102 protein-coding genes, 2 tRNA genes, 3 pseudogenes and 1 riboswitch (2 of these 108 cut by a window edge) are annotated in these 113,857 nt (G+C 70.3%); of the genes and pseudogenes, 41 read left to right on the top strand and 66 right to left on the bottom strand.

Features of this window, described 5'->3' with window-relative positions; all coding sequences use genetic code 11:
• The 13 genes and pseudogenes from ABZ880_RS11900 to ABZ880_RS11840 form a co-directional block, all read right to left on the bottom strand.
• A protein-coding gene (locus tag ABZ880_RS11900) for a Ppx/GppA phosphatase family protein (protein WP_361260545.1) crosses the window boundary here: on the bottom strand, positions 1-769 show its 5' portion. The gene continues 188 nt to the left of window position 1, outside the view; 769 of the gene's 957 nt are visible here — the first part of the coding sequence; it begins with the start codon at positions 767-769; its stop codon lies beyond the left edge, outside the window.
• 156 nt (positions 770-925) lie between these two features.
• Positions 926-1,375: pseudogene (locus ABZ880_RS11895) on the bottom strand (DUF501 domain-containing protein); the annotation flags it as partial.
• Between the two features lie 23 nt (positions 1,376-1,398).
• Positions 1,399-1,875 (bottom strand): septum formation initiator family protein, encoded by a 477-nt coding sequence (locus tag ABZ880_RS11890; protein WP_361260366.1) that lies wholly within the window; start codon positions 1,873-1,875, stop codon positions 1,399-1,401.
• 147 nt (positions 1,876-2,022) lie between these two features.
• On the bottom strand, positions 2,023-3,309 hold the full coding sequence (gene eno / locus ABZ880_RS11885; protein ID WP_361260543.1) for a phosphopyruvate hydratase: 1,287 nt from the start codon (positions 3,307-3,309) through the stop codon (positions 2,023-2,025).
• A 288-nt stretch (positions 3,310-3,597) separates the two neighbouring features.
• Positions 3,598-4,284: a transglycosylase family protein gene (locus ABZ880_RS11880; RefSeq protein WP_361260364.1), complete on the bottom strand. Its 687-nt coding sequence runs from the start codon at positions 4,282-4,284 to the stop codon at positions 3,598-3,600.
• Positions 4,285-4,288: 4 nt separating this feature from the next.
• A riboswitch (cyclic di-AMP (ydaO/yuaA leader) is annotated at positions 4,289-4,475 on the bottom strand.
• A 194-nt stretch (positions 4,476-4,669) separates the two neighbouring features.
• Positions 4,670-5,626, bottom strand: a complete 957-nt coding sequence (locus tag ABZ880_RS11875; RefSeq protein WP_361260362.1) for a transglycosylase family protein — start codon at positions 5,624-5,626, stop codon at positions 4,670-4,672.
• A gap of 143 nt (positions 5,627-5,769) precedes the next feature.
• On the bottom strand, positions 5,770-7,065 hold the full coding sequence (locus tag ABZ880_RS11870) for a cytochrome P450 (protein ID WP_361260360.1): 1,296 nt from the start codon (positions 7,063-7,065) through the stop codon (positions 5,770-5,772).
• A 22-nt stretch (positions 7,066-7,087) separates the two neighbouring features.
• Positions 7,088-8,056 carry a nucleoside triphosphate pyrophosphohydrolase gene (locus ABZ880_RS11865; protein ID WP_361260359.1) on the bottom strand — a complete coding sequence of 323 codons (969 nt, stop codon included), beginning with the start codon at positions 8,054-8,056 and terminating at the stop codon, positions 7,088-7,090.
• Between the two features lie 86 nt (positions 8,057-8,142).
• A complete protein-coding gene (locus tag ABZ880_RS11860) occupies positions 8,143-8,784 on the bottom strand; it encodes a SurA N-terminal domain-containing protein (RefSeq protein WP_361260357.1) in 642 nt (213 codons plus the stop codon).
• Positions 8,785-8,926: 142 nt separating this feature from the next.
• Positions 8,927-9,751 carry a glycoside hydrolase domain-containing protein gene (locus tag ABZ880_RS11855; protein ID WP_361260355.1) on the bottom strand — a complete coding sequence of 275 codons (825 nt, stop codon included), beginning with the start codon at positions 9,749-9,751 and terminating at the stop codon, positions 8,927-8,929.
• Positions 9,752-9,877: 126 nt separating this feature from the next.
• Positions 9,878-11,371 carry a protein kinase gene (locus ABZ880_RS11850; RefSeq protein ID WP_361260541.1) on the bottom strand — a complete coding sequence of 498 codons (1,494 nt, stop codon included), beginning with the start codon at positions 11,369-11,371 and terminating at the stop codon, positions 9,878-9,880.
• Between the two features lie 38 nt (positions 11,372-11,409).
• On the bottom strand, positions 11,410-12,033 hold the full coding sequence (locus ABZ880_RS11845; protein ID WP_361260353.1) for a hypothetical protein: 624 nt from the start codon (positions 12,031-12,033) through the stop codon (positions 11,410-11,412).
• A 179-nt stretch (positions 12,034-12,212) separates the two neighbouring features.
• Positions 12,213-14,426, bottom strand: a complete 2,214-nt coding sequence (locus tag ABZ880_RS11840) for an N-6 DNA methylase (protein WP_361260351.1) — start codon at positions 14,424-14,426, stop codon at positions 12,213-12,215.
• 221 nt (positions 14,427-14,647) lie between these two features.
• On the opposite strand from ABZ880_RS11840, the gene ABZ880_RS11835 reads away from it, so the two are divergent.
• Together ABZ880_RS11835 and ABZ880_RS11830 are read left to right on the top strand one after the other, a co-directional pair.
• The gene (locus ABZ880_RS11835; protein ID WP_361260349.1) at positions 14,648-15,358 is read left to right on the top strand and encodes a hypothetical protein; all 711 of its coding nucleotides are present in this window, start codon (positions 14,648-14,650) and stop codon (positions 15,356-15,358) included.
• Positions 15,359-15,474: 116 nt separating this feature from the next.
• On the top strand, positions 15,475-16,287 hold the full coding sequence (locus tag ABZ880_RS11830; protein ID WP_361260347.1) for a hypothetical protein: 813 nt from the start codon (positions 15,475-15,477) through the stop codon (positions 16,285-16,287).
• A 1-nt stretch (position 16,288) separates the two neighbouring features.
• Here ABZ880_RS11830 and ABZ880_RS11825 read toward each other — a convergent pair whose 3' ends face one another.
• Both ABZ880_RS11825 and ABZ880_RS11820 read right to left on the bottom strand, forming a co-directional pair.
• Positions 16,289-17,032 (bottom strand): GNAT family N-acetyltransferase, encoded by a 744-nt coding sequence (locus tag ABZ880_RS11825; RefSeq protein WP_361260345.1) that lies wholly within the window; start codon positions 17,030-17,032, stop codon positions 16,289-16,291.
• Between the two features lie 43 nt (positions 17,033-17,075).
• A complete protein-coding gene (locus tag ABZ880_RS11820) occupies positions 17,076-17,795 on the bottom strand; it encodes an HNH endonuclease family protein (protein ID WP_361260343.1) in 720 nt (239 codons plus the stop codon).
• A gap of 201 nt (positions 17,796-17,996) precedes the next feature.
• Here ABZ880_RS11820 and ABZ880_RS11815 point away from each other — a divergent pair, with 201 nt between their 5' ends.
• Positions 17,997-18,182 carry an antitoxin gene (locus ABZ880_RS11815; protein WP_361260341.1) on the top strand — a complete coding sequence of 62 codons (186 nt, stop codon included), beginning with the start codon at positions 17,997-17,999 and terminating at the stop codon, positions 18,180-18,182.
• Between the two features lie 57 nt (positions 18,183-18,239).
• On the opposite strand, the gene mfd is transcribed toward ABZ880_RS11815, so the two are convergent.
• From mfd to ABZ880_RS11800, 3 genes are all read right to left on the bottom strand, one after another.
• The gene (gene mfd, locus ABZ880_RS11810; protein ID WP_361260339.1) at positions 18,240-21,770 is read right to left on the bottom strand and encodes a transcription-repair coupling factor; all 3,531 of its coding nucleotides are present in this window, start codon (positions 21,768-21,770) and stop codon (positions 18,240-18,242) included.
• 192 nt (positions 21,771-21,962) lie between these two features.
• Positions 21,963-24,542 (bottom strand): FtsX-like permease family protein, encoded by a 2,580-nt coding sequence (locus ABZ880_RS11805; protein ID WP_361260337.1) that lies wholly within the window; start codon positions 24,540-24,542, stop codon positions 21,963-21,965.
• The gene (locus tag ABZ880_RS11800; protein WP_361260335.1) at positions 24,539-25,327 is read right to left on the bottom strand and encodes an ABC transporter ATP-binding protein; all 789 of its coding nucleotides are present in this window, start codon (positions 25,325-25,327) and stop codon (positions 24,539-24,541) included. The genes ABZ880_RS11805 and ABZ880_RS11800 overlap by 4 nt, the downstream gene beginning before the upstream one ends.
• A 441-nt stretch (positions 25,328-25,768) precedes the next feature.
• Between ABZ880_RS11800 and ABZ880_RS11795 the strand changes: the two genes are divergently transcribed.
• Entirely contained in the window at positions 25,769-27,238 is a 1,470-nt protein-coding gene (locus ABZ880_RS11795; protein WP_361260539.1) for an MFS transporter, read from the top strand.
• On the opposite strand, the gene ABZ880_RS11790 is transcribed toward ABZ880_RS11795, so the two are convergent.
• Positions 27,228-27,431: a hypothetical protein gene (locus tag ABZ880_RS11790; RefSeq protein ID WP_361260333.1), complete on the bottom strand. Its 204-nt coding sequence runs from the start codon at positions 27,429-27,431 to the stop codon at positions 27,228-27,230. The two genes, ABZ880_RS11795 and ABZ880_RS11790, sit on opposite strands and share 11 nt — an antisense overlap.
• Before the next feature lie 116 nt (positions 27,432-27,547).
• Between ABZ880_RS11790 and ABZ880_RS11785 the strand changes: the two are divergent.
• The 4 genes and pseudogenes from ABZ880_RS11785 (at position 27,548) to ABZ880_RS11770 (ending at position 30,962) form a co-directional block, all read left to right on the top strand.
• Positions 27,548-28,389: pseudogene (locus ABZ880_RS11785) on the top strand (helix-turn-helix transcriptional regulator).
• Complete coding sequence (locus tag ABZ880_RS11780; protein WP_361260331.1) at positions 28,361-28,588, top strand: DUF397 domain-containing protein; 228 nt, start codon at positions 28,361-28,363, stop codon at positions 28,586-28,588. Before ABZ880_RS11785 ends, ABZ880_RS11780 begins: the two are co-directional and overlap by 29 nt.
• 323 nt (positions 28,589-28,911) lie before the next feature.
• Complete coding sequence (locus ABZ880_RS11775; protein WP_361260329.1) at positions 28,912-29,355, top strand: DUF485 domain-containing protein; 444 nt, start codon at positions 28,912-28,914, stop codon at positions 29,353-29,355.
• Entirely contained in the window at positions 29,352-30,962 is a 1,611-nt protein-coding gene (locus ABZ880_RS11770; protein ID WP_361260327.1) for a cation acetate symporter, read from the top strand. Before ABZ880_RS11775 ends, ABZ880_RS11770 begins: the two co-directional genes overlap by 4 nt.
• Positions 30,963-31,017: 55 nt before the next feature.
• Here ABZ880_RS11770 and ABZ880_RS11765 read toward each other — a convergent pair whose 3' ends face one another.
• The 3 genes from ABZ880_RS11765 to ABZ880_RS11755 all read right to left on the bottom strand — a co-directional run bounded on the left by ABZ880_RS11765 (position 31,018) and on the right by ABZ880_RS11755 (position 36,152).
• A complete protein-coding gene (locus ABZ880_RS11765) occupies positions 31,018-31,908 on the bottom strand; it encodes a DivIVA domain-containing protein (RefSeq protein WP_361260325.1) in 891 nt (296 codons plus the stop codon).
• A 202-nt stretch (positions 31,909-32,110) separates the two neighbouring features.
• Positions 32,111-35,155: an SUKH-4 family immunity protein gene (locus ABZ880_RS11760; protein WP_361260323.1), complete on the bottom strand. Its 3,045-nt coding sequence runs from the start codon at positions 35,153-35,155 to the stop codon at positions 32,111-32,113.
• 7 nt (positions 35,156-35,162) lie between these two features.
• Positions 35,163-36,152 carry an SMI1/KNR4 family protein gene (locus ABZ880_RS11755; RefSeq protein ID WP_361260321.1) on the bottom strand — a complete coding sequence of 330 codons (990 nt, stop codon included), beginning with the start codon at positions 36,150-36,152 and terminating at the stop codon, positions 35,163-35,165.
• Positions 36,153-36,442: 290 nt separating this feature from the next.
• Between ABZ880_RS11755 and ABZ880_RS11750 the strand changes: the two genes are divergently transcribed.
• Complete coding sequence (locus ABZ880_RS11750; RefSeq protein ID WP_361260319.1) at positions 36,443-36,979, top strand: YwqJ-related putative deaminase; 537 nt, start codon at positions 36,443-36,445, stop codon at positions 36,977-36,979.
• Between the two features lie 70 nt (positions 36,980-37,049).
• The gene (locus ABZ880_RS11745; RefSeq protein WP_361260537.1) at positions 37,050-37,544 is read left to right on the top strand and encodes an SUKH-3 domain-containing protein; all 495 of its coding nucleotides are present in this window, start codon (positions 37,050-37,052) and stop codon (positions 37,542-37,544) included.
• Between the two features lie 18 nt (positions 37,545-37,562).
• Here the strand turns inward: ABZ880_RS11745 and ABZ880_RS11740 are convergent, their stop codons facing one another.
• Positions 37,563-38,870, bottom strand: a complete 1,308-nt coding sequence (locus tag ABZ880_RS11740) for a histidine kinase (protein ID WP_361260317.1) — start codon at positions 38,868-38,870, stop codon at positions 37,563-37,565.
• 350 nt (positions 38,871-39,220) lie between these two features.
• Between ABZ880_RS11740 and ABZ880_RS11735 the strand changes: the two genes are divergently transcribed.
• From ABZ880_RS11735 to ABZ880_RS11705, 7 genes are all read left to right on the top strand, one after another.
• A tRNA-Gln gene (locus tag ABZ880_RS11735) sits at positions 39,221-39,292 on the top strand.
• Between the two features lie 121 nt (positions 39,293-39,413).
• Positions 39,414-40,862: a bifunctional UDP-N-acetylglucosamine diphosphorylase/glucosamine-1-phosphate N-acetyltransferase GlmU gene (gene glmU / locus ABZ880_RS11730; RefSeq protein WP_361260315.1), complete on the top strand. Its 1,449-nt coding sequence runs from the start codon at positions 39,414-39,416 to the stop codon at positions 40,860-40,862.
• Positions 40,863-40,937: 75 nt separating this feature from the next.
• The gene (locus tag ABZ880_RS11725) at positions 40,938-41,918 is read left to right on the top strand and encodes a ribose-phosphate diphosphokinase (protein ID WP_361260313.1); all 981 of its coding nucleotides are present in this window, start codon (positions 40,938-40,940) and stop codon (positions 41,916-41,918) included.
• Between the two features lie 195 nt (positions 41,919-42,113).
• On the top strand, positions 42,114-42,710 hold the full coding sequence (locus ABZ880_RS11720) for a 50S ribosomal protein L25/general stress protein Ctc (protein ID WP_361260311.1): 597 nt from the start codon (positions 42,114-42,116) through the stop codon (positions 42,708-42,710).
• 77 nt (positions 42,711-42,787) lie between these two features.
• Positions 42,788-43,390, top strand: a complete 603-nt coding sequence (gene pth / locus ABZ880_RS11715) for an aminoacyl-tRNA hydrolase (protein WP_361260309.1) — start codon at positions 42,788-42,790, stop codon at positions 43,388-43,390.
• A 76-nt stretch (positions 43,391-43,466) separates the two neighbouring features.
• The gene (locus ABZ880_RS11710; protein WP_361260307.1) at positions 43,467-43,958 is read left to right on the top strand and encodes a hypothetical protein; all 492 of its coding nucleotides are present in this window, start codon (positions 43,467-43,469) and stop codon (positions 43,956-43,958) included.
• 135 nt (positions 43,959-44,093) lie between these two features.
• Positions 44,094-44,765 carry an LPXTG cell wall anchor domain-containing protein gene (locus ABZ880_RS11705; RefSeq protein ID WP_361260305.1) on the top strand — a complete coding sequence of 224 codons (672 nt, stop codon included), beginning with the start codon at positions 44,094-44,096 and terminating at the stop codon, positions 44,763-44,765.
• Positions 44,766-44,834: 69 nt separating this feature from the next.
• On the opposite strand, the gene ppc is transcribed toward ABZ880_RS11705, so the two are convergent.
• Entirely contained in the window at positions 44,835-47,576 is a 2,742-nt protein-coding gene (gene ppc / locus ABZ880_RS11700; protein ID WP_361260303.1) for a phosphoenolpyruvate carboxylase, read from the bottom strand.
• Positions 47,577-47,886: 310 nt separating this feature from the next.
• On the opposite strand from ppc, the gene ABZ880_RS11695 reads away from it, so the two are divergent.
• Together ABZ880_RS11695 and ABZ880_RS11690 are read left to right on the top strand one after the other, a co-directional pair.
• Positions 47,887-48,897 (top strand): fatty acid desaturase, encoded by a 1,011-nt coding sequence (locus tag ABZ880_RS11695; RefSeq protein WP_361260301.1) that lies wholly within the window; start codon positions 47,887-47,889, stop codon positions 48,895-48,897.
• The gene (locus ABZ880_RS11690) at positions 48,894-49,571 is read left to right on the top strand and encodes a TetR/AcrR family transcriptional regulator (protein ID WP_361260299.1); all 678 of its coding nucleotides are present in this window, start codon (positions 48,894-48,896) and stop codon (positions 49,569-49,571) included. The genes ABZ880_RS11695 and ABZ880_RS11690 overlap by 4 nt, the downstream gene beginning before the upstream one ends.
• A gap of 26 nt (positions 49,572-49,597) precedes the next feature.
• Here the strand turns inward: ABZ880_RS11690 and ABZ880_RS11685 are convergent, their stop codons facing one another.
• The 3 genes from ABZ880_RS11685 to ABZ880_RS11675 form a co-directional block, all read right to left on the bottom strand.
• Positions 49,598-49,771 carry a CsbD family protein gene (locus ABZ880_RS11685; protein WP_361260297.1) on the bottom strand — a complete coding sequence of 58 codons (174 nt, stop codon included), beginning with the start codon at positions 49,769-49,771 and terminating at the stop codon, positions 49,598-49,600.
• Positions 49,772-49,835: 64 nt separating this feature from the next.
• Complete coding sequence (locus tag ABZ880_RS11680) at positions 49,836-50,204, bottom strand: VOC family protein (protein WP_361260535.1); 369 nt, start codon at positions 50,202-50,204, stop codon at positions 49,836-49,838.
• A gap of 2 nt (positions 50,205-50,206) precedes the next feature.
• Positions 50,207-51,019: a trans-aconitate 2-methyltransferase gene (locus ABZ880_RS11675; protein ID WP_361260295.1), complete on the bottom strand. Its 813-nt coding sequence runs from the start codon at positions 51,017-51,019 to the stop codon at positions 50,207-50,209.
• An 89-nt stretch (positions 51,020-51,108) separates the two neighbouring features.
• On the opposite strand from ABZ880_RS11675, the gene tamR reads away from it, so the two are divergent.
• Positions 51,109-51,606 carry a MarR family transcriptional regulator TamR gene (gene tamR, locus ABZ880_RS11670; protein WP_030941878.1) on the top strand — a complete coding sequence of 166 codons (498 nt, stop codon included), beginning with the start codon at positions 51,109-51,111 and terminating at the stop codon, positions 51,604-51,606.
• Here the strand turns inward: tamR and ABZ880_RS11665 are convergent.
• On the bottom strand, positions 51,565-52,332 hold the full coding sequence (locus ABZ880_RS11665) for a response regulator transcription factor (protein WP_361260293.1): 768 nt from the start codon (positions 52,330-52,332) through the stop codon (positions 51,565-51,567). The genes tamR and ABZ880_RS11665 overlap by 42 nt on opposite strands.
• A gap of 302 nt (positions 52,333-52,634) precedes the next feature.
• Here ABZ880_RS11665 and ABZ880_RS11660 point away from each other — a divergent pair, with 302 nt between their 5' ends.
• The gene (locus tag ABZ880_RS11660) at positions 52,635-53,078 is read left to right on the top strand and encodes an N-acetyltransferase (RefSeq protein ID WP_361260291.1); all 444 of its coding nucleotides are present in this window, start codon (positions 52,635-52,637) and stop codon (positions 53,076-53,078) included.
• Here ABZ880_RS11660 and galK read toward each other — a convergent pair.
• From galK to galT, 3 genes are read right to left on the bottom strand one after another with little or no spacing between them, the layout of a single operon-like run.
• Positions 53,071-54,225, bottom strand: a complete 1,155-nt coding sequence (galK, locus tag ABZ880_RS11655; protein ID WP_361260289.1) for a galactokinase — start codon at positions 54,223-54,225, stop codon at positions 53,071-53,073. The genes ABZ880_RS11660 and galK overlap by 8 nt on opposite strands.
• Positions 54,225-55,193 (bottom strand): UDP-glucose 4-epimerase GalE, encoded by a 969-nt coding sequence (galE, locus tag ABZ880_RS11650; RefSeq protein WP_361260287.1) that lies wholly within the window; start codon positions 55,191-55,193, stop codon positions 54,225-54,227. Before galE ends, galK begins: the two co-directional genes overlap by 1 nt.
• Entirely contained in the window at positions 55,193-56,251 is a 1,059-nt protein-coding gene (galT, locus tag ABZ880_RS11645) for a galactose-1-phosphate uridylyltransferase (protein WP_361260285.1), read from the bottom strand. Before galT ends, galE begins: the two co-directional genes overlap by 1 nt.
• A 148-nt stretch (positions 56,252-56,399) precedes the next feature.
• On the opposite strand from galT, the gene ABZ880_RS11640 reads away from it, so the two are divergent.
• Entirely contained in the window at positions 56,400-58,079 is a 1,680-nt protein-coding gene (locus tag ABZ880_RS11640; RefSeq protein WP_361260283.1) for a sodium:solute symporter family protein, read from the top strand.
• A gap of 21 nt (positions 58,080-58,100) precedes the next feature.
• Positions 58,101-58,427 carry a hypothetical protein gene (locus ABZ880_RS11635; protein WP_361260281.1) on the top strand — a complete coding sequence of 109 codons (327 nt, stop codon included), beginning with the start codon at positions 58,101-58,103 and terminating at the stop codon, positions 58,425-58,427.
• Positions 58,428-58,473: 46 nt separating this feature from the next.
• On the opposite strand, the gene ABZ880_RS11630 is transcribed toward ABZ880_RS11635, so the two are convergent.
• The 13 genes from ABZ880_RS11630 to rsmI form a co-directional block, all read right to left on the bottom strand.
• The gene (locus ABZ880_RS11630; protein WP_361260279.1) at positions 58,474-58,866 is read right to left on the bottom strand and encodes a hypothetical protein; all 393 of its coding nucleotides are present in this window, start codon (positions 58,864-58,866) and stop codon (positions 58,474-58,476) included.
• Positions 58,867-59,022: 156 nt separating this feature from the next.
• The gene (locus ABZ880_RS11625; RefSeq protein WP_361260277.1) at positions 59,023-59,703 is read right to left on the bottom strand and encodes a response regulator transcription factor; all 681 of its coding nucleotides are present in this window, start codon (positions 59,701-59,703) and stop codon (positions 59,023-59,025) included.
• A 290-nt stretch (positions 59,704-59,993) separates the two neighbouring features.
• Complete coding sequence (locus ABZ880_RS11620) at positions 59,994-61,775, bottom strand: PQQ-binding-like beta-propeller repeat protein (protein ID WP_361260275.1); 1,782 nt, start codon at positions 61,773-61,775, stop codon at positions 59,994-59,996.
• Between the two features lie 52 nt (positions 61,776-61,827).
• Positions 61,828-63,600 carry a PQQ-binding-like beta-propeller repeat protein gene (locus ABZ880_RS11615; RefSeq protein ID WP_361260273.1) on the bottom strand — a complete coding sequence of 591 codons (1,773 nt, stop codon included), beginning with the start codon at positions 63,598-63,600 and terminating at the stop codon, positions 61,828-61,830.
• A gap of 193 nt (positions 63,601-63,793) precedes the next feature.
• The gene (locus tag ABZ880_RS11610) at positions 63,794-65,599 is read right to left on the bottom strand and encodes an ABC-F family ATP-binding cassette domain-containing protein (RefSeq protein ID WP_361260271.1); all 1,806 of its coding nucleotides are present in this window, start codon (positions 65,597-65,599) and stop codon (positions 63,794-63,796) included.
• 201 nt (positions 65,600-65,800) lie between these two features.
• Positions 65,801-66,907 (bottom strand): N-acetylmuramoyl-L-alanine amidase, encoded by a 1,107-nt coding sequence (locus tag ABZ880_RS11605; protein WP_361260269.1) that lies wholly within the window; start codon positions 66,905-66,907, stop codon positions 65,801-65,803.
• A gap of 162 nt (positions 66,908-67,069) precedes the next feature.
• A complete protein-coding gene (locus ABZ880_RS11600; protein ID WP_361260267.1) occupies positions 67,070-67,807 on the bottom strand; it encodes an ATP-binding protein in 738 nt (245 codons plus the stop codon).
• Between the two features lie 41 nt (positions 67,808-67,848).
• A complete protein-coding gene (locus ABZ880_RS11595) occupies positions 67,849-68,748 on the bottom strand; it encodes a 4-(cytidine 5'-diphospho)-2-C-methyl-D-erythritol kinase (RefSeq protein WP_361260265.1) in 900 nt (299 codons plus the stop codon).
• Complete coding sequence (gene rsmA / locus ABZ880_RS11590) at positions 68,745-69,620, bottom strand: 16S rRNA (adenine(1518)-N(6)/adenine(1519)-N(6))-dimethyltransferase RsmA (protein WP_361260263.1); 876 nt, start codon at positions 69,618-69,620, stop codon at positions 68,745-68,747. Before rsmA ends, ABZ880_RS11595 begins: the two co-directional genes overlap by 4 nt.
• 208 nt (positions 69,621-69,828) lie before the next feature.
• Positions 69,829-71,283, bottom strand: a complete 1,455-nt coding sequence (locus ABZ880_RS11585) for a ubiquitin-like domain-containing protein (RefSeq protein ID WP_361260261.1) — start codon at positions 71,281-71,283, stop codon at positions 69,829-69,831.
• A 165-nt stretch (positions 71,284-71,448) separates the two neighbouring features.
• Positions 71,449-72,330: a TatD family hydrolase gene (locus tag ABZ880_RS11580; protein WP_361260259.1), complete on the bottom strand. Its 882-nt coding sequence runs from the start codon at positions 72,328-72,330 to the stop codon at positions 71,449-71,451.
• A gap of 46 nt (positions 72,331-72,376) precedes the next feature.
• Positions 72,377-72,796, bottom strand: coding sequence for a hypothetical protein (locus ABZ880_RS11575; protein WP_361260257.1), 420 nt, complete (start codon positions 72,794-72,796; stop codon positions 72,377-72,379).
• Between the two features lie 246 nt (positions 72,797-73,042).
• On the bottom strand, positions 73,043-73,903 hold the full coding sequence (rsmI, locus tag ABZ880_RS11570) for a 16S rRNA (cytidine(1402)-2'-O)-methyltransferase (RefSeq protein ID WP_361260255.1): 861 nt from the start codon (positions 73,901-73,903) through the stop codon (positions 73,043-73,045).
• Positions 73,904-74,000: 97 nt separating this feature from the next.
• On the opposite strand from rsmI, the gene ABZ880_RS11565 reads away from it, so the two are divergent.
• The 3 genes from ABZ880_RS11565 (at position 74,001) to ABZ880_RS11555 (ending at position 79,317) form a co-directional block, all read left to right on the top strand.
• The gene (locus ABZ880_RS11565) at positions 74,001-75,743 is read left to right on the top strand and encodes a phospholipid carrier-dependent glycosyltransferase (RefSeq protein ID WP_361260253.1); all 1,743 of its coding nucleotides are present in this window, start codon (positions 74,001-74,003) and stop codon (positions 75,741-75,743) included.
• A 169-nt stretch (positions 75,744-75,912) separates the two neighbouring features.
• Positions 75,913-77,544, top strand: coding sequence for a penicillin-binding transpeptidase domain-containing protein (locus ABZ880_RS11560; RefSeq protein WP_361260251.1), 1,632 nt, complete (start codon positions 75,913-75,915; stop codon positions 77,542-77,544).
• A gap of 99 nt (positions 77,545-77,643) precedes the next feature.
• Positions 77,644-79,317, top strand: coding sequence for a penicillin-binding transpeptidase domain-containing protein (locus ABZ880_RS11555; RefSeq protein ID WP_361260249.1), 1,674 nt, complete (start codon positions 77,644-77,646; stop codon positions 79,315-79,317).
• Here ABZ880_RS11555 and ABZ880_RS11550 read toward each other — a convergent pair whose 3' ends face one another.
• Positions 79,318-79,677 (bottom strand): SsgA family sporulation/cell division regulator, encoded by a 360-nt coding sequence (locus ABZ880_RS11550; RefSeq protein WP_361260247.1) that lies wholly within the window; start codon positions 79,675-79,677, stop codon positions 79,318-79,320. It abuts the gene before it with no gap.
• Positions 79,678-79,878: 201 nt separating this feature from the next.
• Between ABZ880_RS11550 and ABZ880_RS11545 the strand changes: the two genes are divergently transcribed.
• The 6 genes from ABZ880_RS11545 to ABZ880_RS11520 all read left to right on the top strand — a co-directional run bounded on the left by ABZ880_RS11545 (position 79,879) and on the right by ABZ880_RS11520 (position 84,659).
• Positions 79,879-80,925: an energy-coupling factor ABC transporter permease gene (locus ABZ880_RS11545; RefSeq protein ID WP_361260245.1), complete on the top strand. Its 1,047-nt coding sequence runs from the start codon at positions 79,879-79,881 to the stop codon at positions 80,923-80,925.
• Between the two features lies 1 nt (position 80,926).
• Positions 80,927-81,688 carry a cobalt ECF transporter T component CbiQ gene (gene cbiQ / locus ABZ880_RS11540; protein ID WP_361260243.1) on the top strand — a complete coding sequence of 254 codons (762 nt, stop codon included), beginning with the start codon at positions 80,927-80,929 and terminating at the stop codon, positions 81,686-81,688.
• Positions 81,676-82,434 (top strand): ABC transporter ATP-binding protein, encoded by a 759-nt coding sequence (locus ABZ880_RS11535; protein WP_361260241.1) that lies wholly within the window; start codon positions 81,676-81,678, stop codon positions 82,432-82,434. The genes cbiQ and ABZ880_RS11535 overlap by 13 nt, the downstream gene beginning before the upstream one ends.
• Positions 82,431-82,901, top strand: a complete 471-nt coding sequence (locus tag ABZ880_RS11530; protein WP_361260239.1) for a MarR family transcriptional regulator — start codon at positions 82,431-82,433, stop codon at positions 82,899-82,901. The genes ABZ880_RS11535 and ABZ880_RS11530 overlap by 4 nt, the downstream gene beginning before the upstream one ends.
• A gap of 113 nt (positions 82,902-83,014) precedes the next feature.
• Positions 83,015-83,461: an organic hydroperoxide resistance protein gene (locus tag ABZ880_RS11525; RefSeq protein ID WP_361260534.1), complete on the top strand. Its 447-nt coding sequence runs from the start codon at positions 83,015-83,017 to the stop codon at positions 83,459-83,461.
• A 34-nt stretch (positions 83,462-83,495) separates the two neighbouring features.
• The gene (locus tag ABZ880_RS11520) at positions 83,496-84,659 is read left to right on the top strand and encodes a serine hydrolase domain-containing protein (RefSeq protein ID WP_361260237.1); all 1,164 of its coding nucleotides are present in this window, start codon (positions 83,496-83,498) and stop codon (positions 84,657-84,659) included.
• A gap of 3 nt (positions 84,660-84,662) precedes the next feature.
• On the opposite strand, the gene ABZ880_RS11515 is transcribed toward ABZ880_RS11520, so the two are convergent.
• Positions 84,663-84,938: a DUF1876 domain-containing protein gene (locus tag ABZ880_RS11515; RefSeq protein WP_361260235.1), complete on the bottom strand. Its 276-nt coding sequence runs from the start codon at positions 84,936-84,938 to the stop codon at positions 84,663-84,665.
• Between the two features lie 128 nt (positions 84,939-85,066).
• On the opposite strand from ABZ880_RS11515, the gene ABZ880_RS11510 reads away from it, so the two are divergent.
• The gene (locus ABZ880_RS11510; protein ID WP_361260233.1) at positions 85,067-85,471 is read left to right on the top strand and encodes a Rid family hydrolase; all 405 of its coding nucleotides are present in this window, start codon (positions 85,067-85,069) and stop codon (positions 85,469-85,471) included.
• A gap of 3 nt (positions 85,472-85,474) precedes the next feature.
• On the opposite strand, the gene ABZ880_RS11505 is transcribed toward ABZ880_RS11510, so the two are convergent.
• From ABZ880_RS11505 to ABZ880_RS11475, 7 genes and pseudogenes are all read right to left on the bottom strand, one after another.
• A complete protein-coding gene (locus ABZ880_RS11505) occupies positions 85,475-86,320 on the bottom strand; it encodes a DMT family transporter (protein WP_361260231.1) in 846 nt (281 codons plus the stop codon).
• Entirely contained in the window at positions 86,317-86,814 is a 498-nt protein-coding gene (locus ABZ880_RS11500; RefSeq protein WP_361260229.1) for a YbaK/EbsC family protein, read from the bottom strand. Before ABZ880_RS11500 ends, ABZ880_RS11505 begins: the two co-directional genes overlap by 4 nt.
• 30 nt (positions 86,815-86,844) lie before the next feature.
• A pseudogene (locus tag ABZ880_RS11495) lies at positions 86,845-86,943 on the bottom strand (hypothetical protein); the annotation flags it as partial.
• A 19-nt stretch (positions 86,944-86,962) separates the two neighbouring features.
• On the bottom strand, positions 86,963-87,430 hold the full coding sequence (locus tag ABZ880_RS11490) for a DUF5753 domain-containing protein (protein WP_361260227.1): 468 nt from the start codon (positions 87,428-87,430) through the stop codon (positions 86,963-86,965).
• A 31-nt stretch (positions 87,431-87,461) separates the two neighbouring features.
• The gene (locus ABZ880_RS11485; protein ID WP_361260225.1) at positions 87,462-87,860 is read right to left on the bottom strand and encodes a hypothetical protein; all 399 of its coding nucleotides are present in this window, start codon (positions 87,858-87,860) and stop codon (positions 87,462-87,464) included.
• Positions 87,861-88,030: 170 nt separating this feature from the next.
• A complete protein-coding gene (locus ABZ880_RS11480; protein ID WP_361260223.1) occupies positions 88,031-90,244 on the bottom strand; it encodes an MMPL family transporter in 2,214 nt (737 codons plus the stop codon).
• 129 nt (positions 90,245-90,373) lie between these two features.
• Positions 90,374-90,967, bottom strand: coding sequence for a TetR/AcrR family transcriptional regulator (locus ABZ880_RS11475; protein WP_361260221.1), 594 nt, complete (start codon positions 90,965-90,967; stop codon positions 90,374-90,376).
• 167 nt (positions 90,968-91,134) lie between these two features.
• Between ABZ880_RS11475 and ABZ880_RS11470 the strand changes: the two genes are divergently transcribed.
• A complete protein-coding gene (locus ABZ880_RS11470) occupies positions 91,135-94,389 on the top strand; it encodes a S41 family peptidase (RefSeq protein WP_361260219.1) in 3,255 nt (1,084 codons plus the stop codon).
• Positions 94,390-94,443: 54 nt separating this feature from the next.
• Here ABZ880_RS11470 and ABZ880_RS11465 read toward each other — a convergent pair whose 3' ends face one another.
• The 4 genes from ABZ880_RS11465 to ABZ880_RS11450 all read right to left on the bottom strand — a co-directional run bounded on the left by ABZ880_RS11465 (position 94,444) and on the right by ABZ880_RS11450 (position 98,077).
• Positions 94,444-94,695, bottom strand: a complete 252-nt coding sequence (locus ABZ880_RS11465; RefSeq protein WP_361260217.1) for a hypothetical protein — start codon at positions 94,693-94,695, stop codon at positions 94,444-94,446.
• A gap of 87 nt (positions 94,696-94,782) precedes the next feature.
• Entirely contained in the window at positions 94,783-95,667 is an 885-nt protein-coding gene (locus ABZ880_RS11460) for an SDR family oxidoreductase (RefSeq protein WP_361260215.1), read from the bottom strand.
• Complete coding sequence (locus tag ABZ880_RS11455; protein WP_361260213.1) at positions 95,664-96,581, bottom strand: alpha/beta hydrolase; 918 nt, start codon at positions 96,579-96,581, stop codon at positions 95,664-95,666. The genes ABZ880_RS11460 and ABZ880_RS11455 overlap by 4 nt, the downstream gene beginning before the upstream one ends.
• Positions 96,578-98,077, bottom strand: coding sequence for an NAD(P)/FAD-dependent oxidoreductase (locus ABZ880_RS11450; protein WP_361260211.1), 1,500 nt, complete (start codon positions 98,075-98,077; stop codon positions 96,578-96,580). Before ABZ880_RS11450 ends, ABZ880_RS11455 begins: the two co-directional genes overlap by 4 nt.
• 125 nt (positions 98,078-98,202) lie before the next feature.
• On the opposite strand from ABZ880_RS11450, the gene ABZ880_RS11445 reads away from it, so the two are divergent.
• Together ABZ880_RS11445 and ABZ880_RS11440 are read left to right on the top strand one after the other, a co-directional pair.
• Positions 98,203-98,844, top strand: a complete 642-nt coding sequence (locus ABZ880_RS11445; RefSeq protein ID WP_361260209.1) for a MerR family transcriptional regulator — start codon at positions 98,203-98,205, stop codon at positions 98,842-98,844.
• A gap of 89 nt (positions 98,845-98,933) precedes the next feature.
• Positions 98,934-99,569: a DUF6518 family protein gene (locus ABZ880_RS11440; protein ID WP_361260207.1), complete on the top strand. Its 636-nt coding sequence runs from the start codon at positions 98,934-98,936 to the stop codon at positions 99,567-99,569.
• 13 nt (positions 99,570-99,582) lie between these two features.
• Here the strand turns inward: ABZ880_RS11440 and ABZ880_RS11435 are convergent, their stop codons facing one another.
• Positions 99,583-100,407, bottom strand: coding sequence for an exodeoxyribonuclease III (locus tag ABZ880_RS11435; protein WP_361260205.1), 825 nt, complete (start codon positions 100,405-100,407; stop codon positions 99,583-99,585).
• 56 nt (positions 100,408-100,463) lie between these two features.
• Between ABZ880_RS11435 and ABZ880_RS11430 the strand changes: the two genes are divergently transcribed.
• A complete protein-coding gene (locus ABZ880_RS11430; RefSeq protein WP_361260203.1) occupies positions 100,464-100,940 on the top strand; it encodes a GNAT family N-acetyltransferase in 477 nt (158 codons plus the stop codon).
• Positions 100,941-101,045: 105 nt separating this feature from the next.
• On the opposite strand, the gene ABZ880_RS11425 is transcribed toward ABZ880_RS11430, so the two are convergent.
• The 7 genes from ABZ880_RS11425 to galU all read right to left on the bottom strand — a co-directional run bounded on the left by ABZ880_RS11425 (position 101,046) and on the right by galU (position 106,624).
• A tRNA-Ala gene (locus tag ABZ880_RS11425) sits at positions 101,046-101,119 on the bottom strand.
• A 111-nt stretch (positions 101,120-101,230) separates the two neighbouring features.
• The gene (gene glpR, locus ABZ880_RS11420) at positions 101,231-102,457 is read right to left on the bottom strand and encodes a gephyrin-like molybdotransferase receptor GlpR (RefSeq protein WP_361260201.1); all 1,227 of its coding nucleotides are present in this window, start codon (positions 102,455-102,457) and stop codon (positions 101,231-101,233) included.
• A gap of 172 nt (positions 102,458-102,629) precedes the next feature.
• Complete coding sequence (locus ABZ880_RS11415) at positions 102,630-103,262, bottom strand: GNAT family protein (RefSeq protein WP_361260199.1); 633 nt, start codon at positions 103,260-103,262, stop codon at positions 102,630-102,632.
• Between the two features lie 20 nt (positions 103,263-103,282).
• On the bottom strand, positions 103,283-103,789 hold the full coding sequence (locus tag ABZ880_RS11410; RefSeq protein WP_361260197.1) for a MogA/MoaB family molybdenum cofactor biosynthesis protein: 507 nt from the start codon (positions 103,787-103,789) through the stop codon (positions 103,283-103,285).
• On the bottom strand, positions 103,786-104,265 hold the full coding sequence (gene moaC, locus ABZ880_RS11405) for a cyclic pyranopterin monophosphate synthase MoaC (RefSeq protein WP_361260195.1): 480 nt from the start codon (positions 104,263-104,265) through the stop codon (positions 103,786-103,788). Before moaC ends, ABZ880_RS11410 begins: the two co-directional genes overlap by 4 nt.
• Positions 104,266-104,393: 128 nt before the next feature.
• On the bottom strand, positions 104,394-105,716 hold the full coding sequence (glp, locus tag ABZ880_RS11400) for a gephyrin-like molybdotransferase Glp (RefSeq protein WP_361260193.1): 1,323 nt from the start codon (positions 105,714-105,716) through the stop codon (positions 104,394-104,396).
• A gap of 5 nt (positions 105,717-105,721) precedes the next feature.
• A complete protein-coding gene (galU, locus tag ABZ880_RS11395; protein WP_361260191.1) occupies positions 105,722-106,624 on the bottom strand; it encodes a UTP--glucose-1-phosphate uridylyltransferase GalU in 903 nt (300 codons plus the stop codon).
• 133 nt (positions 106,625-106,757) lie between these two features.
• Here galU and ABZ880_RS11390 point away from each other — a divergent pair, with 133 nt between their 5' ends.
• Positions 106,758-107,339 (top strand): 5-formyltetrahydrofolate cyclo-ligase, encoded by a 582-nt coding sequence (locus ABZ880_RS11390; protein ID WP_361260189.1) that lies wholly within the window; start codon positions 106,758-106,760, stop codon positions 107,337-107,339.
• 83 nt (positions 107,340-107,422) lie between these two features.
• Here ABZ880_RS11390 and ABZ880_RS11385 read toward each other — a convergent pair whose 3' ends face one another.
• A complete protein-coding gene (locus tag ABZ880_RS11385) occupies positions 107,423-110,197 on the bottom strand; it encodes a penicillin acylase family protein (RefSeq protein ID WP_361260187.1) in 2,775 nt (924 codons plus the stop codon).
• Between the two features lie 229 nt (positions 110,198-110,426).
• Between ABZ880_RS11385 and ABZ880_RS11380 the strand changes: the two genes are divergently transcribed.
• The 3 genes from ABZ880_RS11380 to ABZ880_RS11370 all read left to right on the top strand — a co-directional run.
• On the top strand, positions 110,427-111,962 hold the full coding sequence (locus tag ABZ880_RS11380) for a potassium/proton antiporter (protein ID WP_361260532.1): 1,536 nt from the start codon (positions 110,427-110,429) through the stop codon (positions 111,960-111,962).
• Between the two features lie 299 nt (positions 111,963-112,261).
• On the top strand, positions 112,262-113,524 hold the full coding sequence (locus tag ABZ880_RS11375) for an MFS transporter (RefSeq protein ID WP_361260185.1): 1,263 nt from the start codon (positions 112,262-112,264) through the stop codon (positions 113,522-113,524).
• Positions 113,525-113,591: 67 nt separating this feature from the next.
• On the top strand, positions 113,592-113,857 hold the 5' portion of the coding sequence (locus ABZ880_RS11370) for an FmdB family zinc ribbon protein (protein WP_361260183.1). Its footprint extends 52 nt past the window's final position; the window shows 266 of its 318 coding nt (coding positions 1-266); the start codon lies at positions 113,592-113,594; the stop codon falls past the right edge of the window.

Raw genomic sequence — 113,857 nt, 5'->3', positions numbered from 1 at the left:
TCTCGCGGACCTTGGCACGGGAGATACGGGAGTGGTGGATGCGCTCCGAGTCGTACTCGGGCAGGTCCTGGGCGATCGCCGACACGGTCGTGACCGACCCCGCGAGCCCGACGAGCGTGCGGGCCTCGCGCAGCGGGACCGTCTCCTCGGCGAGGTCGAGGGCGCGCTCGATGTCGGCGCGCATGGCCGCGATCTGCTCCTCGGTGGGCGGATCGGTGACCGCGCCGTCCTGCACGAGGTGCCGCTCGGTCATCCGAACACAGCCGACGTCGACCGAGCGCGCGGCGCGGACGTGCTCCTCGCCCACGACGAACTCGGTGGAGCCGCCGCCGATGTCCACGACCAGGTAGGGCCGGGCGAGGTCGTCGCGGCCCGTGAGCTCCTTGGTCGCGCCGGTGAAGGAGAACTCCGCCTCCTGCTCGCCGGAGATGACCTCGGGTTCGACGCCGAGGATGTCCACGACGCCCCGTACGAACTCGTCCCGGTTCGAGGCGTCCCGGGAGGCCGACGTGGCCACGAACCGCACCTTCCCGGGACCCAGTTCGCGGATCACCTCCGCGTACTCCCGGCAGGCCGCGAACGTCCGCTCCAGCGCCTCGGGCGCCAGCCGGCCGGTGCGGTCCACGTCCTGGCCGAGCCGCACGATGGTCATGCGCCGGTCGAGCTCCAGCAGTTCGCCCGTCGCCGGGTTGACGTCCGCGACGAGGAGACGGATGGAGTTAGTACCGCAGTCGACGGCGGCGACCCGGCTGAAGCCCTCGGGAACCAGCGGCCGGTCCGCGAAGAACCCGCTGCGGACCTCGGCGGGGTCGGAGACGACGCCCTCCTCGCCGGGGAGCTCGTCCGCCGGGTCGGGGGCCTCCAGCGGCTGCACGCAGGGGCCCTTGCGCCACCACTCCGGCAGCATCGCGATCGCCTCGTCGCCGAGCGGGTTGACGCCCGGGCCGGCGGCCAGGGAGTGCCCCACCAGGACGTGCAGGCACTTCACCCGGTCCGGCATGCCGCCCGCGCTGGGGAAGCCCTCCAGGACCTCGATGGCGTCACGGCGCGCGATGTAGTCCTCGTGCGCGGCCCGGTAGGCGGCGGCCAGCTCCGGGTCGGTCTGCAGCCGCTCGGTCATCTCCTTCATGACGCCGTTGGCCTCCAGCGTGCCGATCGCCGAGGCGGCACGGGGGCACGTCAGGTAGTACGTCGTCGGGAAGGGCGTGCCGTCGGGCAGCCGCGGCGCGGTCTCCACGACGTCCGGCCGGCCGCACGGGCAGCGGTGCGCGATGGCGCGCAGCCCGCGTGGGGGCCGCCCGAGCTGCTGCTTGAAGGCCTCGACGTCGGCGTCGGTGGGCTCGGTGCGCGGGGTGGGCGGCGGGGGCGTTTCCATGCCTGTCTTTCTCGTTGGTCAGTTCACTGGTCGGAGGCGTCGGACTTGTCGACCCCGTCCCAGACGTTCGCGTACCAGGGGCGGTCGGCCGCCGTGTGGTCGAGGCGTGCCTTCCTGGCCGCGTCCGGGTCGATGACGACGTAGCCCGTCTCCCCCGGCATCACATAATGCAGCCGCAGCCGGATCTGCTGCTCGGCGTACGAGTCGTCCTGCCAGCGCGCCTTGAGGTCGCGCAGCTGCTCGACCCGCTGCCTGGCCTGTTCCTTCTGCCGCTGGAGATCCGCGATGTCGGCGCGCTGGGAGACGTACTGCCTTATCGGGTAGGCGAGCGCCACCACCAGCGAGCACAGGACCAGCACGAGCAGCGCGGCCCGGCCGGTCAGCCGGGAGCGGCGGGCCTGCCGCTTGGTCTGGGAGCGGTAGACGCGGGCCGCGGTCTGCTCGCCGAGCAGCCTGATCCTGGTCGCTGTGGAGAAACGGTCCCGGTCCTTCACGGCCATCTCCGCTTCCCCTTTCACACGCGCGTACGTCCCCGCACACGGTACGGGACCGAGTACGGGGACGTACGTACGACTGGCTAAGGCTTAGACCTGGTTGGGTCAGCCCTTACTGTGCCCGTGGTCCGCAGAGCGGACGTTCGGGAAGGCTCAGCCCTTGAAGCGCGGGAAGGCCGAACGACCCGCGTACACCGCGGCGTCGTCGAGGATCTCCTCGATGCGCAGCAGCTGGTTGTACTTGGCGACGCGCTCGGAGCGGGCCGGGGCGCCGGTCTTGATCTGGCCGCAGTTGGTGGCGACGGCGAGGTCGGCGATGGTGACGTCCTCGGTCTCGCCGGAGCGGTGGGACATCATGCACTTGAAGCCGCTGCGCTGGGCGAGCTCGACGGCGTCCAGGGTCTCGGTGAGCGAACCGATCTGGTTCACCTTCACGAGCAGCGCGTTGGCGGCGCCGTCCTCGATACCGCGGGCCAGGCGCTCCGGGTTGGTGACGAACAGGTCGTCGCCGACGAGCTGGACCTTGTCGCCGAGCTTGTCGGTGATGACCTTCCAGCCGGCCCAGTCGTCCTCGAACAGCGGGTCCTCGATGGAGACGAGCGGGTAGGCCGCGACGAGCTCCTCGTAGTACTCCGTCATCTCGGCGGCGGAGCGCTCCTTGCCCTCGAAGAGGTACTTGCCGTCCTTGTAGAACTCGGAGGCGGCGACGTCGAGCGCGAGGGCGATCTGCTCGCCCGGGGCGTAGCCGGCTTCCTTGATGGCCTCGAGGATGAGGTCGAGGGCGGCACGGTTGGAGTCCAGGTTCGGGGCGAAGCCGCCCTCGTCGCCGAGGCCGGTGGACAGGCCCTTGGTCTTCAGCACCTTCTTGAGGGTGTGGTAGACCTCGGTGCCCCAGCGCAGCGCCTCGGAGAAGGACTCCGCGCCGATCGGGGCGATCATGAACTCCTGGATGTCCACGTTGGAGTCGGCGTGCGAGCCGCCGTTCAGGATGTTCATCATCGGCACCGGCAGCAGGTGCGCGTTCGGGCCGCCCAGGTAGCGGAAGAGCGGGAGGTCGCTGGCCTCGGAGGCGGCGTGGGCGACGGCGAGGGAGACGCCGAGGATGGCGTTGGCGCCGAGGGAGCCCTTGTTGTCGGTGGCGTCCAGGTCGAACATCGCCTGGTCGATCAGACGCTGCTCGGTGGCGTCGTAGCCGACCAGCTCCGGGCCGATCTGCTCGATGACGGCGAGGACGGCCTTCTCGACACCCTTGCCCTGGTAGCGGTTGGGGTCACCGTCGCGGAGCTCGATGGCTTCGAAGGCACCCGTCGAGGCGCCGGACGGGACGGCGGCACGACCCGTGCTGCCGTCGTCGAGGCCGACCTCGACCTCGACCGTGGGGTTGCCTCGGGAGTCCAGGATTTCCCGGGCTACGACGACGTCGATGGACGGCACGAGCATCTCCTTCATGGATGTGACGCGGCTACGGCAGTAGCGCAGTGGCTCTGCGAGACGAGCCTAACCGTCTCCGGCCGATCGGCCACGCTGCCGACCACCCCTTGAGCGGAACCGAGAGTAAATTGTTTCCGAACGGAACAAAGCGTGGGCGCAAAAAGAGCCCCGCCCCGGTGCGTACGGGGGAACACGCACCGGAGCGGGGAGCCCGTGGGGACGGGGGAGGCCCTCACGTGTCCTCCATAGTGAAGGACACGGCTGTCAGGGCGCTGTGGTTCAGCTACCGGCCCGCTGTCACTTGAGGTGCAGCTGCTGGCCCGGGTAGATGAGGTTGGCGTCCTCGACGATGTCCTTGTTCAGCTTGAACAGCTTCTGCCAGCCGCCCTTGACGCCGTGCTTCTCGGCGATGGAGCTGAGGGTGTCACCCTTGACGACCTTGTACTCGCCGTCGCCCTTCTTGACCTTCTTGCCGGTCGGGGTGGTGACGGTCTTCGTCGACTTCTTGACAGTCGGACGCTCGGAGGAGCGGGAGGCGCTCTGCTCGGAGGAGCGGGTGCTGGTGCTGCCCGAGTTCGAGGAGCTGGAGGAGCTGCTGGAACCGCTGTACGTGGCGCCGGACAGACCCTTGCCGCAGACCGGCCAGGCACCCTTGCCCTGGGAGGCGAGGACCTTCTCGGCTATCTCGATCTGCTGCGCCTTGCTGGCCTGGTTGGCGGTGGAGGCGTACTTCGTGCCGCCGTACGCGGCCCACGTCGAGGCGGAGAACTGCAGGCCGCCGTAGTAGCCGTTGCCGGTGTTGATGGACCAGTTGCCGCCCGACTCGCACTGGGCGACGGCGTCCCACTCGGAGGCGGTGGCGGCGGAGGCGTTGCCGGCCGCCATCAGCGGGGCGGCGATGGCGACACCGGTGACGCCGGCGAGCGCGGCGACGCGGGTGGCCTTGGACGGACGACGGTGCTTGCCCTTGCCGGAAAACAGCATGGAAGGATCCCCTCACCGACGCCTGCGAGGTGAGCTGTCGGGTTAGGGCCGGTTGAGTTGCCCTGCCGCGCACCTCCCGGTGCACGACTTCACCCCAAGCCGGTTCCGGCTGCCTTCGGCCATACGGCCTCAACTGCCGGACCCGGCACTTACCTTGGGTCCCCCGCTCCTGCCTACGGCGCTTTACGCGACGACTGTTCCCGTACGGCCGCTGGCAGGATTCGGCGTTGCGGCAGCCGGGGCTCGTGGTGACGAGCGGTGACGACCGTAGACAGGGAATCCGGGGAATTTCAAAGACGATCAGGGCTTCTGAGACTCATCCCACACTTTCGCCAAAGCGGACATTCGGCGCGAAGTGTGACGCGAACTCCCTCTGCTTTTCGCCCTATTCGGCAGGGAGTTGCAGGGTCTGACCGGCGAAGATGTGGTTCGGGTCGGTACCGATGGCCTTCTTGTTCTCGGCGTAGAGCGCGCGCCATCCGCCGTCCAGGTCAAGGGAGTCGGCGATGGAGGCGAGAGTGTCGCCGGCATGGACGGTGTACGTGTCGTCCGTACGACTGTCGGCGGCGGACTCGTCGGCGCTGGCGCCACGATGGCGGCCGGTGCCGGTCGCGCCGGTGTCGACGAGGGCCCAAGAGCCCGCAGCCTGCTCGGCTTTGTCCGAGTCGTCACTGTTCGTCCGGCCTGTGGATGAGCTGTCGGCCGACTGCGCATCGGACGGAGAGACGGAAGGCGAGGCCGACTTGTCCGATTTGCTGGAGTTGCCCTTGGAGTCCGCGGAGGAGTCGGGAGAGGTGGAGGGCGAGGCCGACTTGTCCGCCGAGGACGTGCCGTCGGACGAGTTGCTCGACGACTCGCCCGAAGAGTTGGACAGACCGGTCGAGCCCGAACCGTCCAAAGAATCAGACGAACTGGACGAATCGGAGCTGTCGCCCAGAATGCCCGTGTCGACGTCGGCCGAGCCCGAGCTCTTGCTCAGCCCGGAGGTCAGACCGCAGGTGTGGAACGCGCCGACGCCCTGGTCGTCGAGGAGCTTCTCGGCGACGGCTATCTGCTGGTTGCGGCTGGCGAGGTCGGCGCTCGGGGCGTAGTCGAGGCCGCCGTACTTCTCCCAGTTCTTCTGGGAGAGCTGGAGCCCGCCGTAGAAGCCGTTGCCGCTGTTCTCGCTCCAGGAGCCGCCGGTCTCGCAGTTCGCCACCTTGTCCCAGGTGGTGCCGTCGGCGGCGTTCGCGCTCGCTGCCCCGAGGAGCGGGATGGCGATGGCGGAGCCGGTCACTCCGGCCGCGACGAGAAGTGCCGGAGCCTGGCGGGGGCGACGGTGACGACCGTTCCCGGAGAGCATGCGGAGGCCTTTCGCGAGACAGCAATGACCGCGGCGCATGGAACTCGGGCGCCGTCGTTGATCCGTGAACGTATCGGCACTCGATCACTTGTCACAAGTTAATGCCGCGTAGATCACGTGAAGATCACAGAGTAGAGGGCGTTTCACCTTTGACCGGGGGGATGCAGTGGCTCAATCGGGGTGAACTCGACCGGAAGCGTACGCAGTCCGCGCATGATGAGCCCGCCCCGCCACCTCAACTCGGCGGGGTCCTGGGCAAGTTGGAGGTTTGGGAGCCGGGTGAGGAGTGTGGCGAGCGCGGTCTGGCCTTCGAGCCGGGCGAGCGGTGCGCCGAGGCAGTAGTGGATCCCGTGGCCGTACCCGAGGTGCTGGTTGTCACGGCGGGCCAGGTCGAGGGTGTCCGGATCGGCGAACCGCTCCGGGTCCCGGTCGGCGGCGGCGAGTACGACGAGGACGGGGTCGCCGGGTGCGATGTGCTGTCCGCCGATGGTGAGCGGCTCGGTGGCGAAGCGCCAGGTGGCGAGTTCCACGGGGCCGTCGTAGCGGAGGAGTTCCTCGACGCCGGTTTCGAGGAGGCCGCTTTCGCCGGCGACGAGGGAGTCCTGGAGGCGGTGGCGCTGCTCGGGGTGGGTGAGAAGGGCGTACGTCCCGTTTCCGATGAGATTGACAGTGGTCTCGAAGCCGGCGAACAGCAGGATGAAAGCCATCGCCGCGGCCTCGTTCTCGGTGAGGTGCTCGCCGTGGTCGGAGGCGCGGATGAGGCCGGAGATGAGGTCCTCGCCGGGGGTGGGGGCTTCGGGGAGGGCCTGGCGCTTGCGGTGGATCAGCTCGGCGAGATAGCCGCGCATCTTCTTCACGGACCGCGCGACACCGCCCCGCGGCCCGCCGCCGTGCCGGATCATCATCCCCGCCCAGTCCCGGAAGTCGTCCTGGTCCTCGCGTGGGACGCCGAGCAGGTCGCAGATCGCGTAGATGGGCAGCGGGAAGGCGAACTCGTGAATGAGATCGGCTTCCCCCTTGGCCGCGAACTGGTCGATGAGGTGGTCGGTGAGCTCCTGGACCCGGGGGGCGAACTCGGCGACGCGGCGGGGCGTGAACGCCTTGCTCACCAGTCGACGGAGGCGGGTGTGGTCCGGCGGGTCGATGTTGAGCAGATGCGTCATCAACTCGGCCTTGCGCTCCCCCGGGATGCCGGTCTTGCCCTTGGCGTGGGCGGGTTCGTCGTGGTGCGCGGGATTCTTGGAGAGGCGGGGGTCGGCGAGGGTCTGTTTGGCGTCCTGGTAGCGGGTGACCAGCCAGGCTTCGACGCCGCTGGGGAGTCGGGTGCGGTGGACGGGGGCGTGGTCGCGGAGCCAGGCGTAGGCCGGGTAGGGGTTTGTGGCGAACTCCCAGGTGAAGAGTTCGGGGGCATGAGGGTCGGGGGCGGGCTGGTTGGTCACACCTCGACGTTAGCTGGCGATCTCAGCCCTCCGTCTCCCTGATCGCATCCCGGTAGGCCCGCCCGGCCGCCCGCAGTGCCGCTTCCGGGTCCACGCCCTCCGCCTCGGCGCGCACCGCCAGAGCCAGGAGTTCGTAGCCGATGCCCTCGCCCTTCGGCAGCGGCACCTCCAGCCCCGCCGTCCGTACCCGCGACGCCAGCTTCGATGCCAGTGCCAGGCCCGGCTGGCCCAGGGGGATGCCGTCCGTCAGCGACTTTCTCTGCTTCTCTATCGCCTTCGTTCGGAGCCAGTGCTCCTTGACCTCTTCCGGCGTCGACGCCGTCTCGTCGCCGAAGACGTGCGGGTGGCGGTGGATGAGCTTTGTGACGATGCCGGCCGCCACGTCGTCGATGGAGAAGGGCGTGTCCGGGTCCTCCTCCGCGATGCGGGCGTGGAAGACGACCTGGAGCAGGACGTCGCCCAGTTCCTCGCGCAGTTCGTCGCGGTCGCCTTCCTCGATCGCCTCGACGAGTTCGTACGCCTCCTCGATGCCGTACTTCGCCAGTCCCTTGTGGGTCTGCTGGGAGGACCAGGGGCACTCGGCGCGGATGCGGTCCATGACCTGGACCAGGTCGAGGAGACGGGCGCCGGGCAGGTCGTAGGAGGCGGGGAGGAGTTCCAGCTCGGGCATCTGCACGCGGCCGGAGCCGGCCAGGCGGGCCAGGCCGTCGGTCAGGGTCGGTTCGCCCTCGCCCGTCGCGACCACGACCATCGTGCGGCCGCCCGCGCAGGCAGCCACGAGTTCCTCCGCTGTCGGGCTCGCCTCGTCCACCCGTATGCCCGCTTCCCGCAGATACGGCAGCTGCGGGTGCGCACCGTCCGCGCACAGCACGCGGTCGGCGGCGTGCAGCGCCTGCCAGGCGGGCCAGGACAGCAGGCCGGGCGCGACGCGGTGGCTGGTGGTGAGCAGGACGATGCGGCCGGGGGCGGCTTCGGGGCTGGTTGCGTTCACGGTTCGAAGCTAACGCACGTCACCGACAGCCCCACGAGTTATCCACAGGCCGGGCGGACGACCCGGTTTCAGGAACCGCCGTGCCGTTACGCCTTCTGCTGCGTGGCAGTGACCTCGCGTACCCACGGCGTCTTCGCGTCGACCCGGCTGCTGTTCTGGACGTCCCAGGTGCCGTAGCGCGGGTTGAGGTCGACGTTCAGTTCCTTGGAGGCCTTGGAGAGGGCGTTCCAGAAGGCGGGCTTGCTGGTGTCGGTGCCGAGGCTCTGGGCGAGTTTCTGGGCCTCGAGCTGAAGGCGGAGGTTGTCGTCGAGGCGCTGCGGGGCGACGCCGTACTGCTGCAGCCAGGCCGTCTCGAGGGCCTTGGAGCCGCCGACCTGCTGCTCCAGGCCGGTGCGCATCTGCTGGATCTCCTTGGGGGAGACGGTCACGCTCGCGTCCTGGGCGGCGCGGTGCAGCACCCGGTCCAGGACCATGCCGTGCAGAGTGTCGCGGGTGAGGCTGCCGGTCTGGGCGACGGCCTGCTTGTACTGCGCGTCGTCCGACACGGCCGCGCGCTGTGCCGTGCGCACCTCGTTCACCCGGGTCTCCAGCTGCGCCACGGTGATCCGCTGGCCGCCGACGACGGCTGCCGCGCCGGGATGCGCGTCGCTTCCGCAGGCGGTGAGGAGGGGGGCCGCAGCGACGATCGCGGCGGTGAGCAGGAGCGCGGTGCGACGGCGGCGGTGCAAGGAAGCCTCCCGAGGAGATTGTGCGACGGTGCACAAAGTCTTGCGGTGATCGATGGTAGGCAGTGGCCAAGCTCTGGCCAACCCATTCGACCAACGATTCACCGCGATTTCGGGCACCGCCGCGTCCTTCGGGTGCCGGAGGTCAGCCCGTGATGGCCACCGGCGCGTCCCACGCGTCACGGTCCACGGTGATCGTGTAGCCGTTCCGCGTCTCCTTGCTGTTGACCATGTACTGGTGGGCGCGGCTGTGGTTGGTGAACTGGGTGGAGCCCCAAGGCCAGTCCGCCGTCGTGGTGTTCTGCTTGTCCCACAGGGCGTACCAGAGGTTGCCCGGCAGGTCGGTCTTGTCGGTCGCGGTGGCGATCGCCTTGGCACTGGAGCTGGTGAAGCCGTAGTAGCCGGTGCGGTACGTCTTGGCGTGCAGTTCCTTGTCGAAGGCGCGCACGTACGTCAGCACGGCGTTGTTGCAGGATGCGTTCGTGGTGTCGTACGACTCCATGTCCAGGTAGATCGGGCTGCCGGCCTTCATGCCGAGCGCCGAGGCCTTGGCCACCGCGTCGTCCGCCTCGCTCTTGCCGACCGACGCGGCGGTGGAGGCGCTGATCTTCTCGGAGCCGCCGGATCCGCAGGGCGGCTGGGCGCCGACGTAGAGCGGGATGAGCTTCCAGCCGACCGTGCTGACCGACTTGACCCAGGAGGCGGTGAGGTTGGGCTGGGAGCAGCCGCGGTTCTTGCCGCCGATGTAGACGGCGGCGGCGGCGTAGAAGCCGGTGTGCCAGGCCTTCATTGCGGAGAGGGAGGGCGCGGCGCAGGTGTCGAAGGCGCGTCCGGTGTACGTCTTCTGGGCGGGCCAGGTGGTGGCGGCCATGGAGGTCTGCGCGGCGATGCCGGCACCGGCGACGACGGCGGCACCGGCGACGCCCCAGGTGACGTATCTGCGCTTCTTGGACTGCCGATGGCCGGCCATGGTTACCCCACCCCTGGTTGTGCGTTGCCTGGCGTAAAACGAACGGCAACATATCCGGCGCCGCCCATATGTTCGGGAAACTCAAACCCCGGAAGATCACAAGAGACTCCCAGGGCTCGGCAAAATCTAGCCGCGCACCTGCCCCAGCCACTGCAGGGTGCGGCGGATTTCGGTCGCGAGCGGGTGGCCCGGGCCGCGCAGCCGTTCCACGTCCATCAGCAGGCGCGCCAGGGTTTCGTGGGCGGCCCCGCGGTCGCCGAGGGCGAGCAGGAGGTGGCCGATGCGGCGGCGGACGTCGTGGGAGAGCTCGGGGTCGCCGGCCACGTACTGGTTCTCGTAGTACGGCAGCAGCGCGCGGTACTCGGCGAGTGCCGCCGCCGGTTCACCGAGCGACTCCAGGCACTGGGCGGCCTCGTAGCGGAAGCGGAGCGACTGGGGGTCGGCCTGGCCTGCCTCGGCGGCGCGTTCGTCGGCGAGGCGGCGCAGTTCGGGCAGCGCGCGCCGGTACTGGCCGTCGTCCATGAGCGTGGCCGCGTACTGCTTGCGCAGGGTACGTACCACCGGGGAGTGCTCGCCGTGCTGTTCGGCGGCGGCGGGCAGGATCGCGCCGAGGATGTCGACGGCCTGGGTGATGCGACCCTCGCCGAGGAGGCGCTTGACCTCGTCGACGGCGCGGGCGACGTCCGGTTTCTCGGCCCTCTCGAGGGCGGGCGAGACCGGGGCGGGCTGTGGCGCGGGGGTACGCGCGCGGTCCGGCCACGGGGCGTGCGGGCGGAGGAAGGGGCGCGTGGGGTCGAGCGGTGCCCCGGTGGGGGTCCCGCGCGCGGGCAGGAGCAGTGCCAGGTGCTCGTAGACCTCCTGGGCGGAGGCAGGGCGGTGCTGCGGGTCCTTGGCGAGCAGGCGCAGGACCAGGGCTTCGAGCGCCTCGGGGACTTCGGGTCGGATACGGCGCACGGGCACCGGCGGCTCGTACAGGTGCCGGTGCAGCACGCCGAGTGCCGTGGAGCCCGCGAACGGGACGTCTCCGCTGAGGAGTTCGTGCAACAGCACGCCGAGCGCGTACAGATCGGTGTACGGGCCGACCGCGCCGCCCATGGCCTGCTCGGGCGCCATGTAGGCGGGCGAACCGATGGGTGAACCGGTGTGCGTCAGGCGCGTGGTGTCGGTGTCCATCACGGAGGCCACACCGAGGTCGAGGACCGTGACCGTGCCGTCCTGCTTCACCATCACGTTGCGCGGCTTGAGGTCGCGGTGGACGATCGGCACGGCGTGCACGGCGCTCAGCACGGCGCACAGCTGCGCGGCGACCGCGACCGCCCACTGCCAGGGGTACGGGTCGTGTTCGGCGAGGTGGTCGGAGAGGTCGGCGCCGTCGACGTACTGCATGACGAGGAACAGTTCCTCGCCCTCGCTGCCCGCGTCGTGCACGGTGACCAGTCCGGGGTGGTCGACCTGCGCGGTCACCCGGCACTCGCGCACGAAGCGGCGGCGCAGTTCGTCGGCCTCCTGCCCGGCCACCTTGTCGGGACGCAGCAGCTTCACCGCCACGCGCCGGTCGAGCCGTTGGTCGTACGCCGTCCAGACCTGGCCCATGCCGCCCTGCCCGATGAGCGTGGACAGGGCATAGCGGTCGGCAACGACACGTCCTGCCGTCACGGTCACCTTCCGCCCTCGTGGTTGCCGTCATGCCCGGGGTGCTTGCGCAGGTAGTCGCTGAGCTCGTCGAGCTCGGCGCGCACCTGGTCTATGCGGGCGGGCGCGGGGCGCTGCGGCGGGGGCGGTACGGGGCCGTGGGAGACGGGCGGCTGCGGGGTCGGGGCCTGGGGCTGGGGTATCGGCGTGTGCGGCATGGGGGGCTGCAGCCCGGTCTGCGTGTTCGCGTACGGCGACGGCGGCGGGTAGCCGTAGCCGGAGGGCATGGTCGGTGCCTGGGGCGGGGCGTAACCGGCGAACTGCCGCTGCCGGCCGTCCAGTCGGATGTCCATGACCACGAAGTAGGCGCTGGCCAGGGCGCCCAGGAGCAGGACCGCGGCGAGCGCGATGTCGCCCCTGACGTCGCTCTCCTTCACCGAGCCGACCACCGCGAAGCACACGATGGACAGCGGCAGACTCAGCCAGGCCGCCGCCCAGTTGAACCACCGGCCGCGCAGGAAGGCGACCCGGAACAGCGGCACGCACGCGAGGACGCCGCACGAGAGGAAGCCGGCGGCCGCGAACAGCACGCGCAGAGTGATGACGGAACCCGCGGTGCGGGTGGGCGGCGGCGCGCCGGGGCCGTACATGACTGCTCCTGGACCGGTGAAGCCGATGGGGACGGACGTGCGAGTGACGGGCTGGCTGTGTTTCGGAGTTCGAGCGTATAGGCCGACTCGGACAACCGGTCCCGGGTTGCACCGAACCGTTGTCGTACTGATCACAACCCTGATCGCGACCCTGATCGCTTCCCACGATCCGGAGCGAATCAGTCCGGCGCGACCGTCCCGTCCGTCAGGCCGTCGTACATCCCGCGCACGAGCTGTTCACCGAGTCGGGCCGCGTGCCTGAGCGCCCGTTCGAAGTCGTCGAGGGCGCGGAAGCGGGCGCCGTAGCGGCGTTGTTCGTCGAGCGGGAGCCGGGGCAGTTGGAGGCGGCGGACGTCCAGGCGGGTGGCCGTGGAGGCGTAGCTGCTGGCCTGGCGGTTGTTGGCGGTGCCGCGCAGGAAGCCGGCCAGGAACCAGGGGTCGACGGCGGTGGGGTCGGGTCGCAAGAGCACGAGGTTGCGGCCCAGGGCGGCGCCCCCGGTCGCGTCGTCGATCACGCGCGCGACCGAGCCGCCGCCGAGCACCGGTACGACGACGTCGCCCGGCTGTGTCAGCACGGCCTCCTCGTCGCTCTCGGGGAGCGCGCCGGAGGGGGCGGTCCCGGCGAGGACGTCGTTGTCGGTGAGGACGGGCACGCGCGCGTGGCCGCCGTTTCCGCCGGTGCGCAGCACGAGGGCGCCCCCGCGCGCGAGTTCGCCGACGGTGGTGAACGGCCAGCGGGGCGCGGGCTGCGTCAAGTCCGCGGGCGGTGGCGTGAGGTCGGCGGTCAGCCGCAGGGTCTCGCCGAGCCGTTCGCGTACGGCGGTGAGCGCGTCGGCGCCGTCGGCCGCGGTCGGCGGCGGGAGGTGGCGGGCCGGGGCGAGGTCGACGTCGTCGTCGAGGAGGTCGATGACGGGGAGGGAGCGAGCCAGGCCGGGGCGTTCGTCGAGCGTTCCGGCCCGGTCGAAGTCCTGCCAGGCGTCGAGCACGGCCTCCCGCACGGCCCGCCAGTCGGGCCCGCCGCGCCCCTCGGTGGCGTACTGGCCGGTGTCGGCGAGCAGCACCTCGGGCTGCGCGGGCGCCTTGTCGGGCCGGCGCAGCACCCACAGGTGGAGGGGGATGTTGTACGGCGGTGCCGCGCCGACCGGCAGGGCGATGACGGCGCGCAGGGCGCCGCGGCGCAGCAGGTCGGCGCGGATGCGGCGGCCGGAGCGGCGGGAGGCGGCGGCAGGGGGCATGAGCAGGACGGCGGTGCCGCCGTCCTTGAGGCGGGCGAGGGCGTGCTGGACCCAGGCGAGCTCGGACTCGTTGCGGGCCGGGAAGCCGTACTCCCAGCGGGGGTCGTAGGCGAGTTCGTCGTGGCCCCAGTTGCGTTCGTTGAACGGCGGGTGGCACAGCACGGCGTCGGCGTGCAGCCCGGGGTAGGCGTCGGCGCGCAGGGTGTCGCCGGCGGCTCCGCGCACGGTGGCCCGGGTGTTCAGCGCGAGCCGGAGGGCGGTGAGTGCGGCGAGTTCGGGGGCGCTGTCCTGGGCGTACAGCTCCTGGTCGGGGCGTGCGGGGACGGCGCGCAGGAGGGCGCCGGTGCCGCAGGCCGGGTCGAGGAGGGTGCGGGCGGGGCCGGCCAGGTCGGCCATGAGAGCGGCGAGTTCGGCGGGGGTGAGCGTGTACTGGCGCGGGTTGGCGTCGAGGTGCCGCCCCAGCAGGAACTCGAAGGTCTGCCGGGCGCCGATCTCGGCGGCGAGTTCTGCGGCGCCGCGCAAGAGGGGGGCGGAGGGGAGCAGTTGGGGGCTGGTGGGGGCGTGGACGGCGGGTGCGGTGGGTGCGGTGGGGGTGTTCACGGGGTGCGGGCCGTTCACAGCAGACGGCGAGTTCACACCCGACGCCTCCCCTCCGGCCGCCGACGTGTGAACACCCGCGGCTGCATCCCCGGCCGCCCGCGTGTGAACACCCGCCGCCGCACCGCCGGCCGCCCGCGTGTGAACACTCCGTCTCCGCGGCACCGCCCCGAACCGCGGCACCAGCACTTCCTCCAGCGCCCCCGACAGCTTCGCCGCCAGCACCGTGTCCGACGCCGCGCTCACGTCCAGCCACACCGTCGGCCGGTCATGGATGAGCAGCAGGACGCACCCGGCATGCGTGAGCGCAGTGACCGGCCCCTCGGGGTGCCCCGCGAGTTGCTGCCAGACCCGCTCCCGTAGCGGGACCTCGGCGAGTTTTCCCTGCTTGCGGAGCCATGCCTCGACCTCGGCGAGTGCGAAGGACGGGCTTGTCTCGGTGCCGCCGACCGGCTTGGGGAAGTCGGCGTGGCGGCGGCGCCAGTTGCTGACGGCGGCGCGGCCGACGCCGGCCAGCCGGGCGATTCCGGCGGCGGTCACCTCTGTCGCGTTGTCCTGCACCCGCCCGGCTCCCCTCGTCGTCCCGCTGCCGTGCCGCGCCCCGCGTCACACGTGTGACAGCGAGCATACCGACGTACGCAAGACCTACCCATTCACGGCCGTGTACACATCCCACTCCGTGAATCGTGTTGACTCGGTTCACACGCTCTGCTCTTATTGACCCAGCGAACAAGCGATCGCCGAACGGAGGTGGTCGCCGTGGTCCGAGGGGGGACACAGTCATGGGCATGAAGGGCAAGGTCGCGCTGGGCGCCGTCGTGGGGGTCGTGGTCATCGGGGTCGTCTCGGCGAACGCCGGGGACAACGGGAACGGCGGCGGTACGGGCGGCAAGAGCTCCTCGGCGTCCGCGCAGTCGCAGCACGGCTCCGGCGGCAAGAGGTCCGACAGCGCGAAGAAGGCCGACGGGAAGCAGGCCGCCGAGAAGAAGGCCGCGTTCGCGGGGGACGGCGACTTCCAGGTCGGTTCGGACGTCAAGCCCGGCACCTATCGCACCATCGGCAACGACGACGGCATGTGCTACTGGGAGCGCGCCAAGGACGCCAAGGGCGAGATGGACTCGATCCTGGCCAACGACAACGTCAGCGGCACCAGTTACGTGACCGTCAAGGCCACCGACAAGCTCTTCAAGTCCAGCGGCTGCAAGGACTGGGAGGCCGTCGACCTCAAGGCGAAGGCCAAGGGGACGCCCGCTTCCGGGATGGCCGGCGACGGTGGCATGTTCAGGGTCGGCACCGACATCGCCCCCGGCACCTACAAGTCCACCGGCAACACCGAAGACTCCTGCTACTGGGAGCGGGCCAAGGACGCCGACCACTCGCTCCACTCGATCATCGCGAACAACAACGTGACCGGTACGGCCGTCGTCACCATCAGCACCTCGGACGGCTACTTCAAGACGACCGGCTGCAAGGACTGGAAGAAGGCCGCCTGACGGCCCGTACGACGCGATCCACCGCTCGCCACCCGACTCGTCACCCAACGGGGCGCGCCGCACGGGCCGCCCCGCTGTACCTCACCGCAGCTCACCAAGGAAGCCGAGGAATCCTCATGCGTCGCACCGCACTTGCCGCCATCTGCCTCGTCGCCGCGGCCACCACGGGACTCACCGCCTGCCAGTCCGGCACGGACAAGGCCGACGGCAAGACCGGCGACAGCAAGGCCACCGCAGCCGGTAAGCCCAAAGAACCCTTCGCCGGCCTGACCGCCGAGGAGATCGCCGCCCGGGCGATGACGGCCACCACCGGCGCCTCCACGCTCCGTATGAAGGGCGGCGTCAAGGACGACGAGAGCGACGGCACGATCCACATCGACATGGCGCTCGACAAGAAGAACGAGTGCGCCGGGACGATGGGCATGGGCGGCAAGGGCAAGGCCGACCTGATCAAGACCGGCGACACCCTCTACATCAAGTACGACGAGGCGTTCCTGCGCGAGCAGAGCAAGGGCGAGGCCAAGGCGGACGTGGACGCGGCGGTCGACATGCTGGCCGGGAAGTGGGCCAAGATGTCCGCCAAGGGCTCGGACGCCAAGGACATCGCGGGCTTCTGCGACCTGGACACGGTGCTCGGCGGAGCCGAGGACGTGGACTCCGGCGGCGACTCCTCCGGCGGCGCCGACCCGACGGTGAAGCGGGCCGGGACGGCCGAGGTCGGCGGCGCCAGAGCTGTCGTGCTGAAGGCGACGGACGGCAAGGAGAGCTACACGCTGTACGTGGCCACCGAGGGCAAGCCGTATCTGCTGCGACTGGACAGCACGTCCGCCAAGGACCCGGGCTCGATCACGTTCAGCGACTACGAGAAGCCGGTCCCGGCGAAGAAGCCCGCCGGCCGCATCGTCGACCTGGACGCGCTGGGCGGCTGACTCAAAGAGCGTGCCGCATCCACACGTTGGGCTCGACGTACACGGCGTACCCGCGCTCGGGTTCGCAGCGGACCGGCACCAGTGCGCCGGGGACCTCGATGTCGCCCTGGGTGTCGAAGGGCAGCCCGGTCCAGCCGCGCCACTCCTCCAGGGAGGCGGCGACGGTCATGGAGGCCGGGGCCACGCGCTCGACGGTCGCCCCGGCGCGGGCGTGCACGCGCAGCCAAGGGTCGTGCGGGAGCCCGTCCTCCCGGACCCGGTGGGCGTACTCCTCGATGGGGGTGTGCGGTTCGAGGTGCTTGGCGCTCGGGCGGACCGGGGCGACGACCTCGGTGAAGCCGTGGGCGCGGGCGTTGTCCCGCATCGCCTCGAGCATGCGGCCGGAGAGGCCGAGGCCCTGGGCGTCCGGGTGGACCACGATGGAGATGGCGCTGACCGTGTCGGGACGCACCCCGCGGCGCAGGTCGGCGAAGGCCCACACGAGGACCTGGTCCCAGCCGCGGTCGGGCAGTCGGCCCCGTCCCTCGGTGTCGAGCCGGAAGGGCACGCTGTAGGCGTGGGCGAGGACCTCGCCGCGCTCGGTCTCGGCGAAGAGCACGTACTCGGGGAGTTCGGTGGGGATGCGTCCGTAGTGGGAGTTGCCCACGGGGTCCTCGGTGGTGAACACCGCCCAGGTGTCGGGCATGTCGAGGACCGGACCCAGCATCTCCGGACGTTCGGCGAGACTCGACACCTTCAGCTCCATGCCGTCACCGTAAGGGGGCGCCGCACGGCCGCACACCGCTTTTTCAGTCCGCGTGGAACCGCGCCGGCGCCTCCGTCGGGTTGCCGCCGGAGGGAAGCTTCTGCCCCGGGCAGCCCTTCAGGACCTTCTCCATCGCGGCCTTCTCGGCGGCGGTCACCCACAGCCCGTACTTCTTCTTCACGGCGACCTGGGCGGCGACGTACGTGCACCGGTAGGCCTTGGGCGGCACCCAGGTCGCGGTGTCGCCGTCGCCCTTGGAGCGGTTGGCGCTCGCGCCGACGGCGAGCAGGTTGAGGGGGTCGTTGGCGAGGGCTATTCGCTTGCTGGCGTTCCAGTACTTGGCGCCCTTCTGCCAGGCGTCGGAGAGGGCGACGAGGTGGTCGATGTCGACGAGACTGCGGCCGCGCCGGTACGTCACCTCCTTGCCGGAGTAGGGGTCCGACTCCAGCACGCCGTACGACACCTTGCAGGTCCCGCTGGTGAACTTCACGTCTTCCAGGTCCCGTTTGAGGATGTCGTCGCGGGTGTCGCAGCTGTTGGAGTCCGTGTCCGCCCAGGCGGCACCGAACCGCTCCCGGGAGTAACCCGTCTTCGGCGCCCGTCCCTTGACGGTCAGCGACTCGGCTGCGGTGAGCGCCGCGCCTCCGCCCCCGCCGCCGGTCTCCTGCGGCCCGCCGGACCCGGTCTTCGTCTCGGCCTTGCATCCGGCCACGGCGAACACCAGGACCACGGCGACCGCCGCCCCACCCCTCAGACGCCTCACGGTGCCCTCCCCTTGCCTGCGCGATCCGCCCCCGCACGGGCGGCCTGCTCTCGTACGACTTTCCCGTACGAGTTTCCGCACACCGTAGCGAGAGGGCGCACGGGGGCACGCATGAGGTCCAGACCAAAACCCGCCCCAAGTGGGCATTCGGCAAATATGGGCCGTATCGTCGTTGCTGAGTCACTGCGGAAGGAGCTCTGGATGGGCATCTTCGACAGGTTCAGGAGCAACCGCCAGGCGCAGGACAAGGCCAAGCAGATGTCCGACGCCGCGGAGCGGAAGGTCAACGAGAAATCGGGCAACAAGTACGAGAGCCAGGTCGACGAGGCCCAGCAGCGGATCGAGGTCCAGCTCGGCATGGACCGCGACAGGCCCGAACAGCCGTAGGACTTCAGCCTGAGGAAGCCGTACGCGGAGACCCACCTCCGCGTACGGCTTCGCTGCCTACGACCCCAGAATCGACGCCAGGAACTCCCCCACCCAGCCCAGCAACTCACGCCCGACCAACGGCTTTCCGCCGACCTTCGCCGTCTTCGGGCGCGGCACCAGCACCTGGTGCACCGCCGGCTTGATGACGGTCCCCGGGTAGAGGCGCTTGACGCGCAGTTCCTGGGACTCCCTCAACTCCACCGGGGCGAAGCGGATGTTGTTGCCCTGGAGGACGATCTCGCCCACGCCGCACGCGCGGGCGAGCATGCGCAGGCCCGCCACCAGGAGGAGGTTCTCCACCGGTTCGGGCAACTTGCCGTAGCGGTCGACGAGTTCCTCGCGTACGGACTTGATGTCCTCCTCCGTGTTGGCGGAGGCGATGGCGCGGTAGGCCTGGAGGCGCAGGCGCTCTCCCGGCGCGTAGTCGTGCGGGACGTGGGCGTCGACCGGGAGCTCGATCTTGACCTCGAGCGGCGGTTCCTCCTCCACACCGCCCTCCAGGGAGGCCCGGTAGTCCGCGACCGCCTCGCCGACCATACGGACGTACAGGTCGAAGCCGACGCCCGCGATGTGGCCGGACTGTTCGCCGCCGAGGAGGTTGCCGGCGCCGCGGATCTCCAGGTCCTTCATCGCGACGTACATGCCCGCGCCCATCTCGGTGTGCTGGGCGATGGTCGCCAGGCGCTCGTGGGCGGTCTCCGTCAGGGGCTTTTCCGGCGGGTAGAGGAAGTAGGCGTAGCCGCGTTCCCTGCCACGGCCCACACGGCCGCGCAGCTGGTGCAGCTGGGAGAGGCCGAAGTTGTCGCCGCGCTCCACGATCAGTGTGTTGGCGTTGGAGATGTCGATGCCGGACTCGACGATCGTGGTGGAGACCAGGACGTCGTACTTCTTCTCCCAGAAGTCGACGACGACCTGTTCGAGGGTCGACTCGGACATCTGGCCGTGGGCCGTGGCGATGCGCGCCTCGGGGACGATCTCGCGCAGGCGCGAGGCCGCGCGGTCGATCGACTCCACGCGGTTGTGGATGTAGAAGACCTGGCCCTCGCGCAGGAGTTCACGGCGGATGGCCGCGCCGATCTGCTTCTCCTCGTACGGCCCGACGAAGGTGAGCACCGGGTGGCGCTCCTCCGGCGGGGTCGTGATCGTCGACATCTCGCGGATGCCCGTGACCGCCATCTCCAGGGTCCTGGGGATCGGGGTCGCGGACATCGTCAGTACGTCGACGTTGGCGCGCAGCTTCTTCAGCTGCTCCTTGTGCTCGACGCCGAAGCGCTGCTCCTCGTCGACGATGACCAGGCCCAGGTCCTTGAACTTGGTCTCCGAGGAGAACAGGCGGTGCGTGCCGATGACGACGTCCACCGAGCCCTCGCGCAGGCCCTCCAGGACCGCCTTCGCCTCGGTGTCGGTCTGGAAGCGGCTCAACGCCCGTACATTGACGGGGAATTGGGAGTAGCGCTCGCTGAACGTGCCGAAGTGCTGCTGGACCAGGAGGGTGGTGGGGACGAGGACCGCCACCTGCTTGCCGTCCTGCACCGCCTTGAAGGCGGCCCGGACCGCGATCTCCGTCTTGCCGTAGCCCACGTCGCCGCAGATCAGGCGGTCCATCGGGACCGACTTCTCCATGTCCTCCTTGACCTCGGCGATGGTGGTGAGCTGGTCCGGCGTCTCGATGTACGGGAAGGCGTCCTCCAGCTCGCGCTGCCAGGGGGTGTCCGCGCCGAAGGTGTGCCCGGGGGCCGCCATGCGCGCGCTGTACAGCTTGATCAGGTCGGCCGCGATCTCCTTGACGGCCTTCTTGGCGCGCGCCTTGGTCTTCGTCCAGTCGGCTCCGCCCAGGCGGTGCAGCGTCGGGGCCTCGCCGCCGACGTACTTGGTGATCTGCTCCAGCTGGTCGGTCGGGATGTACAGCCGGTCGCCGGGCTGGCCGCGCTTGGCGGGGGCGTACTCGACGACCAGGTACTCGCGGGTCGCGCCCTGCACGGTCCGCTGCACCATCTCGATGTAGCGGCCGACGCCGTGCTGCTCGTGGACGATGTAGTCGCCCGCCTCCAGGGTGAGCGGGTCGATGGTCTTGCGGCGGCGGGCCGGCATCCGGGCGCCGTCCTTGCCGGCCGCCTTCTGCCCGGAGAGGTCGGTCTCGGTCAGGACGGCCAGCTTCAGTGCCGTGTCGACGAAGCCGTAGTCGATCGAGCCGCACGCCACGTGCACGACGGACGGGCTCAGCGCTGCGAGGTCGGCGTCGAGGCGGGCCGCGATGCCCTCGCCGCCCAGCACCTCGACCGTACGGGCCGCGGGGCCGTGCCCCTCGGTGACGAACACCGTGCGCCAGCCGTCGGCGAGCCAGCCCTTGGTGTCGGCGAGGGCCTTGGCGGTGTCGCCGCGGTAGGTCTCGGGCGCGTGCATGCCGAGCTTGAGGGTGTCGGCGTCCAGTTCGAGGTCCGCCGCGAAGGGCGACACCGACCACCACATCATGTCCAGCTCACGGGCCCGGTCCCGGACGTCCGCGATGGACCGGAGCGAGGCCGCACCGACGTCGATCGGGGCCTCGCCGCCGCCGGCGGTGGCCGCCCAGGAGGCCTGCAGGAACTCCTGCGAGGTCGCCACGAGATCCGCGGCACGCGTGCGTACCCGCTCCGGATCGCATACGACGGCCATGGCGCCCTTGGGCAGGACGTCGATCAGCAGCTCCATGTCGTCGACGAGGACGGGAGCCAGGGACTCCATGCCCTCCACGGCGATCCCCTCGGCGATCTTGCCGAGCAGTTCACCCAGCTCGGGGTGTTGCTCGGCGAGAGTACGCGCACGCGTGCGTACGTCTTCCGTCAACAGGAGTTCACGGCAGGGCGGCGCCCACAGGCCGTGCTCGGCGACTTCCAGCGACCGCTGGTCGGCGACCTTGAAGTAGCGGATCTCCTCGACGTCGTCGCCCCAGAACTCGACGCGGAGAGGGTGCTCCTCGGTGGGCGGGAAGACGTCGAGGATCCCGCCTCGTACGGCGAACTCGCCCCGCTTCTCGACGAGCTCCACGCGCGCGTACGCGGCGGCGGCGAGGGCGTCGACGACGGCGTTGAGATCGGCGGTCTGCCCGGTCTTCAGGGCGACCGGCTCGAGATCCCCCAGGCCCTTGACCTGCGGCTGCAGCACGGACCGCACCGGCGCCACGACGACGGAGACCGGTCCGGTCTCCGGGTCGTCGGAGCTCGGATGGGCGAGCCGCCGCAGGACGGCCAGCCGACGCCCCACGGTGTCGCTGCGCGGGCTCAGCCGCTCGTGCGGGAGGGTCTCCCAGGAGGGGTACTCCACGACGCCGGCCGACGGCAGCAGGGAGCGCAGGGCGGCCGCGAGATCCTCGGCCTCGCGGCCCGTCGCCGTCACGGCCAGTACGGGGCGGCCGGTCTCGCGGGCCAGGGTGGCCACGGCGAAGGGGCGGGCCGCGGGCGGGCCGACCAGGTCGACGTGCATGCGGTTGCCGCTCGCTGCCGCCTTGACGGCTTCCGCGAGGGCGGTGTCCTTGACGACGGCGTCGAGCAGACCGTGCAGGCTCATTCGGGGCGGCTTTCGTCCGGGGGTGGGCAACGCGAATCGCCCGACACGCGTGGCGGGCCGGGGGTCCCTCCAGCGTACGTCGGCGTCGACACCCCCGCGTCGATCTCGCCGTACAGCAAAGAGCCCGGTGCCGGTGAGTCCCCCAAGACTCCCCGGCACCGGGCGCTCCCCCGCAACCCCCGTCTGCGGTGGCTATTCGGTGGCGATCGCGTTCAGCACGTTCATCCGGCCCGCCCTGAACGCCGGGATCAGTGCCGCGAACAGGCCCACGAAGGCCGAGCCGAGGAAGACCGCGGTCAGCGTCGGCCAGGGGATCTCCAGGACCTTCAGGCCCTCCAGGGCGAGGAGCTTCTGGGCGGTTGCGCCCCAGCCCATGCCCAGGCCGAGGCCCAGCAGGGCACCGAAGAGGGCGATGACCACCGACTCCATGCGGATCATCCGGCGCAGCTGGCGGCGCGAGAGGCCGATCGCCCGCATCAGGCCGATCTCCCTCGTCCGCTCGACCACCGAGAGGGCCAGGGTGTTCACGACACCGAGGATCGCGACCACGATCGCCAGTGCCAGCAGGCCGTAGATCATGTTCAGCAGCTGGCCGATCTGGTCCTTCAGCGCCTGCTTGTAGTCGGTCTGGTCGCGCACCTTGTACTGCGGGTAGTCGTGCAGCGAGGACTTCAGCGCCTTGTACGCGGCGTCCTGCTGCCCGTCCTTGGCGGTGGCGAAGACCAGCTCGTCCAGCGGCATCTTGTCGGCCGGCACGTACTTCGCCAGCGTCGCGATCGACGTGTACTTCGCGCCCGCGTCGATGACGACGTCGCTGCTGGTGATCGCCCGGACCGTCAGCTCGGCCGTGCGCCCGTCCTTGAAGGCCACCTTGATCTTCGAGCCGAGGTGGATGTCGTGCGCCTTGGCGAACTTCTCGTGGACCGACATCGAGTCGGGCTTGTACGCGTCCTTGAGGTTCCCGGCGACCGTCTTGGTACGCAGGTCGGTCGCGTACGTCGGGTCGGCCGCCGTGATGTCCGTGTCCTTGAGCAGCTTGCCGTCGGGGGTGGTGTAGTCGGCCTCGGTGGTCCTGTACTCGGTGACCCGCTCAAGACCCGGCGTCGACTTCACCGCCTGCACGGCCTGCGGGGTGACCTGCTGCCCGTTGTCGTTCTGGATGATGAAGTCCGTACCGACGGTCTTGTCGAGCTGGTCCGTCGCCGAGGCCACCATGGACGAGCCGACCACCGACAGGCAGGCGACCAGCGCGAGCCCGATCATCAGGGCGGCACCCGTGGCACCGGTACGGCGCGGGTTGCGCAGCGCGTTCCGCTCGGCCATCCGCCCGACCGGGCCGAACATCCGCAGCAGTACGGCGCCCAGGACGCGCACCACGCCGGCCGCGAGCAGCGGTCCGATGACGACGAACCCGATGAGCGAGAGCACGACACCGAGGCCCAGCCACAGCGAGCCGTCCTTCGCCTTGTCGACGTTCGCGGCCAGGTAGAGGCAGTAGCCACCGGCACCGGTCATCACCAGGCCCACCAGGGCCCGGATCCGCCCGGCCTTCGCGTCCGCCGGAGCCCCCGCATCCCGCAGCGCGGCCATCGGCGAGACCTTGCCGGCCCGGCGGGCGGGCAGGTAGGCGGCGAGGACGGTGACCACGACGCCGAGGAGCAGGCCCACCACCGGGGTCGTCCACGCGACCGTCAGGTCGGCGGTCGACAGGTGCATGCCCATGGAGCCCATGAGCTTCATCAGCCCGACCGCGAGGCCGACGCCCGCGCCGACACCGAGCACCGAACCGAAGACACCCAGCAGCAGCGCCTCGGTCAGCACGGACCGGTTGACCTGCCCGCGGGAGGAACCGACGGCCCGCATCAGACCGATCTCACGCGTCCGCTGCGCGACCAGCATCGAGAAGGTGTTGATGATCAGGAAGATGCCGACGAGGAAGGCGATCCCGGCGAAGCCGAGCATCGCGTACTTCATGACGTTCATGAAGCCCTCGACGTCCTTCTGGTTGGCGTCGGCGGTCTCCTTGGCGGTCTGCACCTTGTAGCCGCCGCCGAGCTGCGAGGCGACGTTCGTCTTCAGCTGTGCGTCGCTCACGCCGGAAGCGGCGGTGACGTTGACGTTCGTGTAGACGCCGGTCCGGCCGACGAGGGTCTCCTGGGCCGTCCTGGTGTCCAGGTAGAAGATCGCCGCACCGGGGTTGGTGACCTGGAAGTCGGCGATGCCGGAGATCTTCGCGTCGTGCGTGCCGACCGCGCTGATCACGCCGAGCGAGTCACCGAGCTTCAGGTGGTGCTTGTCGGCGGTGTCGGCGTCGACCATCACCTGGTCCGGCCCCTTGGGCGCCGCACCGGAGGTGATCTTCATGGTGCGGGCCTCGTTGGCGTTCCAGTTGCCGACGATGGTCGGGGCACCGCTGGACGGCGACAGGTTGTTCTTCTTGCCGTCGACCACGGTCACGGAGGTCGAGAAGACGGTCCCCTGCGCCGACTTCACGCCCTGCGCCGCGCGCACCTTGCCGACCACGGACGCCGGCATCACCGGCGGCTTGCCGTTGTCGGCGGTCGTCTCGCCGCTGTCCGAGGCGCCCTTGGCGCTCACGGTCACGTCGGACGAGGTGGCCTGGAACAGCTTGTCGAACGTGGTGTTCATGGTGTCGGTGAAGACCAGCGTCCCGCAGACGAAGGCCACCGACAGCAGGACCGCGATGGCCGAGAGGGCCATCCGCCCCTTGTGCGCAAAGAAGTTGCGCATCGATGTCTTCATGACGGTCATGACGTACGTCCCCGGGCGTCGAAGTCCTTCATACGGTCGAGGACGGCGTCGGCGGTCGGCTTGTACATCTCGTCGACGATCCGGCCGTCGGCGAGGTACAGCACGCGGTCCGCGTACGAGGCCGCCACCGGGTCGTGCGTGACCATCACGATGGTCTGGCCGAGCTCGTCGACCGACCTGCGCAGGAAGCCCAACACCTCGGCACCGGCACGGGAGTCGAGGTTTCCGGTCGGCTCGTCACCGAAGATGATCTCGGGACGGGCAGCCAGCGCCCGCGCCACGGCGACACGCTGCTGCTGACCACCGGAGAGCTGGGTCGGCCGGTGCTTGAGCCGGTCGCTCAGCCCCACCGTGTCCACCACCCGCGCCAGCCACTGCTTGTCGGGCTTGCGCCCGGCGATGTCCATGGGCAGCGTGATGTTCTCGAGCGCGTTCAGCGTCGGCAGCAGGTTGAACGCCTGGAATATGAACCCGACCCGGTCCCGCCGCAGTCGCGTGAGCTTCTTGTCCTTCAGCCCGGTGATCTCGGTCTCGTCGAGATAGATCTGCCCGGAGGTGACGGTGTCGAGCCCGGCGAGGCAGTGCATGAGGGTGGACTTGCCGGACCCCGAGGGGCCCATGATCGCGGTGAACTGACCCCGCGCGATGTCCACGTCCACATGGTCGAGGGCGACGACACGGGTCTCTCCGGCCCCGTACGCCTTGACGACCTGCCGCGCCCGCGCGGCAACGGCCGTACGCCCTCCAGTGCCCCCGTGCCTGGGAATGGTCACGGCCGATGTCATGGTAAGTCTCCTATGTCGGGCACCAGACGGTTCTGGTTGCCGGCGGATGAGCTGTGCGAAGCGGTTCTCGGTGCTACGTCGATGAGTCTGGCGTCGGAGAGGGGTACAGCGCGCTGGTGCCCAGCACCCTCTTCTACGGGGGAAAACCCCACCCCCACCGGTTCGGTCAACCGCCCCCCAGCGGCATAAAGCCAGGTTAAGGACGCCCTGGCGCCATCTCCTCCTCCGGCGGTACGAACCCTCCCCGGGCCGTAGTACGGAGGAACCCCTAGGGGCAGTCCACCGACGGGTGGAGGCGATCTCGGGGTTCGGTCCACCCACCGGCCCGCTCAGGTTCCACCCTGCCGCGACGTGAGGGTCAAGTGGGAAGCTGTTCGGCGGCCGATAGATGCAAGGGGAAGGAATCCCGTGGACCAGGGGGACACAGAGACACGGGCGTCGGTGGCGGACGAGCGCCCGCGGGACACGCGCAGACGGGGAGCCGTCGTAGCCGCCCTCATGCTCGCGATGGCACTCGCGGCCCTCGACTCCACCATCGTCTCCACGGCCGTCCCGCAGATCGTCGGCGATCTCGGCGGCTTCTCGGTCTTCTCCTGGCTCTTCTCCGGCTATCTGCTCGCCGTCACCGTGACGCTGCCGGTGTACGGCAAGCTGTCGGACACCTTCGGCCGCAAGCCGGTACTGATAGCGGGCGCCGCGGTGTTCCTGCTCGGTTCGCTGCTGTGCGCGGTGGCCTGGAACATGGGCGCGTTGATCGCGTTCCGCATCATCCAGGGCCTGGGCGGCGGAGCACTGCAGGGCACGGTCCAGACCCTGGCCGCCGACCTCTACCCCCTCAAGGACCGCCCGAAGATCCAGTCCAAACTGTCCACGGTGTGGGCGGTGTCGGCGGTCGCCGGCCCGGGAGTCGGGGGTGTCCTCGCGGCCTACGCGGACTGGCGCTGGATCTTCCTCGTCAACCTGCCCATAGGGGCAGTGGCGTTGTGGCTGATCATCCGTCATCTCCACGAGCCGGAACGGGAGTCGAGCGGCCGCCCCCGTATCGACTGGGCGGGCGCGCTCGCGGTGTTCGCGTGCGGAGGCGTACTGCTGACGGCACTGGTGCAGGGCGGGGTGGCGTGGCCGTGGCTGTCGGGGCCGTCAATCGCCTTGTTCGGTACGGGACTTGCACTGGTCGGCGTCGTGGTCGCGGTCGAACGCCACGCGGCCGAGCCGATCATCCCCGGGTGGGTGTGGCGCCGCCGTACGATCGCGGCGGTCAATCTGGCCCTGGGTGCGCTGGGTCTGCTGATGGTGGCGCCGAGCGTGTTCCTGCCGACGTACGCGCAGTCCGTACTGGGCCTTGCGCCGGTCGCGGCGGGCTTCGTCCTGTCCGTCTGGACACTGAGCTGGCCTGTGTCGGCGGCATTCAGCCAGCACGTGTACCGGCGGATCGGCTTCCGCAACACGGCCATGCTGGGCATCGGCGTGGCGGCACTGATCCTGTTCACGTTCCCGTTGCTGCCGTATCCGGGAGCGGCGTGGCAGCCGGCGCTGCTGATGCTGTTGCTGGGCGGCGCGCTGGGGTTGTTCCAACTCCCGCTGATCGTCGGGGTGCAGTCGACCGTGGGCTGGGCGGAGCGAGGCACCACGACGGCATCGGTGCTCTTCTGCCGCCAGACCGGCCAGACGATCGGCGCATCGGTGTTCGGCGCGGTGGCCAACGGGGTGCTGGCGTCGCGGCTCGGTGGCGCGGGCGACCTGGACTCGGTCACGCGGGGGCTGGACGCGGGGGCGGTACCGGAGGCGACGCGACGGGCGATCGCGGACGCGGTGCATGCCGTGTATCTGGGCGCCGGGTGCGCTGCGGCGCTGGCGTTCGTGGTGCTGCTGGTGCTGGCGCCGCGACGCTTTCCGGTACTCAAGGACTGATCACGGTCCGACGGCCGTACGGCACCGGGGGCACCGCACAGGGCGGGAAGCGGCCGGGGAGGTCGAACGGGGCCTCCTTGCGGGACGGCTGATAGACGGTCGTCGGCCCCCAGGTGCGACCGCCGTCGCGTGAGACACGCAGGGTGATGGACGCGCCGATGAAGGCTTCTTCCTGTTCTTGTGCGGGCTCCATGCTGTACAGCGCCTTTCACGTTGTGTGGTGTTCCCTGCACAGAGTGACGTGACGCTGGGTACGCTCGGCAGGTAGCTGAGCGTGACAACGGAGTCCGCACGAGGGGGAGTTGCACGGTGGCGATCGAGGACAATCCGCGTTCGCGGGAGCAGTACGGGCAGGAGCTGAAGCGGCGGCGGGAGGCGGCCGGACTAACGCAGGAGGAACTGAGCCAGCGCGTAGTGATGTCACGCACGCACATCGCCCACATCGAGGGTGGTCGGCGCAGGCCGGACGTGGAGGATGCACGGCGGCTCGATCAAGTGCTGGAAGCGAGTGGGTTCTTCGAGCGGTTTCTGCCGACACTGGACGGCAGGAAAGTGGCGGAGCACTTCGCGGAGGCGCTGGAGTTCGAGGGCCAGGCGACCGAGATCCGGGAGTACGCCCCCAAGGTGGTGCCCGGCATCCTGCAGACGCCCGCGTACGCACGCGAGGTGCTCAACTCCGGCACCTCGCTCAAGAGCTCCGAGGAACGTGACAAGCTCCTTGTCACACGCCTCAACCGCGCCCGCATCCTCGACGATCCCGGCTCACCGAGGGTGTGGGTGGTCCTCGACGAAGCCGTGCTGCGGCGCCCGGTGGGCGGGCCCCCCCCGTGATGTGCGAACAGCTCCGTCACATCGCGGCGCTTGGCGAGCTCAACCGTATCCGCGTGCACGTCCTCCCCTTCTCGGTCGGGTACCACGCCCTCATGGAGGGGTTCGTGTCGCTCATGTGGTTCGACGACCAGCCGCCCATCGCTTATGTGGAGGGCCTGAAGTCGGGTCGGGTCTGGGAACTCCCGTCCGTGGTACGCGAATGCCAGATCGCCTACGATCATGCGCTGGGCGATGCCTTATCGCACCGTAAGTCGCTGGACCTGCTCGGGTCCGTCGCGGAGGATTACGAACATGAAGCGCAACGAGCACAGGATTCCTGACGCCTCGGTGCTGACCTCGTGGCGCAAGTCGACGTACAGCGGCGGCAGCAGCGGCGACTGCCTCGAAGTGACCGACGCCGCCCACCCGAGGGCACTGGTCCCCGTCCGCGACAGCAAGAACCCCACCGGCCCGGCGATCGCCTTCTCACCCCCGGCCTGGCAGGCGTTCGTCACTTCTCTCGGTCGAACCAGGCCGTAGCCTCCGACCGGAACAGCAGCACGACCACCAGCACCCTCGCGCGCTCCGCCCGCTCCAGGGGCCGATGGGTGCTGCTCGACGGCGGCTCCCAAGTGCCGTCCGCGTTGCACTCGTACACCTCGAGTAGGCCAACCGGACCGTCAAAAGTCTGAGTTAACGGGGGTAACACCCGAGGTCAGCGCAGTAAGCGCATACCGACCAATCAGTTTGGTGAAACCCTCGCGCAATCCCGGTACCGGCGAGTAGCGTGCGTGACTCCGCTCTCCACCCCCATCTCCCTGCGGTCCCCCGCACAGGACCCGAGCCACGCAAGGAGCACCGGGATGTCCTACGACTCGTCCCCGTCCTATCCGTACCGACATCCGGCGCAGGAGGCACCGCCCGCCTACCCGACCTACCCCTGGCAGCCACCCGAGGCGCCACCCGAACCGGCCAGACGGCGGCGGCCGCCCGAGCCCGCCCTCGGGCACCACAGCGACCTGCGGGTCCTGCGCAACGCCTACCGCTGGCAGCGGCGCACCGCGACCCTCACCGCGCTCGGCTACTTCACGCTCTTCCTGATCCTGTCCGCGTCGGCGCCCTCGTTCATGTCGAGCACCGTCACCGACGGCCTCCCGGTCGGGCTGCTGCTCGCGCTGCTGCAGATCCCCGTGACCTGGCTGGCGATCGCGCTGTACGAGCACACGGCCGGCCGCTACGTCGACCCGATCGCGGACCGCATCCGCAAGCAGTCCGAACTGGACGCCAGGCGGGAGGCCGCACGATGACCGGGTTCAGCGGCAACGCGCAGGCCATGTCCCTCGTCGCCTTCTCCACCGTCGCCACCATCACGCTGCTGCTGTGCGTGATGACAGGCCCGGACCGCGACGACCTGGACGAGTTCTACACCGGCTACGGCTCCCTGTCCCCCATGCGCAACGGCCTCGCGATCGCCGGCGACTACATCTCCGCGGCGACCGTCCTGGGCACGGGCGGCGTGATCGCCCTGTGCGGCTACGACGGCATCGCGCTGGCGCTGAGCACGGCGCTGTCGCTGATGCTGCTGATGTTCCTGCTGGCCGAACCCCTGCGCAACGCGGGCCGGTTCACCATGGGCGACGCGCTGACCCGCCGTATGCCCGGACGCGGCATCCGGATCACCGCGTGCGTGGTGACCATCGCCGCGCTGATGCCGCTGATGCTGGTCCAACTCGCGGGCACGGGACAGCTGTTGGCGTTCATCCTCGGCTTCTCCGGCGACGCGCTGAAGACCGGCTGCATCATCGGCCTGGGCGCCCTGATGATCAGCTACGCGGCGATCGGCGGCATGAAGGGCACCGCCCTCATCCAGATCATGAAGATCGTGATGCTGCTCGGCTCCGGCGCCGTGGTCGCCCTGCTCATCCTGCAGCGCTTCGACTGGGACCCGGGGGCGCTGTTCAACGCGGCGGCCGCGCAGAGCGGGGCCGGTTCCTCCTTCCTGCGCTCGGGGCTGGAGTTCGCGGGCAGCCCCAACCCCCGGCTGGACATGATCACTTCGGAACTCACCATCGTGATCGGCGGCGCCTGCCTCCCGCACGTCACCATGCGCATGTACACCGCGCGCAGCGCCCGTCAGGTGCGGCGCTCGATGTCGTGGGCGGTGTCCTCGGTGGTGCTGTTCGTGCTCATCATGACCGTCGTCGGGTTCGGCGCGACGGCGCTGATCGGGCGTGCGGTGATCGCGCAGGCTGACCCGCAGGGCAACACGGCGTATCTGCTGGGCTCGCGGGCCGCGTTCGGCGCGAACGTGTCGACGGCGGAGACGTTCCTGTTCACGACGGTGACCACGGCGATCTTCCTGACCCTGCTCGCCTCCGTCGCCGGCATGATCCTCGCCTGCGCCAACTCCCTCGCCCACGACGTCTTCGCCGCCCGCGTCCAGGAGATGTCGGCACAGCGCGAGATGACCGTGGCCCGGCTCTCGGCACTCGCGGTGGGCGCCCCGGCGATCTTCCTCGCCACCCTGGTCCAGCACCGCAGCCTGCAGCCCCTGGTGACCCTGTCCTTCTGCCTCGGCGCCTCGGCCATCGCACCCGCGCTGGTCTACAGCCTCTTCTGGCGCCGTTACACCCGTACGGGCCTGCTGAGCACCCTGATCGGCGGCACCCTCGCGGTCCTGCTCTTCATGCCGGGCACCAACCTGGTCTCCGGCTCCCCCGTCTCGGCCTTCCCCGACGCCGACTTCAACTGGTTCCCGTTCACGACGACGGGCCTGGTGACGATCCCCCTCGGCTTCGCCTTCGGCTGGCTGGGCACGGTGCTCTCCGGCCGCCGCGCATCGGAGGAACAGAGGCGGCAGTACGAGGCCATGGAGGGATGGATCCTGGCGGGAGCTGTCAGGCGGGGCGGCTGAGCCCGGATTTCATCCGGCCGGGGCGCCCGGAGCCGAGTGACGGCGCCCCCACCCGTCACTCAGCTCCGGGCGCCGACCCCGTCAACGCCGTAAGAGAATTCCGCACGTTGTCCATCTGCGTCTGCATGAAGTCGCACTGCTCCCTGTGCGCGCGCACCACCTGCTCCGTCTCCCGGGCGATCCGCTCCTCCTGCATCCGCGCCCCGGCGAGGATCTCGGCGGCGCGCGCGTGTGCGTCCTCCTCGCACCGGCGCGTGAACTCCTCCGCCTCCGCGAACAGCCGCTCCGCCTCGGCCAGCGCCGCCTCCGCCCGCACCACCCGATCGGACCGCCGTACGTCCGACGCGGCCGCCCGGTCGTCCTCCGCGCGGTCCACCTCGGCCAGCCGGTCGGCGAGCTCCTTGGCCTGCTCGATGAGCTTCCCGGACGTGCGCTGCCGTACTTCACGGAGTGCGGCCAGTGCCTCGCCGCGGCGCTCCTTCACCTCGCGCCGGGTGGAGATCCGGATCTCGTCGGCCTCGGCCTGCGCCGTGAGAAGCCGCTGCCGGGCGCGCTCCTCGGCCTCGCCGCGCACCTCGTCGGCGTATGCCTGCGCGGCACCGCGCACGCTCTTCGCGTACGCCTCCGCATCGTCCTCGATGCGCTGCGCCTCCCGCCGCCCGCGCTTGCGTACGGCCTCGGCCTCCTCCTGCGCGAACACGAAAAGACGCCGGGCGCCGTCCCCGAGCGCCTCGTACGTCTGGGGCGCGAGCTGGGCCACCTCCTCCGCGAGGATGGCCGCCTCCTCCTCCATCTCCCTGGCGAGCACGGTGAGGCGGGCCGCCCGTTCCCAGGCGGCGTCCCGGTCGAGGGAGAGGGCGTCGGCAAACGCTTCGACCTGTTCGGGACGGTAACCGCGCCCCCGTACGGCCCCGAAGCCGTGGGGCGAGACCGGTGCGCTGCTCATCCTGGAACCCCTCTCCGCCGAACGGTCAAGAAATGATGATTGCGCGCATATCTTGATATATCGGACGTAAGTGTTCATAACGCGACACTCCGCGCGCAGGGCACGGTCATGATCCGCACATGACCCGTACGTGATGCGCACACGAAGGGGCCGGGCCCGGTCACAGCGACCGGGCCCGGCCCCTTCGGCACTCAGGCTCGCGTTACAGCAGCCCGTCCCACATCTGCTCCAGCAGCACCGACCACCAGCTCTCCGGCGAGCCGAGCGCCGCCGGGTCGAGCGAGGCCAGTTGGGCCTGGAAGTCGACGGTCCAGCGGCCCGCCTGCTCCTGGTTCAGCCCGAACCTGAGCCGCCACATACGCCCGAGCAGGGCGAGGCAACGCTGGAGCTCCGGCAGACCCGTGTTCACGAACTGCGGCGGCACGGGCGCACCACCGGGGCCGGCCTCCACCGGTACGGCCACGATGTTCGCGGTGCCGTACTGGACACAGATCGCCCGGCCGAAGTCGCTGCCCATGACGAGGTACGAGCCCGCGTCCGCGGCCGGCTGCACCCCGCGCTCCTGCGCCAGTTCGGCGAGCGTCGGCACCGGCCGTCCCGGCTGGGCCTGCGCCCAGAAGAACGGGCCCATGTCCATCGGCAGGCCCGCCACCACCAGCGAGTGCGCCACCACCGGCGGCACGCCCTGCCGGGACACCGCCTGCTGCTCGAACCGGAAGAGCCCCGGCCCGAACGCCCCGGCGAGCTCCTGCGCCACACCCTCCGGCGGAATCGGCGGCGCGGCCTGCACCGGCGGCAACGGCGCGCGCACCGGCGCCGGTCGGGCCGGCCCGTCCGCCACCTGGTGCAACTCGCCCTGGTGCGCGATCAGTTGCTGCATGCCCTGCTGCCGGCTCGCGTGATCCGTGCCGTACGGCGCGATGCTCGTGATCCGCGCCTGCGGCCACTGCTCGCGGATCATCCGCGCACAGTACGCACCCGGCAGCTCGCACGACTCCAACTCGGTGTGCAGCTCCAGCACCTGGTCCGGCGGCACGTTCATACCGCGCAGCTCGTGGAAGATCTGCCACTCCGGGTGCGGGGTGCCGGGCGCGGACCGCCGGATCAACTGCTGCTCGGACCCGTCCTGCGCGCGATAGCGAAGAACGGCCTGGTAGCCGGGGCCGACGGTCGGCTGCCCCTGCTGCTGGGGGTAGCCGTAGGCGGGCGGCGATACGGCACCGGGCGGCATGGGCGGCTGAGGTGCACCGCCCGGCGCCATACCCGGGCCACCCGGAACACCGGGGGCCTGCGGCGGCGGGGGCGCACCGGGAGCGCCGACCGGAGGCGCGGCCAGCACGGTCTCGGCGTGGTGAACGGCACCTCGCGCACCACCGGGAGCGCCTGGTGCACCAGGAGCGCCGGGGGCACCCGGCGGCTGGGACGCACCGGGCATACCCGGAGGCTGCGGCGCACCAGGCTGGTTCGGGGCACCCGGAACGCCGGGAGCCTGCGGCGGCGGAGGCGTACCGGGAGCGCCGGGCACACCAGGGGCACCCGGCGGCTGCGGCGCGCCCGGGCCCATCCGGCCCGGGTCGGCGAGCATCGTGGCGGCGTGATGGACACCGCCGGGAGGCGCACCGCCGGGGGTGTTCGGAGCACCGGGCGGGTTCGGGGCGCCCGGCGGCTGCTGCGGGCCGGGAGGCTGCGGAGCCCCCGGGCCGGCAGGGCCCTCGGGCCCGTCGGGACCGAGCGCCGACACGAGCTGCGTCGGGACGTACCCGCCCGCACCGGGCCCGGCGGGAGGCGGCGGCTCGCTCCCCGGCCGTGCACCGGGAGCCCCCGGCGCGCTCGGCGGAGGCGGCGTGGTCGAACCCCGACGCGGCGGAGGCCCGGCCTTGCTGGTCGCGGCGTCCGCGATGTCCCCGGCATTCGGCGCGAGCGGCCGCCCCGGCCCCGCGGGCGGCTGAGGCGCACCGCCGGGCGCCTGCGGGTAGCCGTAGGAGGACCGGGGCGAAGGCGTACCGCCGGGCGCGGCGGCTGCATCCGGGCCCTGCGGATAGCCATACGTGGAAGCACCCGGCGCAGGCGCAGGCGTGGCACCCGGCGGAGGCGAACCCGGCGCGGCGGCTCCATCCGGGCCCTGCGGATAGCCATACGTCGAGGCACCCGGCGCAGGCGCAGGCGTGGCACCCGGCACGGGAGCACCCGGCGGAGGCGTACCCGGCGCGGCGGGAGCGCCCGGGCCCTGCGGATAGCCGTACGTGGAAGCACCCGGCGCAGGCGCAGGGGTGGCACCCGGCACGGGAGCACCCGGCGGAGGCGTACCCGGCGCGGCGGGAGCGCCCGGGCCCTGCGGATAGCCGTACGTCGAGGCACCCGGCGGAGGCGGAGGGGTGGCACCCGGCGGAGGCGTGCCCGGCGCGGCGGCGGCACCGCCCGCACCCTGCGGATAGCCGTACGACGACGGCGGAAGCGGAGGCGTGGTACCCGGCGCAGGCGCGCCCGGCGTCCCCTGATTGTTGAGCGCCGGTGCGACCGTAGTCCGTGGAAGCTGGCTGCCGCCCGACATCAGTGCCGTCTTGGCGTCCGGCGGTGTGTCCTCGTCGGGCTCGCTCAGCGGCGGTGCGAACACCGTCGCCGGCAGCGGTACGGAACGGTCCTCACCGCCCGCATCGGCGTTGGTGTCGGTCCCGGCCCAGGGAGTCGCCCCGGCGGGCGTACCGGGAACACCGGGCGAACCCGCCGGCGCCCCGGCCTTCGGCCACCCCGCACCGCCCTCGGGCGCCCCGGCCTGCGTCTCGGGAAGCCCCCCGTTCGCGGAGGCACCGTCGGCCGAAGCCGCCGCAGGCGCCGGCGCCGACGCCCCCGAGCCGCCCCTGCGGTCCGGGATGCCCAGCTTGTCCGCCGCCTCCTGCAACCACTCCGGCGGACTCAGCAGGAACGACGTCTGGTTCAGATCCACCCGCGCCGCGGGGGCCGCCGGCGCAGGCTCCTCCGCCTCGTCGGGACGGCCGTACTCCTCCTCGTACCGGCGAATGACCTCACCCACCGGCAGCGAGGGCCACAGCGTCGCCTCGCCACTGTCCCGGGCGATCACCAGCCGCTGCGTGCCCCCGTCCGAACGCGGCCCGTCCGCGCGGTCCTCGGCCCACACCACGAACCCGAGCTCGAACTCCCGCACCCGCACCTCACGGTGCTGGTACGACGGCACGTCCCCGTTGATCCACTCCTCGGCGCGCTCCTGCGCCTGCGCGAAGGTCACCATCGAACGCTCACTCCCCCTCGGACGACACGGGAACAGAACGCGCGAACCCGCCGTCCACCATCAGATTCGCCACCGTCTCCAACTCCGGCGGATTGCCCGCCAGTCGGGACAGAAACGTGTCGAAGTCCTCACCGCACGGCAGCAACAACCGCTCCACCCGGTCCGCCGGCGCCCACGAGGGATCCACGTCCCGCGCATCGTCGTACGCGCAGAACCACACCGAACCGATCCGCTCACCCTTGACCTTCACGGCGAGCAGACCGCCCTGCACGAACCCAACACCCAAGTAATCCTTGGTCAGATGGTCGCGCAGGCACTTGTTGACGTACACCAGGTCATTGACGGCCGCCTCGTCCCGCACCGTGAAGAACGGCTGGTCGATCAGCAGCCCCAACTCGGCGTCCAGCGCCGCACCCACCGGCGCACACCCGCCCGCCGCCTTCAGGAACGAACGGTACGCACCCGGCAACCGGTACCCGAGGTCCTCCTCGACCCCCTGCACCTGCGCCTCCGTCACCGCCACACCCGACTTCGGCAGCCCGAAGTGCGCAGGACGCGTCTCCTGAAGCGGCCGTGTACCCCGCTTGTTCTGGTCGACGGCCGCGGTCGCTATCCCGCCGTGATGCCGCAGCAGGGCCTTCACCTCGACCGGCACCAGCTCAAGGCGTCGCGAACCCACCACGTGATGCCACGTCCAGCCGTGCGGCGTCGCCACCGCAGGCACCGTGTCCCACAACTCGTGCCCGGACGCCGACAGCGCCGCATTCGCCGACACGTAGTCCGTCAGCCTGAGCTCGTCGACACCGAAACCCTCCGGCGGCTCCGCGATCTCCGCAGCGGCACGCGCGTACGCCGAGAAGTCGGGGTAACCCCGCTCGTCGATGCGTACCCCTCTCGGGTGACGCCCGGCCCGCACCGGATCCGGGAAATGCACGACCTGCCCGGCATAGGCCGCGTTCGGCGGCGCGGCTTGCTGCCCGAGCCGACCTGTCGTCATGGCGGTTGCCCCCTGCGGCACTCTGTACGGACCCCAGTGACCACCTCCGGCCACCACACCCCGTATGTCTGACTGTCTCCACGCGTCAACCGCATGGATCGCGGTGCCGACAGCCTATGCGGTACGACGACACCGGTCACCGGGCACCGGTCAGCACCCCTCCGCTTCCGTGACCAGCCGTCACCCTGCCGTGACAGCCCGCCCAAACCCGGGCGTGTCGCACCGCCCCAGCTTCCGCACCAGCCACGGCATTTGGCACTCTGTGACGTCCGGGGGATGCTCGGGAGGGGATGACGATCATGAATGTGACGCAGACGGGACCACAGTCGGCACCGCACGCGGGGACCTCCGGCGACCCCCGCATCGGCTGGAGCGCCACCGAGACCTCGCCCGCGCCCGCCCTCCGCCACCGCCGCGACGGCATACTCCCCACCGTCGCCGCCGCCCTCTCCGTCCGCGGCGCCACCCTCACCGGCACCGCCGCCCGCGGCGACCAGCCGCCGGCCCTGCACCCCCTGGTCCAGGACTTCCTCGACACCCTCACCAGCGCCCAGCGCGACCGCTTCACCGGCCGCTGCGCCGAGACCATCCTCATCTCCCGGCACATAGCCACGGCCGACGCCGCCCGCAGCAAGCGCGCCGCCCGCAAGCCCATGACCAACGGCGAGGCCCGCAAGGCCCTCAAGCAGGCCAAGCTCACCGCCCGCCGCATCCGCGAGGACGGCGACCCGCTCCACGGCAGCTTCGCCGCCCCCTGCCGCGCCTGCACCGCGCTCAGCGCCCACTTCGGCGTCCGCATCGTCGACCCCGCGGCGGCAGAGGACTGACACCCCCACACCCAGCACCACCGGCAAGACGGCCCCGGCCGGACCCATGACCTCGACGATCGAAGGGCAGATGCACCCCGACCGCACCTCTACCACGCGCTTCCCCGTACCCGTCGACGCCGCCCTGCGCGCCGCCGGCTGGCAACCCGGACGCTGGGACATAAAGCAGGCCGAGATCTGGGCCGACGCCCTGCGCGAACACGCCTCACCCGCAGGCCACCGGCACGCCGTCTTCCCCGCCGCCGTCGAGGCCTGGGCCGAGTTCGGCGGCCTGCACATCACACCCGGCGGCACCGGCCGCCAGGTCGCCCCCGCCGCCCTCCACCTCGACCCCCTGCACGGCCTCCACCTCGCCCGCACCCTCGGCGACCTCGGCCGCGCCCTCGACACCGAACTCAGCCCCCTGGGCACCGAGACCGAGACCCGGTCCCTCCTCGCCATCGACGCCGAAGGCCGCGTCTACACCCTCGACCACACCGGCGACTGGTACCTCGGCCCCGACATCGACCAGGCCCTCGCCGGCCTCGTCGCAGGCATCGAACCGGTACGCCTCACCGCGGGCTGAGCAACGCACACGGGGCCGCTACGCCGCCGGAATCACCGCAGACACCCGGAAACCGCCCGCATCCGTCGGCCCCGACACGAACACCCCGCCCAGCGCGGTGACCCGCTCCTTCATCCCCACCAGCCCGTTCCCCCCGGACGGCAACCGCGCCGACGCCTCCGAGGACACCTCCGGTGGCGACTCGTTCTCCACCTGCATCGCTATCTCCGACACCCGGTGCGCCACCCGCACATGCGTCTTCGCCCCCGCCGCATGCTTGTGGACGTTCGTCAACGCCTCCTGCACCACGCGATACGCCGTCTGCTCGATCTCGGCGGCATACAGCCGCACATCCCCCTCGACGGACAGATCCACGACCATCCCCGCGGCCGCCGACTGCCCGACAAGCTCCTCCAGCTCCTCGAGACAGGGCCCGTCCCCCTCGTCGGCAACCTTCGAAGCCGCCACGGCCGCGGCCACGCCCACAGCCGCCAGGGGAACGGACTGCTCGGCCCGCCGCACCGCGCCGTCCCCACTCCGGAGCACCCCGAGCATCTCCCGCAACTCGGTCAACGCCTGCCGCCCCATGTCCCCCACGAGGGCGGCATTCTTCACGGCCTTCTCAGGATCCTTCCGAGCAACGGCCTGCAGCGCAGCAGCATGCACCACCATCAGACTCACCCGATGCGCAACGACGTCATGCATCTCCCGGGCAATCCGGGTCCGCTCCTCGTTCCGCGCCCACTCGGCCCGCTCCTCCGCCCGCTCGGCGAGCAACTGCAACTCCCGCTCAAGACTGTCGGCCCGCTCCCGCAGACTCTCCATCAGCCGCCGCCGAGCCCCCACGTACAGACCGAGCAGCAGAGGCGGCGCGGTCATCCCGATCGCGGTGGTGATGGCGGCGAACGGCACGAACCAGTCGCCGAGTTTCCAGTCGCCGTGCGCCATGTCCTGCCGTACCCGCACGAACATCACGATCAGCATGCCGACCAGCGACATCCCGGCGAGCGAGGCGATGATCCGGCGGGGCAGCTCCGAGGCGGCGAGCGTGTACAGCCCGACGATGCCCATCAGGTAGCCCATCTGGGCCGGCGTGATGGCGATGGACACGAGCACCACGGCAATGGGCCACTGGCGCCGCACGACCAGCGCGGACCCGGCGATCACCCCGAAAACGATCCCCGCGGCGACCGGGATCCCCGCGTCCCGCGCGAACCGGATCCCCTCGAACGCACACTCCACCGCGGACGCCACCGCGAGGCCGACGTCCAACGCCGCACTGCGCCACCTGGCCCACCACCACGGCCCTCCCCGGGCCGCGGCGTGGTCTTCCCCCGTCGTGGTCATGCCTCCAGCCTACGGGCGCCGGGCACGGGTTTTCCGGTGAGTTTCCGGGACTGGCCTACACCACATTCCGTGACGGCCCGAGCACGAAACAGCCCGATATCCCTCGAACTGCTGAATCAGTCACTGTTCGATGCCGGAAGATCGGATTCCGCCCGGACGGCATCCTCAAGGGCCGGGAGGCAACGCTGCAACGCCGGGAGGAGGAACACCCCGGAGGCCTACCGCGGTTGCCTGATCATCTACGTCCTGAAGGGCGCCGACTTGTATCGTCGCAAGGAGGGTGCCTGGTACGGCATAGTAGGAGGCGCCGCTCGGCAGCCTGACTAAATGTCCGGTTCAGCCGAGCTTGTTCCCCCGTGGTGTAATTGGCAGCACTGTGGCTTTTGGTGCCATCTGTCCGGGTTCGAGTCCTGGCGGGGGAGCTCAAGCAAGTTCGGGTCCTGACCGGTGACAGCACTGTCAGGGCCCGCTCTCATGTCCCCCACGAAACGCCCCGGTATCCTGCGGATGTCCCCACCCACTCCACAGCCGAAGGGCAACCCCGTGAGCGCCATTCGCCCGGCAGCCGTCGTCGTTCTCGCAGCGGGTGAGGGCACCCGTATGAAGTCGGCCACACCAAAGGTCCTGCACGAGCTCTGCGGGCGCAGCCTCGTGGGCCATGTGCTCGCCGCCGCCCGTGAGTTGGACCCCGAGAACCTCGTCGTCGTGGTCGGGCACGCACGGGAGAAGGTCGGCGCGCATCTCGCCGACATCGACGCCACCGTCCGCACCGCCGTGCAGGCGGAGCAGAACGGCACGGGCCACGCCGTCCGCATCGCGCTGGACGAACTCGGCGGCGGCGTCGACGGAACCGTCGTCGTCGTGTGCGGCGACACTCCCCTTCTCACCGGCCGGACGCTGCGGCAGCTCGCCGCCACCCACACCTCCGACGGCAACGCCGTCACCGTGCTGACCGCCGAGGTCCCGGACGCCACCGGTTACGGCCGGATCGTGCGGGACGAGAACACCGGTGCCGTCACCGAGATCGTCGAGCACAAGGACGCGAGCGAGACCCAGCGGGCGATCCGGGAGATCAACTCCGGGGTGTTCGCCTTCGACGGGCAGCTGCTCGCCGACTCCCTCAAGAAGGTCCGTACGGACAACAGCCAGGGCGAGGAGTACCTCACCGACGTCCTGGGGATTCTGCGCGAGGCCGGTCACCGCGTGGGCGCCTCCGTCGCCGGCGACCACCGCGAGATCGCCGGGATCAACAACCGCGTGCAGCTGAGCGAGGCCCGGCGGATCCTCAACGACCGGCTACTGACCGAGGCGATGCTCGCCGGTGTGACCGTCATCGACCCAGCCACGACCTGGGTCGACGTGACCGTCACCTTCGAGCAGGACGCCGTGGTCCACCCGGGCACCCAGCTGCACGGCTCCACGCACGTCGGCGAGGGCGCGGAGGTGGGCCCCAACAGCCGGCTGACGGACACGCGTGTCGAGGCCGGTGCCCGCGTGGACAACACGGTGGCCAACGGTGCGCACGTGGGACCGCAGGCGAGCGTGGGGCCGTACGCCTATCTGCGTCCCGGTACGCGGCTCGGGCTCAAGTCCAAGGTCGGTACGTACGTGGAGACCAAGAACGCGGCGATCGGTGAGGGGACCAAGATCCCGCATCTGTCCTACGTCGGTGACGCGACGATCGGTGAGTACAGCAACATCGGTGCGGCCAGCGTGTTCGTGAACTACGACGGGCAGGAGAAGCACCACACCACCGTCGGGTCGCATTGCCGTACGGGTTCGGACAATATGTTTGTGGCTCCCGTCACGGTCGGGGACGGTTCGTACACCGCCGCGGGGTCCGTGATCACGAAGGACGTACCGCCCGGTTCGCTGGCCGTGGCCCGTGGTCAGCAGCGGAATATCGAGGGTTGGGTGGCTCGCAAGCGTCCGGGCAGCGCGGCTGCGAAGGCGGCCGAGGCGGCGTCTCGGCAGGTCGAGGGCGAGGACTGACCGGAAACCGGTGCGCCAAACACGGCGTACCGTGATAAGTGCACACCCAGTTGAGACACCTCTGAGGAGACAGCTGTGACCGGGATCAAGACGACCGGCGAGAAGAAGATGATGTTCTTCTCCGGCCGCGCCCACCCCGAGCTTGCCGAGGAGGTCGCCCATCAGCTGGGTGTCGGGGTCGTCCCGACGAAGGCCTTCGACTTCGCGAACGGCGAGATCTACGTTCGTTACCAGGAGTCGGCGCGTGGTGCCGACTGCTTTGTGATCCAGAGCCACACCGCTCCGATCAACCAGTGGATCATGGAGCAGCTGATCATGATCGACGCGCTGAAGCGTGCGTCGGCCCGCTCCATCACGGTGATCGTGCCGTTCTACGGCTATGCCCGGCAGGACAAGAAGCACCGTGGCCGTGAGCCGATCTCGGCCCGTCTGATCGCGGATCTGATGAAGACGGCCGGTGCGGACCGGATCCTGACCGTGGATCTGCACACGGACCAGATCCAGGGCTTCTTCGACGGTCCGGTGGACCACCTCTTCGCTCTGCCGCTGCTCGCGGACTACGTGGGTCGGAAGGTGGACCGGGACAAGCTGACGGTGGTCTCGCCGGACGCGGGTCGTGTGCGGGTGGCGGACCGGTGGTGCGACCGTCTCGGTGCGCCACTGGCGATCGTGCACAAGCGGCGCGACAAGGACGTGGCGAACCAGGTGACCGTCCACGAGGTCGTGGGTGAGGTCAAGGGCCGGGTGTGCGTCCTCGTCGACGACATGATCGACACGGGCGGGACCATCTGTGCCGCCGCGGACGCTCTGTTCGCGCACGGTGCGGAGGACGTCATCGTGACGGCGACGCACGGTGTGCTGTCCGGTCCCGCTGCCGACCGTCTGAAGAACTCGCGGGTGAGCGAGTTCGTGTTCACCAACACGCTGCCGACACCGGGCGAGCTGGGCGGGGACCTGGACAAGATCACGGTGCTGTCGATCGCCCCGACGATCGCGAGTGCGGTGCGTGAGGTGTTCGAGGACGGTTCGGTGACGAGCCTGTTCGACGAGCAGTAAGGGTTCGGCAGGGCCCCGAAGATCCTTTTGGGTACGGCCTCCCCCTCCGAGTAGACTGCTCCAGTTGCTCGGCGAGGGAGGCCGTACTCGTTCCGAAAGGTCCGGGATACGGCGATCCGTTATCGACGCGCTCTTCGTAGCAGGCCGTTCGTGGCCGGGTGACCACGTCCGTTCCTATTTCTACGAGGAGTGATCATGTCCGAGGTCAAGATCTCCGCCGAGACCCGTACCGAGTTCGGCAAGGGTGCCGCCCGTCGTATCCGTCGTGACAGCAAGGTCCCCGGTGTGCTGTACGGCCACGGCTCGGACCCGCTGCACCTGACGCTTCCGGGCCACGACCTGCTGCTGGCGCTGCGTACGCCGAACGTCCTGATCTCCCTGGACATCGACGGCAAGAGCAACGAGCTGGCGATCCCGAAGGCCGTTCAGCGTGACGCGATCAAGGGCTTCCTGGAGCACGTCGACCTGCAGCTGGTCAAGCGCGGCGAGAAGGTCACGGTCGAGGTTCCGGTGCACGCCGAGGGCGAGCTGGCCCCGGGTGGCAACCTGCTGGAGCACGTGCTGAACGCGCTGCCGGTCGAGGCCGAGGCCACGCACATCCCCGAGTCGGTCACGGTGTCGGTCGAGGGCCTGGAGGCCGGTGCCTCGATCCTCGCCAAGGACATCACGCTGCCGAACGGCACCACGCTGGCCGTCGACGAGGACGCGGTCGTGCTGCAGGTCCTGGCCGCGCAGGCCGAGGAGGCCGCGGAGGGCGAGGAGACCGAGGCCGAGGAGGTCGCGGAGGCCTGATCCCCGGCCCACCGCGTTCGACCGTTCGTCAGCCGCTGTTCCCGTACGGGACGGCGGCTGGCGCGTATCAAGGAGACATGAACGTGACCACCCCGTCCAACGCGCCCTGGCTGGTCGTCGGCCTCGGCAACCCCGGGCCCGAGTACGCGGGCAACCGGCACAACGTCGGGTTCATGGTGGCCGATCTGCTGGCCGAGCGGATCGGGGGGAGGTTCAAGCGGGCCGGCAAGGCGCAGGCGCAGGTCGTGGAGGGGCGGATCGGGCCGCCGGGGCCGGCGAACCGGCGGGTGATCCTGGCGAAGCCGATGTCGTACATGAATCTGTCGGGTGGTCCGGTGAACGCGTTGCGGGACTTCTACAAGGTGCCGCTCGCGAACGTGGTTGCCGTGCATGACGAGTTGGACATCGACTACGGGACGCTGCGGTTGAAGCTCGGTGGCGGGGACAACGGGCACAACGGGCTGAAGTCGATGTCGAAGGCCATGGGTGCGGACTATCACCGGGTGCGGTTCGGGATCGGGCGCCCTCCGGGTCGTATGCAGGTGGCGGACTTCGTGTTGAAGGACTTCTCGTCTGCGGAGCGCAAGGAGTTGGACTACTTCGTGGACCGGGCTGCGGATGCCGTGGAGTGTCTGGTGATCGAGGGGCTGGAGCGGGCGCAAAGCACGTACAACTCCTGACTTGTCCCCGGGCCGGGTGTGACGTGTACCCCAGCTCGGTTGACTGGCCGTGCGGGCATGGCCAATGATCCCCGCCATGCCCGCCACAGCCACCTCTTCCCGTCAGTCCTCGGTCGTCGCGCTGCGTTTCGGGCGGTTCGCGGCGATGGGCACGGTCGCCGTCCTGATTCTGATCGCCGGTGTGTGGGCGTCGTGGGGGACGGCTCAGTACGTGATGCTCACCAAGGGGCGGGAGCACGGCACGATCGAGGTGACGCGGTGCGGTGCGGACACCTGCACGGGCCCGTACACGCCGGTTTCGGCGGGCTCGCAGGCGCGTGACCGGATGGTCATCGAGAAGTCGGTGGCGGTGCGCAAGGGGCAGACGTACAGCGTGGTCGTGAAGCCGGGCAGTGGTGAGGTCGTGCGCAGTGGTCCGGCGGGGGTCCTTTACTCCTGGGTGCCGTTGGGCGGTGCGCTGTTGCTGGCGTCGGTGGTGGTGGCCGGGGGGCTGGGGCGGACGCGGCCGGCGTGGGTGCTGGCGGGGTCGGGAATTGCGCTGGTCACGGCTGTGTTCGTGACCATCTGACGTGTATCGGCGTTCTCCACATCTGTGGAGAGCCTGAGTGTTCTCTGTTCGTGATTGACCTTGCGTCAATCACGGCAGGATGCTGAGCCGCCCCCTCCACATCTTCCCGTCCGTAACTCGAAGATGGACTGCCCCATGCGTACCCTCACCCGCGCCGGCGCCCTGTGCGCCGTCGCTGCGGCGGCGTTGCTCGCCGCTCCGGTCGCCGCTCACGCCACCGCTCCTGGTGACAACGGGACCGTCAAGATCCACGACGCCTCCACCGGCGAGGAGTTGAAGCGCAACGAGCCCCACGTCTGCACGTTCTACCTGGACGCCTTCGGTTTCGACGCCGTCCAGCAGGTCGACTGGCACATCGAGGCCTGGGCTCCGACGGCCGCCACGAAGGGCGAGACCGTGAAGACCGGCGCCATCACGCTGGACGCCAAGGGCCACGGCCGCACGGAGGACCTGTCGCTGCCCGACGGGCACTACAAGCTGTTCTGGAACTTCGACGGCGAGAAGGGCGCCGCCAAGCAGAAGGTGTTCTGGACGGACTGCGGGGACTCGGAGGACGGCGGCGGGGCATGCCCCTGCGATTCGACGCCCGAGCCGTCGGCGTCCGCGTCCGTTCCGGCGTCGGCGTCCCCGAGGCCGGCCTCCGGTGCGGAGCCGGAGGCGTCCTCCTCGCCGTCTCCGCAGGCCGGCAGCGGTTCGGACGACCTCGCGGAGACGGGCAACGGCGCCCCCGTGGGCGTGCTGTCCGGCGTGGCGGCCGCGTTGCTCGCCGGGGGCGGTTACCTGGTGGTCCGGCGGCGCAAGGCCTGACGTACGGCATGAGACGAGGGTGCCCCCGAGCTTCGTACGAGCTCGGGGGCACCCCCATGTGCGGGCGGATCAGCCGGTGTTGCGCAGGCCGGCCGCCACGCCGTTGACCGTCAGGAGCAGGGCGCGGGACAGGATCGGGTCGGCCTGTTCGCCCGCGGCCGCAGCGTCGCGCTGGCGCTTGAGGAGGGTCACCTGGAGGTAGGAGATCGGGTCCAGGTAGGCGTCACGGATGCTGAAGGTCTGCTTCAACACCGGGGCGGCGTCGAGGAGTTCGTCCTCGCCGGTCACCTTCAGCACTTCGCGCACGGTGAGTTCGTGCTCGGCCTTGATGGTCTCGAAGACGTGCTTGAGCTCGTCGGGGACGAGGGTGTCGACGTAGTGGGCGGCGATCCGCAGGTCGGTCTTGGCGAGGGTCATCTCGACGTTGGAGACGAAGTTGCGGAAGAAGTGCCACTGCTCGTGCATCTCGTCGAGCACGGTGTCCAGGCCCGCCTCGCGCAGCGCCTTCAGTCCGGAGCCGACGCCGAACCAGCCGGGGACGATCTGCCGGGACTGGGTCCAGCCGAAGACCCACGGGATGGCGCGCAGTCCGTCGAGACCTGCGCCCGAGTCGGGGCGCCGGGAGGGCCGGGACCCGAGGTGCAGGTCGGCGAGCTGGTCGACCGGTGTCGACGCGAAGAAGTACGCGGGCAGGTCGGGGTCCTCGACGAGCCTGCGGTAGGCGGCCTCGGCGGCGTTGCTCACCACGTCCATGGCGGCGTCCCAGCGGGCGAGCGCCTCGACGGACTGGCGGGGCGCGGTGTGCAGGGCGGAGGCCTGCAGCGTGGCCGCGACGGTCAGTTCGAGGTTCTCGCGGGCCAGGGACGGCACGAGGTACTTGTCGGAGATGACCTCGCCCTGCTCGGTGACCTTGATCTCGCCCTCGAGGGTGCCCCACGGCTGCGCGAGGATCGCGTCGTGCGAGGGGCCGCCACCGCGGCCGACGGTGCCGCCGCGGCCGTGGAAGAGGCGGAGGCGGACGCCGTAGCGGTGGGCGACGTCGCGCAGGCGCCGCTGGGCGCGGTGGATCTCCCACTGCGAGGTGGTGATTCCGCCGAACTTGGAGGAGTCGGAGTATCCGAGCATGACCTCCTGGACATCCCCGCGCAGCGCCACCAGACGCCGGTAGGACGGGTCGGAGAGCATGTCCTCGAGGATCGTGTCGGCGGCCTTGAGCTCGTCGGTGGTCTCCAGGAGCGGCACGATGCCGATCTTCGCCCAGCCGGCGTGCAGGTCGACGAGACCGGCCTCGCGGGCCAGGACGGCGGCCGCGAAGACGTCGTCGGCGCCCTGGCACATCGAGATGATGTACGACTCCACGACCTCGGGCCCGAAGACCTCCAGGGCCCGCTTGACGGTCTGGAAGACGCCGAGGGTCTTCTCGCCGGGCGCGTCCACGGGCGCCGGGGTGGGCGCGAGGGGGCGCCGGGACCGCAGCTCCTTGGCGAGCAGCTTGGCGCGGTACTCGCGGGGCATGTCGGCGTACCGCCAGGACTCCTCGCCGAGGCGGTCGAAGAGCTGGCCGAGGGCGTGGTGGTGGGCGTCCGCGTGTTCGCGTACGTCCATGGTGGCGAGCTGCAGGCCGAAGGCGGACAGGGTGCGGATGGTGCGGTTCATCCGGCCGTCGGCGAAGAGGCCGCCGCGGTGCTCCCTCAGGGAGCTCTGGATGAGGGTGAGGTCCTGGAGGAGCTCACTGGTGCCGAGGTAGTCGCGGCCGTCCTCGTGCGGGGTGCCCTTGGCGAGGCGCTGCTTGGTGTTCTCCAGCTTCTGCCGGATGCAGGTGGCCTTGAGGCGGTAGGGCTCCTCGGCGTTGAGGCGCTTGTAGCGGGGGCTGATCTCGGGCAGGCGCTCCAGGTCGGCCCGGAGGGACTCCAGGAGCTCCTCCGTGGCGCCGGTGTAGCGGATGGAGTTCGACAGGAAGCCGCGGAGTTCGTCGATGAGCTCCAGGGCGTCGTTGATGCCGTGCTCGTGCTGGAGGATCAGGACGTCCCAGGTGACCTGGGGGGTGACGTTCGGGTTGCCGTCGCGGTCGCCGCCGATCCAGGTGCCGAAGGTGAGGGGGCGGGTGTCGTCGGGGAGCTTGACTCCCACCCGCTCCAGCTCGGCGGTGAGGTCCTCCAGGACGTCGCCGACCGCCCCCGCGTGCAGTTCGTCGAGGTAGTAGATGGCGTTGCGGGCCTCGTCGGCGGGCTCGGGGCGTACGACGCGCAGTTCGTCCGTCTGCCAGACGAGGTCGATGTTCTCGGCCAGCCGGGTGTCGTAGCGGCGGCGGTCGGCCTCGATGACCGGGGTCTCCAGGAGCGCGGCGATGCGCCGGAGCTTGTTCAGGACCGAGCGGCGCGCGGCCTCGGTCGGGTGGGCCGTGAACACCGGACGAACATTGAGATGCCTGACCGTCTGGCGCAGGTGCTCGGGGTCGGCGTCCTTGAGCCGGTCGGCCGTACGGGCCAGCAGGCCACCCTCGGCGGCACGCTTGGTGCGCAGCTCGCGGCCGCGGTGGACCTGCTCGGTGACGTTGGCCAGGTGGAAGTAGGTGGAGAAGGCGCGGACCAGCTTGGCCGCGGTCTCCAGTTCGGTGCCGCGCAGCAGCTCGGCGGCGGCTTCTCCGTCCTCGCGGGTGAGGCGGCGGACCTTCTCGACGAGTTCCAGCAGCTCGGGGCCCTCCTGCCGGACGAGGGTCTCGCCCAGGAGGTCACCCAGCCGGCGGATGTCGGCGCGCAGCTCGCTGCTGGTGTTCGCCTGGGGCTCGGTCTGGTCGTCGGCACTGCTCACAGGTGCGGCTCCTTGCAGTGTTGAAGCTCGTCCGGGAGGGGAACCCGGCGGCAGGGGCCGCGCGGCGGGCGCCGCATACGGCCCTGTCATCCGGGAATGAATCAGAGCGGACCGCGCTGTCCGACCGACTCCAAGGATAGGTGTCCATGCGGACGCGCAGACTTTCGGGCTCTTGCCGCCGGGTGAGGCACTGCCATACTTACGATGCCGTAGGTTACGGAACCGTAGGGAACGTTGTAACGGAACCCGGGCATGGTTCCCACAGCCGCCCCGGCACCTCTCTCCACCCTCGATCCCACAGGGGACGCCCATGACCACAAGCTCCGATGTGATCGAAGACGCCCCGAAGGCGCCCGGCGACACGTCCGTCACCTCCGCCACGCTGGGTGGCGAGCAGAAGGGTTCGATCGAACAGGTCACGCTGCTGCTCTTCATCATCGTCCCGTTCCTCGCGCTCCTTGCGGCGGTGCCGCTGGCGTGGGGGTGGGGGGTGAGCTGGCTGGACCTCGGCCTGATGGTGTTCTTCTACTACCTGGGCTGTCACGGCATCACGATCGGCTTCCACCGCTACTTCACGCACGGCTCCTTCAAGGCCAGGCGCCCCTTGCGCATCGCGCTCGCGATCATGGGGTCGCTGGCGGTGGAGGGCCCCCTGGTCCGCTGGGTGGCGGACCACCGCAAGCACCACAAGTTCTCCGACGCCGAGGGCGACCCGCACTCCCCGTGGCGTTTCGGGGAGACCGTCCCGGCGCTGATCAAGGGCCTGTGGTGGGCGCACATCGGCTGGATGTTCGACGAGGAGCAGACGCCGCAGGACAAGTACGCGCCGGATCTGATCAAGGACCCGGCGATCCGTGCGATCTCCCGCCAGTTCGTGTTCTGGACGATGCTGTCGCTGGCCCTTCCGCCGCTGATCGGCGGTCTGGTCACCTGGTCCTGGTGGGGCGCGTTCACGGCGTTCTTCTGGGGCTCACTCGTACGGGTGGCGCTGCTGCACCATGTGACCTGGTCGATCAACTCGATCTGTCACGCGGTCGGCAAGCGGCCCTTCAAGTCGCGCGACCGCTCGGGCAACGTGTGGTGGCTGGCCGTGCTGTCGTGCGGCGAGTCCTGGCACAACCTGCATCACGCGGACCCGACCTCGGCGCGGCACGGTGTGGAGCGCTGGCAGGTGGACTCCTCGGCGCGGATCATCCGCTGGTTCGAGGCGTTCGGCTGGGCGTACGACGTGCGGTGGCCGTCACGCTCGCGTATCGATTCGCGCCGGAACACCGGTGAAGAGGGCTCTCGGCGCCGGAAGGAGACGGCCGAGGCGGCATGATTGACGCCGTGGCGACCGATCCCAGCAGTACCCCGAGCCCGGACAAGCAGCGACGAGCGCGGCGCACCCGTATGACGGGGGCCGAGCGCCGTCAGCAGCTGCTGGAGATCGGTCGCACCCTGTTCGCCGCCAAGGGGTTCGAGGGCACCTCCGTGGAGGAGATCGCGGCGAAGGCCGGGGTGTCCAAGCCGGTGGTGTACGAGCACTTCGGCGGCAAGGAGGGGCTGTACGCGGTGGTGGTGGACCGTGAGATGCGGCGGCTGCTGGACATGGTGACCGGCTCCCTGACCGCCGGCCACCCCCGCGAACTGTGCGAACAGGCCGCCTTCGCGCTCCTGGACTACATCGAGGAGTACACGGACGGCTTCCGCATCCTGGTCCGTGACTCCCCCATCCCGCAGTCGACGGGTTCCTTCGCCTCGCTGATCTCGGACATCGCCACGCAGGTGGAGGACATCCTGGGCCGCGAGTTCAAGAGCCGTGGCTTCGACCCCAAGCTGGCCCCGCTGTACGCGCAGGCCCTGGTCGGGATGGTCGCCCTGACCGGGCAGTGGTGGCTGGACGTGCGCCGCCCGAAGAAGGCGGAGGTCGCCGCGCATCTGGTGAACCTGGCATGGCACGGCCTGGACGGGCTGGAGGCGAAGCCGCACCTGATCGGGCGCCGGAAGAGCTGAGGCCCGCACCCCGGGTGCCGGTGTGCTCAGTGCTTGAAGGTGTCCTTGCCCTTCTCCTTGGCCTGGCGTGCGTCGCCCTTCATCTGCTCGGCCTTGCCCTCGGCGGTCATCCGCTCGTTGCCGGCCATGCGGCCCATCGCTTCCTTGGCCTTGCCCTTCATCTGTTCCTTCTTGGCCCTGGCCTTCTCTTCCTTCGCCACGTTTCTCACTCCCCGCGGAGCTCGACGTCGGTGTCACCTCAGCGGGTGACCCTCCACCGTGCCGTCAAACAGCGGTCACCGGCTCCAGGAACTCCAGCCGGTTGCCCACGGGGTCGGACGAGTAGAACCGCCGGTGCCCCGGCAGGTTCTCGTCCCACTCCACCTGCGCCCCATGGGCCTCAAGCCGGGCGCCGTACCGCTCGATCCCGGTGACGCGCAGCCCGGGGTGGGCCTTCTTCGCGGGCCGGAAGTCCTCCTCGATCCCCAGGTGCAGCTGCACGACCCCGGCCTGGAACCAGCACCCGCCCCGCGCCGCGAGCACCTGCGGCTTCGGGATCTCCGTCATCCCGAGGACATCGACGTAGTACGCACGCAGCCGGTCCTCGGAGCCGGGCGGTGCGGCGAGCTGGACGTGGTCGACGGCGGTGATCACGCTCATGCCTCCTTGTGGGCGACGGCGAAGACCCGGCGGAAGGGGAAGGCCGTACCGTGCGCCCCGGCCGGATAGGCCTCCCGCAGGGCCGCCCGGTACTCGCCCAGGAACTCCGCCCGCGCCGCCGGGTCGTCGGCGAGGGCGGTGAGGACGGGCCGCAGCCCGGTCCCCTTCACCCAGTCCAGCACCGGATCCTCGCCGGTGAGGAGATGCACGTACGTCGTCTCCCATACGTCCGCCTCGCAGCCGAGGGCGGTCAGGCGTTCCAGATAGGCCTCGGGCGCGAGGACGGCGTCGTCGTGGCGCAGGGTGTCGGCGAGGCGGTCCTTCCAGCGGGCTGAGTGGGCGAGTTCGCGCATCAGCGTGTGGCTGGGGGCGTCGAAGTTGCCGGGCACCTGGAAGGCGAAGGTGCCCCCGGACTCGAGGCCGGCGATCCAGTCGGCGAAACGGTCCGCGTGCCCCGGCACCCACTGCAGGGTCGCGTTGCTGACGATCAGGTCGTACGGCTGCCCGGGCGCCCAGGTCCGTACGTCCGCGGCGGCGAAGTCGAGGCGGCCGCCGCCGGCGGTGGGGCCGGCGTGGTCGGCGTGGGCCTTGTCTAGCATCTCGGGCGAGTTGTCGTAGCCGGTGATGCGGGCGGTGGGCCAGCGGTCGGCGAGCAGGACGGTGACGTTGCCGGGGCCGCAGCCGAGGTCGGCGATCCGCGGCGAGTCGGCCGGCAGGTCCGGGACGCGGGCGAGGAGGTCGACGAAGGGGCGGGCGCGGTGGCCGGCATGACGCAGGTACTGGGCGGGGTCCCAGGTGGGGGTGCTCATGCCTCAAACCTTCCCCGGAAACTTCTCTTGATGTCAAGAGACTTCACATCAAGAGACTTCACGTCGACACAACCACTACACTGATCGCCATGGAGGACGAGGTCGATCGGCTGGTCGCAGCATGGCGCCGGGAGCGTCCGGACCTCGACGTGGAACCGCTCGAGGTGCTCAGCCGGGTGAGCAGACTGGCCCGGCATCTGGACCGGGCGCGCCGGCTGGCCTTCGCCGAGCACAGCCTGGAGCCCTGGGAGTTCGACGTGCTGACGGCACTTCGGCGCGCGGGCACGCCGTATCAGCTCTCGCCGGGGCAGCTGCTGACGCAGACCCTGGTGACCTCGGGCACGATGACGAACCGCATCGACCGCCTGGCCAAGAAGGGCCTGGTGGAGCGGCTGCCCGACCCGAGCGACCGGCGTGGTGTGCTGGTACGGCTGACGGACGAGGGCCGGGACCGTGCGGACCAGGCCCTCGCCGGCCTCCTCGACCAGGAGCGGGCGATCCTCGCCGAGCTCTCCCGCGCCCAGCGCGGTGAACTGGCGGGGCTGCTACGCCAGCTGACCGCCCCGTTCGACAACATCCCCGGCTAGGTCGACGGGCCCGACACCGGCCCGGCGGGCGAGCGCGACGGCGGCGAGCGTCGAGTGGACGCCCAGCTTCCCGAGGACGTTCTGCATGTGCGTACGCACGGTGTGGGGCGAGAGGAACAACCGCTCGGCGACGGCCTTCCTCCCCAGCCCGGCCACCATGCACCGCAGGACTTCCCGCTCCCTCGGCGTGAGGGACTCGACGAGCCGTTCGCTCTCGGTGCGGTGCTTGCGCGCGGCGGTCAACTCCCTGAGGACGCCCGTGAGCAGAGCCGGCGGCAGATGCGTCTCGTCGCGCAGCACTCCCCGTATGACATTGAGCAGCCGGGACAGCGAACAGTCCTTGGCCACCCAGCCGGAGGCCCCGGCCTGCAGGGCGAGCGCGGCACGGCGCGGATCGTCCTTCTCGGCGAGCACGACGATCCGTACGCCCGGCTGCGCGGTGCGCACCCCGGCGACCAGCGAGATCCCGTCGACGAGGCCGTCCTCGTTGCCCTCCTGAACGGGCACGGCCGGCCGGACGCCCGGCACGTTCCCGCCCAGATCGGAGTCGACGAGCAGCACGTCGAACCGGCGTCCCTCGGCTGCCGCACGCTCCAGGCTGCGCAGCGCGGCGGGACCGCTGCCGGCCGCGGACACGTCGACGTCGGGCTCGGCCGCCAGCGCGGCGGCAAGCGACTCGGCGAAGATGCGATGGTCGTCGACGACCAGGACTCGGATGCGAACCACGAAACCCCCTTCCCCAAGCTCTCGAAGAGCAGGGGATACCCCATGTGTCGGGAGACGGCACGGGCGCAGGTACGGCGCCCGAAGCGCCCCAGGTCACTTGTGACGACCTGGGACTGGAACGGCACACCGCACGGCCGCCGCCGTGCGGAAACTGCTACCCCCACTTCGGGCGTCGTACCCGACTGTCTCGCCCCCTGATCGGCACCGGCCCCCACCGGTGCTGTTCATCAGGGTACGGCCGGGGGCCAGGAGCGGAAGGTAATTTGCAGAACTGGCTGTCCAGCGCGTTTATCGTGAGTCACATGTTTCGTCTTGAGACAGAAGTCGACAGGGGCCGGCGCGATCTTCTCCGTTCCCGCCTGCGGGACACCAACACGGCGGCGTCACCGATCCTGCGCCGCCTGCGCGGAACCCCAGGTGAACGTGAACTTCCACTCCACGTCTGGGCGTTGGACGACGCGGACGACCTGGCGGCCGGCCTGGTGGGCCACACCTGGACGACCTGGCTGCACGTGACCTACCTGTGGGTGGACGAACGCCACCGCGGCACGGGCCTGGGTTCCCACCTCCTCGCACAGGCGGAACACATCGCCCGCGAGGAACGGGGCTGCGGCTCGTCCCGCCTGGAGACGTGGGACTTCCAGGCGCCGGGGTTCTACAAGAAACAGGGGTACGAGGTGGTGTGCGTGATCCCCGACTATCCGCCGGGGATCACCGAGTACACACTGACGAAGCGGCTCAGCTGAGCCTGCGCGCCCCGGCCCCCGGCACCGCCTCGAACACCCGCGGTGTCGTGAAGCCCGCCGCCGCGAAGGCCTCCGTCACCGCCTTGGTGACTGTGTCGACGTCGGATGCCTCTGCCAGGACGATGGCCGAGCCGCCGAAGCCGCCGCCCGTCATGCGGGCGCCGAGGGCGCCGGAGGCGAGGGCCGTGTCGACCACCAGGTCCAGTTCGGGGCAGGAGATGCGGAAGTCGTCCCGCAGGGAGGCGTGGCCGGCCACCAGGACCGGGCCGATCGCGCGGGTGTCGCCCGACTCCAGGAGGGAGACGACCTTCTCCACCCGCTCGTCCTCCGTGACGACGTGGCGGACCAGGCGGACCGCCTCCTCGTCGTCACCGAGGCGGGCGAGGGCCGCGTCCAGGTCGCCGTACGGGACGTCCCGCAGCGCGTCCACGCCCAGCAGTGCCGCGCCCCGCTCGCAGCCCGCACGGCGCTTGCCGTACTCGCCCTCGCTGTGGGAGTGCTTGACCTGGGTGTCCACCACCAGCAGGCGCATGCCCTCGGCGGCCAGGTCGAAGGGGATCTGCTTCTGGGACAGGTCACGGGTGTCGAGGAAGAGCGCGTGGCCCTCCTCGCAGCACGCCGACGCCGTCTGGTCCATGATGCCGGTGGGAGCGCCGACGTAGACGTTCTCGGCGCGCTGGCACAGGCGGGCCAACTGCCAGCGCTGCAGGCCGAGTTCGTAGAGGTCGTTCAGGGCGAGCGCGATGACGACCTCCAGGGCCGCCGAGGACGACAGGCCCGCGCCCGCCGGGACCGTCGACGACAGGTGGATGTCCGCGCCGGTCACCGCGTGGCCCGCCTCGCGCAGGGCCCAGACGACGCCCGCCGGGTATGCCGTCCAGTTGCGGTCCGACTCGGGGGCGAGATCGTCGACACGCAGCGCCACGACGCCGCCCTCGACGTCCGCCGAGTGCAGGCGCAGCACGCCGTCCGCGCGGCGCGAGACCGCTGCCACCGCCGTGTGCGGCAGCGCGAAGGGCATCACGAAGCCGTCGTTGTAGTCGGTGTGCTCACCGATGAGGTTGACGCGGCCCGGCGCCGACCACACGCCCTCGGGCTCGGTCCCGTACAGCTCGACGAAACCGTCCCGCACCTGCACTGCGCCCACTACTGCTCCCTAGCGATGTTCTGCGCGAACTCCCACGCGTCCGCGACGATCCCCGCGAGATCCGCGCGGGACGGGTTCCAGCCCAGCTTCTCGCGGGCCGTGGCGGCCGACGCGACCAGGACCGCCGGGTCACCGCCGCGGCGCGGGGCCACGACCTCCGGGATCGGGTGGCCGGTGACCTGCCGGACCGTCTCGATGACCTGGCGGACCGAGAAGCCCTCGCCGTTGCCCAGGTTGCAGATGAGGTGCTCGCCGGAGGTGGCGGCCTTCAGCGCGAGCAGGTGGGCGTCGGCGAGGTCCGCGACGTGGATGTAGTCGCGCACGCAGGTGCCGTCCGGCGTCGGGTAGTCGTCGCCGAAGACGGAGATCGCGTCCCGCCTGCCCTGCGCGACCTGCAGCACCAGCGGGATCAGGTGCGACTCGGGGTCGTGGCGCTCCCCCTGCCTGCCGTACGCGCCCGCCACGTTGAAGTAGCGCAGCGAGACCGCGCCCAGGCCGTGCGCCGCCGCCTCACCGGTGATCATGTGGTCCACGGCCAGCTTCGAGGCGCCGTACGGGTTGGTCGGCGAGGTGGGCGCCGACTCCACGATCGGGACCTCCTTCGGCTCGCCGTACGTGGCGGCCGTGGAGGAGAAGACGAGCTTGCGGACGCCGGCCTCGCGCATCGCGCCGAGCAGGGCCATGGTGCCGGCCACGTTGTTGTCCCAGTACTTCTCGGGCTTCACGACCGACTCGCCGACCTGCGAGAACGCGGCGAAGTGCAGGACCGCCTCGAAGGAGGAGTCCAGCCACTTGGCGGCGTCGCGGATGTCCCCCTCGATGAGGGTCGCACCGGCCGGGACGCCCTCCCGGAAGCCCGTGGAGAGATTGTCGAGCACGACGACCTCGTGGCCCGCCTCCAGCAGGTGCTGGGCGACCACGCTGCCGACATAGCCCGCGCCACCGGTGACCAGGTACTTACCGCTCATCAACTCGCTACCTCTCGCAGTCGCTCGGCCGCGCGCTCCGGCGGCACGTCGTTGATGAACACGTTCATGCCGGACTCGGAACCCGCGAGGAACTTCAGCTTGCCGGAGGTTCGGCGGATGGTGAAAAGCTCGAGGTGGAGCGCGAAGTCGTCGCGGTTGACGCCCTCGAACTCCTCCAGCGCGCCGAACGGGGCCTGGTGCCAGGCCGAGATGTAGGGCGTGGGCGGTTCACCTTCGCCGAAGATCCGGTCGAAGCGCCTCAAGAGTTCCAGGTAGACCTTGGGGAACTCTGTGCGCGCGCTTTCATCCAGCGCGAGCAGGTCCGGCACCCGGCGCTTCGGGTACAGATGGACCTCGTACGGCCAGTGCGCGGCGTACGGCACGAACGCCACCCAGTGTTCACCCTCGAGGACGACCCGCTCGCCGGCGAGTTCGCTCGCCACGACGGCGTCGAAGAGGTTCTCACCGCCCGTCGCCTCCTTGTGGGCCGCGAGGGAACGCAGCATCAGCGCGGTGCGCGGGGTCGTGAACGGGTACGCGTAGATCTGGCCGTGCGGATGGCCGAGCGTCACGCCGATCTCCGCGCCGCGGTTCTCGAAGCAGAACACCTGCTCCACGGAGGGCAGATGCGACAGCTCCGACGTACGGTCCGTCCATGCCTCCAGGACCAGGGCCGCCTGCTCCTCGCTCAGGTCGGCGAAGGAGGCGTTGTGGTCGGAGGTGAAGCAGACGACCTCGCAGCGGCCCGAGTCGCCGGCCAGCGAGGGGAAGCGGTTCTCGAAGACCACGACGTCGTACGACGAGTCCGGGATCTCGCTCAGGCGGTCGCCCTGCGAGGGGCACAGGGGGCACTGGTCGGCCGGCGGGTGGTAGGTGCGGCCCTGGCGGTGCGAGGCGACGGCGATCGAATCGCCGAGCAGCGGGTCGCGGCGGATCTCGGAGGTCGTGACGGTGCGCTCCAGCGGACGCCTGTCCACCGCGTCCCGCACGGTGTCGTCGCGCAGGTCGTAGTAGATGAGCTCACGACCGTCGGCCAACGAGGTCGAGGTCTTCTTCACGCCACCGCTCCTTACACACGCAACCCTCAACAGAACTAAACATAACAAACCACAAGGCAACAGTGGCGTCAATGGGTGAGGGCCCGCAACCGGGAAGTCGCAGGGTGTGAGCAGGCGTATGTTTCGTGTGAGGGGCATAGATACGTGCATGCAGAACCCCACCTATCTGGCTGCAGAGCTCCGGCTCCCCACGAACGGGCTCGACTACACGATCCTCGGCATCTACTTCGTCGTCGTCCTGGGCATCGGCTTCGCCGCACGCAGATCGGTGAAGACCAGCCTCGACTTCTTCCTCTCCGGGCGCTCCCTGCCCGCCTGGATCACCGGTCTCGCGTTCATCTCGGCCAACCTGGCCGCCACCGAGATCCTGGGCATGGCCGCCAACAGTGCGCAGTACGGCGCGTACACCGTGCACTGGTACTGGATCGGCGCCATCCCGGCCATGGTCTTCCTGGGCCTGGTGATGATGCCCTTCTACTACGGAAGCAAGGTCCGCTCGGTCCCCGAGATGCTGCTGCTGCGCTTCGACAAGTGGGCACACCTGCTGAGTTCGGCCCTGTTCGCCTTCGCGGCCATCCTGATCGCCGGCGTGAACCTCTACGCCCTCGCGATCGTCGTCGAGGCACTGCTGGGCTGGCCGCAGTGGGTGGCGATCGTGGTCGCGGGCGCGTTCGTGCTGGCGTACATCACGCTGGGCGGTCTGTCATCGGCGATCTACAACGAGGTGCTGCAGTTCTTCGTGATCCTCGCGGCGCTGATCCCGATCGTGGTGCTGGGTCTGAAGAAGGTCGGCGGCTGGGACGGGCTGACGGACAAGCTGACCGTGACCCACGGCGCCGACTTCACCACCGCATGGGGCGGCACCGGCATCGGCAGCTCCAACCCGCTCGGCGCCAACTGGCTGACCATCGTGCTCGGCCTCGGCTTCGTGCTGTCCTTCGGCTACTGGACGACCAACTTCGCCGAGGTGCAGCGCGCCCTGTCCGCGAAGAACCTCTCCGCCGGGCAGCGCACCCCGCTGATCGCCGCGTACCCGAAGATCTTCATCGTCTTCCTGGTGATGATCCCGGGCCTGGTCGCCGCGGCCCTCATCCCGAAGTTCGGCACCCCCGCCTCCGGCTACCAGTACAACGACGCCATCCCCTACCTGATGCAGGAGCTGCTGCCGAACGGTGTGCTCGGCATCGCGGTCACCGGTCTGCTGGCGGCCTTCATGGCCGGCATGGCGGCCAACGTCTCGTCCTTCAACACGGTGTTCACCAACGACATCTGGGCGCGGTACCTGGTCAGGGGCCGGGAGGACGAGTACTACGTCCGCTTCGGCCGTCTGATCACGGTGGTCGGCGTCTGCGCCTCGGTCGGCACGGCGTTCCTGGCGTCGTCCTTCTCGAACATCATGAGCTACCTGCAGACGCTGTTCTCCTTCTTCAACGTGCCGATGTTCGTGGTCTTCATCGTCGGCATGTTCTGGAAGCGCGCGTCCGCGAAGTCCGGCTTCTGGGGTCTGCTCGCCGGCACGGTGACCGCGATGGTCAACTACTTCGTCCTCTACAAGAGGGACATCATCTCCATCCCCTCCGACCAGGGAGCCAACTTCGTCTCCGCGATCGCCGGATTCGTCGCCGGTGCGGTGGTGATGTTCATCGTGTCCCTGTTCACCGAGCCGAAGCCGGACGAGGAGCTGCAGGGCCTGGTCTACGGCACCACCTCCCCCGGTATGTCGGAGCCGCCCGCACCGGGCGACGAAGCCTGGTACCGCAGGCCGGCCCTGCTGGGCTGGGGCGCGGTGATCATCGCGGCCGCCTGCTACATCCCGTTCTCGTTCTGATCGAGGGAGGATCGAAGGACCATGACCGATCAGCACGGCTACTCCGAGCAGGACGTCCAGCGCGAGGTCTCCGAACTGCAGAAGAAGTCGGCCACCGCGGCCCGCATCTTCGACCTGCGCCGCATCATCGGCGGCCTCTTCGTGCTCTACGGCCTGATCCTCGGGATCACCGGCCTCCTCGACGACCAGGCCGCGATCGACAAGGCGCAGGGCATCAACATCAACCTGTGGACCGGGATCGGGATGCTGCTGCTCGGCATCTTCTTCCTGGTCTGGCTGAAGCTCCGCCCGACGCCCCCGCCGCCCCCGGCGGAGGAGGGGGACGAGGCGGACAGGCCCGCCGAGTGACGCCGACGGGGGAGGGGCGTCACCCGCCCCTCCCCCGCTCGCCGGATCAGCCGTAGTACGGGTTGCCGTCCCAGGGCGAGGTGTCGCAGGAGACCGGGGTGTCGCCCTCGTACGTGCACACCTGGATGCGCATCGCCCAGATGCCGTTCGAGTCGGTCAGCGAGGTCGTCCAGCTGAGCTTGGATCCGTAACCCTGGTAGTCGTAACGCCACGGGTAGCTGGTGATGTTGCGGAGCGGGTCCTCGGACTGCGCCCGCACCCGGACGTGGTGCCCATCGGCCTTGGTGTCCTGCACGGCCAGGACGATGTTGTACGCCTCGGTCCTGCTCTTGTAGTAGAACTCACCCCAGCCCTGGGAGCCGTCGGCCTGCGCGTACACGTCGCCCGCGAACGCGGGTGACGCGGCGAAGGCCAGTGCCGCCACAGCGGCCGCACCCACGGTAAGTCCACGGCGAAGTCTCAAAGAATCCCCCCAGTGATCGGGTTGGAACGATCTTGTGACGGGATCTTAGAGGTTCAAGAACAGGTCAACCATGGCCCAAATGATCATGTGAGCCAAGTAACACCGAGTCCAGGTGGGGCAAGTCCCGGCAAGTCAGGAATCCGCCGGTCGTGGTTCGTTCGGAAGAGGGCCCGCACGGTCCAGCAGCCCCGTGCGGGCCGCCAGCGCGGCCGCCTCGAGCCGCGACCCCACGCCCAGCTTCATCAGGACCCGTTGGACGTGGGTGCGGGCCGTGGAGGGGGCGATGCCCATGCCGGCCGCGATCAGGCGGGTGTCCTCGCCGTCGGCGACCCTGACCAGGACCTCGACCTCCCTCGGGGTGAGCATCTGGAGCAGGCGCTGACCCTCGTCGTCCGGCTGGGCGGCAGGGTTCAGCAGCTCGCTGAAGGCGCCCTGGAGGAGCTGCGGCGCGACCGCCGCCTCGCCCGCCCTCGCCTTCATGATCGCCCGCTCCACACCCTCTATGCGCTCGTCATGGCGTACGTAGCCCGAGGCGCCCGCGGCGAAGGCCGCCGCTATGCCGCGCGGGCTGGGTACCGGACCCAGTACCAGGACCGCCACCTGCGGACGCTCCCGTTTGATCTTCACCACCGGGTCGAAGATGCCCGGCTCCGCCGGTGTCGCCGTGCCCAGCAGGCACACCTCAGGCGCACGCGTGATCACCAGCTCCGCCGCGCCCGCGGCAGGCGCCGCCGCGGCGAGCACCCGGTGCCCCCGCAGCTTCAACGCCGAGGCCAGCGCCTCGGCGAGCAGTCGGTGGTCGTCGACCACCATGAGCCGCACTCCCATCGAGCCAACCCCCCAGTCCCCCCAATGGATCCCTATGGATGCCCCGCCATGGGTGCCCCACCTCGGGTGCCCACTGGTCCGCGCGGACAGAAGCCCCCTCCCGGCTCCCCCGCTCTTCATGCCCCCGGAAGCTACACGCTTGTTCGACGTTGCGCTCCCCCTACTGGTGAGAACTGCCCCGGATCGACGGAATTTCTGGCATTCGAGGGTGATGGGCGGTACGCGCACGGCCCCGCCCCTGAGCAGGGACGGGGCCGTTCTCACGGACGAGTGGTTCAGCCGCTCGTGCCGAACGCGAGCGCCAGATACTCCTTGTCCGAGACACCCGACGACTTGTCGGCGTACACCCCGGACATGTACAGGTGGCCCTGCGAGTACAGGATCTCCGCCGAGTCCGGCAACATGGTCGTCTCGGCATCCCGCACCGACTCCGTCGAGGGGTTCTCCAGCAACTTGGTCTCCTTGAACGAGGAGCCGTCGATGCTGACGATCTGACCGCCCTTGTCGTACGGCGGGCTCTTGTACGCGATCACGTTGCCGCCGTCCATCCGCAGCGGGGTGATGGTGTAACCGTCGCCGGAGTCGGCGCGCTGGCCGGTCTGCTTGCCGGTGGCCAGGTCGAAGACGACGATCGCGTTGGCGTCGTCCCGCTCCTCCGTCGGGATGTACAGCTTGCCGTTGCCGACCGCGAGCCCCTTGCAGAACTCGATCCTCGAGATGCCGTCGCAGCGGGCCGCGTACTGCTCGCCCGGCGCGGAGATCCGGGTGAGGAGTTTGCCGGTCTTGTTGTCGATGGAGAAGAAGTCCGAGATACCGCTGCCGTCGCCCGCGGTGTCACCGACGTCTGCCGCCACGACCAGCGGGTCCGTCGAGACGACGGCCGCGTACTCGATGCCCTGGGTCATCTTGTACTCGGAGATCACCTTCCCGGTCTTCGGGTCGATGGTCTGGATGTGCAGCTGCCGCTGGTCGTACGAGCCGCACTTGCGCACCGCGACCAGCTTCGCGCCGCCGCCGTACCCGGCGTCGTAGCAGGTGTCGGTCGGCTTCGGGGCCCACAGGGACTTGCCGGAGGTGATGTCCCAGGCGGCGCCGCCGCTGGTGCTGCCCACGGCGACGGTGTTCGCGCTGACCGTCACGTTGTCCAGGCCGATCGGCCGGTCACCGGAGTTGACGGTCTTCGTCCACAGCTTCTTGCCCGCGTCCAGGTCGATCGCGGCGACCTGGCTGCACCCAGCCGAGCTGTTCTTCGCCGGCATCTTGGGCTGGAAGACGATGGCCGTCTTGTTGTCCGCGGTGGTGTGGTCACTGGCCTCGCACACCGGGCCGGGCAGCTTGATCGTCCACAGCTTGGTGCCCTTGTCGGGGTCGTAGCCGTTGATCTCGGCGACGCCGCTCTTGACGTACGCCTTGTCGGTCAGCCACGAACCGGACACCACGGTGCTGTCGTCGACCTTGGGCTCCGGGATCTGGAACAGGACCTGGGAACCGGTGTTGGCGGGCACCTTCTCGTCGCCCTTGCTCGAGGTGCCGCCGGTGTCGCTCTTGTCGTCCCCGCCGCCCGTGGGGCCGGCGGAGCTCAGCTCCGGGTCCTTCTTGTCGTCGCCCTTGCCGGAGCTCGCGTACCAGATGCCGCCGCCGACGATCAACGCGATCGCGACGACCGCCGAGACGATAATGACCAGCTGCGCGTTCATCTTCCGCCCGCCGGCCGGCTGCCCGGCCTGCGGCTGCAGCGGCACGGTCGGCTGCTGGTAGCCGTAACCGGGCTGCTGGCCATAGGGGTTGGGCGGTTGCTGGCCGTACGGGTTCTGCGGCTGCCCGGGGTACCCGTAGCCCGGCGGCGCCTGCGGCGGCGGGGCCTGGGGGTAGCCGTAGCCGGGCTGCTGCGGGGGCGGCGGAGGCGGGGTCTGCGGGGCCCCCGGCGCCTGCGGGTAGCCGTAGCCCGGCTGCTGCGGGGTGCCGAAGCCGGGCTGCTGCGGCGGCTGGTCCTGCGGCGGGCCGAAACCGCCCTGCTGCGGGGGCTGGTTGGGCGGTGGGGGCGGTGGCTGGGTCATGACGTGAGTACCTCGGGAGCGAGCGGCGGGGACGGCGGAAGGGAGGGAAGAGTCACTTGCCGTAGGCGAGCATCAACTTCTCCTTCGCTTCGTCATTGCCGGTCAGCCGGGTCGTCGAGAGGTAGAAGCGCCCGTCGACCCAGTCGAAGGCCTTGGAGTAGAAGCCGTCCTCGATCTCCGCGGTGCTCTGCGGGTTCTGCAGCAGCTTCACCGGCTTGTGGCTCGAGCCGCTGATCGGGATCGACACGACCTGGCCGCCCGAGTCGTACCCCGGCTCGACGTACGCGACGAGCTTGCCGCCCTCGGTCCTGATCGGCATCATCGACTCGTCCGCCGGGGACTTGACGCGCCACTTCTCCTTGCCGTTGGCGAGGTTGATCGCGACGATCTCGTTCGGCCCGCTGGTCGCCTCGGTCGGCAGGTACAGCGTGGTGGAGTCGGCGGCGACGCCCTGGCAGCCCTGCAGCTCACGGTCGATGATCGCCCAGCCGCACTCGGGGGCGAAGTTCTCGTCGAAGTCGACCTGCGAGCGGAAGGTGCCGTTGGCGTTGAACGTCGAGATGTTCCACGCCTTCTTGTTCTGGTTGGTGCTGTAGACGACGAGCGGATCGACCGAGTACGTCCGCGCGACCGTCCAGCCCTTGTCGAACTTCTGGGTCCACTTGGCCTTGCCGGTCGTCGGGTCCAGCTCCTGGACCTCGTCGTGCTCGTTCGAACCGGTGGCGTCGCAGGAGGCGACGGCGATCAGCTTGCTGCCGCCCGCGAACGCGGTCGGGAAGCACGAGTCGCCGTACTTCTTCTTGTCGAAGAGCTTCTTGCCGGTCTCGACGTTGTACGCCACCCCGGACTGCGAGCGGCCCACCATCAGCGTCTTGCCCGTGATGGACAGGTCGATGGTGATGGTGCTGTCGAACAGCGCGCCGTCGGAGAGCGTGCCGCTCCAGCCCTTCTTGCCCGTGTTCAGGTCGAGTTGCTGGAGCTTGTTGCACTTGGCGCGGTCGCTGCTGCCGCTCTCGTACGCCACGACGACCTTGTCGTCGGCGGACTTCTGCGGGGTGACCGCGCAGACCTTCTGCGGGAAGGTGATCGGGTCCCAAGTGGGGTTGCCGTCGCCCACGTTGAAGGCGAAGACCTGCTTGTACGCCGCCTTCACCGCGGTCTTGTCGGTGATCCACATGCCGGGGGCGTCGGCGCCGGAACCGGGCGCGTCGGGCGCCTCCTTGTACCAGAGGACCTTCGACTCGCCGGCCTGGCGGCCCTCGTTGAGGTTCTCCGGGTCCGCGCCGCCGTCGCCGCTGCCGTCACCGGGGTTGACCGGGGCGGACCGGGAGGGCTTGGAGTCGCCGCTCTTGTCGGCGACCGGCTTCTTGTCGTCGTCGCCGCCGCTCGTCACGGCGAAGACGATGCCGCCGACGACGGCCAGCGCGGCGACCACCGCGACGGCGACCAGGGCGGGCTTGCCCTTGAAGGGGTTTCCGGAGCCGGGCGGCGGGGTGCCGGGCCCACCGGGGTACTGGGGCTGCGGGTAGCCGTAACCGGGCTGCTGTCCGTAGGGGCCCGGCTGCTGGGGCTGGCCGTACGGGCCGGGCTGACCGTACGGGCCGGCGGGCGGCTGGCCGTACGGACCGGGCTGGGCGTACGGGCCCGACGGCTGGCCGTACGGTCCCGGCTGCGGAGGAGCCTGCGGGTAGCCGTAGCCGGGCTGGGGGGCGCCGGACGGCGGGGTCTGCGGCGGGCCCTGGGGCGGCGGCGGGGTCTGCGGAGCGCCGAAGCCTCCCGGTGGCTGCTGCGGCGGTTGCGGCGGCTGGTTGGGCGGCTGAGTCATCAGCGCGTCTCCCCCTCGTTCACTGATTTTTAGCCACGCCCTGAGGTACGTGATGGACCCAGAGTCGTACTCAGAAAGTTCTCAGGCGGCCCTTTCTATCACTCGGGACCGACAACGCACCGGGCCGGTTCATCCCCTGTTCCCAAGGGAGGACCGGCCCGTGATGCCGTCGTTATGCGCCTTCACGCACCCTTCACGCGTCCTCGGCAAGCTCCAGCCAACGCATTTCCAGGTCCTCGCGCTCGGCGGTCAAGTTGCGCAATTCCGCGTCGAGTTCGGCCACTTTCGCGAAGTCGGTTGCGTTGTCCGCGATTTGGCTGTGGAGCTTGGACTCCCGCTCGGAGATCTTGTCGAGCTGCCGCTCGATCCTCTGGAGTTCCTTCTTGGCGGCGCGCTGGTCGGCGGCGCTCTTCTCGGGCACGTCCTTCTGCGCGGCCGGCGCCGCGGCGGCCGCGACCGCCTCCTCCATCCGCTGCCGGCGCTCCAGGTACTCGTCGATGCCTCGCGGCAGCATCCGCAGGGTGGCGTCGCCGAGCAGCGCGAAGACCCGGTCCGTGGTCCGCTCGACGAAGAACCGGTCGTGGGAGATGACGATCATCGAGCCGGGCCAGCCGTCGAGGACGTCCTCCAGCTGGGTCAGGGTCTCGATGTCGAGGTCGTTGGTGGGCTCGTCGAGGAAGAGGACGTTGGGCTCGTCCATGAGCAGCCGCAGCAGCTGCAGTCGCCGCCGCTCACCACCGGACAGGTCGCCGACCGGCGTCCACTGCTTCTCCTTGTTGAAGCCGAACGTCTCGCACAGCTGCCCGGCCGTCATCTCCCGCCCCTTGCCGAGGTCGACGCGCTCGCGCACCTGCTGCACGGCTTCCAGGACCCGGGTGTTGGGGTTGAGCTCGGCGACCTCCTGGGAGAGGTAGGCGAGCTTGACGGTCTTGCCGACGGTGACCCGGCCGCCGACGGGCTGCTTCTCGCCCTCGGTACGGGCGGCCTCCGCCATCGCCCGCAGCAGCGAGGTCTTGCCGGCGCCGTTGACCCCGACCAGGCCGATGCGGTCGCCGGGGCCGAGGTGCCAAGTGACGTGCTTGAGAAGGACCTTGGGGCCGGCCTGGACGGTGACGTCCTCCAGGTCGAACACCGTCCTGCCCAGCCGGGAGGACGCGAACTTCATCAGCTCGGAGGTGTCCCGGGGCGGCGGCACGTCCTTGATGAGCTCGTTGGCGGCCTCGACGCGGAAGCGCGGCTTGGACGTACGGGCCGGGGCGCCGCGGCGCAGCCAGGCGAGCTCCTTGCGGACGAGGTTCTGCCGCTTGACCTCCTCGGTGGCGGCGATGCGCTCGCGCTCGGCGCGGGCGAAGACGTAGTCGGAGTAGCCGCCCTCGTACTCGTAGACGTCGCCCTTCTGCACGTCCCACATGCGGGTGCACACCTGGTCGAGGAACCAGCGGTCGTGCGTGACGCAGACGAGCGCGGAGCGGCGCTCGCGCAGATGCCGGGCGAGCCAGGCGATGCCCTCGACGTCGAGGTGGTTGGTCGGCTCGTCGAGGACGATCAGGTCCTGCTCGTCGATGAGCAGCTTGGCCAGGGCGATACGGCGTCGCTCGCCGCCGGAGAGCGGGCCGATGACGGTGTCGAGGCCCTGCGGGAAGCCTGGCAGGTCGAGCCCGCCGAACAGCCCGGTCAGTACGTCCCGGATCTTGGCGTTGCCCGCCCACTCGTGGTCGGCCAGGTCGCGGATGACCTCGTGCCGGACGGTGGCCTCCGGGTCGAGGGAGTCGTGCTGGGTGAGCACGCCGAGGCGGAGCCCGCCGGAGTGGGTGACGCGCCCGGTGTCGGCCTCCTCCAGCTTGGCCAGCATGCGGATCAGCGTGGTCTTGCCGTCGCCGTTGCGCCCGACCACCCCGATCCGGTCGCCTTCGGAGACGCCGAGGGAGACGCCGTCGAGGAGGGCACGAGTGCCGTACACCTTGCTGACGTTCTCGACATTGACCAGGTTGACGGCCATTTCTCTCCTGCCCGGGGGATCGATCAGCCTCCCAGCCTAGGCCCTGTCGCCGGATTCCCGCCGTCCGCCCGGAGGGCGGGCCCGACGGCGGCTGGTGCGTGGCGAGCGTGCGTGCCAGGCGTCGCCGGGCAGGCGGGAATCCGGCGACAGGGGCCTCAGCGCGCCGGTCGGTGACCGATCCCCCCGCAGGTCAGCCGAGAATCAGCGGGCCGCGGCCGCGCGGACCTCGGTCAGGAGGTCGTACATGACCTGGCCGGGGCACTCGGTGGCGAAGTAGTCGCGGTGGCCGCCGACCGTGTGCGTGTCCTTCTTCACGCCGCTGACGGGGTTGACGTACGTCACCTGCGCCTGCGGGTCCAGGCCCTTGAAGCGGGAGATCACCTTGATCAGCCGGATCAGGGACGCCTTGGCCGCGTCCGTGGGGCCCTTCTCCTGGAGCGTGCCGATCAGGGCGATCCCCAGGGCACCGGAGTTGTAGCCCACGGAGTGGAAGCCGGTGACCAGGTCGCCGTCCGTGTTGAAGGCCGGGATGCCGTCGTCGCCGGAGTAACGGCCCTCGTAGACCGCGCCCGCCTCGTCGATGAGGAAGTGGTAGCCGATGTCGCCCCAGTCGTTGGTGATCGCGTGGTACTCGTAGATCGCGCGCACCGTCGCGGCCGGGTCGGGATCGTCGTTCGGCGTCGCGGTGTGGTGGACCGTGATGATCTGCAACGGGTAGTACGTCTCGGGCGAGTTGACCTTGCCGTCCTTGTAGCGCTTGGACTCGTCGGCGCCCCAGGCCGGGCGCGAGAGGTAGCGCACGCCCCGCACGCGCGTGGGCTCGCTCGGCACCTCGAAGGTGTGGGCGGGGCCGCTGATGGTGTCGATCGCCAGCGAGCGCACACCGTCGATGTCGCTCGGGGCCTTCACCTCGTACGCGGTGGCGCTCTGGGCGGCGACCAGGGCCGTGCCGCCGTCCTCGACGGCCGCGCAGCCGCTCGCCAGGGTCTGCCAGTCGCCGTCCGCGAGCCGGATGGCGGCGCCCTCCTTCGCGCCGGACCAGCGCAGACCGACGTAGGAGGCGGCGAAGGCCGTGTTGGCCTCGCCGGTGCCGGTGGCGGCCTCGGTCCGGGTGGCGGGGAACTTCTCCGGCTTGGTGCCGGAGCTTCCGGAGGCGGCGGACCCGGTGGAGTCACCGGAGTCGGTGGCCGCGAAGACCGCCGGGGTCACGGCAGCTGCGCCGGCCACCGCCGCGGCGGCTCCGATCGCGCCGCGACGGGACAGAGAGCGCTTACGACGGTGGGTGGGGGGAGTGGGGGATTCGGACACAGGTGGACCCTTCGGCTGTGCAGAGGACGTACAGACGCCAGAGGACATCAGGCGCCACACCAGTCGCTTGAAATGTCAATGACCCTATCCGCCCCACTCGCCCCACCAGTACTGCGCCTGCAGTACTTTCGGGTGGAAATCAGGTGAAGATCACAGACTTCCTCACGCACTCGCCCCGTTGAACCGCTGGTGCGGAATCAGTGCCGCCGCGGGCGCCAACCCCCGCCCGCCGACCGCGGCTTCGCCGACCGGCATGTCGTCCCGCGTCAGGTTCTCCGGGATCAGCACGGTCGCCGTCACACCGCCGCCCGGCGAGGACCGCACCTCCACCCGCAGGCCCTGGCGCTCGCGCAGCCGGTTCACCACGAACAGGCCGATCTGCTTGGCGTCGAGGAGGTCGACCCGGTCGGACTGGATCTTGCGGTTGACCTCGGCGAGGACCTCCTCGTTCCTGCCGAAGCCGCTGTCCTCGACCTCTATGAGTACGCCCTCGGGCATCCTGGCCGCCCCCAGCTGCACCTTGGCGCTCGGCGGGGAGAACGCGGCCGCGTTCTTCGTCTCGGCCGCCGTAAGACCGTTCAGAACCCCGGACGCCGCCGAGTCCCGGCCCTTGAGGAACCCGGCCGACACCGCCGTGGCGCCCGGCCCGGCGCTCTGCACGCGGTTCTCCACGGCCTGCAACTGCGCGTATCCGTCGCCGCCGAGGACCTTCTGGTACGCCGCCCGGTGCGCGGCCTTCAGATCGGCGACCGCCGGCTGAAGCAGCTCCCGCCGGGTGGCGACGGCGCCGACGAACTGCACGTACTGCGCCTGCGTCAGCGTGCCGCGCACCTTCGCCGCGCCCAGCAACGCCTGCTCCTGGGCCACGGCTTCACGCGCGCGGGCGAGTTCGAGCACCACGCGCGCCTCGGAGGCGGCGCCGAATGGCGGCGGGCTGCCGGTCAGTCGCCGATCACCGTCGCGCCCGGCGCCGGTCCCAGTGCCGTACGCACCGTCCGGCAGGTACCCGAAGTCCGCAGCGCCTCGGCCACCTTGGCCGCCGACTCGGTGTCCCGGGCGAGGAAAGCGGTTGTCGGGCCCGAACCGGAGACCAGCGCGGCCAGGGCGCCGGCGTCGCGGCCCGCGGCGAGGGTGTCGGCGAGCTCCGGGAAGAGCGAAAGGGCGGCGGGCTGCAGGTCGTTGGAGACGGCGGCGGCGAGCGCGTCCGGGTCGCCCTTCGCGAGGGCGTCGAGGAGTTTCTGGGAGGCGACGGGCTCGGGGACGTCAAGGCCCTCGGCGAGCCGGTCGAACTCCCGGAACACGGCCGGCGTCGACAACCCGCGCCCGGCCATCGCGAACACCCAGTGGAAGGTGCCGCCGACCTCCAGCGTGCGCAGCTGCTCACCGCGTCCGGTGCCGAGGGCCGCGCCGCCCACCAGGCCGAACGGCACGTCGCTGCCCAACTCGGCGCAGATGGTGAGGAGTTCGGCCCGCGAGGCGCCCGTACCCCACAGCGTGTTGCAGGCCAGCAGCGCGCCCGCGCCGTCCGCGCTGCCGCCCGCCATGCCGCCGGCGACCGGGATGTCCTTGGCGATGTGGATGTGCACGGCGGGCTCGATGCCCCGCCGCTCGGCGAGCGCCACGGCCGCCCGCGCCGCCAGGTTCGTACGGTCCAGGGGCACCTGGTCGGCGTCGGCCCCCTCGCAGGTGACCCGCAGTTCGTCGGCCGGCGTCACGGTCACCTCGTCGTAGAGGCCGACCGCGAGGAAGACGTTGGCCAGGTCGTGGAACCCGTCGGGCCGGGCGGCGCCCACCGCGAGCTGGACGTTGACCTTGGCGGGGACGCGGACGGTGACGCTCACTGCTGACCCTGCTCCTTGTTCTCGGCGATACGGGCGAACTCCTCGACGGTCAGGGCTTCGCCACGGGCCTGCGGGGACACCTCGGCGGCAACCAGGGCAGCCTCCGCGGCGGCCGCGGACCCGGCCCACCCGGCTAGCGCCGCCCGCAGCGTCTTGCGGCGCTGGGCGAAGGCCGCGTCGACCACGGCGAACACCTCACGCCTGGAGGCGGTCGTCTTGATCGGCTCGGCCCGCCGGACCAGCGAGACGAGCCCGCTGTCGACGTTCGGCGCGGGCCAGAAGACATTGCGCCCGATGGCGCCGGCCCGCTTGACCTCGGCGTACCAGTTGGCCTTCACGGACGGGACGCCGTACACCTTCGAACCGGGTGCGGCCGCGAGGCGGTCGGCGACCTCCGACTGGACCATGACCAGGGTGCGCTCGATGCTCGGGAAGGTCTCGAGCATGTGCAGCAGGACGGGCACGGCGACGTTGTACGGCAGGTTCGCCACCAGCGCGGTCGGGGCCGGGCCCGGCAGTTCGGCGACGTGCATCGCGTCGGAGTGGACCAGCGCGAAGCGGTCGGCGCGCTCGGGCATGCGGGCCGTGATCGTGGCGGGTAGCGCCCCGGCGAGCACGTCGTCGATCTCGACGGCGGTGACGCGGTCGGCGACCTCCAGGAGCGCCAGCGTGAGGGAGCCGAGCCCCGGGCCGACCTCGACGACCACGTCGTCCGGGCGGACGTCGGCGGTACGGACGATACGGCGGACGGTGTTCGCGTCGATCACGAAGTTCTGACCGCGCTGCTTGGTGGGCCGGACGCCGAGGGCCGCCGCGAGTTCACGGATGTCCGCGGGGCCCAGGAGGGCGTCGGGAGTGGGGCTGGTGCTCACGGCGACAAGGGTACGGGGCGGCATCAGGGCCTGTGTCGGAAGTGGCGTCGGCCGCCCGAAGGGCGGGCCGGGCGGCGTCCGGTGAGTGCTCTCGGCGTGCCGGGTGGAAGCCCTCGTCTGGACGTACTTGGGCTTGCGCCCGGTGCGGCGAGAGTACGTGCCAGGCGTCGGCCGGCAGGCGCCACTTCCGACGCAGGCCCTGCGCCGCTCACTTGTGCAGCCGGGCCCCGCAGTGCGGCCAGGGGCTGGCGCCCCGGCGGACGTAGAGCTTCTTCGCACGCTTCGTCTGCTCGGCGGCCGGTGCGTCCTGCGGGCGGCCGCTGCCGCCGAGGCTGTGCCAGGTGCGGGTGTCGAACTGGTACAGCCCGCCGTAGGTGCCGGACGCGTCGACGGCGCCCGGGCGCCCGCCCGACTCGCAGGCCGCGAGGCCCTTCCAGTTGAGGCCGTCGGCGTCGTGCGTGGACGGCGGCACCGGCTTGGTGCCGACCTTCACGATCTGGCTCTGCGGCTCGCGCACCACCTCGTCGTCGGTCAGGCGCGGCTTCTGCTTGACGCCGTTGACGGTGCGCAGGGAGAACGTGACCCGCCGCAGCCCCAGCTGTCCCTCCCGCTCGACCACCTCCGTCCCCTCGAACAGCGAGTCGTCCTTCTTCCGCTCCACCTCGAACGGGATCGCCTCCTCGCGGACCTCCTTGCTGCCGGTGACCCGCAGCACGGTGACCGTCTGGCCGTCGCGCGGGAAGCTGTCCGGGGGGACGGAGGTGGTGTCCTCGCCGCGCAGGATGACGCCGGCCTCCTCGACGGCCTCGCGCACGGTCGCCGCGTTGGTGCGCACCCGGCGCGAGCGGCCGTCCGCCATCACCGTCACGGAACGCTCGGTGCGCACGTCGAGTGCGAGCCCGGCGCGTCCGATGGGCTGCGAGCGCGAGGTCGACAGGTACGCGCCCTCGGCACGCACCCCCAGTTGTTCGAGCGCCCCCTGCACGGTGTGCGCCGTCGTCCACACCTCGCGCGGGTGCCCGTCGAGCGTGAGCCGCACGGGGCGGCCGTAGCGGACCGCGACCTCGTCGCCGCTGGCGAGCGCCACGTCGCGGGCGGGCGCCACCACGTCGTGCCGCCCCACCTCCACGCCCTCCTGCGCGAGCAGCTCGGTCACGTCGTCCGCGAAGGTGTGCAGGGTGCGCGGCTTGCCGTCGACGGTCAGCTCGACCGCCTTGTCCTTGGCGACGAACGCTGTGGTGCCGCCCGCGAGGAACGCCACGACCAGCGCCTGCGGCAGCAGCCGGCGCACGGAACCGTCGGAACGCTCGGCGGCCCGGGCCCGGCGGCGACGCGCGCCCCGCCGCCCCGCTCCGGCGCGCGCCCCGTCCGCGGGCACCGCCCCGCCCGCCGTCTGCGCGCTCCCCGCCTGCCGCGGGAGCACGGGCTCGCGCACCTCGGGGGTCTCGGAAGCGCCGGTGGCCACGGACACCACGGGCCCCACGGAGATCTCGTAACCGGGCCGGTACGTGTCCTCGTACGGCAGGGGCGACGCGGGCACGCCGTACGCCAGCGTGTGCGCGTTGTGCACGTCGAAGCCGTCGTACGCCGGTGGCCGGTGGGCCGGGCCGTACGGCTCGTACTCCTCGTACGCCTCATACCTCTCGTACTGCGAGTTGCTCACGCCGACACGCTCCAGGGGCCGAGGGGTCCAACGGGGTCCGGATCGGGCCACCAGAACCTAGCGGAGCGCGTATCACTCTCCAAAGTCGCGCGACTACGCACAGTCGCGATGGGGCCCGAGATGGACCCTTGCGAGCGTTACCGGTCGTTTATGAACGGCGCACTCTCAGTAGCCGAAGGCGCGCGCCGTGTTCGCCGCGAGGGCCGTCGCCAGCGCGTCCTCGTCGATGCCCCGCACGGCGGCCATCGCGCGCACCGTGACCGGAATGAGATACGGGGCGTTGGGCCGTCCGCGGTACGGCGCCGGTGTCAGGAACGGTGCGTCGGTCTCCACGAGGACCAGTTCCAGGGGGGCCACGGCGAGCGCGTCCCGCAGGTTCTGGGCGTTCTTGAAGGTGACGTTGCCGGCGAAGGACATGAAGTATCCGGCGCCGGCGCAGATCTCCGCCATCTCGGCGTCGCCGGAGTAGCAGTGGAAGACGGTGCGCTCGGGGGCGCCCTCCTCCTTCAGCACGCGCAGCACGTCCGTGTGGGCGTCGCGGTCGTGGATGACCAGGGCCTTTCCGTGCCGCTTGGCGATCTCGACGTGGGCGCGGAAGGAGGCCTCCTGCGCCTCCTTGCCCTCGGGGCCGGTGCGGAAGTAGTCGAGGCCCGTCTCGCCGACGCCCTTGACCTGGGGGAGCGCAGCCAGGCGGTCGATCTCGGCGAGCGCCTCGTCGAGCGCCGCCGTGCCCCCCGGCTCGCGCGCGCCCTGCCGGGACCAGCCGTCGGGGTCGCCGTGCACGATGCGCGGGGCCTCGTTGGGGTGGAGGGCGACGGTCGCGTGGACGGCGTCGTACAGTCCCGCCGTCTCGGCGGCCCACTGCGATCCCCTCACGTCACAGCCGACCTGCACGACCGTCGTCACGCCCACCGAGGCGGCCTTCTCGAGCCCCTCCTGCACCGTGCCGGACTGCATGTCGAGGTGGGTGTGGGAGTCGGCGACGGGCACCCGGAGGGGTTCCGGGAGCGGCGGCGCCGCGTTCTTGGCGGGCTCGTTCGAAGGCATGCCCCGATCCTACGAAAGGGGCATGCCGCCACGGATTCGGGAGCTGTCAGCTCGCCTTGCGCTGGAACGGATGCAGCAGGTCGGACAGATGCCAGTGGTGATGGCTGTCCTTGTCTCCGGCGTCCTCGCCGCCCACCTCGGGCGCCTCGACCGGCCCGGCCTGCGCCGGCGTCCGGTGCTGGGACCTGTGCGCCGCGTCGCGCACCGACGAGACCTGCCCCGGCCGCATGATCCGTACGACGTGACTGTCGCAGTTCTGGCAGGTCGGCTTGGACAACGGAGACGGAACGACCTGGCCGTCCGCCACATACATGACGAACTCGTGGCCCTCGGCGTCGTGGTGGTGCTCTATCTCGTACGACTGCTCCCAGCCGCTGCCGCAACGCATGCAGGCGAAGGAATACGACTCGTGCACGACTGCGGTCGCCGCGCCACGCGGGCCGGTCTGCCCTGCGATCTCGCTCATGCCAGCTCCTCTTGATCTGCTGGACCAAGGGACGGGTGCGTCCCTGCAACCAGTGGACGCCTGCGCCGGAGCGAATGCATCAGGCCTGTCGACTGTTGGAGTCGATTTGGACTTTCCTTGCCATACCACCCCCGCAGACGGGCTGTTCGCTTTGCTTTTCACGACAGCCCTTTGCCTCCCCGTGGGGCGCATGCTCAGGAGAGATGCGCCCTGCTCAGAGGGGGTGTGGTCCACTTCACGAAAGCCTCACGAACCACCCGCGGAAGCGGCATTCTTCGCGGCCACAACCGCGTCGAAGACCTCCCTCTTGGGCAGCCCGGCCTCCACCGCAACCGCCGCGATGGCCTCCTTGCGCCGCTCCCCCGCCTCCTCGCGCACCCGCACCCGCCGTACCAGTTCGGCGGCGTCGAGCTCCTCGGGTCCCTTCTCGGGCGCCCCCTCGACGACGACGGTGATCTCACCGCGTACACCCTCGGCGGCCCAGGCGGCCAGCTCCCCGAGCCCACCCCGCTTGACCTCCTCGTACGTCTTGGTCAGCTCCCGGCAGACGGCGGCCCGCCGGTCGGCGCCGAACACCTCCGCCATGGCGGCGAGGGTGTCGTCGAGGCGGTGCGGGGCCTCGAAGTAGACGAGGGTCCGGCGCTCCCCGGCGACCTCCTTGAGCCGCGTCAGCCGCTCCCCCGCCTTGCGCGGCAGGAACCCCTCGAAGCAGAACCGGTCCACGGGCAGCCCGGACAGCGCGAGCGCGGTGAGCACGGCGGACGGGCCGGGCACGGCGGTGACACGGATGTCCTTCTCCACGGCGGCGGCGACCAGCCGGTACCCGGGGTCCGACACGGACGGCATCCCGGCATCGGTGACGAGCAACACACGCGCACCGCCCACGAGCTCCTCGACCAGCTCGGGCGTACGGGCCGACTCGTTCCCTTCGAAGTACGACACCACCCGCCCCTTGGGCGACACGCCCAGCGCCTGGGTCAGGCGCCGCAGCCTGCGCGTGTCCTCGGCGGCCACGACATCCGCCCCGGCCAGCTCCTCCGCCAGCCGAGGGGGCGCGTCCGCGATGTCGCCGATGGGGGTGCCTGCGAGTACGAGGGTTCCGGTCACGCCCCCCATCCTCCCAGGGGCCGACGGAAGCGAACGCATCCGAACCCTTACCGCCCATGCACGGGACTCACACAGAACGGTTCCCTACGATGGCGCGGTGACCAGTACCGCGTCCTCCCCGGACACCCGGCAAGGCCAGAGCACGCAGGACCAGCGGCCGTCGTGGCAGCAGCGGCTGCGCCGTTTCGGATACACGGCGGAGCCGAGAAGCGACGTCCGCGAGCGCCTGGTGCCGCCGTATGTCCGGCCCAGCACGCGGTTGTGGCAGGTGCTCGGGGTGCCGCCGGTGCTCGCCGAGCGGATCACACGCTGGTCGGGCTGGATCGGTCCGCTGCTGGTCACGCTGGTGGCGGGCGTCATGCGGTTCTGGAACCTGGGCAGCCCGAGGTCGGTGATATTCGACGAGACGTACTACGCCAAGGACGCCTGGGCGCTCGTCCACCGCGGCTTCGAGGTCAACTGGGACAAGAACGCCAACGACCTGATCCTGCAGACGCACGGCCATGTCACGATCCCGTCGGACGCGGCGTACGTCGTGCATCCGCCGGTCGGCAAGTACGTCATCGGACTCGGCGAGCTGATGTTCGGGTTCAACCCGTTCGGCTGGCGGTTCATGACGGCACTGCTCGGCACGCTCTCCGTCCTGATGCTGTGCCGTATCGGGCGCCGCCTTTTCCGCTCCACCTTCCTCGGCTGTCTGGCGGGCGCGCTGATGACGGTGGACGGCCTGCACTTCGTGATGAGCCGCACCTCGCTGCTCGACGGCGTGCTGATGTTCTTCGTGCTGGCCGCGTTCGGCTGCCTGCTGATCGACCGGGACAGGACCCGCGAGAAACTCGCTGCCGCCCTGCCCGTCGGCTCGGACGGCCGGGTCCGCCCGGACGTGCACGCGGCGGAGACGACCCGCTTCGGATGGCGCCCCTGGCGCTGGCTGGCGGGCCTGATGCTCGGCCTCGCGATCGGCACCAAGTGGAACGGCCTGTACATCCTGGCCGCGTTCTGCGTGATGGCGCTGCTCTGGGACATCGGCTCGCGCAAGGTCGCGGGCGCGCACAACCCGTACGCGGCGGTCCTCAAGCGCGACACGGGCATCACGTTCCTGGCCACGGTCCCGGTCGCGATCATCACCTACCTCGCCTCCTGGACCGGCTGGATCCTCTCCCCCACCAACGGCTCCGGCGGCTACTTCCGCAACTGGGCCGCCACCGACGGCAAGGGCGGCAGCTGGACCTGGCTGTTCCCCGACTGGTGGCGCAGCCTGTGGCACTACGAGCACGAGGTCTACAAGTTCCACGTCGGCCTGCACTCGCCGCACACGTACATGTCCAACCCCTGGAGCTGGATCGTCGACGGCCGCCCGGTCTCGTTCTTCTACGAGTCCCCCTCGCCCGGCGCGGACGGCTGCCCCGCCGACGCGGGCCAGAAGTGCGCCCGCGAGGTCCTCGCCATCGGCACCCCGCTGCTGTGGTGGGCGGCCGGCTTCGCGATCCTCTACGTCCTGTGGCGCTGGCTGTTCCGCCGCGACTGGCGCGCGGGCGCCATCGCCTGCGCCATCGCGGCCGGCTACCTCCCCTGGTTCATGTACCAGGAACGCACGATCTTCTTCTTCTACGCCGTCGTCTTCGTGCCGTACCTCTGCCTGGCCGTGGCGATGATGCTCGGCGCGATCATCGGCCCCCCGGGCTCGACCGACACCCGGCGCGTCGCGGGCGCAACGGGCGCAGGCGTCCTGGTCCTGCTGATCGCCTGGAACTTCATCTACTTCTGGCCGCTGTACACCGGCACGGCCATCCCGATCGACGACTGGCGCTCACGAATGTGGCTGGACACCTGGGTCTAGCTGGGCCCGCTTTCGCCCTCACCCGGCGCGGAGTGCCCGTCTCTCTTCGGACAACAAACGGAAACTCCCGTCACAGAGAGCCCTCATCCCGCATACAGTGCGAAGCACGAACGGCTTTTCTGAACGCGTTCAGAAGACGCGTGGAAGGCTCACGGGAGGGGTTCGCAGGATGGGCAAGGGGGTCAAGGCCACCGTCATCGGCAGTGTTTTCGCCGTGATGGTGGGCGGCGCCGGATACGGCGCGTACAACATCGTGTCCGCACTGGGCGACGACGGCGGGGGTTCGGGGGCCGGCGGATCGGCGTCCGTGAAGACCGGGCCGCCGAGCAAGGACGAGATCAAGGAGGCGTCGGCCAAGTTCTTCGCGGCCTGGGAGAAGGGGCAGGCGGCGACCGCGGCGACGTACACGAACAACAACGCGGCGGCCGAACCGCTGCTCACGGCCTACGGCGAGGACGCGCACATCAAGGGCGTGAAGATCACGCCGGGTGCGGCGAGCGGCGCGACGATTCCGTTCACCGTGAAGGCAACGGTGTCGTACGAGGGGAAGTCCGAGCCCCTCGCCTACGAGAGCAAGCTGACGGTCGTGCGCGGGAAGACGACCGGGCGGGCGCTGGTCGACTGGCAGCCGTCCGTCGTCCATCCGCAGCTGCAGAAGGGCGACACGCTCGTCACCGGCGAGGCGGTGGATCCGCCGATCGAGGCCGTGGACCGGAACGGGGTCGTGCTGACCAAGGCGAAGTACCCCTCGCTCGGGCCGATCCTGGATGAGCTGCGGGCCAAGTACGGCGACACCGCGGGCGGCATCCCCGGCATCGAGCTGTCGATCCGGCACCAGGCCGAGGGCGCGGCCGACACCTCGCTGCTGACGCTCGCCGAGGGCAAGGCCGGCAAGCTGCGCACCACGCTCAGCGCGAGCGCGCAGGCGGCGGCCGAGACCGCGGTGAAGAAGTACGCCGAGTCGTCCGTGGTGGCCGTGAAGCCGAGCACCGGTGAGGTGCTGGCGGTCGCCAACCACCGCGAGGACGCCTTCAACGCGGCGTTCCTGGGCAAGCTGGCGCCCGGCTCCACGATGAAGATCCTCAGCTCGGCCACGCTCATCGACAACAAGATCACGAGCATGAACGGCCCGGCGCCCTGCCCGAACGAGGCGGTGTGGCAGAGCCAGACCTTCCACAACCTCAAGGGCATGGCCCCCAACGAGAAGGCCACGCTCTCCGACAGCTTCGCCCGCTCCTGCAACACGGCCTTCGTGAAGTACGCGGACGAGGTGAAGGTCGACTCCCTCACCAAGGAGGCCGAGGACCACTTCGGGCTCGGACGGGACAACTGGAAGACCGGCATCCCGTCCTTCGACGGCTCGGTCCCGGCCTCCGGCGGCCCGGACACGGCGGCGAACCTGATCGGTCAGGGCCAGGTGCAGATGAGCCCCCTGAACATGGCGTCGGTCACGGCGACCGCGATGACCGGCCGCTTCCGGCAGCCGATCATCGTCTCGCCCAAGCTCGACGACCGCGAACTCGCCACCGCCGAGGGTCTGTCCGCAAGTACGGTCGCCCAGCTGCGCGCGATGATGAACCGCACCGCGACCAGCGGCACCGCGGCCGGTGTGATGAGCGGCCTCGGCGGCAGCATCGGCGCGAAGACCGGTTCCGCCGAGGTCGACGGGCAGTCCAAGTCCAACAGCTGGTTCACCGGTTACCGCAACGACATCGCGGCGGCGGCCATGACCCAGGACGGCGGCCACGGCATCGACGCGGCCGGCCCGATTGTCGCAGCTGTGCTACGAACAGGAGGCTGAAGTCACCCGTACAGGACGGGACTCTAGGCTGTTGCCGTCGTTGGTTGGGATGGATGAGGGCGACGGGGACCCTGGGGATACCGCGAAGGAACGGGAACTGTGGGCAACAGAAGGCGCGTCGCCGAGCGACGGAAGACCAAGCCCGCCGTGGTCGGCGGGATGATCGCCGTGGTGGTCGTCGGCGCAGGCTTCGGCGTCTACGCACTGACCGGCGGCTCGGCCGCCGACGACCGGACGTCGACGACGTCCTCGTCCGGTGACCACAAGCCCAAGGTCAAGACCGGACCGCTGTCCGCGAAAGAGGTCCGGTCGGCGTCCACGACGTTCCTCACGTCCTGGCAGACGGGCAAGGTGACGCAGGCGGCCGCCGTCACGAGCGACTCGACGGCGGCCACCGCCCTGCTCACCGGCTACACCAAGGACGCCCACATCAAGGACGTCACGCTCACCGCCGGCACCCGCACCGGCGACAAGGTCCCCTTCTCCGTCAAGGGCACCGTCTCCTACAAGGGCACCAGCAAGCCGCTGGCGTACGAGAGTTCGCTGACGGTCGTACGGAACAAGGAGACCGGCAAGCCGCAGGTCGACTGGCACTCCTCGGTCGTCCACCCCGACCTCAAGGACGGCGACACCCTGGTCACCGGCGAGTCCGGCACTCCGCCGGTCAAGGCGTACGACCGTGACGGCGGCGAGCTGACCACCGCGAAGTACGCCTCGCTGGGCCCGGTCCTCGACGGCCTGCGCGAGAAGTACGGCAAGACCGCCGGCGGCAAGGCGGGCATCGAGCTCCAGGTGGTGCGGGGCAAGGACTCGCAGAAGGCGAAGCTGTCCGACAAGACGCTGCTGACCATGAGCAAGGGCACGCCGGGCAAGGTCAAGACGACGCTGAGCCCGACGTTCCAGGCCGCGGCCGAGCGGCAGGTCGCCGCGAAGGCCCGGTCCTCGGTCGTCGTGATCCGTCCGTCGACCGGCGAGATCCTGGCCGTGGCGAACAACAGCCGCAGCTTCAACGTGGCGTTCCAGGGCTCCCTGGCCCCCGGCTCCACGATGAAGGTCGTGACGTCGACGATGCTGTTCGAGAAGGGGCTGGTCAAACCGGACGAGTCGCACCCCTGCCCCAAGACGTACAAGCTCGCGGGCTGGACGTTCCACAACGACGACGACTCCGAGATCAAGCAGGGCACGTTCAAGCTGGCCTTCGGGGCCTCCTGCAACAACGCCTTCATCAACTTCGCGCCGAAGCTGTCCAACAGCGATCTGACGAAGGAGGCCCAGCAGGTCTACGGCCTCGGCCTGAACAACTGGGCCATCGGCGTCCCAACCTTCGACGGCGCGATCCCGGTGCAGAGCGGCGCGCAGATGGGCGCCTCGCTGATCGGGCAGGGCGGGGTGCGCATGAACCCGCTGAACATGGCCTCGGTGTCGGCGACCGTCGAGTCGGGCGTGTTCCGCCAGCCGTACCTGGTCTCCCCCGACGTGGACCACCGCACGCTGGCGAAGGCCTCGCGCACCATGTCGGCGCAGACGCAGGGCTGGCTGAAGGAGGTCATGCGGTACACGGCGGGCTACGGCACGGCGTCCAAGGCGATGTCCGGGGTCTACGGCGACGTCGGCGCCAAGACGGGCTCGGCGGAGGTCGACGGCCAGAAGAAGCCGAACGGCTGGTTCACCGCCTACCGCGGCGACCTGGCGGCCGCGGGCGTCGTCCAGGCGGGCGGCCACGGCGGCGACACCGCCGGCCCGATCGTGGCGGCACTGCTGAAGATGGGCTGATCAGCGGCTGACCGGCGCCGTGGCCATGTAGGTGCGGCGCAGGAACCGCAGCAGGGCCTTGGTCTCGAACTGCACCACCGAGACGCCCTGGGCCGAGTGGAACTCGACGACGGCCTGCACCCGCCCGCACGGCCAGACGCGGACCTCGCCGGAGCCGGCCGGAGCGCGCAACCCCTGCTCCAGGAGCGAGCGGGAGAACGTCCACTCGTGCATCCCGTGGTGCGTGCCGGGAAGTCCGACCCGCACCGAGCGCGGGTCGGCCTCGGGGTCGTAGCGCAGCACGACGGGGATGGCCTCGTCCTCCGGGATGTCCGCGTCCGTGACGATGTGGGCTCGTGCGTACTGTTCGACTGCATACATCGTGACGGACCTCTCACGCTGCGTCATCTGTGTGGAAGCTGTGCGTCCACCCCTCTCCAATGTCCCATATTTTCCGGATCACGCCCCTTGGCGTAGGACAACTCACATCGCGCGACGACCGGACCCGCGCGACGAGCCGCGCGCGATTCACGAGGGTCTGGCTCTTGCAAATAGTTCGCAAGAAGCCTCTATCATCGAACGGTGCATGTGCCTGACGGATTCATCAACGCTCCCGCCTCCGCCGTGACCGGAGTCGTCGCCGCGGGCGCCATCGCCGTGAGCCTGCGCGGCGCCCGCCGTGAGCTGGACGAACGCACCGCGCCGTTGGCCGGCCTGGTGGCGGCGTTCATCTTCGCCGTGCAGATGCTGAACTTCCCCGTCGCGGCGGGGACCAGCGGACATCTGCTGGGCGGGGCGCTGGCGGCGATCCTTGTCGGCCCTTGTACGGGGGTCCTCTGCGTCTCCGTGGTCCTGCTCATGCAGGGCATCCTGTTCGCGGACGGCGGGCTGACCGCGCTCGGCGTGAACATCACCGACATGGCGATCGTCACGACGGTCGTCGGGTACGCGGTCTTCCGCGGCCTGGTGAAGGTGCTCCCGCGCAAGCGGCGCTCCGTGACGGTCGCCTCCTTCGTGGCCGCGCTCGTCTCGGTCCCGGCCGCCGCAGTCGCCTTCACCTTCCTCTACGCCGTCGGCGGCACCACCGACATCGCCATCGGCAAGGTCGCCACCGCGATGATCGGTGTGCACGTCCTGATCGGCATCGGCGAGGCCGCGATCACGGCGCTGACGGTCGGCGCGGTCGTCGCCGTACGCCCGGATCTCGTGTACGGCGCGCGGGGCCTGGAGCAGAAGCTCAAGCTGCGGGTGAACGGCGAGCTCGTCGACGTGCCGCCGGCGCCCGCGCCCGTCGCGGCGCGCACCTCCCGCCGCGCCCTGTGGATCACCGGCCTCGCGACCTCCGTCGTCCTCGCCGGGTTCGTCAGCTTCTACGCCTCCTCCAACCCCGACGGTCTGGAGAAGGTCGCCCGCGACAAGGGCATCGACCGCAATGTGGAGAAGCACGCCTCGGCCGACTCCCCGCTCGCCGACTACGGGGTCAAGGATGTCGAGAACGCCCGCCTGTCCGGGGGGCTGGCGGGCGTGATCGGCGTCGGCGTGACCGTCGTCGCGGGCAGCACGGTGTTCTGGGCGGTGCGCAGGCGTCGTACGGCCGACGTGTCGCCGGCGAGCACGAGCGCGGTCTGACATGGGGGCCGGGCACGCGCACAGGCTGTACCGGCACGGGCACTCGCCCGTGCACTCCCTGCCGCCGCACACCAAGCTCGCCGCCGCGTTCGGCTTCGTGGTGGTCGTGGTGTCGACGCCGCGGGAGGCGATGTGGGCGTTTTGCCTGTACGCCGTGCTGTTGGGCGTCGTCGCGTACGTCGCGCGCGTGCCCGCCGGTTTCCTGCTGAAGCGGCTGCTGATCGAGGTGCCGTTCGTGGCGTTCGCGGTGCTGATGCCGTTCGTGGCGGAGGGCGAGCGGGTGGACGTTCTGGGGCTGTCGCTGAGCGTGAACGGCCTGTGGGGCGCGTGGAACGTCCTCGCGAAGGGCACGCTGGGCGTCGCCGCGTCCGTGCTGCTGGCCTCCACGACCGAGCTGCGCGAACTCCTCCTCGGCCTGCAGCGGTTGAAGCTCCCGCCGCTGCTCGTCCAGATCGCGTCCTTCATGATCCGCTACGGCGATGTCATCACGGACGAGATGCGGCGCATGCGGATCGCTCGGGAGTCGCGGGGGTTCGAGGCGCGCGGCGTCAGGCACTGGGGCGTGCTGGCCAAGTCCGCGGGCGCCCTCTTCATCCGCTCCTACGAACGCGGGGAGCGCGTGCATCTGGCCATGGTCAGCCGTGGTTACGCCGGTTCGATGCCGGTGATCGACGAGGTGACCGCGTCCCGGGCGCAGTGGTCGTACGCCCTCGCGCTGCCCGTCGCCGCCCTCGTCGTCTGCCTGCTGGGATGGACCCTGTGACACCTTCACTGGAAGTGGCCGGTCTGGCCTTCGCGTACCCCGACGGCCACCAGGCCCTGTTCGGCGTGGACTTCACGATCGGGCGCGGTGAACGGGTCGCGCTGCTCGGCCCGAACGGCGCCGGCAAGACGACCCTCGTCCTGCACCTCAACGGCATCCTGACCGGCGGCGCGGGCACGGTGACGGTCGCCGGACTGCCCGTCGGCAAGCGGCACATGGCGGAGATCCGGCGCCGGGTCGGCATCGTCTTCCAGGACCCGGACGACCAGCTGTTCATGCCGACGGTCCGGGAGGACGTGGCGTTCGGCCCTGCGGCGGCCGGGCTGAAGGGGCCGGAGCTGGAGGAGCGGGTCGACCGGGCCCTGGCCCGGGTGGGCATGTCCGACTTCAAGGACCGCCCCCCGCACCACCTCTCCTTCGGCCAGCGCCGCCGGGTCGCCGTCGCGACCGTCCTCGCCATGGAACCGGAGATCCTCGTCCTGGACGAGCCGTCCTCCAACCTCGACCCGGCCTCCCGCCGCGAACTGGCCGACATCCTGCGCTCGTTGGACGTCACCGTCCTCATGGTCACGCACGACCTGCCGTACGCCCTCGAGCTGTGCCCGCGCTCGCTGATCCTCAGCGAGGGCGTGATCGCGGCGGACGGCAAGACGGGCGAACTCCTCTCCGACGACGCGCTGATGCGCGCCCACCGCCTGGAGCTGCCGTTCGGCTTCGATCCGCGTTCCGTGACAATGGGCGCGTGACGAACGAGAAGCCCGCGGACGACAGTGCCTCGCTGCTGCTGGACCAGCAGCTGTGCTTCGCGCTGTACGCCGCCCAACGCGCGGTGACGGCCGCATACCGCCCGCTTCTCGACGAGCTGGGCCTCACCTACCCCCAGTACCTCGTCCTGCTGGTCCTCTGGGAGCGCGGCGAGACCACGGTCAAGGAGCTGGCAGCCGCCCTCCGGCTCGACTACGGCACCGTCTCCCCGCTGCTGAAACGGCTGGAGGCGGCCGGACTGGTGCGGCGGGAGCGGTCGGCGCGGGACGAGCGTTCGGTGCTCGTCGCGGTCACCGGGCGCGGGGAGAAGCTGCGGGAACGCGCTCAGTGCGTACCGGCCTCGCTGCTTGCGGCGACGGAACTCGCGGAGGCGGAGGTGGCCCGGTTGCGCGAGGAGTTGTGGCAGCTGACGCGAAAGGCGGAGGCCGCGGCCGACCGTAGCCGCTGATCTCGGGTTACCCGCGGTCGCTACCCCCTGGTAACAGCAGCCGACCTACCGGCCAGTACCTTGTGCACGATGTACTTGTGCGCATTCGTTTTGGGGGGCCAGCCATGAGCGCCATGAGTGACGACACCGCCGTCGACACCCGACCGTCGAAGATCATGTACGTCGCCGAGGCGACCGCTCACGGCGGCCGGGACGGCTACGTCACCAGTCAGGACGGGCAGATCCAGCTGAAGGTCGCGATGCCGCCGGAGCTCGGCGGCGACGGCAACGGCACCAACCCCGAGCAGCTGTTCGCGGCGGGCTACAGCTCCTGCTTCCACAACGCCCTGGTGCTGGTGGGCCGCCGGGCCGGCTTCGACCTCACCGGCTCCACGGTCTCCGCGAAGGTCGGCATCGGCCCCAACAAGCAGCGCGGCTACGGCCTCGCGGTCGCCCTCAGCGTCTCCCTCCCCGTCCTCGACGCCGACATCGCGGCGAAGCTGGTGGACGCCGCCCACGAGGTCTGCCCGTACTCGAACGCGACCCGCGGGAACATCGACGTGACGATTCTGCTTGGGTGAGTAGGGAGTACACACAGGCAGGAGGGGCACGGCCGTGGACGTGAACGGCGCAGTCGCCGACGGCTTCGAGCCGGTCAGGGAAGCGTTCGTGCGGAACTTCGAGGTGCTCGGGGACCGGGGCGCGGCCGTCGCCGTCTACCGGGACGGGCACAAGGTCGTGGACCTGTGGGGCGGTGCGAAGGACGTCGACGGCACCGAGCCCTGGCAGCGCGGCACCGCGCAGATCGTGCGCTCGGCGACCAAGGGCGTCGCCACCGCCGTACTCCTGCTGCTGAACCAGCGGGGGGAGCTGGATCTGGACGCGCCGGTCGGGGACTACTGGCCGGAGTTCAAGGCGGCCGGCAAGGAGCGGACGCGGGTGTGGCAGCTACTCGCGCACCGCACCGGCGTGCCCGTGCTGGACCGCCCCCTCACGCCCGCCGAGGCCGCGGACCCCGACCTCGGTGCCGCGGCGGTCGCGGCGCAGGCGCCGGTGTGGGAGCCGGGCACTGACCACGGGTACCACGCGCAGACGTACAGCTGGCTGACCGGCGAGCTGGTGCGGCGCATCACCGGGCGCGGTATCGGTGAGTGGATCGCCGACGAGATCGCGGGTCCGGTCGGGGCGGACTTCCGGCTCGGGGTGCCGTACGCGGAGCAGGCGCGCGTCGGCCGGGTCGGCCGGCTCGACGACCCCCCGGTGGATCCCCACGGCCTGCGCACCCGCCCCAAGCGTGCCGTCTCCGAGGCCTATGCCGACCCCGCCTCCCTCACCCGCCGCGCCTTCGCGGCGATCACGCCGCTGCCCGACGAGAACGACCCCGCGTACCGCGCCGCCGCCCTGCCCGCCTCCAACGGCATCGCCACGGCGGACGGACTCGCCCGCTTCTACGCGTCGCTGATCGGTGAAGTGGAGGGCGGGACACGCCTGTTCATGCCGGAGACGATGGAGCTGGCCCGCGCCGAGCGCAGCGCGGGCCCGGACCGCGTGCTGGTGGTGAACACGCGGTTCGGCCTCGGCTACATGCTGCACGGAGCGGCCTCCCCGCTCCTGTCCCCCACCTCCTTCGGCCACCCGGGCCGCGGTGGCGCCCTCGGCTTCGCCGACCCCGACTCCGGCATCGCCTTCGGCTATGTGACCAACGGTTTCAGGAAGAGCGTGACGGCGGATCCGCGGGCGCAGGCGCTGGTGCGGGCCGTACGCACAGCCGTCAGGTGACGCTCATACGTTGATCGGGTGCGAGGTCCGGCCGGACGCCGAGTCGATCTCGCCGTGCGCCTTGGTGAGCAGCTGCATGGCGAGTTCGTTCAGCGCCCGTGCGCCGGCGATCTCCTCGCCCACCCTCGGCTGATTGGAGTCGGTGTGGTGGCGGCTGGCGTGCCCGTGGGCCCGTACCTCGGTCCCGTCGGACAGGCGCAGCATCGCGACCGCCCGCGTGTGCGTGTCGTCCTCCTGGAACTCCATCTCGACGTGCCATCCCACGACGGTCTTCGTCATGACGATCACCTCCGGAACACCTGCTTCCAGGGTGCTCCTCGAAGGACGCGAACGCACCACTGGACCGCACGGTCGCCGGTGGAACGGACGGCGGAATGGACGGGGCGGGCCGGGACGTTCGAGGGTTCATGACGCCCGACCAGCGCACCATCACCAACCCGACCGCCCTCCACGACCCGACGCCGTTCGGCTACAGCCACGCCGTCTCGGCGCCCGGCCAACTCGTCTTCATCGGCGGCCAGTACGCCTCCGACGCCACGGGCGCGCCCGTGCCGGGCGACTTCGCCGCGCAGGTGGACCTGGCCTTCGAGCGGCTGCGGCAGGCGCTTGCGGGGGTGGGCCTCGGCTACGAGCACGTCGTACGGCTGGGCACGTTCGTCGTGGACCACGACCTCGCCAAGCTGGAGGTCCTGGGCAAGGCGCTGCACTCCCGCTTCGGGGACCGCCTGCCGGCGCAGACGCTCAGCGGCGTCGCCTCGCTCGCGCTGCCGGGGATGCTGTTCGAGGTGGACGCGGTGGCGGTACGGCCGTGACGCCTACCCGGCGTGCAGCATCAGCCCGATGCCGAGCACCAGCAGCCCCGCCGCGGCGATCCTCGGTGCTCCGAACCGTTCCTTGAAGAAGACGGCGCCTATCGCCGCGCCCACGATGATCGACGACTCGCGCAGGGCGGCGATGGGCGCGAGCTCGGCCTTGGTCTGGGCCCACAGGACGAGCCCGTACGCCAGCACGGACAGCGCGGCGCCCAGCAGCCCCAGAGCCGCGAACGGCCGTAGCGTGCACACCAGTTGGCCACGCCACCGGTAGGCCGCGTACGCCGGGATCGCCACGCCCTCCACCGCCATCAGCCAGGCGATGTAGCCGAGGGAGGAGCCGGAGGCGCGTACGCCGAGCCCGTCGACGACCGTGTACCCGGCGATCGTCAGCCCGGTGGCGAGTGCCGCACCGATCGCTGCCCAGTTCGGGCGGCTGCCGCGCAGCCCCCACAGCGCGACGCCGGTCAGGCCCGCGCAGGACACCGCGATGCCCGCCGCGGCCCAGCCGTCCGGGACCTCGTGGGCGAAGAGGGCGGCGAGGACGGTGACCACCAGAGGCGCGGTGCCGCGCGCGATCGGGTACGCCTGGCCGAAGTCGCCGAGCCGGAAGGACCGCATGAGCAGTACGTAGTAGGCGACGTGGATGAGGGCGGAGCCGATGAGATACGGCCATGCTCCGGCCGCCGGGAACGGCACGAACGGCACCATGGCCAGCCCGATGAGCATGCCGCCGCCGGCGATCAGGGTGAAGCCGACCAGTTTGTCGGTGATCTGATGGGCGATCGCGTTCCAGCTGGCGTGCGTGACCGCGGCGACCAGGACGGCTGCGGCGACCAGCGGCGTCACGAGGTGTGCTCGCGCACGTCCACGAGGGCGGCACCGGCGTGGGCGATCAGGTCCTTGGGCTCCATGGGGAACACGGTGTGCGGGTTCCCGGCCGCGGCCCACACCACGTCGTGCTCGAGCAGCGAACGATCGGCGAGCACCCGGGTCTTCGTACGGTGGCCGAAGGGCGGTACGCCGCCGATGGCGTACCCGGTCGTCTCCCGTACGACGTCCGCCTTGGCCCGCGTCACCTTCTCGGCGCCGAGCTCCTGCCGGACCCGCTCGACGTCCACGCGGGACGCCCCGTCCATGAGCACCAGCACCGGCACGCCGTCCGCCGCGAAGATCAGCGACTTGCAGATCTGACTCAGCTCGCACCCGATCGCAGCGGCGGCCTCGACGGCGGTCCGGGTCGCGTCCGGGAAACGGCGGATGCGGTCGTGCACTTCGTCGAGGCCCAGCTCACGAAGGGCCTCGACGAAGCGGGGGTTGGCTCCTGAGTCGGAAGGCGTCATGCCCGGCAGGTTAGCTGCCGGATACAAACATCACGAACGAATTCCAGGTGGCGGGCGTGACGGTGAGGTCGGGGTGACGGCGGCCGTCTTGGAGTCGCGGATGTGGATGGTGGCGGGGGCGGTGGCGACCTCGACGCAGTCGTCGCCTTCACTGCTGCTGTAGCTGCTCTCCGTCGGAGCGCCCCACGCCGGTGCCGTCCTCGAACTTCAGCAGTTCGATCAAGCCGCTCATACCGGGGTGGCCCCTGTGGAGGGCCGGCATGACCTGGACCTCGACGTTGGGCAACTGGCAAAGCTCCAGCAGGTGTTCAGGCCGTCGGCGCAGCACCATTGTCCCGCCGATGGGTCGTTCGAGCGTCACCTGCTCCTGGACAAAGCTGAGGTCAGGTGCGGGGGCGCGGTCGAAGACCGAATGCCGGGCCACGCGTGCCGCCACCATCTGCTCCAACTCGTCCTGCGAATAGGCCGGGCGGCGCACCTCCAGCAACGACCGTGTGTACTCCGGCGTCTGCAGCAATCCGTGGACGTTGTGATTGCTGTACAGCAGCAGCTCGTCCGCCCGCGCCTCCGTCTCGGCCGACTCCCGCACCTTGTTCGGGTACCGAGCCTTGCGCATGTCCTCGCCGACCTGCGCGAGCGAAGCGTGTTCACTCCGCCCAGCTGACCTGCTGCGCCGCCGCCCGCTTCCGCCGCCCCGCCACCAGACCGCCCGCCGCTCCCAGCGACACCACGCCCATCATCGCGGCGGCGAGGACGCCCTTCACACCGTCCATCGTGAGGTACATGGCGACGGCCGTGGCGCCGTTGAAGAGGAACAGGAACCACAGCGTGCCCGGGCGGCCCAGGAACGCCTTGATCTTCGGCTTCTTCGCGATCCGCGAGCCCGCGAGCAGCGCGACGACCGTTCCGACGGCGGTGGCGATGTTCTTCTGGGTGCTGTCCTCGATGACGGCACCCGCGCCCGCACTGGCGGCGAGGCCGCCGGCGAAGCAGGTCCACAGGACGAGGTCGGTGACGAACTTCCTGACGGCGGCGACGGCAGACATGGCAGGGCCCTTCCGGGAGTGGGATTCGGGGATTCGGGGTCTCTTCGACCCGTCCTCAACGATCCCGTCCGGCGCCCCCGAGCAACGAGAGAGCGGCCTCCCGAACCGATGGTGTAGCGCGCTACACCATGCAGTTCGGAAGGCCGCCCCCAATCCGGAGCCGCGAGGCCTCAGGCCCGCACCAGCTCCCGGTCCTCGTCCGCGTCCGTACCCTTCGTGTCGTCGTCCAGGTTCTTCAGGCCCTCGCCCTCGACGTCCACGTTCGGCAGCGCGCGGTCCAGCCACTTCGGCAGCCACCAGGCCTTCTTGCCGAGCAGGGCAAGGACCGCCGGCACGATCGCCATCCGGACGACGAACGCGTCGAAGAACACCGCGATCGCGAGCCCGAAGCCGATCATCTTGATCATCGACTCGCTGGAGGAGATGAACCCTCCGAAGACGGCGATCATGATGACCGCGGCCGCGCCCACGACCCGGGCGCTGTGCCGGAAGCCGGTCACGATGGCCTGGCCGGGCGTCTCCCCGTGGACGTACGCCTCCCGCATACGGGTCACGAGGAACACCTCGTAGTCCATCGCGAGACCGAAGACCACACCCACCATGAAGATCGGCATCATCGACATGATCGGGCCGGTCTGCTCCACGCCCAGCAGTCCGCCGAGCCAGCCCCACTGGAAGACCGCGACCACGGCACCGAGCGCGGCGAGCACGCTGAGCAGGAAGCCGAGGGCAGCCTTCAGCGGGACCAGGATCGATCGGAAGACCGCGATCAACAACAGGAACGCAAGGCCCACCACCAGGCCCAGGTACGGGATCAGCGCGTCATTCAGCTTCTGCGAGAAGTCGATGTTCATCGCGGTGGTGCCGGTGACCAGGACCTTGGCGTCCGTGTCGGCCTTGACGTCCGCGCCCTTGTCGCGGATCGCGTGCACCAGGTCCTCGGTCTGCGTCGAGGACGGCTTGGACGCCGGGATCACGGTGATCGTCGCGGTGTCGCCGGCCTTGTTGAAGACCGCCGGAGTCACCGTCACGACGTCCTTGAGGCCCTTGATGTCGTCGGACACCGCGGTGGCCGCCGCCTTCGGGTCGGCGCTGTCCTTGGCGTCGACCACGATCATCAGGGGGCCGTTGAAGCCGGGGCCGAAGCCCTCCGACAACAGGTCGTACGCCCTGCGCTGGGTCGTGGACGTGGGCTGCGAACCGTCGTCGGGCAGGCCCAGCTCCAGTTGGGTGGCCGGTACGGCGACCGTGCCCAGGCCGACCACGCCGAGCAGCAGTACCGCTGCCGGGCGGCGGACGACGAAGCTCGCCCAGCGCTCGCCCAGGCCGGGCTTCCCGACGGAGCCCTCCTTGGCCTTCCGGCGCTTCTCGCCCGCCGGTTTGACCTTCTTGCCCGCGTACCCGAGCAGCGCCGGGATCATGGTCAGCGCGATGAGGACGGCCACCACGACCGTGCCCGCCGCCGCGAGGCCCATCCTCGTCAGCATCGGCACATTGACGACCGCGAGGCCCGCCAGTGCGATCACGACCGTCAGGCCCGCGAAGACCACCGCCGAACCTGCCGTACCAGCGGCCCGGCCGACCGCCTCCTCACGGGAACGGCCCTCGGCCAGCTCGCTGCGGTACCGGGAGACGATGAACAGCGCGTAGTCGATGCCGACCGCCAGGCCGATCATCAGCGCCAGCGTGGACGTCGTGTCGCCGAGGTCGAGCGTCTTGGCCAGCGCGGTGATGGTGGAGACGCCGATGCCGACCCCGATGATCGCCGTCAGCAGCGGCAGTCCGGCCGCGACCAGTGAGCCCAGGGTGATGACCAGGACGACGGCGGCGATGGCGAGACCGACGACCTCGCCGGCCGCCCCGGGCTCGGCCCCGGCCTGCAGCGCGTCGCCGCCGATCTCGACGGTCAGCCCCGCGTTCCGCGCGTCCTTCGCGGCGTCCTCGAGGGCGTCCCGGGAGGCGTCCTTGAGCTCCATGCCGGAGACGTCGTACTTCACGGACACATAGGCGACCGTGCCGTCCTTGCTGACGGCGTTCGCCTTGTAGGGGTCGGCGACAGAGGTGACCTCGGAGCCGTCGGCCAGCTCCTTCACCGTCTTCTCGACGGTGCCCTTGTTGTCGGCGTCGGTCATCTTCTCGCCGGCCGGCGCCTTGAAGACGACACGGCCGGTCGCGCCGTCGGCGCTCATGCCGGGGAAGCGCTGTTCCAGCAGGTCGAAAGCTTTCTGCGCTTCCGTGCCGGGGATCGAGAAAGAGGTGGATCCGGCAGCGGGCGCGGAGGCCGCACCGGCTCCCGCGAGGGTCAGCAGCGCCACCCAGAACAGGGCGACGAAATGGCGTCGCCTGAAGGCGAACCGGCCGAGCCGGTAGAGGAACGTGGCCACGGAGGCGTACTCCCGGTCAGGTCGTGTGATGGTGCAGGGCAGGGGTGATCACCCGGCGGGGAAGGCAGGGGTGACCGTCCCGACGACTTGAGCGGTGACGTCAGGTGCTGGGGAGGGGGTGGGGATGTGTCAGGCGCGGAGGGCGGGGAGGACCACCGCGTCGATGTACGAGAGAAGGAAGGCCTGGTTCGGCGGCTGCTCGTCGATGATGCTGCGGGCCGCGAACCCGCCGATCATCATGTGGATCATGTAGTCGATCGCGGGGTTGTCCGCACGGACCTCACCGCGGTCGATCGCCCGCTGCAGCACACGGCGGAACTCCGCCATCTCCGGTTCGATCAGATGCTCCCGGAACGCCTTGAGGAGGTCCGGGTTGCCGTGGATCGCCATGGCCAGACCGCGCATCAGCGCGGAGTTCGCCTCCATCTCGCAGTCGTCCGACCGCAGAGTGAGGGCATGCAGGTCGCCCTGGAGCGAGCCGGTGTCGATCTCGTCGAACGAGGGTCCCGGCTTGTTGTGCCGCACCGCCTTCGCGACCAGCTCGGCCTTGCCGCCCCACTGGCGGTAGAGCGTCGCCTTGCTGGACTTGGTGCGGGCCGCCACGGCGTCCATGGTGAGGGCGTCGTAACCGACCTCCCGGAGCAGGTCGAGCACGGCCTCGTACAACTCGGCCTCACGCTCGGGCGTGATCCGACTGCGACGCGCCGTTGCGACCTCAGTCATGCCACTCACCTTCCCGCTCGGGATGCGCCGATCCGCGCGCCTTCTCCGTACCTTCATGAAGATACCCTGAAGGCGAGCGAAACGAAACCGTTTCGTACGTGTGCTGGCTCACGAAGGTGAACGGCACATAAGTTGCTGGGCCCCATTCCCCGGAAAAGCATGGGGAGGTGAGCTATCTGCGCCTGCCGCACCTGAGCGGCGATCTGTTGTGCTTCGTGGCCGAGGACGACCTGTGGCTGGCCCCTCTCGACGACCCGGGCCGCGCCTGGCGCCTGACCGTCGACCGTACGAAAGTGGGCCACCCCCGTTTCTCGCCGGACGGCCGCACGATCGCGTACACGAGCTGGCGGAGTCTGGTCCCCGAGATCCATGTGGTGCCGGTGGACGGCGGCCCGGGCAGACAGCTCACCCACTGGGGGTCGGCCGACACCCAGGTGTGCGGCTGGACGCCCCAGGGAACCATCCTCGCCGTCGCCTCCCACGGCGAGCCCTTCTCCTATTTCACCTGGGCCTACAAGGTCTCCACCGACGGCGACCCCGGGCGCAAGCTCCCCTGGGGCCCGGTCTCCGACATCCAGGTCGCGGAGATCGACGGCGAGCGCAGGACCCTCCTGCTCACCGGCACCCCGCCGCACGAACCGGCCACCTGGAAGCGGTATCGGGGCGGGGCGACGGGCCGTCTCTGGCTGCACGGCGAACGGCTCCTCGCCGACCTCGAGGGCCACCTCCACTCCCCCATGTTCGTCGGCGGCCGGATCGCCTTCCTCTCCGACCACGAGGGCATCGGCAACCTCTACTCCTGCGCCTACGACGGCTCCGACCTGCGCCGGCACACCGACCACGACGCCTTCTACGCCCGCCACGCGTCGAGCGACGGCACGCGGGTGGTGTACCAGTGCGCCGGGGACCTGTGGATCGTCGACGACCTGGCCGCCGACTCCGAGCCGCGCCGCCTGGACGTACGGCTGAGCGGGCCGCGCGCGGGCCGCCGTACGTACCAGGTCCCGGCGGCCCAGCACGTGGACGGCATCTCGGTCGACGAGACGGGTCGCGCGAGCGCGGTCGTCGTACGCGGCAGCCTGTACTGGCTGACCCATCGGGACGGGCCCGCCCGCACGATCATCGACACTCCGGGCGTACGGGTCCGGCTCCCGGAGATGCTCGGCTCGGTCGGCCAGGTCGCCTACGTCACGGACGCGGAGGGCGAGGACGCGATCGAGATCGCCTATCTGCCGCGGGCGACGGGGGACCGAGAGCCGCGCCGGCTCGCCTCGGGAGCACTGGGGCGGGTGCTGGAGCTGGTCGCCGACCCGCAGGGCGAGCGCCTCGCCATCGCCTCGCACGACGGACGGCTGCTGCTCCTCACTGTGTCCGATGATGCGGCTACCGCCGCGGGGACCGAGGGTTCCAACGAGGAGGTCACCGAGCTGATCCAGTCGGTCAACGGGCCGGTTCGGGACCTGGCGTTCTCACCGGACGGCGCATGGCTGACGTGGTCCCACCCGGGGATCGGCCGGACTCTGCGCCAGATCAAGATGGCCCGCATAAAGGACCGCCTGATCGTCGACGTGACCAACGGCCGCTTCGAGGACGAGAACCCGGTGTTCACCCGCGACGGCCGCTACCTCGCCTTCCTTTCCTGGCGGGGCTTCGACCCGGTCTACGACGTCCACACCGGCGACCTGTCCTTCCCGTTGGGCTGCCGCCCCTATCTGGTGCCGCTGTCCTCCGCGACCCCCTCCCCCTTCGCGCTGAACCCGGAGGGCCGGCCGGCCGCCGGGGGCCTCGACCCCGTGGAGGAGGAAGAGGGCGACGGGGCGGTGACCGTCGAGATCGAAGGACTGGAGAACCGGGTCACCCCCTTCCCGGTCACCGCCTCCAAGTACTCGGCGCTGTACCCGGTCGCGGGCGGCGGACTGGTCTGGCTGCGCTGGCCGATCTCGGGGGCGCTGGGCGAGACGTTCGCCAACCCGGACGACATGACCGGCCGCCCGACCCTGGAGTACTTCAACATCAGCAAGGCGAAGAAGTCCGAACTCGTCGGACACCTGGACTGGTTCGCGGTCAGCGGCGACGGCAGCCGGCTGGTCGTGGTGGACGAGGACGAGCTGCGCGCGGTCCCCTCGTCCGAGTCCGGAGACAGCGACACGACCGTCTGGATCGACCTGCGCCGCATCCTGCACGAGGTCGACCCGGCAGCCGAGTGGCGCCAGTCGTACGAGGAGGCCGGCCGGCTGATCCGGGCCTACTTCTGGGACCCGGGGATGTGCGGCGTCGACTGGGACGCGGTGCTCGACCAGTACCGCCCGCTGGTCGAACGGGTCGCGTCCCCCGACGAGTTCGCGGACCTCCTGCGCGAGGTGCTAGGCGAACTGGGCACCTCGCACGCCTACGTCACCGCCGCCCGCCGCAACGAGGGCCCGCCGCACTACCAGCGCCGGCAGGGTCTGCTGGGCGCCAACTTCGTACGCAGGGAAGAGGGTTGGGTGGTCAAGCGGATCCTGCCCGGCGAGTCGTCGGACTCGAAGGCGCGCTCACCGCTGGCGGGTACGGGCATCCGCGAAGGCGCAGTCCTGACCCACGTGGACGGCCGCCCGGTGGACCCGCTGACGGGCCCGTATCCCTTGTTGGCGGGCGCAGGCGGCACAACCGTGGAACTGACCTTCACCCCGGCGGAGGGCGAGGCGGGCCACGCGCGCCGCGTGGCGGTCGTCCCCCTGATCGACGAACGCCCCCTCCGCTACCAGGACTGGGTGGCCAAACGCCGAGCCGTGGTACGGGAGTTGAGCGGTGGCCGCTGCGGCTATCTGCACATCCCGGACATGGGCGGCTCGGGCTGGGCCCAGTTCAACAGGGACCTGCGGATGGAGGTGTCGAGGCCCGCACTGATCGTGGACGTACGCGGCAACGCCGGCGGCCACATCAGCGAGTTGGTCGTCGAGAAGCTGACCCGCACGATCCTGGGCTGGGACCTCACCCGCAACGCCCAGCCGGTGTCGTACGCCTCGAACGCCCCGCGAGGCCCGGTGGTTGCACTGGCGGACGAGGCGACGTCCTCCGACGGCGACATGATCACGGCGGCCTTCAAGCTCCTCAAACTGGGCCCGGTGATCGGCCAGCGCACCTGGGGCGGAGTCGTCGGCATGACCGGCCGCCACCGCCTCGGCGACGGCACGGTGATCACGGTCCCGATGAACGCGGCATGGTTCGACGCGTACGGCTGGGGCGTCGAGAACCGCGGCGTGACCCCGGACCTGGAGATCCTCCGCACCCCGCTGGACTGGGCGGAGGGCCGCCACGCCCAACTGGACGACGCCGTACAGCTGGCGGTGGACCTGCTGGAGACCAACCCTCCGGCGACACCGCCGGATTACTCGAACGTCCCGAACCACTCGAGGCCGAAGCTGCCGCCCCGTACATGAGAAAGGGTGCCCCTCGTCAGGGGCACCCTTCCCGGTCAGTGCAGGACGTCGGCGTCAGGCGTCATAGTCCTGGTCGAAACGGTCCTGCTCCTCGCGCTGGAGCCGCTCCGTCTCCTCGTCGCGCATGCGGTCACGGCCCTGCCCCTGGCCCTGACCCGGGTGCTGGGGCCGACCCTGGCCCTGACCCTGCGGCTGGCCGCCCTGGCGGCTGCGCTGCTGGCCCTGCTCCCGGGCCTGCTGGGCCTTCTGCTTGGCCTGCTGCTGCCACTGCTCCGACTGGTCCTGGAACTTGTCCTTCATACCCATGTGGGTTCACTCCCGTAGTGGGTGGGGGAAAGGCCCTTGATCGGGCCTCGACCAGATTCACATGCCGGAACAAGGCGCGCATTTCGATCAGTTACGGTGCGTAGCGCGAGCCGCCTCGTCCGCCGCCCCACCTGCACCGACGAGCCCCGACCTGATGCCCTCCAGCCGGTCCCCGAACCGCCGCATCTCCCGCTGCCCCACCGTCCCGATGAGCCCCGGCAGATACCCGCGCACGCCCTGCATCCCGCGCAGCCACCACTGCCCGTACACATGGCTCGACCGCCGCTCGATCCCGGCCACGATCCGGTCCACCGCCGGCCCCAGCGGATACGTCTTGTTGGACGGCCACGGCAGCCGCTGCCTCAGCTCCCGCATGACCTCGTCCTGGTCGGCCCCGCGCACCATGTCCGTGTCGGTCCACGACAGATACCCGACCCCGACCCGTACGCCCTTGTACCCGACCTCGGCCCGCAGACTGTGCGCGTACGCCTCCACACCGGACTTGGACGCGCAGTACGCGGTCATCATCGGCGCCGGAGTGATGGCGGCGAGCGACGCGATCTGCAGCAGATAGCCGCGGCTCTCCATCAGAACAGGCAGGAAAGCACGGGCAGTTACGGCCGACCCGATCAGGTTGACCTCGATCACCCGCCGCCACGCCTCGGGGTCGGAGTCCACAAAAGGCCCACCGGTCGCGACTCCCGCGTTCGCGACCACGATGTCGACCTTCCCGAACCGCTCCTTGACCTCGGCGGCGACCCGGGCCATTGCCTCGTGATCGGTCACGTCGGCGTACCAGTGATCGCTGTCGCTGTGCAGCCGCTCGGAGACCTGCTTGAGGGCGTCCGGCTCCAGCCCGACCAGCGCCACCTTCGCCCCGCGCGCCGACAGCTTCCGCGCGAGCAGCTCGCCCACGCCGCGCGCGGCGCCCGTGACGACGGCGACCTGTCCTTCGAGGCTGACCTTGCTCATGCGCCCTCCTTGATCGTTGCGTACGTCGTCACGAGCTCCCGGATCCGGCCGCTGACCAGCTCCGGCGCCTCCACCGGGCTCATGTGGCCCACGCCCGGCAACTCGGTGCTGCCCACGCAGTTCGGCAGCGCGGCGATCAGCGCCCGCGCGTGCACGGGCGGCGTGAGCCGGTCCGCCGTACCGGCGACGACGGCCGTCGGCACCTTCAACTCCCGTACGCCGTGGTCGAGATCGAGCAGGTCGAGCACCTGCGACCAGGCGTACCGCACCTTGCGCGGACACGCGTGCACGATCCGCGCGCACGCCTCCACCATGTGCGGCGCCGAACCCGGACCCATGGTCCCGTACTTGAGGATCCGCCGCGCCATCGGCGTGACCGGCCCGAGCGGCGCCCGTGACCCGAGGATCTGCTGGGTCAGCCAGGTCCTGAACCGCCCGGGTCGCAGGGGTACGACGGTCGACTCCGCGACCAGCCGCGAAGACCCCGTGCTGCACAGCAGTACGGCCGCCGCGTGCTCCTGGAAGCCGGGCCTCGCGGCAGCCGCCATCACCGTCATGCCGCCCATGGAGTGCCCGACGACCACGGCCTTCTCACCGGTCGCGAGGGTCGCTTCCAGTACGGCTTCCAGGTCGTCGGCGAGCGCCTCCGTACTGCACGCCGGGCTCGCCGGACTGCGTCCGTGGCCGCGCTGGTCGTAGGCGATGACGCGGTGGTCGACGGCGAGGTCCCGGATCTGCGCGGCCCAGAAGGCGGTGGAGCAGGTCCAGCCGTGCGCGAGGACCACGGCGGGGGCGCTCTCCGGCCCGTGCACCTCCACGTGCAGCCGGGCGCCGTCGGCGGAGACGGCGACGAGCTCGCGGACGGGGACGGGCGGGGCGTAGGGCCCGGTCTCGACATGCATCAGACGGCTCACGCGTCCACCTCCGTACGGGACTTGACCGGGGCACGAAGGAGTTCGTACTCCGCGAGATCCACCCGCCGCGTCGCCCGCCGGAACTCGGACGTCGTACCCGGCCAGATGGTGGTGTTGCGACCGCTCGCGTCGAGGTACCAGCTGGTGCAGCCGCCGGTGTTCCACACCGTCCGCTTCATGCGCTCCTGCACGCGCGTGTTCCAGGCGGCGACGGCACTCGGGCGGGCGTCGAGGGCGGCGCGGCCACCGAGGACGTCCAACTGCCGTACGAAATCGGCCATGTAGTTGAGCTGCGACTCGATCATCAGGATCATCGACGAGTTACCGAGCCCCGTGTTGGGCCCGATGATCGTCATCCAGTTGGGGAACCCGGCCGCGGACGCGCCGCGCAGCGCCTCCATGCCGCCCTTCCAGGACTCGGCGAGCGTCCTGCCGTCCGCGCCCACGACCCGGTCGGCGATCGGCATGTCGGTGACATGGAAGCCCGTGCCGAAGACGATCGCGTCGGCCTCGGCCTCGCTCCCGTCGGCGGCGACGACGGTGGATCCACGGATCTCGCTCAGCCCACTCGCGACCACGTCCACATTGGGCCGGGCGATCGCCGGGTAGTACTCGCTGCTCAGCAGGATCCGCTTGCAGCCGATGCGGTAGTCGGGGGTGAGCTTGGCGCGCAGGGCCGGGTCCTTGATGGCCCGGGCCATGTTCTGCTTGGCCAGCTTCTCGATGAAACCGAGCTCGTTGGGATGCTTGGTGAACGCCTGGACCTGCAACTCCCGGATCCCCCACAGCAGTCCGCGCCGTGCCTGCGTGGTGAAGGGCAGCGCCCGGTGCAGCGCCCGCTCGGCGCCGGTGATGGCACGGTCGACGCGGGGCATGACCCAGGGCGGGGTGCGCTGGAAGAGGGTGAGCCGCCCGACCTGCGGCTGGATGGCGGGCACGATCTGAATGGCAGAGGCCCCCGTCCCCACCATCGCGACGCGCTTGCCCCGCAGGTCGTAGTCGTGGTCCCAGCGGGCGGAGTGGAACACCTTGCCGGGAAAGGAGTCGAGCCCGGGAACATCGGGGACCTTGGGATCGGACAGCGGCCCGGTGGCGGACACGACGATGTCGGCCGAGAGCCTGCCACTGCTGGTCTCGATGTCCCAGTGCAGCTTCTCGGCGTCCCAGGTCATCATCTTCACTTCGGAGTTGAAGCGGATGTGCGGGCGCAGCCGGAAGACGTCCGTCACATGCTCCAGATAGGCGCGGATGTGCTCCTGCCCGGAGAAGGTGCGCGGCCAGTCGGGATTGGGCGCGAAGGAGAAGGAGTAAAGGTGCGAGGGCACGTCACAGGCGCACCCCGGGTAGCTGTTGTCACGCCAGGTGCCGCCCACACTGTCGGCCCGTTCGAGTACGACGAAGTCGGTGACGCCCTCGCGCCGCAGCCGCACGGCGGCCCCGAGCCCGCCGAACCCGGACCCGACCACCGCCACCCGCACATGCTCCCGTTCAGCCATGCCGACGCCCTTCCTGCGCGACCGTGCCAGTAAACACTGGCGCAATGGGAGGGTAGAGCAGGTCCGTACTGATGGGTAGGGGTCAGGGGAGGGAAGTTACCTTGGGTACAACATAGGGTGCGGTCGTGACCGAGAAGCGTGAGTACCGCATGGAGGAGCTGGCCGAGCGGGCCGGCATCACGGTCCGCACCCTGCGCTTCTACCGCGAACGCAAGCTGATCCCGCCGCCGCGCCGCGAGGGCCGTATCGCCTGGTACGACGACCACCACCTGGCCCGCCTGCGCACGATCGCGGCGCTCCTGGAACGCGGCCACACCCTGAACGGCATCGCGGAACTGGCCGAGGCCCTCGACCACGGCCGCGACGTCGCCGACGTCCTAGGCGTCGCACCGACGGAGGAGGAGCCGGTCCGCCTCACCCCCGAGGAACTCGCCGCCCGCTTCGAGGGCCAGGTCACCCCGGAGAACCTCGCGGCCGCCCTGGACCTCGGCTACCTCGGCACCGACGGCGACGAGATCGTCCACATCAGCCGCCGCCTCCTGGACGTCTCCTCGGCCCTGGTCCGCGAGGGCATCCCCCTGGCCGAGGTCCTGGCGGCCGGCAAGCGCGTCCGGGAACACGTCGACGACCTGGCGGAGATGTTCGCCGACCTGGTCCTCCGCCACACCGGCGAGGACGACCTGCAACGCCTGCGGCCACTGGCCCGGAGCGTGGTGGAGGCGGAACTCTCGCTGGCGCTGGACCGACGGTTGCGCAAGCAGGGGTAGCAGGGCGGAACCTTCCCGCTGCAGTTCCTTCGCTCACCTTCGTCGCCAGCTATACACGGCACGTATAGTCAGTGTGTATAGTCGCGGCCATGACGATCAGCACAGCCCTCCGCCCGGTCACGGGACTCAACCGGTGGTGGATATCCGCGCCGGTGGCGGGAATCGCGCTCGGCGTTCTCACCAACCTCGCCCAGGGCGGGCTCCCCGGCGCCTCGAACCAGATCGCCAACTCCGGTGCGGTGTGGTGCGTTCCGGCGTTCACCGCCGGCGCGCTGGCGGCCGCCGCGCGCATGGCCCTGCGCAAGTCGGTGCTCGCCGGCCTGTGCACGACGATCGGCCTGGTCGTCGGCTACTACGGCTACGCGGAGTTCGGCCGCGACGGCATGGGCAGTGCGTTCTGGCCGCTGGTGTGGCTGGTGATGGCGCTGGTCAGCGGCCCGCTGTTCGGTGCCGCGGGGGCGTGGTGGCGGCGCGGGCACACCGCACGCCGCCGTGTCGTCGGACTGGCCGCGCCGGCGGGCGTGTTCGGAATGGAGTCCATCCAGTACACATGGGTGCTCCACTACGCCCCGCAGGCCTGGGCCTGTGCGGCGTTCCTGGTCGCGATCCCGCTGCTGATGGCACGCCACCACAAGGAGCGGGCCCTGACGCTGCTCACCGCACTGGCCTTCTCGGGGATCGCCTACGCCATCATCGAACTGCCGCTGCAGCACGTGTCGGCGTGACACCACCGGGGCCTCACATCTCGAAGGTCACCGTCACCGGCGCATGGTCCGACCACCGCTCCTCATGAGTGGCCGCCCGCTCCACGACCGCCTTGACGGCCCGGGCGGCCAGTCCAGGCGTCGCGACGGCGAGGTCGATGCGCCAACCTGAATCGTTGTCGAAGGCCCGCCCGCGATACGACCACCACGTGTACGGCCCCTCCACATCCGGATGCAGAGCGCGTACGACATCGACGTACCCCCCGTCCCCGGCGTCGAAGACCCGCCCCAGCCACTCCCGCTCCTCCGGCAGGAAGCCGGAGTTCTTGGTGTTGCCGCGCCAGTTCTTGAGATCGGTCTGCTGGTGGGCGATGTTCCAGTCGCCGCAGACGACCACCTCACGCCCGTCGGCGGCGGCCCGCTCCCGCAGCGCCTTGAGGTAGGCGAGGAACTCACCCATGAACCGCACCTTCTCGTCCTGCCGCTCGGTGCCGACCTCGCCGGAGGGGAGGTAGAGCGACGCGACCGTGACACCCGGCAGGTCGACCTCGACGTAGCGTCCGCCGGTCTCGAACTCGGCCGACCCGAAGCCGACCTGGATGCGGTCCGGCTCGCGGCGGGTGTAGAGGGAGACGCCGGCGCGGCCCTTGGCGGCGGCGGGCGCGTGCACGACATGCCAGCCGTCGGGCGTGCGCACATGCTCGGGCAGCTGCTGCGGCTCCGCACGCACCTCCTGCAGGCAGAGCACATCGGCGGAGGTGCCGGCGAGCCACTCCACGAAGCCCTTCTTCGCGGCGGCGCGCAGTCCATTGACATTGACGGAGGTCACAGTGAGCACGCGGGAACGATACCGGCACACTGGACGGAGTCCAGATCTCCATCCCGCACTGTCTGCATAGGTGTACGATCTCCGACATGAATATACGCCGCGTCTCCTTCGACCACCCGGACGCCGTCAAGCTCAACGACCAGGTCCAGGCCGAATACCACGTCCGCTACGGCGACGGTGGAGACGCGACACCCCTGAACCCGGCGGACTTCGAGCCGCCGAACGGCGTGTACTTCATCGTGTACGACGGGAACGACAGCCCGGTCGCCACGGGCGGCTGGCGCGCCCAGGACACCAACGGCGAGGGCAACCGCGACGGCGACGCCGAGTTGAAGCGGATGTACGTGGTGGACGGCGCCCGCGGCCGCGGCCTCGCCCGGCGCATCCTGGCCGCCCTGGAGGAGGACGCCCGCGCGGCCGGCCGACTCCGCATGGTCCTGGAAACCGGCACCAAGCAGCCGGAGGCCATCGCCCTGTACACGTCCAGCGGCTACGAGCCCTGCGAGAAGTTCGGCTACTACCGGCACTACGAGGACAGCCGCTGCTTCGCGAAGGAGCTGTGACAGCTCCGCCTGACGGAACGTCAGGCAAAACAAAGATCCCGCCCGATCTTCCGATCGGACGGGATCTCATCAACTGCCCCAGGTTTCCCTGACCAGTTGTTGCGGTGGACCTGAGGGGATTTGAACCCCTGGCCCCCTCGATGCGAACGAGGTGCGCTACCGGACTGCGCCACAGGCCCTTGCAACGAGTGAAACTCTAGCACCCCGATCCGCGTGCTCGGAAATCCGTTCCGGCCCCGGCCGGCGGCAGCCGCACAGGTGGGACGGGTGGGCGCGGCCGGGGCGGCGCCCTATTCGTTGGCGGCCCGCGGCCGTCCGCCGTCGTCGTACTGGTCGAACAGCGGCGTCCGCCCCCGCTCCCGTGCCCGCCGTGCGGAAGCCGCCCGGCGGGCGTCACTGCGCCCGTCGTCGTCGGCCGCCCTGTCCTCCGCGGAGGCGGCCTCGCCCGGCTCGGCGCCGGAGCCGGCCTGTGCCTCCCGGTCCCGGGCGACGGAGCTCGAGCGGGCCGAGCTCCACGCGTCCGGTGCGCCGAGGTCGACGTCCGAGGTGGCCCGGGGAGCGACCGGTGCGGTCACGTACGTGGGCAGCGGCACCGGTACCGGGTCCCAGCTGTCGCCGTGTCCGGGCCGCCGCTGCCGCTCGCGCTGCTGGTCGACCCACTCGGCGTGGTCGGTCTGCTCTACGAGGGCGCGCCGGTCGGCGGCGAGAGCGGACAGGCCGGGGTCGTTCCGGCGCTCTGGTCCCTCGTCCGGTTCGTCGCCGTCCACGTCGGCGGTGGCCGTGCGCCGACGCGGCTGGCGGGCGCGCTCCTGCAGCCGTTGCGCGGCGGCCTCGGCGCGGCGCCGGTCCATCTGGACGGCGAAGCGGCGGCGCTCCTGGGAGCGCAGGTAGGCGATGTAGCCGCTGAGCAGCACTGCGGGCACGCCGGGTGCCCACAGGAACGCGAGCCCGCCGACAGCGGCGACGACAGTGCCGAGCGTGAAGGCGACGAAGAGCATCACGGTCGTACGCCGACGGCGCGCGAGCGCCTTCGTGCGCCGGGCACGAGCCGCGGCCGCTTCCTCCGAGGGCGAGCGCCGTGCGGCCGGCACCCGCTTGCGCGCAGGAGCGGAGCCCTGCGCGGGCACCGGTGCCTCCGGCTGCTCTCGCGTCTGTTCCCGCGCCTGTTCCCGCTTCTGTTCTCGCGCCGGTTGCGCCCGGCCGGTTGCCTGCGCCTTGACCTCGGCGCGCGCCTGCGGGCGGGCCGGAGGCATGGCGAAGGCCCGGACGTCCACCGAGTCGGTGACGGCGTCCGGCACATCGGCGCTGGACTCCCCCTCTTCGGTGGAGCGCGCCCGCAGGTCCTTGGCGTACCGGCGCTCCATACCCGCCCGTCCGGACAGCAGCCGGATGGCGGTGCTGAAGCGTTCCGTCGGACGGGCCTCGTTCAGCTCGTCCTGCCTACGGAGCCACATCGGCACCAAGTAGGCGGCCCAGGCCCCGACAATGACTGCGTAGATGAGGCCGCTGCTGCTCACGCCTCACACGGTAGAGGGGTTTGCGTGAGGCCATCTGCCAATTGAGCCGGTGTGTCGCACGATCTGGCTGATATTTCGAACTTTTTTTGTGACCGATGCGATCAGCAGGCCGTCGAGGGCGGGAAATTAAAGCCCCGAGCCGGTCATGGGCCGATCAATTTCGAACACTTATTCAATTCCCCAGACTGCCGGGATTCCCGGGTGTGTGCGGCGTCTTCTGGGAGCGTGCCCGCTGCCAGCGGCTCAGCAACCCGTCGGGTACCTCTTCCGCGGTGAGCGCGAAGACGAGGTGGTCGCGCCAGGCGCCGTCGATGTGGAGATAACGCGGCCGAAGGCCCTCCTCGCGGAATCCGAGTTTCTCCACGACCCGGCGGCTGGGCCCGTTCTCGGGACGAATGCAGACCTCGATGCGGTGCAGACCGACGGTCCGGAAACAGTGGTCCACGACGAGCGCCACGGATGTCGGCATCACGCCGCGGCCGGCCACCGACTCGTCCACCCAGTAGCCGATGTGCCCCGAACACATGGAGCCCCAGGTGATCCCGGCGACCGTCAACTGCCCGACCAGACGCCCCTGGTACTCGATGACGAAGGGCAGCATCCGGCCCGAGTTCGCCTCGGACCGAAGATGCCGGACCATCTGGCGGTAGGTCGGCCGGTGCGCGATCGGCCCGCTGGGCGTGGGCGGCGGAATGGTCGCCTCCCAGGGGCGCAGCCAGTCCCGGTTGCGCCGGTTGACCTCGCGCCAGGCCCGCTGGTCGCGCAGCTTTATCGGCCGGAGGACGACATCGCCGTCCGCCAGCACGACGGGCCAGGATGGGCTGTTCAGCTCGCACCCCCACTGGTGGCGCCGGGTCTGGGGTGGTCGCCGCCGCGGATCTGGTCGACGGCGTGGACCAGGAGGGGCTCCAGGACGGCCAGTCCGTCCTTCACCCCGCCCGTGGAACCCGGCAGGTTGACGATCAGCGTGCCTCCCGCCACTCCGGCCAGGCCCCGGGAGAGCGCGGCGGTCGGCACCTTCTCCCGTCCGAACGCCCTGATGGCCTCCGCAATGCCCGGCACTTCGTAGTCGATCACCTTGCGGGTGGCCTCGGGTGTGCGGTCGGTGGGCGAAATGCCGGTGCCGCCGGTGGTCACGATCACGTCGTACCCCGTCTCGGCACCGGCTCGCAGCGCGGCCTCCACGGGGTCTCCGTCGGGGACGACCTGCGGCCCTTCGACATCGAACCCGAAGCCCTTGAGCCCCTCGGCGATCAGCGGGCCGCCCTTGTCCTCGTAGACCCCGGCGGCGGCGCGGTTGGAGGCGGTGACCACGAGGGCGCGGTAGGTCATGCCCGGCTCCAGTCGCCGGACTTGCCGCCCGTCTTCTCCTCCACACGTACGTCCGTGATGACCGCTCCCTTGTCGACCGCCTTGACCATGTCGATCACGGTGAGCGCGGCGACGGAGACCGCGGTGAGGGCCTCCATCTCGACGCCCGTGCGGTCCGTGGTCTTCACGGTGGCGAGGATCTCCACCGCGTCGTCCGCGACCGCCAGATCCAGTTTCACACCGGACACCGACAACGGGTGACAGAGCGGGATGAGGTCCGGGGTGCGCTTGGCGCCCATGATGCCCGCGATGCGCGCGGTGGCGAGGGCGTCGCCCTTCGGGACCCCCTCGCCGCGCAGCAACTCGACCACGCGGGGTGAGACGAGGACGCGTCCGCTGGCACGGGCGGTGCGCGCCGTCACGTCCTTGTCCGATACGTCGACCATGCGGGCCGCGCCCGCTTCGTCGATGTGCGTCAGTCGGTCCTGCGTGCTCATGATCTGTGGCGCTCCCGGTCCGGGCCCGTCGCGGTGCGGCGCGTGGCCTGTTGTGCGCGACACGGTACCGCCAAGTCGGCGCAAACAGCGGACCAGGACTGCCCCATGGACCGGCACGCACACGTGACTCAGCCGAGCAGGACGACCTCGACCTCGGTGCCGGGCTCGACGGACTCCACGTCCTCGGGCACGACGATCAGCGCGTCGGCCTGCGCAAGGGCCGCGACCAGGTGTGATCCGGCGCCCCCGACCGGGGTCACGCTGCCGTCGGCGTACGCCCCCCGCAGGAACTGTCTGCGGCCCTTCGGCGAGGTCAGCGCCTTGCTCGCGGTGAGGGTCGCGCGCGTGCGCGGGCGGTGGACGTCGTCGAGTCCCATGAGGGTGCGGATCGCGGGGCGGACGAACAGCTCGAAGGAGACGTACGACGACACCGGGTTGCCCGGGAGCGCGAGCAGCGGGGTGTGGTCGGGGCCGATGGAGCCGAAGCCCTGGGGCTTGCCGGGCTGCATGGCGAGCTTGCGGAAGTCGATGCCGCTGCCGGCCTCGTCCTCGTCGCCGACGTGCGAGAGGGCCTCCTTGACCACGTCGTACGCCCCGACGCTCACGCCGCCGGTGGTGACCATGAGGTCGGCGCGGACGAGCTGGTCCTCGATGGTGTTGCGGAGGGTCTCGGCGTCGTCGGCCACGGCACCCACGCGGTAGGCGATGGCGCCGGCGTCGCGGGCGGCGGCGGTGAGGGCGAAGCTGTTGGAGTCGTAGATCTGGCCGCTGCGCAGTTCCTCGTCGGGCTGGACGAGTTCGCTGCCGGTGGACATGACGACCACGCGCGGGCGCGGGCGTACCCGCACCGTGCCACGGCCGATCGCGGCGAGCAGGGCGATCTGCGGCGGTCCGAGGACCGTGCCGGCCTCGAGGGCGCGGTCCCCGGCCTTCACGTCGCTGCCCTTCGCGCGTACATGCGCGCGTGCCTCGGCCGGGCGGTACACGTGCACATGCCCCTCGGCGCCCTCGGGGGCCAGGGCCCGGGCGCGCATCCCGGTCGCCGGGCCCTCGCCGACGCCTCCGTCGGTCCACTCGACGGGGACGACGGTCTCGGCGCCGGGCGGCAGCGGGGCGCCGGTCATGATGCGGGCGGCCTGGCCGGGGCCCACATGGAGCAGGTCGGCCTGGCCCGCCGCGACGTCCCCGACGACGTCCAGGACGGCGGGGAACTCCTCGCTCGCGCCCGCGACATCCGCGACCCGTACCGCGTACCCGTCCATGGAGCTGTTGTCGAAGGGCGGCAGTGAGACCGGCACCGTGACGTCCTCGACCAGGACGCAGCCCTGTGCGTCGAGGAGCTGCAGCTCGATGGGTTCCAGGGGGCGGACGGTCGTGAGGATGTCCTCCAGGTGTTCGTCCACCGACCAGAGGTGGTCCTGGCCGGTGGTGCGGGGCGCGGCGCTGCTCAACGTTGCTACATCTCCTCGGCTACGTAACTGCGAAGCCAGGTCCGGAAGTCCGGGCCCAGGTCTTCACGTTCGCACGCGAGTCTGACAATGGCACGCAGATAGTCGCCGCGGTCGCCGGTGTCATAGCGGCGGCCCTTGAAGACGACGCCGTGCACCGGGCCGCCGACCTTCTCGTCCTGCGAGAGCTGCTGGAGGGCGTCGGTCAGCTGGATCTCGTTGCCGCGGCCCGGCTCGGTCTTGCGCAGTATGTCGAAGATGTGCGGGTCGAGGACGTAGCGGCCGATGATCGCGTAGTTCGACGGGGCGTCGGCCGCGGCCGGCTTCTCGACCAGGTCGTGCACCTTGACGACGTCGCTGTCCTCGGTGGGGTCGACCGCCGCGCAGCCGTAGAGGTGGATCTGCTCCGGCGCGACCTCCATGAGCGCGATGACGCTGCCGCCGCGCTGCTCCTGGACCTCGACCATGCGCGCGAGCAGGGGGTCGCGCGGGTCGATCAGGTCGTCGCCGAGGAGGACGGCGAAGGGCTCGTGGCCCACGTGCGGGGCCGCGCACAGCACCGCGTGGCCGAGGCCCCTGGGGTCGCCCTGGCGCACATAGTGCATGGTGGCGAGGTCGCTGGACTCCTGGACCTTGGCGAGGCGGCCGGCGTCGCCCTTCTTCTGGAGGGCCGACTCAAGCTCGTAGTTGCGGTCGAAGTGGTCCTCGAGCGGGCGCTTGTTGCGACCCGTGATCATGAGGACGTCGTCGAGACCCGCGGACACGGCCTCCTCGACCACGTACTGGATCGCCGGCTTGTCGACGACCGGCAGCATCTCCTTGGGAGTGGCTTTGGTGGCCGGCAGGAACCGGGTGCCGAGGCCGGCTGCGGGAATGACAGCCTTGCTGATCCTGGGGTGAGACTGAGTCATGGCCGCAACCTTATCCGGTGCCTTTGCAAGGAATCTGTGGCTCCGGTTAATTGGCTCTCATATGAGCACATTAGGAAGGGTACGGGTGCGACCAGTGAGTCACATCGGACGTGAGGCCGAGCCTGACAAGCGAATGTTGCGGCGAGAGCTCCTCGCGGTGAGAAACAGATTGACGGCGGATGACGTGCGGGAAGCCGCGTCCGCGCTGGCCGGGCGAGCGCTGGAGCTGCCCGAACTGGCGCGTGCGCGCACGGTGGCGGCGTATGTCTCCGTGGGGAGCGAGCCCGGGACGCTCGCGCTGCTGGACGCGCTGCGCGCGCGGGGCGTGCGGGTCCTGCTGCCGACTCTTCTGCCCGACAACGACCTGGACTGGGGCGCATACGCCGGTGAGGGCTCCCTCGCGCGCGTCCAACACGGCGGAAAAATGGCGCTGTTCGAGCCGTCCGGCGAGCGCCTCGGCCCGGACGCCGTGACCGGGGCCGACGTCGTGCTGCTGCCCGGGCTGGCGGTCGACGCGCGCGGGATGCGGCTGGGGCGCGGCGGAGGGTCGTACGACCGCGTCCTGGCGCGGCTGGAGCGTGCGGGAGCGCATCCGGCACTGGTGGTGCTGCTGTACGACTCGGAGGTCGTCGAGCGCGTCCCGGAGGAGCCGCACGACCTGCCGGTGCAGGCGGTGGTGACGCCGTCGGGCGTGCGCCGCTTCGAGGGAGCCTGAGACAGCTCTCCCCGAGGCCGCTCTCATGGAAAGTGCCCTCCACGCGTGCGTGGAGGGCACTTTCGTCAACTCGCCTCAGCGGCTCACGGCTTGAGCACCAGCGTGTCGCTCGTGTTCTTGTCGACGGCCTTGTCCGAGAAGCTCCAGTCGAGCAGTTCGCCCTTGGCCCACTTGCCCGTCTGGTCGGTGTAGTGGGCGCTGTAGGCGTGCCCGGAGGCTCCGGTGAGGTTGATCCACTTCGACTTGTCGAGATCGTCGAGGTTGACCACCATCCGCATCGACGGCACCCATACGACGCCGTAGCCGCCGGCGGCGTTCCAGCCCGTGGCGTTGACCGTCGCCTCGCCGCCGCTGAGCTTCCAGGGGCCGCGGTTGAGGACGTACTTCACGATGCCCGGGCCGTCGGTGCCGAGGGTCTGGTTCTTCAGGAACAGGCGGTGCAGCCGGCCCCAGCTCCAGGTGTCGATGTCCTTGCCGAGCTTGGCCGTCAGCTCCCAACGGGCGTCGATCATGGCGCGCTTGAACAGATCGTCGCGGTTGTCGCTCGCGCCCGGCCGGGTGAGCGACTTGGGCGTGGTCCACCAGTCGCTCTTCGGGTCGTCCATGAGGTTGCGCACGACCTCGAACCAGCGGTCGCCGCCGTCCGGCTGCGCCTGGTCGGCGTCGCGCTCACCGCACTCGCGGACCTTGTTGGTCGCGTCCGCGGGCCCGGTGGTGGTGACGGGGTCGACCCACAGGCACTGGCCCTTGACGCGCAGTTCCTTGGGCAGCTTGTTGCCGAAGGCGAGCTTGAGGATGTTGCGCCAGACCGCGTTGAAGTAGGCGGCCGCGGCCGAGTCGGCGTCCTGGGTGTAGTCCCAGCCCTCCAGGAGCTCCTGCGCCTCGCGGACGGCCTTCGCTCCGCTGGTGTCCTTGTTCTTGATGTCGATCTTCAGCAGCTTGGGCACGATCAGCTTGGCGATCTCGCTGCTGTTGTCCAGCTGCATCTGGCGCATGTCGTCCGTGGAGACCTTGCCGCCGCCCTTGATCTTCGACTCGATCAGGTCGGTGATGCGCTGGCTGCGGGTGCCGTAGCCCCAGTCCGTGGTGAGCGTGTAGGGGTAGCCCTTGCCGACCACGGCCTGGTTGGCGGTGACGATGTAGCCGCGCTCCGGGTTGTACTCGTAGGGCAGCGCGTTCTTGGGGATGTACCCGGTCCACTTGTAGCTGGAGTCCCAGCCCGGCGCGGGGATCGAGCCGTTGTCCTTCTTCGCGCGCGTGGGGATCTTTCCGGGCAGCGTGTAGCCGATGTTGGTCCTGTCGGCGTAGACCAGGTTCTGCGAGGGGACGTCGAACAGGGTGGCCGCCGAGCGGAAGTCGCTCCAGTTCGAGGCCCTGTCCATCGCGAAGACGGCGTCCATGGAGGTGCCGGGGTCGAGTGCGGTCCAGCGCAGCGCGATGCCGTAGCCGTCGCCGCGGTCCGGGGCGGCGGTGTCGACGGTGGCCTTCTTGCCGACCTTCACGAGTTCGTCGTCACGGTCGGACAGCAGGGGCATGCCGTCGGCGGTCTGGCGGACGACGATCTTCTTGGACGCGCCGCCGGCGACCTTGATGGTCTCCTCGCGGGTCTTGAAGGGCTTGACCGTGCCGTCGTACAGGTAGCCGTCGCCGCTGAGCTTCTCCAGGTAGAGGTCGGTGACGTCGACCCCGGAGTTGGTCATGCCCCAGGCGATGTTCTGGTTGTGGCCGATGACCACGCCGGGCATGCCCGCGAAGGTGTAACCCGTGACGTCGTACTGGCACTTGCTGGAGACGGTGCGGCAGTGCAGGCCCATCTGGTACCAGACGGACGGCAGCGAGGCCGACAGGTGCGGGTCGTTGGCCAGCAGCGGATGGCCGGTGATGGTGTGGTCTCCGGCGACCACCCAGGAGTTGGACCCGATGCCCTGGCCGTTCACCCCGACGGCCGTCGGGACGTTGTCCAGGACCTTGTAGAGGCCGGACAACTGACTCTGCAGGGCCGAGCCCGCCGACGACGTCGACGTGCCCGTGGCGGAGCTGGTGGACGTGCCGCCGCCGGACGTACTGCCGTTCTGCTCGAACGTCTTGGTGAGCTCGTTGTACTGGCCCTCCTGGACGATCGTCTTGTTGCGGCTGTACGGGTAGTCCGGGTACAGGTCGGCGATCTGCTTGGGGCCGAGACGGCTGGTCATCAGGGCGCGGTCGATCTCGTCCTGCATGTTGCCGCGCAGGTCCCAGGCCATCGCCTTCAGCCACGAGATCGAGTCGACCGGGGTCCACTTCGCGGGCTTGTAGTCGTTCACGAAGCCCAGGGCCGCGTACTCCAGGGAGATGTCCTTGCCGTCCTTGCCGTGCAGGTAGGCGTTGACCCCCTTGGCGTAGGCCTGGAGGTACTTCTTGGTGGAGGCCGACAACTTGGTGTCGTACTCCTTCTCCGCGACGCGGTCCCAGCCCAGGGTGCGCAGGAACTCGTCGGTCTTGACCTGGCCCTTGCCGAACATCTCCGACAGGCGCCCGGAGGTCATGTGCCGGCGCACGTCCATCTCGTAGAACCGGTCCTGCGCCTGGACGTAGCCCTGCGCCATGAACAGGTCCTCGTCCGAGGAGGCGTAGATCTGCGGGATGCCGTAGCCGTCGCGCTTGACGTCGACGGGCCCCGACAGACCGTCGAGGCTGATCGAACCCTTCGTCTGCGGGAACGAGGCACGGACGGTGCTGATGGACCAGTACGCCCCGTAGGCGATGCCGCCGATGATGGCCAGGACCAGTACCAGCACGACCAATCGGGCTTTGCGCCCCTTCTTCCTGCCGGACTTGCCGGGCTTGTCACCCGTTGTGGCGGTGGTGTTGGGGGGCATCGCTGTCCTTGCTGTCCTAACGCGAGCGGCAGGCGGTCCTGGAGTGCTGGAGCAACCATAGGCGCAGGGCCTGGAGGGCCTTGACGCGGAGTCGGGAACCAGCGCGGACGGGCGTTCGATCTTGCCTCCCGAAGCGTCAAGAAATCGTCAAGAGTTAGGTAAGGTAACGAAGTACTTGGGTGCGGAGTTCCATGACTTCGTGTCCTATGTACGTGAGCTCCCGCGCGGGATGCGTGTGAGCCAGGGAAGGGAACGGCCGCTGACTGTCCACCACCTCAACCAGCTTCTGCTCGTCTGCTCGCTCGTCCTGCTCGTCGCCGTGGCAGCGGTCCGGATCTCCTCGCGCAGCGGGCTCCCCAGCCTGCTCGTGTACCTGGGGATCGGGGTCCTCATGGGCCAGGACGGAATCGGCAACATCCACTTCAACAACGCCGAGATGACCCAGGTCATCGGGTACGCGGCTCTCGTCGTGATCCTGGCCGAAGGTGGCCTCGGCACGAAGTGGAAGGAGATCAGACCGGCCCTGCCGGCCGCCTCCGCGCTGGCGACGGTCGGGGTCGCGGTGAGCGTCGGGGTCACGGCATCGGCCGCGCACTATCTGATCGGGCTGGAGTGGCGGCAGGCGCTGATCGTCGGGGCGGTCGTCTCCTCGACGGACGCGGCGGCGGTCTTCTCGGTGCTGCGGAAAATCCCCCTCCCCGCGCGCGTGACGGGCACTCTGGAGGCCGAGTCCGGCTTCAACGACGCCCCCGTGGTCATCCTGGTGGTCGCCTTCTCCACCGCAGGGCCCGTCGAGCACTGGTATGCGCTGCTGGGCGAGATAGCCCTGGAACTGGCCATCGGCGCGGCCATCGGCCTCGCGGTGGGCTGGCTCGGCTCCTGGGGCCTCAGGCACGTGGCGCTGCCCGCCTCCGGCCTCTACCCGATCGCCGTCATGGCCATCGCCGTCACGGCGTACGCCGGGGGCGCGCTGGCACACGGGAGCGGCTTCCTCGGCGTCTACCTCGCCTCGATGGTGATGGGCAACGCCAAGCTCCCGCACTGGCCGGCCACGCGCGGGTTCGCCGACGGGCTCGGCTGGATCGCCCAGATCGGCATGTTCGTCCTGCTCGGCCTGCTGGTCACGCCGCACGAGCTCGGCGACGACGTGTGGCCCGCGCTGGTCATCGGCCTGGCGCTGACCATGGTCGCGCGCCCGCTCAGCGTGGTGCTGTGCCTGGTGCCGTTCCGGGTGCCGTGGCAGGAGCAGACCCTGATGTCCTGGGCCGGGCTGCGCGGCGCGGTCCCCATCATCCTGGCGACCATCCCGATGGTGGAGGGCGTCGACGCCAGCCGCCGCATCTTCAACATCGTCTTCGTCCTGGTCGTCGTCTACACCCTGGTCCAGGGCCCGACGCTGCCGTGGCTCGCCCGCAAGCTGCGCCTGGGCGAGGACGCCGAGGCAGCCGACCTCGGCATCGAGTCCGCCCCGCTCGAGCGGCTGCGCGGACATCTGCTGTCCGTCGCGATCCCCGAGGGTTCGAAGATGCACGGCGTCGAGGTCAACGAGCTGCGGCTGCCGGCCGGCGCCGCCGTCACCCTGGTCGTACGCGACGGAAAATCGTTTGTTCCCTTGCCCACCACGGTGCTGCGGCGCGGCGACGAACTGCTCGTCGTCGCCACGGACCCGGTACGGGACGCCGCGGAGAAGCGGCTGCGCGCGGTGGGCCACGGCGGCAAGCTGGCCGGGTGGCTCGGGACGAACGGGGCGGGCGCGGGGCTCTGAGGCGGGCAGCACTCGGGAGCGGGTGTTAACGGCAGGTTTCGCACGCTTCACACCTTTCGCAATCACAGGTGAACGCACCTCATGGTGCTCGTTTTCACAGGTACATCGGGTATCGATCCCTGTACGATGAAGGCGCACCCTGATCGAACCAACTCTGCCTGACGCAGAGCTGGCGCGACCGCACGGCGGCCGGAACGTCCTTTGCAGTGGGCCCCGGTATCTACCGCAGTTCCGCGCAAGAGGACAGCTCTCGGCGCCCCCGCACGGGCGCGCTACCAGGCGGCAGAAAGGCACGGGCCGTGGCATCCACGGTCACCTCCCGCCCAGGTTACGGACAGCTGCTGCGCACGCGCGGCGCCTGGACGTTCCTGCTCCCCGGCTTCGCGGCACGCCAGCCGTTCGCGATGCTCACCATCTCCATCGTGCTGCTGGTGCAGCACACCACCGGCTCGTACGGCGCGGCGGGCGCCGCGGCGGCCGTCACCGGCGTCTCCATGGCGCTGTTCGCGCCCTACAGCGGCCGTCTCGCCGACCGCTACGGACAGCGCGCGGTCCTGATCCCCGGTGTACTGCTGCACGCCCTGTCGGGCCTGACCCTGACCGCGCTCGCGCTGGCCCATGCACCTCTGTGGGCGCTGTTCGCGGCGGCCGTGCCGACCGGCGCCTCGGTGCCGCAGGTCGGGCCCATGGTGCGCGCCCGCTGGGGCGTGAAGCTCCAGGGCTCGCCCCTGATGACCACCGCGGCCGCCTTCGAGTCCGTCACCGACGAGCTGACCTTCGTCTTCGGCCCCTTGCTCGCCACCGCCCTGTGCACGACGGTCGCCCCGGCCGCGGGCCTGGTCACGGAGGCCGCGCTCACCCTGCTCGGCGGACTGCTGTTCGCGGCGCAGAAGAGCACGCAGCCCGCCACCGCCGTCGCCGGGCACGCGCGCGTGGAGCACACTTCCGCTCTGCGCGTCCCCGGTGTGCGCGTGCTGATCGTGGCCTTCCTCGGCATCGGCTCCGTCTTCGGCGGCATGCAGGTGTCGCTGGCCGCGTTCACCGAGTCGATCGGCGAGCCCGGTCTGAACGGTGTCCTCTACGGCGTCTTCGCCGCGGGCAACATGCTCTCCGGGATCGTCTTCGGCGCCGTCGCCTGGAAGACGGCACCGCAGCGGCGCCTGGTCGTAGGCTACGGCGCGCTCGCGCTGGTGGCCTCCGGACTGTGGGCCGCGCACTCGGTGCTCGTGATCGCCGGTCTCGGCCTCCTCGTCGGCATGTGCGTCGCGCCCGCGCTGATCACCGGCTACACGCTGGTCGAGGGCCTGGTCCCGGCCGGCGCCCGCACCGAGGCCTTCACCTGGCTGACCGGCGCGGTGGCGCTGGGCCAGGCGGCCGCCGTCACCATCGCCGGACAGCTCGAGGACCGCTTCTGGGGCGGCGCCGGATTCCTGGTGCCGATGGGCGGCACCGTGCTCGCCGCGGTGACCCTGGTGGCGCTCCGTTCACGCCTGGTGGCACGGCCGCGCAGCAGGACCGTCGCACGTGGCGTCGGTCACCGAGTGCCGGTGACGGTGGACTGATCCTCGGGAATACGTCACTATGGACCCTCGTTAGCACTCATTGAGTGAGAGTGCCAGGAGGAAGACAGTGCCCACCTACCAGTACCAGTGCACCGAGTGCGGCGAGGGCCTCGAGGCGGTGCAGAAGTTCACCGACGACGCCCTTACCGAGTGCCCCAACTGCGGTGGCCGCCTGAAGAAGGTGTTCTCCGCGGTCGGCATTGTCTTCAAGGGCTCCGGCTTCTACCGCAACGACAGCCGCGGCTCCTCGTCGAGCAGCTCGCCGGCGTCGTCGTCGAAGTCGTCGTCGACGTCCACCTCGTCGGACACCTCGTCCTCTTCGAAGTCCTCGGA

This window comes from Streptomyces sp. NPDC047043 (genome assembly GCF_040644055.1).
Lineage (GTDB): Bacteria > Actinomycetota > Actinomycetes > Streptomycetales > Streptomycetaceae > Streptomyces.
The sequence above is the reverse complement of the archived record's forward strand: the minus strand, read 5'-3'. Positions and strand labels throughout refer to the sequence as shown.

Bases quoted from the DNA above. Each gene is read 5' to 3' on its own strand.
- ABZ880_RS11890 (WP_361260366.1), bottom strand. From the start codon at position 1,875: ATGGCCGTGAAGGACCGGGACCGTTTCTCCACAGCGACCAGGATCAGG.
- eno (WP_361260543.1), bottom strand. From the start codon at position 3,309: ATGCTCGTGCCGTCCATCGACGTCGTCGTAGCCCGGGAAATCCTGGAC.
- ABZ880_RS11880 (WP_361260364.1), bottom strand. From the start codon at position 4,284: ATGCTGTTTTCCGGCAAGGGCAAGCACCGTCGTCCGTCCAAGGCCACC.
- ABZ880_RS11875 (WP_361260362.1), bottom strand. From the start codon at position 5,626: ATGCTCTCCGGGAACGGTCGTCACCGTCGCCCCCGCCAGGCTCCGGCA.
- ABZ880_RS11855 (WP_361260355.1), bottom strand. From the start codon at position 9,751: ATGGCCGGCCATCGGCAGTCCAAGAAGCGCAGATACGTCACCTGGGGC.
- ABZ880_RS11845 (WP_361260353.1), bottom strand. From the start codon at position 12,033: ATGTACGGCCCCGGCGCGCCGCCGCCCACCCGCACCGCGGGTTCCGTC.
- ABZ880_RS11835 (WP_361260349.1), top strand. From the start codon at position 14,648: ATGGGCATGAAGGGCAAGGTCGCGCTGGGCGCCGTCGTGGGGGTCGTG.
- ABZ880_RS11830 (WP_361260347.1), top strand. From the start codon at position 15,475: ATGCGTCGCACCGCACTTGCCGCCATCTGCCTCGTCGCCGCGGCCACC.
- ABZ880_RS11825 (WP_361260345.1), bottom strand. From the start codon at position 17,032: ATGGAGCTGAAGGTGTCGAGTCTCGCCGAACGTCCGGAGATGCTGGGT.
- ABZ880_RS11815 (WP_361260341.1), top strand. From the start codon at position 17,997: ATGGGCATCTTCGACAGGTTCAGGAGCAACCGCCAGGCGCAGGACAAG.
- mfd (WP_361260339.1), bottom strand. From the start codon at position 21,770: ATGAGCCTGCACGGTCTGCTCGACGCCGTCGTCAAGGACACCGCCCTC.
- ABZ880_RS11805 (WP_361260337.1), bottom strand. From the start codon at position 24,542: ATGACCGTCATGAAGACATCGATGCGCAACTTCTTTGCGCACAAGGGG.
- ABZ880_RS11800 (WP_361260335.1), bottom strand. From the start codon at position 25,327: ATGACATCGGCCGTGACCATTCCCAGGCACGGGGGCACTGGAGGGCGT.
- ABZ880_RS11790 (WP_361260333.1), bottom strand. From the start codon at position 27,431: ATGGAGCCCGCACAAGAACAGGAAGAAGCCTTCATCGGCGCGTCCATC.
- ABZ880_RS11780 (WP_361260331.1), top strand. From the start codon at position 28,361: ATGAAGCGCAACGAGCACAGGATTCCTGACGCCTCGGTGCTGACCTCG.
- ABZ880_RS11775 (WP_361260329.1), top strand. From the start codon at position 28,912: ATGTCCTACGACTCGTCCCCGTCCTATCCGTACCGACATCCGGCGCAG.
- ABZ880_RS11770 (WP_361260327.1), top strand. From the start codon at position 29,352: ATGACCGGGTTCAGCGGCAACGCGCAGGCCATGTCCCTCGTCGCCTTC.
- ABZ880_RS11765 (WP_361260325.1), bottom strand. From the start codon at position 31,908: ATGAGCAGCGCACCGGTCTCGCCCCACGGCTTCGGGGCCGTACGGGGG.
- ABZ880_RS11760 (WP_361260323.1), bottom strand. From the start codon at position 35,155: ATGGTGACCTTCGCGCAGGCGCAGGAGCGCGCCGAGGAGTGGATCAAC.
- ABZ880_RS11755 (WP_361260321.1), bottom strand. From the start codon at position 36,152: ATGACGACAGGTCGGCTCGGGCAGCAAGCCGCGCCGCCGAACGCGGCC.
- ABZ880_RS11750 (WP_361260319.1), top strand. From the start codon at position 36,443: ATGACGATCATGAATGTGACGCAGACGGGACCACAGTCGGCACCGCAC.
- ABZ880_RS11745 (WP_361260537.1), top strand. From the start codon at position 37,050: ATGCACCCCGACCGCACCTCTACCACGCGCTTCCCCGTACCCGTCGAC.
- ABZ880_RS11740 (WP_361260317.1), bottom strand. From the start codon at position 38,870: ATGACCACGACGGGGGAAGACCACGCCGCGGCCCGGGGAGGGCCGTGG.
- ABZ880_RS11720 (WP_361260311.1), top strand. From the start codon at position 42,114: ATGTCCGAGGTCAAGATCTCCGCCGAGACCCGTACCGAGTTCGGCAAG.
- pth (WP_361260309.1), top strand. From the start codon at position 42,788: ATGAACGTGACCACCCCGTCCAACGCGCCCTGGCTGGTCGTCGGCCTC.
- ABZ880_RS11710 (WP_361260307.1), top strand. From the start codon at position 43,467: ATGCCCGCCACAGCCACCTCTTCCCGTCAGTCCTCGGTCGTCGCGCTG.
- ABZ880_RS11705 (WP_361260305.1), top strand. From the start codon at position 44,094: ATGCGTACCCTCACCCGCGCCGGCGCCCTGTGCGCCGTCGCTGCGGCG.
- ABZ880_RS11695 (WP_361260301.1), top strand. From the start codon at position 47,887: ATGACCACAAGCTCCGATGTGATCGAAGACGCCCCGAAGGCGCCCGGC.
- ABZ880_RS11690 (WP_361260299.1), top strand. From the start codon at position 48,894: ATGATTGACGCCGTGGCGACCGATCCCAGCAGTACCCCGAGCCCGGAC.
- ABZ880_RS11675 (WP_361260295.1), bottom strand. From the start codon at position 51,019: ATGAGCACCCCCACCTGGGACCCCGCCCAGTACCTGCGTCATGCCGGC.
- tamR (WP_030941878.1), top strand. From the start codon at position 51,109: ATGGAGGACGAGGTCGATCGGCTGGTCGCAGCATGGCGCCGGGAGCGT.
- ABZ880_RS11660 (WP_361260291.1), top strand. From the start codon at position 52,635: ATGTTTCGTCTTGAGACAGAAGTCGACAGGGGCCGGCGCGATCTTCTC.
- galE (WP_361260287.1), bottom strand. From the start codon at position 55,193: ATGAGCGGTAAGTACCTGGTCACCGGTGGCGCGGGCTATGTCGGCAGC.
- ABZ880_RS11640 (WP_361260283.1), top strand. From the start codon at position 56,400: ATGCAGAACCCCACCTATCTGGCTGCAGAGCTCCGGCTCCCCACGAAC.
- ABZ880_RS11635 (WP_361260281.1), top strand. From the start codon at position 58,101: ATGACCGATCAGCACGGCTACTCCGAGCAGGACGTCCAGCGCGAGGTC.
- ABZ880_RS11625 (WP_361260277.1), bottom strand. From the start codon at position 59,703: ATGGTGGTCGACGACCACCGACTGCTCGCCGAGGCGCTGGCCTCGGCG.
- ABZ880_RS11620 (WP_361260275.1), bottom strand. From the start codon at position 61,775: ATGACCCAGCCACCGCCCCCACCGCCCAACCAGCCCCCGCAGCAGGGC.
- ABZ880_RS11615 (WP_361260273.1), bottom strand. From the start codon at position 63,600: ATGACTCAGCCGCCCAACCAGCCGCCGCAACCGCCGCAGCAGCCACCG.
- ABZ880_RS11610 (WP_361260271.1), bottom strand. From the start codon at position 65,599: ATGGCCGTCAACCTGGTCAATGTCGAGAACGTCAGCAAGGTGTACGGC.
- ABZ880_RS11580 (WP_361260259.1), bottom strand. From the start codon at position 72,330: ATGCCTTCGAACGAGCCCGCCAAGAACGCGGCGCCGCCGCTCCCGGAA.
- ABZ880_RS11575 (WP_361260257.1), bottom strand. From the start codon at position 72,796: ATGAGCGAGATCGCAGGGCAGACCGGCCCGCGTGGCGCGGCGACCGCA.
- ABZ880_RS11560 (WP_361260251.1), top strand. From the start codon at position 75,913: ATGGGCAAGGGGGTCAAGGCCACCGTCATCGGCAGTGTTTTCGCCGTG.
- ABZ880_RS11550 (WP_361260247.1), bottom strand. From the start codon at position 79,677: ATGTATGCAGTCGAACAGTACGCACGAGCCCACATCGTCACGGACGCG.
- cbiQ (WP_361260243.1), top strand. From the start codon at position 80,927: ATGGGGGCCGGGCACGCGCACAGGCTGTACCGGCACGGGCACTCGCCC.
- ABZ880_RS11535 (WP_361260241.1), top strand. From the start codon at position 81,676: ATGGACCCTGTGACACCTTCACTGGAAGTGGCCGGTCTGGCCTTCGCG.
- ABZ880_RS11525 (WP_361260534.1), top strand. From the start codon at position 83,015: ATGAGTGACGACACCGCCGTCGACACCCGACCGTCGAAGATCATGTAC.
- ABZ880_RS11515 (WP_361260235.1), bottom strand. From the start codon at position 84,938: ATGACGAAGACCGTCGTGGGATGGCACGTCGAGATGGAGTTCCAGGAG.
- ABZ880_RS11510 (WP_361260233.1), top strand. From the start codon at position 85,067: ATGACGCCCGACCAGCGCACCATCACCAACCCGACCGCCCTCCACGAC.
- ABZ880_RS11500 (WP_361260229.1), bottom strand. From the start codon at position 86,814: ATGACGCCTTCCGACTCAGGAGCCAACCCCCGCTTCGTCGAGGCCCTT.
- ABZ880_RS11490 (WP_361260227.1), bottom strand. From the start codon at position 87,430: ATGCGCAAGGCTCGGTACCCGAACAAGGTGCGGGAGTCGGCCGAGACG.
- ABZ880_RS11485 (WP_361260225.1), bottom strand. From the start codon at position 87,860: ATGTCTGCCGTCGCCGCCGTCAGGAAGTTCGTCACCGACCTCGTCCTG.
- ABZ880_RS11475 (WP_361260221.1), bottom strand. From the start codon at position 90,967: ATGACTGAGGTCGCAACGGCGCGTCGCAGTCGGATCACGCCCGAGCGT.
- ABZ880_RS11465 (WP_361260217.1), bottom strand. From the start codon at position 94,695: ATGGGTATGAAGGACAAGTTCCAGGACCAGTCGGAGCAGTGGCAGCAG.
- ABZ880_RS11460 (WP_361260215.1), bottom strand. From the start codon at position 95,667: ATGAGCAAGGTCAGCCTCGAAGGACAGGTCGCCGTCGTCACGGGCGCC.
- ABZ880_RS11450 (WP_361260211.1), bottom strand. From the start codon at position 98,077: ATGGCTGAACGGGAGCATGTGCGGGTGGCGGTGGTCGGGTCCGGGTTC.
- ABZ880_RS11440 (WP_361260207.1), top strand. From the start codon at position 98,934: ATGACGATCAGCACAGCCCTCCGCCCGGTCACGGGACTCAACCGGTGG.
- ABZ880_RS11430 (WP_361260203.1), top strand. From the start codon at position 100,464: ATGAATATACGCCGCGTCTCCTTCGACCACCCGGACGCCGTCAAGCTC.
- ABZ880_RS11410 (WP_361260197.1), bottom strand. From the start codon at position 103,789: ATGACCTACCGCGCCCTCGTGGTCACCGCCTCCAACCGCGCCGCCGCC.
- moaC (WP_361260195.1), bottom strand. From the start codon at position 104,265: ATGAGCACGCAGGACCGACTGACGCACATCGACGAAGCGGGCGCGGCC.
- galU (WP_361260191.1), bottom strand. From the start codon at position 106,624: ATGACTCAGTCTCACCCCAGGATCAGCAAGGCTGTCATTCCCGCAGCC.
- ABZ880_RS11390 (WP_361260189.1), top strand. From the start codon at position 106,758: ATGTTGCGGCGAGAGCTCCTCGCGGTGAGAAACAGATTGACGGCGGAT.
- ABZ880_RS11385 (WP_361260187.1), bottom strand. From the start codon at position 110,197: ATGCCCCCCAACACCACCGCCACAACGGGTGACAAGCCCGGCAAGTCC.
- ABZ880_RS11380 (WP_361260532.1), top strand. From the start codon at position 110,427: ATGCGTGTGAGCCAGGGAAGGGAACGGCCGCTGACTGTCCACCACCTC.